The following is a 110,693-nucleotide window of genomic DNA, read 5'->3' on the forward strand; positions in this document are numbered from 1 at the left end:
GCTGTACGGGGGCGCGCCGATTTCACCGAAAGCGGTGTGGGGTGCGTCACGTTCCAGTTCAATGATCTGACGTGCCGCACACGCGAACACCTGCAGGGGGTGCCAGGTGAGTGCCTACGGACGTGACGAGACCGCCGACGATCTGCTCGCAGCGTTGCTGGACGGGATGGACGCCGCGCTGTGCGCGTTCGACTCCGACGGCGTGATCACCCACTGGAACCGCGAGGCCGAGCGGATCCTCGGCTGGACCGCCGCCGAGGCCGTGGGCCGCAAGGGCTTCGACGGCTGGGCGGTACGGGCCGCCGACGCGCACGACGTCCAGGACCGGCTGATGTCCGCCCAGCACGTGCCCGGCCGGCAGGTGCACGAGTTCGCTCTGCTGACCAAGGACGGCGGGCGCGTCCTCGTACGGACCCAGTCCGCCGGGGTGCCCGGCGGAGACGGGAAACCGGCCGGGGTGTACTGCGCCTTCAGCGAGGTGCATGCCCAGATCGACCTGGAGCGCTCCATCGCGCTGAGCGAGGCCCTGATGGAGGACGCCTCGTGGGGCGTCGTCCTGGTCGACGTCGACCTGCGGCCCGCCGTGGTCAACGCGCACGCCGCCCGGGCCTTCGGGAGCGGCCGCACCGCACTGCTCGGACGTCCCCTGGGAGAACTGCTGACCCAGGGCGTCGAGGAGCTGGAGGGCGCGCTCCAGCACGTGCTCGCCGAGGGGGCCCCGCCCGCGCCGGTGGAGATGTGGGTGTCGGTGCGCACGCCGGAGGGGGTGCGGCGCAGGTGCTGGCGGTGCGGGTTCCTGCGGCTGGCCTCGCCGCTCGCGGAGGAGCCGGTACCGCTGGGCGTCGGCTGGCTGTTCCAGGACGTCACCGAGGCCCGCCAGGAGCAACTGGACACCGCGCAGCTGCGGTTCCGCTCCCACCAGCTCCACCGTGCGGGGCGGGCCGCCGCCGAGTGCGAGGACCCGGCCGAGGCGGCCGCCGTACGCCTGGACTTCGCCCTCGCGGGCTTCGCCGAGCACGCGCTGCTGGACGTACTGGACCCCACGGCCGACCCCGAGCGGCGCAGGCTCGTACGGTCCGCGGCGTCCCCGCCGGCGCTGCCGGGCCCCGGATCGATCCCCGTCCGGTACGTCGCCGGGCACCCGGCGCTGCAGGCCCTGGACCGGATCGGCTCGGTGCGCACCAGCGCCCCGCGGGGGGAGGCGGACGCGGAGTGGGCGCGGGTCCGCCGGTGGCCCGAGGACGCCGCGCACGCGCTGTGCACGGTGCTGCGCAGCCGGGGGCGGACCCTGGGGGTGCTGACGTTCCTGCGCGGGCCCTCGCGGGCGGCCTTCGAGCGCCCGGACGCGGCGTACGCGGAGGAGGTCGCCGCCCGGGTCGCGGCCGACCTGGACCTGGCGGCGGGCCCGGTCGGCCCGGTCGGCCGGTTCGGCCCGGACCAGGGCTGAGCGGGTCCCGGTGTCGGGGCGGGGGTGCGGCGCCCCACCGGAGCGGGGCGCCGGGTGCGGCTCAGTGCCGGAAGAAGATCCGGTCGCCGTACTCCTGCATCACGCGGCCGTTCCACTCGTGGCCGCCGTCGACGTTGCCCGAGCGCAGCAGCGGGGGCTCCACCCCGCGGCCGGCGAGCTCGCCGGCCGCCGCCGCCATGACCGCCTGCATGATCGCGCTGGTCACGACGGTGGAGGCGGGGGCGAAGGGGGCGTCGATGCCGTCGATGCTCAGCTCGGCGTCACCGACCGCGATCTTGCTGTCGAGGACGACGTCGCAGTGGTCCTTGAGGAAGGTGCCGGAGAGGTGCCGCGACTTGGTCTCGGTCGCGTACGCCACCGAGGTCACGCCGATGACCTTGAGGCCGATGGCGCGGGCGTTCATCGCCATCTCGACGGGCAGGGCGTTGCGCCCGGAGAGGGAGATGATCACGAGCACGTCGCCGTCGGAGGCGGGGCTGCTGTCGAGGACGGCGCCGGCCAGGCCGTCGACCCGCTCCAGGGCGCTGCCCAGGGTCGCGGGCATGACGTCGATACCGACCGTGCCCGGGACGGCGAGGAAGTTCATCAGGGCCAGGCCGCCGGCCCGGTAGACGACGTCCTGGGCGGGCAGCGAGGAATGTCCGGCGCCGAAGGCGAAGAGCCGGTTGCCGGCGGCGACCGCGTCGGCGATGAGGGAGCCGGCCTCGGCGATGCTCGGGGCCTCCTCGTCCCGCACCCGCTCCAGCAGACCGATGGCGGCATCGAAGAACTGACCGGCCAGCTTGCTCTCGCTCATACGCCGATGGCCCTTCCAGGGGTGGGGGAGCGTCCGTGTCCGCCGCTCACCGTGCGGTCTGGACCAAGGGCGTGTCAATACGAACGTCAATCCCGCGCCGAAAGCTCTGGTCGCGGGTCCCGGACATCCCCGGACGATCTTCGCCGGGGATGTCCGGGAGATGTCCGGGAGCGGTCTTGACCCACGGCACGGGACGGTTGTCGGCCCGATGCGTCAGAATTGGGGGCAGGGCCAGCGCACGCAATCCGAGGGGCACGAATGTCCGGACTGATCGATACCACGGAGATGTATCTCCGCACCATCCTCGAGCTGGAAGAGGAAGGCGTGGTCCCCATGCGCGCCCGTATCGCCGAGCGGCTCGACCAGAGCGGTCCGACGGTGAGCCAGACGGTGGCGCGCATGGAGCGCGACGGCCTGGTGGCCGTCGCCAGCGACCGCCACCTGGAGCTGACGGAGGAGGGGCGCCGACTGGCCACGCGTGTCATGCGCAAGCACCGGCTCGCGGAGTGTCTGCTCGTCGACGTCATCGGCCTGGAGTGGGAGCAGGTGCACGCGGAGGCCTGCCGTTGGGAGCACGTGATGAGCGAGGCGGTGGAGCGGCGGGTGCTGGAGCTGCTGCGTCACCCGACCGAGTCGCCGTACGGGAACCCGATCCCGGGGCTGGAGGAGCTGGGTGAGAAGGCCGAGGCGGACCCGTTCCTCGAGGACGGCATGGTCTCCCTGTCCGAGCTCGACCCGGGCACCGAGGGCAAGACCGTGGTCGTCCGGCGGATCGGCGAGCCGATCCAGACGGACGCCCAGCTGATGTATACGCTCCGGCGGGCGGGCGTGCAGCCCGGCTCGGTGGTGAGCGTGACCGAGTCCCCGGGTGGCGTGCTGGTCGGCAGCGGCGGTGAGGCGGCCGAGCTGGACGTCGAGGTCGCCTCGCACGTGTTCGTGGCGAAGCGCTGACCCCCGGCCCGTCGGCGTTCGCGTCGGCGCGGAGCGGATGTGTCCGATGGACGGTTCCGTACGAGCCGTGACCCAGGGGTCCTGCCCCACGGGTCGTGACCCGTACGGATGACCAACCCTTGGTGTGGGTGGTCCCGGCGCCTTTCGGCGCCGGGACCGATCCTCCCCTTGCGACCTGGAGCCCCGAGCTCTCAAGGTCGTCCCCTCGGACCGTCTTCCCCGAGCGGCCCGCCTCCCTGTTGAAAGGATCTCCATCGGCAGCGGCGGCCAATCCTTGAGCAAGGTCACTCGAAAGAGCGGTGTTGTGGGCGAGAAACCCGTTTTCGAATACGGGTTCGATAGTCTGGCGGGGAGTGAAGGGGGTGCATCTGCGGTGGTACAGCGCGTCGATGTGACAGGGGCCGACGGAGTCCGCCTGGCCGCCTGGGAGTTCCGCGAAGCGGAGACCGAGCCCGACACCCGCCCCGGGGTGCTGTTACTGCACGGCCTGATGGGCCGCGCCTTCCACTGGGCCGGCACCGCCCGCTGGCTCCGCGAGCGCCGCCGCGTCGTGGCCCTGGACCAGCGCGGACACGGCCAGAGCGGCCGCCCGCCCGCCGCCCCCGACGGCACCCCCACCTCCCTGGGCCGCGACGCCTTCGTGGCCGACGCCGAAGCGGCCGTCGAGCAGCTCGGCCTCGCCCCCGTGACGCTGATCGGCCACTCCATGGGCGCCCTCACCGCCTGGCAGCTCGCGGCCCGCCGCCCGGAGCTGGTCGAAGCCGTGGTCATCTGCGACATGCGCGCCTCCGCCTTGGGAGCGGCCTCCCAGCAGGAATGGGAGGACTGGTTCCACCACTGGCCCCTGCCCTTCCCCACCCAGGACGCGGCCCGCCGCTGGTTCGGCGAGGACGACCCCCGGGTGGAACGCCCCGATCCCGGCCGCGGCGCCTTCTTCGCCGAGGTCATGCACGAGGCCTCGGACGGCTGGCGCCCGGTCTTCTCCCGCCGCCAGATGCTGACGGCCCGCGAGACCTGGGTCCACGACGCCCACTGGGAGGAGCTCGCCCAGGTCCGCTGCCCGACCCTGGTGGTCCGGGGCCTGGACGGCGAACTGGGCCGCGCCGAGGCCCAGGAAATGGTCCGCGTCCTCCCGGCCGGCCAGTACGCGGAAATCCCCGACGCGGGCCACTACCTCCACTACGACCAGCCGACGGCCTGGCGCGAGGTCCTGGAACCCTTCCTCGACGGCATCAAGGCCGAAGCCCCCTGACCACGTCGACGGCTCCGCCCCCACGCCCGGGGGCGGAACGGTCGGCGTGATCCGAACGTCTCGACCTCCCGGTCGGCCCCTCCTCGTCAGGGTCGACCGATGCCCGGCCCCGGCTGCCAGCGGTCCCGGGGTGCCTGCGGAGGCCCGTCCCGGGCCGGGCCGACTACTCGGCGCTCGGGAGCCAGCCGCGCTGGACCGCCCGTACGCCGAACTCGAATCGGCTGCGGGCATTCAGACGTTCCATCAGATCGTTGGCCAGCCGGCGCGCGGTGCGGGGGGAGACGGCCAGGCGCTTGGCGATGGCCTCGTCGGTCATGCCCTGCGCGAGGAGCCGGATGACGGTGTTCTCCTGGGCGCTGAGGCCGACCTCGTCCCGAGCGGTCTCCGCGGTGCCGAGCGGGCGGGCGGCGGTCCACACGGTGTCGAAGAGTGCGCACAGTGCGGTCAGGGTGCCCTGCCCGGTCAGGACCACCGCGCCGGCTGCGCTGTCGTCGCTGCTGACCGGGATGACGGCCGTCGACCGGTCGAAGATCATCAGTCGGGTGGGCAACTCCGGCGCGGTCCGCACCTCGCCGCCGAGTCCGCCGAGCCAGGCCGCGTAGGCCAAGGTGGTCTGGTTGTTGCGCACGCTGTCCAGGAAGAGGGAGCGCATCCGTACCCCGCGGCCCAGCAGGGCGAGGTCGTTGGGCTTCGAGGCTTCCAGGCTCTCAGGGCGGTGGCCGCCACCGGGTGCGAAGGTCATCAGCTCGGTGCGGACGTCACGGGCCAGGCACGCGATCCGGTCCCGGATCGCGTCCAGGCCCAGCAGCTGATCCACGCCGGGGCTGGAGGCGCTGGGGGTCAGATCGGCGAACTCGGCGATGAGCTGGGTGGCGGCGGCGCGGGAGGCCTCGATGCGCAGCTGCTGGGCGGCGAGTTCGGCCTGCTGGCGGGCCATGAGGACTTCCATGCCGACCTCGGGCGAGACCGCGTGCAGCCGGCCCTCGCGTTCGTAGGACGGCCGGACCAGGGCGAGTTCGCTGAGGATGTCCAGGCTGTGCCTGACGTCCGCCTCGGGCACGCCGAGGCGCTCGGAGAGGCCGCTCACGCCCTCCTGCGGGTGCGCGAGCATGGCTCGGTAGACAGCCTCTGCCGTGGCATCGAGGCCGAGAGTGGCGAGCACAGCGGTTCCCCCCGTGTGAGCCCTTATCGATCAAGGTTACCGAATAATCGCACGTGGTGACGGGTGCGACCAGTTCGTGGACGCTTTCGGCCACGGACCGAACCGTTCAGCTCGATGGGCTTTGTTCACGCTCGCCCGCTCGGAAGAGTTGCGCACATGTATCTCATCCACGCCGCGCTCCGGGCGCCTTCGGCCGGTGACCGGCTTCCCCCGCACATCGCCGAGCTCGTCCGGGCGCTGGCGGACCCCGACAGCACCGTGGAGCACGTCTCCGCGCACCTGCGGGCCGAGCCCGACCCGGTGCTCGGGGTCTACCTGCTCGCCGGGAGCCTGAGCGAGGCGGAGCGGCGTACGGAGGCCCTCTGCCGACGTGCCCTCGACGTGCTGCCGGCGCTGCGCGGCTGGACGGCCACGCGCGCTTGCGCCCCTCTGGTCGCTCCGTACTACGAGCGTCTCCTGACGGCCGCTTCCGGACTCGATGGACGAAATCGTCCAGGACCGATTCCGTCCAGCCGAATGCCCTTCTCGCCGCGCTGAGCTGCGACGAAGCTAGTGATCGCCAGCAGGGAACAGCACGAGGACCCGGCCGGCGAAACCGGAGAAGACGTCACCGCGGGACGTGGATCCGGAAGGTCACCGCTTCACTCCAGCCATCGCAAAGGATCACTGTCATGCTTCGCACCAGCCTCACCCGGGCCGCCGCGGTCAGCACCCTCGCCCTCGCCGCCTTCGCCGCGGTCCTGGCCGGCCACACCGGCGCCGACCAGTACACCCGCACCACCGCCACCACCGTGTGGGAGACCGCCCCGGTGGGGAAGTTCACCACCGTCTGGGAGTAGTCGGGCCGCCCGCCTCGCCGGCCGCCGGTCCCCCTGTGACCGCCGTGCCCGCTGAGAGCCGGCCCTGACCACGCATCACCACGCATCACCGCGCATCACCGCGCATCACCGCGCGTCACACCGCGTCACGCCGCGTCGCAGCGCGCGCCTCGCGCCCCCGTGTGCCCCGTCCGACAGCTGCTCCTGCAGGGCAGCCGTCCGCGTGCCACGACATGCGCCCACAGCCTTCCGGCCTTGATCAGGCCAATCTGCGGCCCGCCGCAGCACTCACCCGAACCTTCCTCGCACACCTGGAGCCTTGTCATGTCCAAGTCCATCAAGGTCACCGCGATCCGCCTCGTCTCCGCCTCCACCCTCGCGGTCTCCGTACTCGCCACGGCCGCCGTCACCCCGGCCAACGCCTCGCCGCTCACCGACGGCATTTCGGCCACGGCCCGCGCCGAGAACGGCAACTCCTACTGCGCTCACGGCGGTTACGTCGGCGGTCCCAACCAGTCCAGCAGCTGCACCGGCGGCACCAGCCGCACCCACGCCTGGTGCGCCGACTTCGCCGGCTGGGTCTGGGCCCGCAACGGGGTCACGGGCCTGGGGACCCTGGACGACAGAGCGGCCAGCTTCATGGACTACGGCAAGAAGTACGGCACGCTGTCGAGCACCCCGCACGTCGGCGATGCCGTCGTCTACAACTACAACGGCGGCAGCTACGCCGACCACGTGGCCGTGGTCACCGGAGTCTCCGGCGACACGGTCACCATCACCGGCGGCAACCAGGGCGGTTACCCGGGCCACGTCTCCACCAACTCCACCACCAAGTGGCGCGTGGGCCAGTCCCCCTGGGGCCAGTCGATCAGTGGCTACATCTCCCCGGCCGGCAGCAACACCCCCTCGTACCCCAACCCGGCCTCGCTGCCCTCCGGGACGCTCGTGAAGTCGCCGAACGGCGCGGACGTGAAGGTGATGATCTCCGGATCCGGCGTTCCGGTGGCTGCCTCCGACGTCACCCCGGACAAGTACGACCTCAGCAAGATCGTGCTGATCGACGACTCCGCCTTCCGGTCCCTGCCCAGCGCGCCTCCGGCCGGCACGGTGGTCCACGACCAGGCGGGCGGTGCCAATCGCTACGTGGTCATCGACAACGCGGCGCTGCTGATCGGCGGCGAGGACTGGGTCGCGGCGGGCTACAACACCCGCGCCGACATGGGTGTTCCGACCGCCTGGCTGCAGGCCGCCGCCCAGCGCACCGTGCCCACCGGCACGGTCGTGATGGACCAGACGGGCACGGACCCCGGCCGCTACGTGATGGTGGACGGTGCGGCGCTGCACATCTCGGGCTCCGAGTGGACCGCCGACGACTACAACACCCAGATGCTCATGGGCGTCCCGGGCCAGTGGCTGAAGGCCGCCGTTGCCAAGACCCCGCCGACCGGCACCGTCCTCATGGACCAGTCCGGCACCGACAACAACCGTTACGTGATGCTGGGCGGCGCGGCCGTGCACATCTCCGGCGCGGAGTGGACCGCGAACGGTTACAACCTCCGCTCCCTGATGGGCGCACCGGGTGAGTGGCTGAGCTCCACGGTCGCCAAGCAGGTGGCGAACGGCACCGTCGTCAAGGACGCCTCGGGCGCCGACGCCAGCGTGTATGTCATGGCGGGCGGCGTCGCGGTTCCGCTGACCTACGCCGACTTCACGGGCCTCGGCTACGACAAGCGTCCGCTGGAGGGGGCCCCGGGCGAGTGGCTGAAGACGGCCGCGGCGAAGGCCACCCCGGCCGACGGCACCATGCTCCTGTCGCCCGAGAGCAACACCGTCTGGCAGGTCACCGGCGGCAAGAAGAAGGCCCTGACCGCCGACGCCTTCGGCCCCGGCAAGCTGAGCTTCGACGACGTGGTCAGCGTCCCGACCGCCTTCACCGCGAAGCTCCCGACCGTCACCGGTTGAGCAACTCCCGGCTGATCGCCGCCTGATCGCCGCCTGAGCACACCCCACCGCCCGGTCCCCACCGGCCGGGCGGTGGGGTGTGCCGCGCCCCACGCCGACTCCCGCACCTGCCGCCCGAAGGACACGTCCATGCGCTCCGCCGTCGCCCGCCAGAAGTCCGCGCTCGCCGCCACCGCCACCGCCCTCCTCGCCCTCGCAGCCCCGCTCCTCACCGGCACCGAAGCCTCGGCCGCCTCTGTCTCGACGTGGGACAAGGTCGCCCAGTGCGAGGCCGGCGGCAACTGGAGCATCAACACCGGCAACGGCTACTACGGCGGTCTCCAGATCTCGATGTCGACCTGGCGCGCCTTCGGCGGTACGCAGTACGCCTCCCGCCCCGACCAGGCGACGAAGCAGCAGCAGATCCTGACGGGCGAGAAGATCCTGGCGGGCCAGGGTCAGGGTGCCTGGCCCTCCTGCGGTGCAGCGGCCGGCCTCGGCGCCGACCGTGCGAACCCGTACCCCACCGCCCCCTCCTACCCGGACCCGGCCTCGCTGCCTGCCGGGACGCTGGTGAAGTCGCCGAACGGCGCGGCCGTGAAGGTGATGATCTCCGGGGCGGGCATCCCGGTGGCGTCCTCCGACGTCACGCCCGGCCACTACGACCTGAGCAAGATCGTGCTCGTGGACAACGCGGCGTTCAACGGCCTGCCGAGCGCGCCCCCGGCCGGCACGGTGGTCCACGACCAGGCGGGCGGTGCCAATCGCTACGTGGTGGTCGACGGTGCGGCGCTGCTGATCTCCGCGGCCGACTGGACGGCGGACGGCTACAACATCCGTGCCGACATGGGCGTTCCGACCGCCTGGCTGCAGGACGCCGCCCGCCGCACCATCACCAACGGCCGCGTGGTCATGGACCAGTCGGGCAGCGACCCGGCCCGCTTCGTGATGGTCAACGGCTCCGCGCTGCACATCTCGGCCGCCGAGTGGACGGCGAACGGCTACGACACCCGCTCGCTGATGGGCGTTCCGACCGACTGGCTGAAGGCGGCCGGCACCCGCCAGGTGCCGAACGGCACCGTCGTCAAGGACGCCTCGGGCGCCGACGCCAGCGTGTACGTCATGGCGGGCGGCGTGGCCGTTCCGCTGACCTACGCCGACTTCACGGGCCTCGGCCACGACAAGCGTCCGCTGGAGGGGGCCCCGGGCGAGTGGCTGACGGCGGCCGCCGCCAAGGCCGCCCCCGCCGACGGCACCATGCTGCTGTCGCCGGAGAGCAACACCGTCTGGCAGGTCACCGGCGGCAAGAAGAAGGCCCTGACCGCCGACGCCTTCGGCCCCGGCAAGCTGAGCTTCGACGACGTGGTCAGCGTCCCGACCGCCTTCACCGCGAAGCTCCCGACCGCGGTCTGAGCCGGCCTCCACACGAAGGCTCGCCTCCACACGAAAACGGGCCGGCCTCCGCTCCTCACAGGAGCGGAGGCCGGCCCGCCGTGCGTTCGGGCCCGTACGGCATCGACCGGGTCAGCCCTTGCTGACCGCCCACAGGATCTCGGGAAGCTGCCGTGCCACCTTCGGGGCCGCGAGCCGCAGGCCCGCCCAGGAGGCCAGCACACCCCAGACCACACCCAGCGGGAGCACGATCCAGGAGAGGTCCTGGTGACCACCCACCTTGAGCCAGATCGTCAGGGCGATGACCGGGGCGGAGATCACCGCCGAGACCAGCAGCCCGCCGAAGATGCCCGCCCAGGCGAGCCCGCCCTGCCCGGGAGCGACGTTCTTGAAGGCGCCGTCCGACGGGATCGAGTACGGGAAGCGGGCCGAGGCCAGGGCTCCCGTGCAGAGCATCGAGCCCAGCAGGCCCAGGGCCAGGCCGGTGGCCGCCGGGAGGGCGGACCAGTCACCGATGATCGCGGCCGTGATCGCCGTGACCAGGACCGTGTACGGGACGGTGACCAGGGCCAGCGCGGCGGCCCGCGCCCGCAGCTCCACATACGCGTCACGCGTGGAGGAGATGGTCTGCGCGACCATCCAGAAGGCGGAGGTGTCCTGGCCGAACTGGTTGTACATCTGCATGCCGAGCATGCCCGCGCCGAAACAGCCGAGGTAGACGGATCCCGCGCCCTGGAGGGCGTTGAAGACCGGGACGATCAGGCCGATCGCCAGCGCGGTCACCCAGCCCGCCTTGGTCTTCGGGTCCCGGACCGCGTAGCGCAGCGTGCGCTGCATGGCCGCGCCCGTCCGGCCGGCGGGCAGCAGGGACCACACGCCGCCCGCCCCGCGGTCCTTCATCGGCTTGGCCGCGGCGATGGTCGAGCCGTCCGGGGTGACCATCAGCTTGGTCAGGCTCCGCTCCCAGAACCACAGGAGGCCGGCCACGGCGGCCAGGGTCAGGGCCAGTTGGGCGGCCGCGGCCCCGTACGCGCCCTCGCTCGCCGAGTCCACCATGCCGACGGCGGTCACCGGCGGCACCCAGCGCAGTACGGCCTCGACGGGCTCCAGGGAGGCCAGGCCGCCCGCCTGGAACAGGCTCTGGCTCGCGAAGTTGGTCAGCTGCCCGCCCACGGCGATCAGCAGGCCGCTGAGCACGGCCAGGTCGCGCCCCTTGCGGCTGGACAGCAGCCGCACGTTGGCCGTGGCCATGGCCCGCGCGAGGGTCACACAGCCGAGGACCAGCAGGGGCGCTGCCACCACGGCCGCCACCGCGCCGGCGGCGCCACGTGCGACGGCCAGGACCGAGCCGACGGCCAGGCACAGCGTGAACAGCGGCCCGATGCCGATCAGCGAGGAGGCGAGAAGAGCCTGTACGAGCGGACGCGGGCGCAGCGGCAGCATCACCAGCCGGCTCGGGTCGAGGGTCTCGTCCCCGGTGGGGAAGAACAGCGGCATGAAGGTCCAGCCGAGGGCCAGGACGGCGGCCAGCATGACGACGACGGTGCCCGCGTGGGCGTTCCCGTGCAGCAGGGCCAGGCCCAGCGTCACGAAGAAGCCGACGACCAGGGCGAGGGCGAGCGTGGAGAAGTAGGCGGCCTTGCGCTTCGAGGAGCCCTTCAGGCCGTTGCGCAGCAGCGACAGCTTGAGGCGGACGAAGATCGGGGTCAGCGGGACCGACGGGACGGACGAGGCGGCGACGGCCCCGGTCGACCCGGTGACGGCGGCGGTCACCGTGCCGGCCGGGCCGGCGGCGGGGTTGGCGGGCGAGGTCATCGCGATCCCGCCCCGGAGCCGCCGCCGAGCCACTCCAGCGACTCCCCGGCCGCGTCGCGCCCGTGGGCGCCGACCAGTTCGAGGAAGGCGGCCTGCAGCGAGGGCGCGGAGCCCCGTACGTCGGCCAGCGGGCCCGCGGCGCGGATCCGGCCGGCGGCCATCACGGCCACCCAGTCGCACAGCGACTCGACGAGCTCCATCACGTGGGAGGAGAAGATGACGGTGGCACCGGAGGCCGTGTAGCGCTCCAGCACCCCGCGGATGGTCTGCGCCGACACCGGGTCGACGCCCTCGAACGGCTCGTCCAGGAAGAGCACTTCGGGGTTGTGCAGCAGGGCGGCCGCCAGGCCGATCTTCTTGCGCATACCGGTCGAGTAGTCGACGACCAGCTTGTGCTGCGAGCCCGCGAGGTCGAGGACGTCCAGCAGCTGCGTCGCCCGCTTGTCGGTCTCCTCGCCCGGCAGCCCGCGCAGCCGGCCCATGTAGCCGAGCAGTTCGCGGCCCGACAGCCGTTCGAAGAGCCGCAGCCCCTCGGGCAGTACGCCGATCCGGGCCTTCACCTCGGTCGGGTCCGCCCACACGTCGTGCCCCGCGACGTGGACCCGCCCCATGTCGGGGCGCAGCAGGCCGGTCACCATCGACAGCGTGGTCGTCTTGCCCGCCCCGTTCGGGCCGACCAGTCCGATGAACTGCCCCGCGGGCAGTTCCAGGTCGATCCCGGCGACGGCCACCTGCTCGCCGAACCGCTTCCACAGACCTTCCACCCGCACGGCGGGCGGCGCGGATCGCGCGCCACCCGTTTCGTACGTCCCACCCGTCGCATCGCCCTGGTCCGGCATGCGCCTGCCTCTCATTACGTCCCCGTTGGTCGTTCCTTCTTCACCATAGGAGGAGGGGGAGAGGCTTGAGCAGTTACTTATGTCATCAGTTTTCGCCCTGATTTCGCAGGTCCGGCGGGCGTGCTCCGGCGGGCGCTCCGGGGTCCGGTCCGGTCCGTCAGCCCTGGCGGCGCTTGCGGTCCGCCGCGGCCTCGCTGCCGCACGCGTACGCCAGCGCGTCGATCAGCTCCTCGGTGTCCGGCAGCCACCGGTTCGCCGGCGTGGGCCGCCGCGCCCACTGGACCGAGCCCCGGCCGCCGAAGCGGGTGGGCGGCGCCGCCACGTACTCGCCCTCGCCCCGCGCCACCAGATCGATCGTGGCGGCCGGCCAGCCCAGCTTGCGCACCAGGTCGGGCACCTTGACGCCGGCACCCGGCAGGACGAAGAACAGCATCCGGTGGTCGGGGGTGAGGGTGACCGGACCGAGGGTGCGCTCCATCCGCTCCAGCCGGGCCAGCGCGAGGAATCCGGCCGATTCGGGCACGTCCAGCGCGTCGAACGTCCGGCCCGTGGGCAGCAGGATCGAGGCCTGCGGGTGCTTCGCCCAGATCCGTCGGACCTGCACCGCGCTACCGGTGGCCTGCGCCGCCCAGTCCTTCACCGCCGGGTGGGCGCCGGGGGCCGGGCAGTCCGCGGCCCCGCAGGAGCACAGCTCGCGGCCGTCCGCGGGCTCCAACCAGGTGCCGGCGAAGACATCCCAGTGCCGTTCTTCCGCGTACCGCACGGCATGGTCCAGCAACTGCTCGCCGCGCTGCTTGGGGATGGGTGCGGTCTCCGTGACTCCGATGGTCTCTTCCACGCCCATCACAACTCCTCGGGTCACCCGGGGTTACGGGCGTAAACCAAGGGGCGGGCGGAGCATCGATCCTGCATACGGGGCGCACTGATGCACGCGTGGGGGCGCGTAGGAGGCCGGGGCGCCGGAGTTGGGTAGCGACACGACGCAGAGCGGAAGATTCTCCGCACTTCAGGCGGGAAGTGATCATTCCAACGGATCACCCGCGGTCAGCAGGGGGTTTTCATGGCAGCCAGGCCTCTCGTCGCCCGCCAGCCGAACGAACGGCTGCAGGCGCTCATCCAGGAAGCCGGGTGCTCCAACGCCGGGCTCGCCCGGCGCGTGAACATGTGCGGGGCCGAGCACGGCCTCGATCTCCGCTACGACAAGACCTCCGTGGCCCGGTGGTTGCGCGGCCAGCAGCCCCGCGGCCGGGCTCCCGGAATCATCGCCGAGGCGCTCGGGCGCAAACTGGGCCGGACCGTCACCATCGACGAGATCGGCATGGCCAACGGCAAGAACCTCGCCTCCGGCGTCGGCCTGCAGTTCTCCCCGACCGTCATCGGCGCCATCGAGCAGGTCTGCGAGCTGTGGCGCAGCGACGTCGGCCGCCGCGACTTCCTCGCCGGCTCCAGCGTGGCCGCCTCGGCGCTCGTGGAGCCGAGCCGGGACTGGCTGATCACCGGGGCCGACACCCAGGTCGCCCGCAGCGGCGGCTCGCGCGTCGGCATGCCGGACGTGGAGGCGGTCCGCGCCACCACCGAGGCCCTCAAGGACCTCGACCACCGCTTCGGCAGCGGGCACGTCCGGCCGGTGGTCGTGCACTACCTCAACTCGGTGGTGTCCGGGCTGATCGGCGGCTCGTACCGGGAGCCCGTCGGGCGGGCCCTGTTCGCGGCGGTGGCCCGGCTGACGGAGCTGGCCGGCTACATGGCGGTGGACACGGGCCAGCCGGGCCTGGCCCAGCGTTACTACATCCAGGCGCTGCGCCTCGCCCAGGCGGCCGGGGACCGGGCGTACGGGGGCTACGTCCTCGCGGCGTCCATGAGCCACCTCGCCGCCGAACTGGGCAACCCGCGGGAGATCGCGCAGCTGGCCCGGGCCGCCCAGGAGGGGACGCGCGGGCAGGTCACCCCGCGGGTCGAGGCCATGTTCTACGCGGCCGAGGCGCGCGGGCACGCCCTGCTCGGGGACACCCGGGCGACGGCGGTGCTGTCGGGGCGGGCGGTGAGCGCGCTGGAGCGGGCGGAGCCGGAGTCGGGCGACGACCCGGTGTGGATCCGCCACTTCGACGCGGCGTACCTCGCGGACGAGCTGGCGCACTGCCACCGCGACCTGGGTCAGGCGGACGCGGCGGCCAGGCGGGCGGAGGAGGCCCTGCGGGGCCTTCCGGCGGGCAAGGCACGCCGCCGGGCCATCGGGCTGCTGCTGCTGGCGGCGGCGCAGGTGCAGCAGCGGGAGGTGGAACAGGCCTGTCTGACGGCGACGCAGGCGGCGGAACTGCTGGAGGGGCTCCGCTCGAACCGGGGCGTGGAGTACCTGGACGACTTCCGGACGCGGCTGGAGCCGTACCGGGAGGAGGCGGCGGTGCGGGAGTTCGCGGCGCGGCTGGAGGTGACGGCGTAGCGGCGGCGGTCGGAGCCCCGCCCCGGACCCCGGTGGGACGGGGTTCGGGGTGCTCTCACGGTGGCGGTGCGTGACGGGGTAGCGTGACCGACGGTTCCGTAGGGTCGGGCGAGTCGGAGAAGGAGTCCCGGTGACGCAGAACGGACAAGGGGGCGCCCCCCAGCCGGGTGGCCCGTGGGGTCCGGACCAGGCGTCCGGGTATCCGGCGTACCCGGAGCAGCAGGCGCACCAACAGGAGCAGCCGCCGTACCCGGAGCAGCAGCAGTATCCGGAGCAGCAGCAGGCGCACCAGCAGCAGGCGCCGCAGGAGTCGCAGCAGCAGTCGCCGCCCGGGGCCGCGTACGGATATCCGCAGGCCTATCCCGGCCCGGGGGCCACGCCGGGTCATGTGGTGGGGCCGGGCTACGAGGGTCCGGGGGATCCGCACGGCTACGGCTACCCCCCGCTGCCCGAGGCCGCGACGCAGTACATCCCGCCGGTCCCGGCCGCTCCCGGGCACGACGAGGCGGCCACCCAGTACATCCCGCCCGTCCCGGCGGCCGCCGGGCACGACGAGGCCGCGACGCAGTACATCGCGCCGGTGCCGGCCGCTCCCGCCCACGAGGAGGCGGCGACCCAGTTCATCCCGCCGGTCCCCGCCGCTCCTGCCGACGGGTTCGACGGGCTCTTCCGGGGCGACGACTCCGCCGGGCACACGCAGCACCTGGCGCCCGTCCAGGAGCCGGTGCTGCGCCAACCGCCGCCGCGCCCCCATCCGCAGCGCCCGCAGCAGCCCCAGTACCAGCAGCAGCCGCCACAGCATCAGCAGCCCCAGTACCAGCAGCCGCACCCGCAGCAGCAGTACGCGCCGCCTCCGCCGCCGCCGGAGGCCGGGCGCAAGGTCTCGCCCGCGATCATCGCCGCGGTGGTCATCGGTCTGGCCGTCGTCGGGCTCGGCGTCGGTTCGCTGCTCGCCGACGGCAAGCCGCAGAACAACGACCCGGGCGCGGTGGCAGCCGCCCCGACCGCGAGCGGCGGTTCCGCGGCGCCCGGCGGCGAGGCCCCGGTCGATCCGGCCCGCCCCCAGGCCGTCCAGCTGGACAAGCTCCTTGCGGACAGCAACGACAGCCGGGCCGCGGTGATCAAGGCCGTGGAGGACATCAAGGGCTGCAGCAACCTCGACCAGGCGGCCGCCGACCTGCGCGACGCGGCCCGCCAGCGCGAGGAGCTCGTCACCCGCCTCCAGGAGCTGAAGGTGGACCAGCTCCCGGACCACGCGAAGCTGTCCGCGTCCCTGACCAAGGCCTGGCAGTCCTCGGCGGACGCCGACGACAGCTACGCGGCCTGGGCGGACGACGTGGACGACGACAAGTGCAAGGACGGCAAGGCCAAGTCCACCAAGAACGCCAGTGACGGCAACCGGTCGAGCGGCGAGGCGACGAAGGCCAAGGAGTCCGCCGCGACCATGTGGAACGCGATCGCCGGCAAGTACGGCCTCACCAAGCGCGACAAGTCCCAGCTCTGAGCCGGGTCCCGGGCCCCTGAACGGGCCCGGGCCCGGGTCCGGGCCAGGAGTCCGGGCCAGGGATCCAGGCCGGGGATCCGGGCCGGCGTCAGGCCGTGGGCGGGGCCGTCACCAGGGTCGGGGTCATGTCCAGGGACCGCTCACCGGGCTGTGCCACGAGCCGCCCGGCCTGGACGATCTGGAAGGTGACCTGGCCGTTGACGATGCGGGGGAAGCCGGCGACGGCGCGCATGTCCTGGTAGCGCCAGCTCAGGTTCGGGGTGAGACCGCCGGTGTTGACCGGCTGCGACTCGTTCAGGGCGCGCTTGACCTTGTGGCCGGTGACCTCCTCGCCCTCCTTGAAGCGCTTGAGGATCTCGCTGAGCACGGTGTACGCGATCCAGGTGGTCTGCGCCCCGCTGTCGTCGGGGTCGACGGTGTCGTCGCCGAAGGCGAAGTCGGAGACCACCTTCCGCATGGGCTCCCAGAGCGGATCGGCGGCCACCGGGTACCAGCTGGTCAGGTAGGCGCCCTCGAAGGGGCTCTCCTTGCCGCCCGTGCGGTCCACCAGGGACTGGCTGACGCTGCCCAGGACGGAGGAGATCTGCGGCTTCTTGCGCTGGGCGTCGGTCCGGCGGAAGGCGTCGAAGAAGGTCTCGGTGCGCTCGCCGAGGACGGCGGTGACGCAGCCCTTCTCCTTCTCCTTCTCCTTGCCGGTGCCGCTGGTGTGCGCGAGGGCCTCGCGGGCCTCGGGTCCGAAGTCCGCGGAGTCCTCGGCGGCCCGGATGTCGGAGGCGTCCGCCATCTTGTTGGCCCGCAGTCCGGCGTTGAGCAGGACCGGGAGGGTGTCGCCCGCGAGGGTGTCGGGGCGGACCAGGGCGACTTGGTTGCAGGCGCGCCCCAGCTGGTGGCCGGCGCCGGCGATCAGGACGGGCTGGCCGCCGTTGACCGGGTAGGACAGGGGGGACTGGAACTCCTCGGAGGAGACTCCGTAGCCCCCGATGAAGGGGATGCCCTCCGCCTCCAGCGGTGCCATGAAGGCGCGGCCGTGCTGACTGTAGGAGCCGACGACGGCGACGGCCTTCTCGGCGACGGCCTTGCGGGCGCAGTCGGCGGCGCCGGAGGCCGTGTTTTTCTCGTTGCAGGTCAGTACGCGAAGTTTGCGACCGTTGATCCCGCCCTTGGAGTTCACCCAGCGCTCGTACGCCTTGGCCATGCCGGTCATCCCGGGCATGTTCGTCGCCTTGGTGTCCTCCGGCGCGAAGGTCAGGACGGTGACGGTGTCCCCGGAGCCCCCCGAGCCCCCGGGGAGTGCCCCGCACCCGGCGATGAGACACATACCCAGCGCCGTGGCCGCGAGGGTGCGGGAGACGGATACGGCGCGTCGCGAGTTGGTCATGTCCATGCACCATTCCGCCCCACCGGTAACTGTCGAGTGAGATGGACACAACATCGGGTGACGTCCAGGTGAATTGCGGGGGTGCGGGCCTTGTGGGCGCTTCAAGATCGCGCTGACCAGGAACGTACGATCGCAGGCGTGACATTCGCCCAAGGTTCGAAGAACCCTTCCCGACGCGGTGGCCGCTCCTCCACCATGGGCGGCATGCCCCTCAACGACATGCCGTGGTGGCGCTGGCGCAGCAACGTGCGTTCGGCGCTGCACATGCTTTCCGACCCGGTCTTCCACGAGGACACCTGGCTGACCGGTGACGAGGCCTACGGCGACATCACCGACGCCGTGTACCGGCTCGTCGAGGACACCTGGCTCGACAGCTGGTCCGCCGAGAAGTACGTCGGCACGATCTTCCGCGACTCGCAGGAGGCGGCCGTCGTCGACCTCGCCGTGCTGCGGGTGCTCCGCATCCTCCACCAGGTCGGGCCCGACGCCCCCGTCTCCGCCTACCTGGAGCATCACGCGTGGCCCGAGGCGGTGCGTGCCGCGCGGGAGGCCCACGTACGGCTGGCGGAGGCCGACGGGGACGACCCCGACGTGCGACCCACGTCGCTCGATGCGTTGAAGATCCTCACCCGCGCGGTGTGAAAGGCTGTGCGGTCATGAGCGACCCGCACACCGAGGCCCAGGCCCAGCCCCAGTACGTCCTGACCATGTCCTGCCCCGACAAGCAGGGCATCGTGCATGCCGTGTCGAGTTACCTCTTCATGACCGGATGCAACATCGTGGACAGCCAGCAGTTCGGAGACCGGGAGACCGGACTCTTCTTCATGCGGGTGCACTTCGAGGCCGAGCCCCCGGTGACGGTCGAGAAGCTGCGCGCCAGCTTCGCCGCGATCGGCGACTCGTTCAAGATGGACTGGCAGATCCACCGCTCCGAGGAGCGCATGCGGATCATCCTCATGGTGTCCAAGTTCGGGCACTGCCTGAACGACCTGCTGTTCCGTTCGAGCATCGGCGCCCTGCCGGTCGAGATCGCGGCCGTGGTCTCCAACCACACCGACTTCGCCGAACTGGTCGGCTCCTACGACATCCCGTTCGTGCACATCCCCGTCACGAAGGACACGAAGGCGGAGGCGGAGGCGCAGCTGCTGGAGCTGGTGCGCGCCGAGAACGTCGACCTGGTCGTCCTGGCGCGCTACATGCAGGTGCTCTCGGACAAGCTGTGCACCGAACTGAGCGGGCGGATCATCAACATCCACCACTCGTTCCTGCCGAGCTTCAAGGGCGCGAAGCCGTACCACCAGGCGCACGCGCGAGGTGTGAAGCTGATCGGCGCGACCGCGCACTACGTGACGGCGAACCTCGACGAGGGGCCGATCATCGAGCAGGAGGTCGAGCGGGTGGGCCACGAGGTGACGCCGGACCAGCTGGTGGCGATCGGCCGGGACGTGGAGTGCCAGGCGCTCGCGCGCGCGGTGAAGTGGCACAGCGAACACCGCGTACTCCTGAACGGCGCCCGCACGGTCGTCTTCGCGTAACGAACACGGCCCGGCACATTGAGCTCCGCCGGGCGAGTTCAGCGCCTGCGGATTCAGCCTGGCCGCGCCCGTTCAGCCCCGCCGGCGTTTGAGGCGCGGGGTCCGGCGCAGCGCCCCGGGAAGCCGGGCCGCAGGGGCCCGCTACCGGTGTGAGCCGCAGTGGGCCTGCGCAGCCCGGCTGCTGGGGGCGCCGCCCCCAGACCCCCGCGCCTCGAACGCCGGCGGGGCTGGATGCGCCGAGCACGCCGCAGGCGCTACGCGTCGGGGGCCTCCACCCCGCAGTAGCCCGCGAAGGCCGCCAGGATCTCGTCCTCCGAGATACGGCCGTCGCTGTCCGCGTCCAGGGCGGCCGCCACCTCGGTGGCCAGCTCCGGGGCGGTGCCCAGGACGCGCAGGACCCGGGCCGCGTTCGGCGGCGTCGCGCCGCCGCCGTCCTCGTCCGCCACCGCGATCACGGCCCGCAGGAACGGCCGCGCGATCTCCGCGAACCGCTCCGGGTTGTCGCGCAGCCGCTTCGCGGCCCCGGTGATGAACTCCTCGCGGGACACCCGCTGGTCCCCGTCGACGTCCGCGATGCCGGCCATGCCCTGCCAGAAGGCCTCGGCGCCCGCGAAGACGGCCTGGCCCTTGTCCGACCGGGCGGTGGTACCGAATTCGGCCAGGACGGCCTTCGCGGCAGCGCTGAAGTCCTCCCGGTCGATATAGCCGGACCCGTCCTGGTCGAAGGTGGCGAATCGGGCGGCGATCTTGCGCTCGTATTCTGCGCTGTCCATATTCGGCGTTCCGCCTTCACGTGTGCAGTGGGGTTCCAATCAAGACAAGGCAGGAGCGTAAGGCCTACGTGGCCTGTGCGTTAAGCGAAGTCGTCAAGGAGGCGGCCGCATCGAACCCGCGCACGGGGAGCGCGGTGGGGCGCGTACACCTGTCCCCATGTGCCGTCACCCGTACCACCGTTCACGCCCTGCCACGCACCTATCACGCAGGGCGCACTTCCGGGGTGAGGTTCTTCCAAAACAGGCGCGATACGCCATGTGCCCACTACATTCGATGCGTCGACACACGGCTGGGGGCATTCATGCCGAAGGACGCACCACCGCGCTGGGACCGTCGCATGCAACAGCGACTGGCCCGTGGCGAGGCCGCCGCGCTCGGGGAGCTGTACGACCGCTTCGCCTCGCTCGTGCACAGCCTGGCGCACCGGGTGCTGGGCGACGAGAAGGCGGCGGACCGGATCACCCGAGAGGTCTTCGGGTACATCTGGGAGAACCCGGACGCCTACGACCCCAAGCAGGGCTCCATGCGCTCCTGGGTCGCCCGGATCACCCAGGGCCAGGCGGTGGCCCGGCTGCGCCAGGCCGAGCTGGGCCGGGGGTCCCGCGAGGAGCTGGAGCAGAAGGTGCGCACCGCCAACGCGGCCGCCCGCGCCGACTACATCGTCACCTCGATGCCCGCGCCCCTGCGGGCCGCGCTGGAACTCGCGTACTTCAAGCGGCGCGACTACCGGCAGGCCGCCGCCGACCTGCAGATCAGCGAGGACGAGGCGCGGCGCAGGCTGCGACTCGGACTGCAGTTGCTGTCGACCGCCAATGCCCTCCCGCAGGAGGAAACCGCCCGGTCCGGATATGGAACACCTCGATGAACGGCCCTCCCCAGTCGCCCGATGACGGATACGAGCGTCTCGGCGGGCAGGCGCGGATACCCGGTCCGCGCGGGGCCGCCGACGACCTCGACCCGGGGCACGCGCCGCGGTCGATGCCGCCGCTGCCCGCGATGCCGCAGGCTCCGATGCCGCTGCCCCCGCTGCCCCCGCTGCCATCGACGCCGGCCGAGCTGCCGCCGGTCGCGCCGCCTCCGCCCTCCCACGCCGTGCTGAAGTCCCTGCTCGGGGCGTGGGCACTGGCGGCCTGCTCGGCCGAGGAGACCCAGGCGGTCGAGGACCACCTCACCGAGTGCGCGCCCTGCGCGGAGGAGGCCCTGCGCCTGCGCGACGCGGTGGGGCTGTTGCACCCGGAGGAGAACCTCGACCTGAAACCGCTGCTGCGCTCGCGCGTCCTGGAGGACTGCCTGGGCAAGCGGCCGGCCCGCATCCCGGTGCCGGTGTGGGCGAGTCCGTACGACACCGAGACCGCGCGGCTCGACGCGCTGCTGCAGGACTTCGGGGACTCGGAATGGCACACCCCGGTACGGCTCAAGTGGTTCGAGGAGGAACGCCGCCGGTCGCAGCGGACCACGGTGGCTGGCGTGATCGGCCATCTGCTGACGGTCGACGGGCTGATCGCCTCGGCGCTCGGGCTCGACGACCCGCTGGGACCGGACGCGCCGAAGGGCGGTCCGACGGTGCGGACGGAGCACTTCTGGGGCGCGTCGGTGAACCCGATCACGCGGCAGGTCCGCGACCCATGGCGGGAGCAGGGCCACACGCTGGTCCGTACGGTCTCCTTCGCCGGCCGGGGAGTCGCCGAGCTGGCCGTGGACTACGGCGGCTTCGCCCTGCCGCTCGGCGACGCGTTCCTGGAACGGGCCTTCGAGTGCTGGGTGCACGCGTGGGACATTGCGGAGGCGGTGGACTACCCGTACGAGCCGCCGTCCGGGCCGCACCTGCACGGGATGATCGACCTGGCGGCGCGACTCCTGCCGAGCGCGCTGGCGCAGCGTAGGCGCGCGGGCCTGGCCGCCCCGGCGCGGGGCCTGGTCGCGGCGGGTGCGCCCGGGCGGACCCTGCACCTGGAGATCGAGGGCGCGGGCGGCGGAGGCTGGGACATCGCGCTGGACTCGCCGGGAGCGAAACCGTCACCGGAACGCACGGTGGCGGAGATCGCCTTGGACGGCATCGAGTTCTGCCAACTGGCCGCCGGGCACATCTCCCCGGAGGAGGCGGCGGTGGGCCAACACGGCGACCGCGAGGCGATCCGCGACGTCCTGTTCGCGGCGGCGTCCCTGAGCAGGCTGTAGGGGGCGCGGTACGGGGCCATGCCCGGACGGGGCCATCAGCCCCGCGCCCCCCTACCCCCGCCAGGGTGCCGGTCGCCCGGGGTCGGGAGGCGCGGGGGTGGCTTCGGGGTGCGGGATCCACTGGACCGGCATCAGGGAGGGGTATGGGGGTTTCCCGTCAGTCCCATCGTCCCTCCGTGTCGAGCCGGTCCCTCAAGGGCGCTCCCTTCGGTCGCGTCGCTACGCGATGTCGCTGCGCTCCACCCTTGACCGACCGTCCCGCCCCGGAGAAACGAAAGACTGCCGAGAAGCCCCCAAAAGAACGAGCCGCTCGAAGGTACGAAGGACGGGGACATCACAGAACCCCGGACCGGGTCGGGCGCAGGCGACGATCCCGAGACGGGCCCGTAAGAGACCCATGCCGGTGGCGCCGGGGCGCACCAGATCGCTACACGCTCAGCACGTCTCAGCGCCCGACGCCCGCCCTGGGCCGGGCATAAGCCGCCCACGCTCCGTGGGCCATTCTCGACGACTGCGCCCGACGACCGTTGGGGGCTGATCACGAAGCGGGTCGGAGAGCTCTTGGCCGGCGGGTTGGATGTTGGAGACCGACGTGGTGATTTCACGGCCGGACGCGACCCGGATGTAGGCCAGCTCCGTCCAGTGCTCGGTGGTCGAGTCCGAGACGTTCTCGTTGATCACGGCCATCAGTTCCCCCTCGACGCCGGAAGCGAGATCGCGTACCCGGCGACGCAGGAGTCCGTGCGGCACGTAGGAGTAGTGCTCACTCATCGGTGGTTCCCTCAAGGGTGCCGAGGAAGCGCTCCCAGCCGACCAAGGCGCGGTCGAGGAGGTCCGCACTCGGCTGCCCCGGAACGGTCGCTATGGCCGTAGCAGTTTCGACCGTGTCGACGCTGAGGCACTCAAGGTGCTGCCGCATATGGATCACTCCTCCGTGCTGCGTGTGACATGCGTCGATGCTCCTGCCCTCGTCCGGGCGTTGCTACTGCATTCACGGGACGTTCGGGACGTATCGGCAGTACGGTTCGTTCCGTTCCTGACGGGTCGTGGAGGCGAACCATGAATCACGCGCTGCGCCAGGCGATGGCAAATGCCAAGATGACTGAAGCGCACCTCGCAGAAGCATGCGAGGTAGATGTGAAGACGGTCGGTCGATGGATCACCGAGCCGAACCGCGTGCCTCATGCTCGCCATCGTTGGGCGGCCTGTGAGGCGTTAGGGGAGGAGGAGGCAGCTTTGTGGCCAAGCGCCGTACGGTCGGCAGTCACCACCGGGCCGGACCGAGAGATAGTCCAGGTCTTCCCCTATCGCTCGGCCGCGCCGGCGAGCTTGTGGAAGTCCCTCGTGACAAAGACGCAGAGCGAGTTGGTGTTTGCCGGATACACCAACTATTTCCTTTGGCTGGAGCAGGCGAACCTGGCCAGTGCGCTGCGGCGCAAGGCTGGGGGAGGCTGCCGCGTGCGGTTCCTGATCGGCGATCCGGACAGTCCGGTCACTGCGGCGCGAGAGGCTGAGGAAGGTGTGCCGCTGACGCTGTCCACTCGTATCGCTGTCACGCTGAACGAGCTGGAGAAGCTGCGCGACGTCAGTGGTATCGAGGGTCGGTTCGAGACCGGGCATGTCAATCTCTCCGTGTTCAGGTTCGACGACGAGATGATCGTTACCCCGATCCTGGCTCGTAGGGTCGGCCACGATTCGCCGATGATGCACTTGCGGCGCAAGCAGGCGGACGGGATGTTCGATCGATTCGCCGCTCACGTCGAAGAGCTGTGGAGCCGGGGGCGCGACATCCGGGAGGCGGAGCAGCATGCCCCGACGTGACTACGAGGACGACCCCGACGCCCCCGCGGCAAACAGCCTGGTACCGGCGGCTTCGGCGATCGTTGTCGATGACGACGGCCGGGTGTTGCTGCAGCGACGCACGGACAACGGCAAGTGGGCTCTGCCTGGTGGCAAGATGGAGCTGGGCGAGAGCATCGGCGACTGCGCGGTCCGGGAGACCCTTGAGGAGACCGGTATCGCGGTTGAGGTCGTGGGGATCGTCGGCACGTATACGAACCCGGGACATGTCTTCGCCTATGACGACGGAGAGGTGCGGCAGGAATTCTCGATCTGCTTTCTCGCCCGTCCTACGGGGGGAAGCCTCCAGACGTCCGACGAGTCGCACGAGGTGGCGTGGTTCACGCCCGAGGCCACGAACGATCTGCAGATGGTGCCCAGCATCCGCAAACGCCTCACCGACTGGCGTTCCGGTCACGGCCCCGTCGTTCGCTGACCCTCTCGAGCGAGTTTGCTGTCCACGTTCCCTGCGGACGTGGGGCGCCTCAGCCCTACCGCTTGTGGAGTGGGTCGGGTGTCGGCCCGTAGTCCGTTTCGTGGTCCTTGGTCAGTGCGGCTAGGAGAACGGGGTCGGAATGGACCTGCGCCGTGTGCTGCCATGCGATGAGCATCTGTACGACGGATGCGTAGTGGCCGGTCGCATCTGTGGCGCGCATGGTGTCGATCAGTTCGGCAGCGAAGGCATGGACATCCGCCTCTGGAAGAAAGCGGACCCAGGGAAATACGCTTCGCAGCAAGTCGAAGGCCAGTTCCGTGCTGCCGCGCTCACCTGTGGCCAGGGCCGCAGCCATGGCCTGGGTAGCGGCGGAGACAACGCTAGGCGGCGGCAGCTGTGGTCCTTCTTCCGGCCTGGCGGCGGTGTTCTCGGCACTCATAGCGTTGAAAGTACTTTCGATCCCCTCGCCCGTGCCATCACCCGTAGGGGGAGAGTCTCCGGGGCGCTCGCAGACGTGTGATCGAGAAGCGCGTAGAGGTCGCCGGCGGCCTATGTCCAGCCCAGGGCGGGCGTCGGGCGCTGAGACGTGCTGAGCGTGTGGCGATCTGGTGCGCCCCGGCGTCACCGGGATGGGTCTTTATGAACCCGTCTCGGGATCGTCGCCCACGCCCGACCCGGTCCGGGCTTCTGTGATCGCCCCGTCCTTCGTACCTTCGACCGGCTCGTTCTTTTGGGGGCTTCTCGGCAGTCTTTCGTTTCTCCGGGGCGGGACGGTCGGTCAAGGGTGGAGCGCAGCGACATCGCGAAGCGACGCGACGAAGGAGCGCCCTTGAGGGACCGTCCCGCCCCGGAGGGACGATGGGACTGACGGGAAACCCCCATACCCTCCCTGATGCCGGTCCAGTGGATCCTGCACCCCCCGACTCGGCTCCCCGCCCCGCAGGTCACGCGTAGCGCTCGCGCAGCTTGTACTTCAGGACCTTGCGCAAGGCCTCGTTGCGGGGGAGGGCGTCCAGGAGTTCCAGTTGTTCCGGCAGTTTGTGGGTGGCCAGGCCTTGGGTGCGGAGGTAGGTCGTCAGCTGGGGGAGGGTGAGGGGGGCTGCCCCCTCGGGTTGTTCGACGACCGCGCAGACGCGTTCGCCGCGGGTCGGGTCAGGGAGGCCGATGACGGCCACGTCCGTGATGCCCGGGAGCTGGTGGAGGAGGTCCTCGATCTCCTTCGCCGAGATGTTCTCGCCCTTGCGGATGATGACGTCCTTGCTGCGGCCGGTGAGCACCAGGTAGCCGTCCTCGGTCAGGTGGCCGAGGTCGCCCGTGACCAGGTAGCCGTCGGGGTCGAAGACCTCCGTCGACTCGTCGCCGTTCAGGTAGCCCTGGCAGACGGCCTCGCCCCGGAGCCGGACCTCGCCGTCGGTGTTCGGGGGGAGTTCGGTGCCGTCCGGTGCGGTGATGCGGATGGACATGCCTGCCGGGGGCCGGCCCTCGGTGGTGGCGAGGTTCTCGGCTGTGTCGTCCGGGGCGCCCATGGTGATCATCGGGACCTCGGTCATGCCGTAGCCGTGGGTCAGTTGGCAGCCCAGCTCCCGTACGACGGCGTGGTAGATCTCCGGAGGCTTGGGGGCGCCGCCGCCCGCCAGGAGGCGCAGGGTGGGGATCAGCGGGATGTCCGGGGTCTTGCGCTGCTCGGTGAGGAACATGGAGTAGAAGGCCGTCGATCCGCCGGCCACGGTGACCCCGTGGCGGCGGTACCCGTCGAGTGCGTCGGGCATCGCGAACTTCTCGAAGAGGACGGCGGGGAAGCCGTAGAGGAGCAGCATCACCAGGTAGTCCGGGCCGCCTATGTGCGCGTACGGGAAGGCGATGGAGCCGACGTCGGACGGGCCCAGGCGCAGGGCGTGGGCGAGGCAGGAGCCGCCCGCGATCAGGGAGCGGTCGGTGTGCAGGACGCCCTTGGGGTCGGAGGTGGTGCCGGAGGTCCAGTAGATCCAGCGGACGGAGGTGCCGTCCGTGGGAGGCGGGGGCAGGACCGCGGGGTCGCCGTCGGGGAGGGTCGCGTAGGCCTCGAAGGTGCCGCGCGCACCGAGGCGGGCGGCCATGGCGGTGTGGTCGACGCCGCGCCAGGTGCCGGGGACGGCGAAGTACTCGGCCTTGGACTCGCGGAGCGCGAAGCCGACCTCGCGGTCCCGGTAGAAGGGGATGACGGGGGTCTGGACGGCGCCGACGCGGGCGAGGGCGGCGGAGAGCAGCACGGTCTCGATGCGGGTGGGGAGCTGCCAGGCGACGACGGTGCCGGGGCGTACGCCCATGTCGTGCAGGCCAGCGGCGACGCGTTCGGCACGGTCGCGCAGTTCGCCGAAGGTGAGCCGGCGGTCGTGTGCAAGGTCGTGCGCAAGGTCGTGTGCGAGGTCGGGTGCGGGGGCGTCCGCCGGGGCGTGTGCCGGGGCGTCCGCCGGGTCGTGTGCGAGGGCTTCCGTGGCCTCGACGAGGGCGGTGGTGTCCGGGGTCAGTGCGGCCCGGCGGGAGATCAGTTCCCACAGGGTGCGGGACCGGCCCAGCTCGGTCGCGGTCGTGGTGTCCGTCATCCCGGATCTCCCCTTGGCCGAAACTTCAACTGACGGATAGTCAGATCTGGCGCAGAGCGTAGAGCGCCGACGCTTGTCGGTCCAGGGGTGGCGGGGCTAGCTTGTTTCTGACGATCCATCAGATCGATGCATTGGGGAGACTGCCATGGAACTGGGACTGCCTCGGATCATCAGCGTCGACGACCACGTGATCGAACCCGCGCACCTGTTCGACGTCTGGCTGCCCGCCAAATACCGCGATCGTGGACCCAAGGCACTCACCGCCGGCATCGGGGAGCTCGCCTACACCGGCGGCAAGTACGTCATCACCATGGATCCCGACGGCCCGCCGACCGACTGGTGGATCTACGAGGACCTGAAGTTCCCGTACAAGCGCAACATCGCCGCCGTCGGCTTCGACCGCGACGACATGACCCTGGAGGGCATCACCCGCGAGGAGATGCGCCGCGGCTGCTGGGATCCCAAGGCGCGCCTCGCCGACATGGACCTCAACCACGTCGAGGCCTCGCTGTGCTTCCCGACCTTCCCGCGCTTCTGCGGGCAGACCTTCGCCGAGGCCCACGACAAGGAGGTCGCCCTCGCCTGCGTGCGCGCCTACAACGACTGGATGGTCGAGGAGTGGTGCGGCGACAGCGGCGGCCGGCTGATCCCGCTGTGCATCATCCCGCTGTGGGACATCGACCTGGCGGTGGCGGAGATCCGACGCAACGCGGCCCGCGGGGTGAAGGCCGTCACCTTCTCCGAGATCCCCACCCACCTCGGGCTCCCCTCCATCCACACCGGCTACTGGGACCCCTTCTTCGCCGCCTGCCAGGAGACCGGCACGGTGGTCAACATGCACATCGGGTCCAGTTCCCAGATGCCTGCCGCCTCCCCCGACGCACCCCCCGCCGTCCAGGCCTCGCTGAGCTTCAACAACGCGATGGCCTCGATGATGGACTTCCTCTTCAGCGGCGTCCTCGTCAAGTTCCCGACGCTCAAGCTCGCCTACAGCGAGGGCCAGATGGGCTGGATCCCCTACGCCTTGGAACGCGCCGACGACGTCTGGGAGGAGCACCGCGCCTGGGGCGGGGTCCGCGACCTGATCCCCGAGCCGCCGTCCACGTACTACTACCGGCAGATGTTCTGCTGCTTCTTCCGCGACAAGCACGGGATCGCCTCCCTCGACGTCGTCGGACGCGACAACGCCACCTTCGAGACCGACTACCCGCACGTGGACTCGACCTTCCCGCACACCAAGGAGGTCGCCCTCGACCACGTGAAGGGCCTCGACGACGAGACGATCTACAAGCTCATGCGCGGCAACGCCATCCGCATGCTCGGCCTCGACCTGGACAGGAGCCGCCGCTGATGGACCTGACCTACACCGAGGAGGAGCAGGACTTCCGGGCCCGGCTGCGCGAATGGCTCGCCAAGGTGCTTCCCGAGCTGCCCGCCAGGCCGTCCCCCGACGACTGGCCGGGCCGGCGCGCCTACGACGCCGGCTGGCAGCGCAGGCTGTACGAGGCCGGGTACGCGGGCCTGCACTGGCCCGTGGACGCGGGCGGCCGCGGGGCCACCCCGACCCAGCACCTGATCTTCCTGGAGGAGACCGAGCGCGCCGGAGCCCCGTACGTCGGCGCGAACTTTGTCGGGCTGCTGCACGCCGGCCCGACGATCGCCGCCGAGGGCACGGCGCAGCAGCGGGCGCGCTGGCTGCCGCCCGTCCTGCGCGGCGACGAGGTGTGGTGCCAGGGGTTCAGCGAGCCGGAGGCCGGCTCCGACCTGGCCTCCCTGCGGACGCGAGCCGTGCGCGACGGTGACGACTACGTGATCACCGGGTCGAAGATCTGGACCTCGCACGCGGAGGTCGCCGACTGGTGCGAGCTGCTGGTGCGCACCGATCCCGCCGCGCCCAAGCACCGGGGGATCTCCTGGCTGGCCATGCCGATGGACGCGCCGGGGGTGACGGTACGACCGCTGCGCACGCTCGCCGGGTCGACGGAGTTCGCGGAGATGTTCCTCGACGAGGTACGGGTCCCGGTGGGGAACCGGGTCGGCGCGGAGAACGACGGCTGGCGCGTCACGATGGTCACGCTGTCGTTCGAGCGCGGTACCGCCTTCGTCGGCGAGGTCGTCGCCTGCCGCCGGACCCTGGGGGAACTGGCCCGGACGGCGAAGGGCAACGGCCGGTGGGACGATCCGGTGCTGCGGCGCAGGCTGGGACGGCTGTACGGGGAGTTCGGCGCGCTGTGGCGGCTCACCCAGTGGAACGTGAGCGAGGCCGAGCGATCGGCGGGCGGGGTCCCCGGCATCGGTGGCTCGGTCTTCAAGCTCGCCTACTCGCACGCCCGCCAGGAGCTGTACGACACGGCGGCCGAGGTCCTCGGCGCGCAATCCCTGTCCCTGGCGGAGGAGTGGACGCTGGACCGGCTCTCGTCCCTCTCGTACACGATCGCGGCGGGCACCTCGCAGATCCAGCGCAACATCGTCGCCGAGCGGATCCTCGGCCTCCCGAAGGGCCGGTGAGGGGCATGGACTTCCAGCCGACCGAGGACCAGAAGGACCTGCGGGCGGGCGTACGGGACCTGCTGGCGGGCCGGTACGGACGCGAGGCGCTCAGGGCGTCGGTGGACTCGGGCGTGAGCGTGGACCGTGCGCTGTGGCGGGAGCTCGGCGAGGCGGGTTTCTTCGCGCTGCGCCTGCCGGAATCCGAGGGCGGTGTGGGCCTGGGGCTGCCGGAGGCGGTGCTGGTCTTCGAGGAGGCCGGGCGGGCGCTGGTGCCGGGGCCGCTGGTGGCCACGCACCTGGCCGCCGGGGTGGTCCCGGGGGCGGCGGCGGGGACGGCGGTGGTGAGCGCCTTCGACCTGGGCGGGCCGCTGGTGGCCCACCTGGGGGACGCGGACGCGGTGCTGGGGGCGTCCGCGGTACCGGCCGGCGAGCCGGTGCGCTCGGTGGACCCGCTGACTCCGCTGCACCGGGTGGCGGTGGCGGGGGACTCCTCGGCGTACCGGGAGGCGGGGGCGCTGCTGACGGCCGCGCTGCAGGTCGGGAGCGCGCTGCGGACGGTGGAGCTGGCGGTGCGGTACGCGGGCGAGCGCGAGCAGTTCGGCCGGCCGATCGGGGCGTTCCAGGCGGTCAAGCACCTGTGCGCGCGGATGTTGGTGCGGGCGGAGGTGGCCCGTACGGCGGTCTACGCGGCGGCGGTGACGGGGGACGCGGGCGAGGTGGCCGCGGCCAAGCTCCTCGCGGACGAGGCGGCGGTGCGGGGCGCCCGGGACTGCCTTCAGGTGCACGGCGGGATGGGCTTCACCTGGGAGGCGGACGTGCACCTGCACCTGAAGCGGGCCTGGGTCCGGGCCGAGCAGTGGCGGACGGCGGCGCAGGCGGAGGAGGTGCTGGCGCGGGAACTGCTGGGCTCGGCGGGGTAGGCGGGACAGGGGGGACAGGCGTGGCCCGGCGGGACAGGAGGCGGGATAGGCGCGGCCCGGCGGGGTATGTGATCAAGGCAGGGGGCCGGCCGGGGGCCCCGGTGGGCGTAGCTCACGGTGATCTGGAGGCACGGGAAGGACGACGCGGGACGCATGTCCGATTACAGAGAGTTGATATCGGTTTGTGTCCTTCGCCCAACCCCTTGCGGCCCGGAAGCGGGGGCCTGCTCCGGTACGCTCCCACGAATGCGAGCGGTTGAGCGGCGCGAGCGTCGCACAGTATGCACCACGCCCAGTCCTTCGCGCGCGAATATGCCCGAAGCGCTTGTTGTGGTGACTGTACGTCAACCATGCTGCTACGGAAGGGGGTCACAGTCGGTGATCCCGTCCTGTCGCGAGGCGAAGTGTCCGCCGGTTCGGATGGTGTGAGCGGTGCAGGTGCTTCAGGTTCAGCTGGAGGTCGGAGCGGATCCCGCCGAGGTCGGTCGGGCCCGCCGGTGGGCGCGTTCCCGGTTGGCGGGGTCGGGCATAGGGGACGACGAGCCGCTCGCCGAGACGCTGATCCTGCTGATCTCCGAGCTGGTCACGAACGCGGTCGTGCACACGGGCTGTCCGGCCGTGCTGCGGATGCTGTTCGGGGGGCCGGGGGTGCGGGTCGAGGTGGCCGACGCGAGCGATCGGGCGCCGAACCGCCGGCAGGCGTGCGGGGAGGACACGGGCGGGCGCGGCCTGGAGCTGGTCGACGGGCTGGCGGACCGCTGGGGCTGGCAGCGCGAGGGTGCGGGCAAGCGGATCTGGTGCGAGATCGACCGCGCGCAGAAATCGACCTCGGACTGCGCGTCCGAGCGGGGCTCGGACGGCCCGTCGGAATTTCATACCCCGCCCCGGGAACCGCGCGTGTACCTCTAACGAGGTGTTGACGGTTCGTCACATCTTGATCACCCTGGTGTGGAGCGATTCGACGCGAGGGGACGCCAAGGCAGGCCTTGACGAGTGCGGGTCGTGGGGTGGCGGCTGCCGTGCCGCGCTCGGGGCGTGCATGCGCGCCGCCGCCACCCGCAGCACCTGCACGGCCTCCTCCCTCAGGGAGGAGGCCGGACCGGGGTTCACGGGCCGGCGGATCACAGGCTCGCGAGGAGGTCGTCGAGCGGGGCCGGTACCTGGTCGGGGTCGAGGGCCTCGACGAGCAGGCGGCCGTAGCGGATCTTGCGGCCCTTCGTCGTGCCGAGGAACCGCCGCAGCTGCTGCTCCCGGGGCCGATCGCGCTGGGCGGGCTGGCGTACGAAGGTCTGCCAGGAGCGGAAGTCGCCCTCGGCCCGCAGGACGTCCTCGATCCGTGGCGTGCCCAGGGCGCGGATGAGTTCGTCCTCCAGGTCCGCCACGCAGACGAAGAAGCCCTGCCGGGGCGCGCCGGCCCGATCCAGGGCGCGGTCGTAGAAGGGCCGTTCGCGTTCGTCGCTCAGGCCCGTCAGGCGCAGGGCGAGGCCGGGCGGGCCGAGGAGCCCGGTGTAGCGGGCCACGCTCATCGCCCCGCCCATCGGCAGGACGCACACGCCCTCGGCGGCGAGGTCGCGGCCGCGCCGCTCGGCGAGCGCCTCGACGGCCGCGTGGTCGCTGGGCCCTTCCAGCAGCACCGCCGTCCGGACGCCGAGGTGGGCGGCCAGCTCGCGCGCGGTCTCGCCGGCACCGCCGCTCGCCCAGTCGTCGACCGCTTCCCGGAATGCCCGCATGTCCGCCATGGGGTGAGTCTGCGCCTCCACGGATGCCGGGACACGGAATTTTCGGCAGCGCTCGGCTCCTGGCTCGGCCGGTTCGTCCTGGAGCAGATGCTCGTACCCGAGGAACTCGTCCTGGCCTCGCGCCGGCTGCGCGCCCGCGCGCCGCACGGGCCGTCGACCGAGCTGTCGGCGGCTCCCCGTAGGGACTGAGCCGCGCGCGGGGGCGACCCACGGGCGGTGGCGTCGCGACGTACGCCACCGCCGCCCTGCTCCGGGCCGTCCGGCCGTCTAGCCGTCGGTGCAGATCACGTCGTACGGGCGGCCGATCGCGATGGTGAGCGAGATCGGGTCGGTGGTGCCGGAGGGGCACTCGGACTTCGTCTTGACGAGGCCGAGGACCTTCTGGGCGCCCGAGCCGCCGCAGGCGACCTCCTTGGCCTGCGAGGTCACGCAGTCGCCCTTGACCAGCTGGCCGCCGCCGGCGCCGGCGTCGCCCGGGTGGTCGCCGGACAGGTTGCGGCCGCAGACGGTGTTGGTGGGGATGCCGCTGCCCTTGCCGCCGTAGGAGATGCTCACGTCGATCATCAGGTCCGTGCCGGGCGGGCACTGGACCGCGTTCGGGAGGATGCTGGCCTCCTTGATGTCGATGGCCTTGAAGGTGGCCCCGGAGTCGGAGCAGCCCGCCCGCTTGTATCCGTCGGGGGCCTTGGACGGGTCGGGGCCGCCGCAGTCGCCGACCTTCCATGAACTGGAGGTGTCGGAGGAGGACTCGGGAGATCCCGGGTCCTTGGCGGTGGGCTTGGTGGACGGGGAGGCGGAGGGGGACGCCGTCGGCTTCCCGTCGTCGTCCTTACGGAGGGACTGCATGAGGAAGTAGCCGCCGATGATGACCACGGCGAGGACGATGACGGCGACGACGTTGCTGCCCGAGCGGCGCCTGGGGGCAGGCGGTGGCGGTGGCGGCGTTACCTGGTACGGGTTGGCCATGCGAGCTTCTTCTCCTGCGGGGAAGGTGGTGGGGACGGGGCGTGACGCGCGTACGGGGACGCGACATGTCCACCTCATGGTTCCACCGCGCACGGCTCGGGGGTGGCCGGGGTCCCGCGGTCCGGCGCCGCCTGTCCGTCGGGGTCAGAGGACGGCCACCGGGGCCACGGGGGTACCGGTGCCGCCCACGAAGGGTTCCGGCATCGCGGAGAGGAGGAACGCGTACCGGTTCTCTTCTGCACAGGCTGTGGACAACTTTTCGAGATTCCAGTTCTGACCTTGGTGCATGCCCATCTCGACCAGGTGGAGGGCATGGACCGGGAGCCACAGGTTCTCGATCTCCGGCGGGAAGATCTCGAAGGTCAGGGTGTCGTTCGCGACGGCCGCCACGTCCCGCGCGTGGAACCACTCGGGCGTGCGCACGGACAGCCCGGGCGAGGGGAAGCCGTAGCCGTGCTTGTCGCCCGCCAGGTAGGTCTGGATCTGGCCGGTGCGGACCAGGACGATGTCGCCGGGGCGGACGCTCACCCCGCCGAACTCCTCGGCCTCCGTGAGGTCCCCGGGGGTCACCGCGTGGTCGCCCGGCAGTCGGTCCAGCCCCTTGGCGCGGGCGACGTCGAGGAGCACCCCGCGCGAGACGATGTGGCCGGCCTTGTCGATGCCGCTGAACTCGGCGCGACCGTGCGCCGTGATGGTGCCGGCCGGGCGGCCGTTGTAGATCTTCCCCGAGTGCGAGACGTGGGTGAGGGCGTCCCAGTGGGTGCCCGCCTGCAGTCCCATGCTCACCGCGTCGTCGCTGCACGCCACGGTGCCGGGCCCGAACAGCTCCTGGTTGATCTGCACCATCGTGTGCAGCGGGTTGATCCGGCCGGGGATCATGCCGACCTGGACCCCGTCCTCCTTGAGCGGGAGCGCGAGCGGGATCCGGCGGCCGGTGCGGATCTCGGCCGCGGCGTCGCGGACCACCTCGTCGGTGATCAGGTTCAGGGTACCGATCTCGTCGGCGGCGCCCCAGCGTCCCCAGTTGTTGACGCGCTTGGCGATGTCGTGGAACTCGGCGGGCAGGGTCATGGGCGTCGACAGCTCCTTGCGTGGATGTGGCGGTTACGACGACAACGGGGGCTTGTGCAGGTGCATCTGACTACCCATAGAATCTAACGGTCCGTCAGAAATCATGGGAAGGGGCCGGACGTGGGGAACTTCTTGGCAGGCAAGGTCGTCGCCGTCACCGGCGCCGGCCGGGGCATCGGGCGGGCCGTGGCACTCGCCGCGGCCGCCGAGGGCGCCAAGGTCGTCGTCAACGACTACGGGGTCGGGATCGAGGGCGCGGAGCCCACCAGCGAGATCGCCGAGGCGGTGGTGAAGGAGATCGTCGCCCTCGGCGGGGAGGCCGTCGCCGTCGCCGACGACATCTCCACCATGGCGGGCGGCCAACGCCTCGTCGACACCGCGCTCGCGCGCTACGGCCGCATCGACGGCGTCGTGTGCGTGGCCGGCAACCTGCGCGAACGGATGCTGTTCAACATGGCCGAGGAGGAGTGGGACCCGGTCATCGCCACCCACCTCAAGGGCACCTTCACCGTCTTCCGCGCCGCCTCCGCCGTCATGCGCAGGCAGGGCTCGGGCACTCTGATCGGCTTCACCAGCGGCAACCACCAGGGCTCCGTCGCCCAGGCCAACTACAGCGCCGCCAAGGGCGGGATCATCTCCCTCGTCCGCTCCGCCGCGCTGGGCCTGGCCAAGTACGGGGTGACGGCCAACGCCGTCGCACCCGTCGCCCGGACCCGGATGTCCGCGAACGTCCCCATGGAACTCAAGGAGATCGGCGAGCCCGAGGACGTGGCGGCGCTGGTCACCTACCTGCTCAGCGACCGGGCCAAGGCCGAGGACATCACCGGGCAGGTCTACACGATCGCCGGCCCGAAGATCGCCGTCTGGGCGCAGCCGCGCGAGCTGCGCGCCGGATACGCCGAGGGTTCCTGGACGCCGGAGAAGATCGCCGACTTCCTCCCCGGCACGGTCGGCATCGACCCGATGCCGATGCTCGCGCAACTGGAGGCCATGGCCAAGGCGGCGGCCGCCAAGGACCGCCCCAACGCGTAGGACCGCCCCAACGCTCAGGACCGACCGGACAGGATCAGGGGGAGCGGCGTGGACTTCAGCTTCGGGGCCGAGGACGAGGAGCTGCGCGGGCACGCCCGGGCGTGGCTGTCGGAGCACCTCGTGGGCCCGTACGCGCAGGCCGTCGGTCTCGGCGGGCCGGGCAGCGAGCACGAAGGGGCCGAGGTGCGGCGCGCGTGGGAGCGCGAGCTCGGCCGGGGCGGCTGGATCGGGCAGGGCTGGGAGGCCGACGGGTGGGGCAACCGGCGGCTGTCCCTGACCGGCCAGGTGGTGTGGGCCGAGGAGTACGCGGCCCTGCGCGCGCCCGGTCGGGTCGGCCACATCGGCGAGAACCTCCTCGCCCCGACTCTCATCGCCCACGGGTCGCCCGAGCAGCAGGGCCGCTTCCTGCCCGGCATCGCGAGCGGCGAGGAACTGTGGTGTCAGGGCTACAGCGAGCCGGACGCCGGGTCCGACCTCGCGGGGATCCGGACGGCCGCGGTACGGGACCCGGCCGACGGGCTGTACCGGGTGACCGGCCAGAAGATCTGGACCTCGCTCGCCCACGACGCCGACTGGTGCTTCGTCCTGGCCCGTACCGAGCCCGGCTCGCGCCGCCACCGCGGGCTGTCCTTCCTGCTCGTACGCATGGACCAGCCCGGCCGCGTCGAGGTGCGGCCGATCCGGCAGATGTCGGGCACGAGCGAGTTCAACGAGGTGTTCTTCGACGGGGCGGTCGCGGCGGAGGTCGTCGGCGCCGAGGGCGACGGCTGGACCGTGGCCATGAGCCTGCTCGCCCTGGAGCGGGGGGTCTCGACCCTGGTCCAGCAGATCGGGTTCGCGGCGGAACTGGAGCGCGTACTGGCGTCGTACGCGGCGCGGGCCGCCTCGGGCGCCGGGGACCCCGCCCTGCGGGAGCGCCTCGTCCGCCAGTGGGCCGAGCTGCGCACGATGCGGTGGAACGCGCTGCGCACCCTCGGCGCCGCGGACGGCCCGAGCGGTGCGGGCGGCTCCGGCGGCCCGCGCGGCGCGGGTGGCGCGGGTGGCCCGCGCGATGCGGTGGACGTGGGCGCGCCCAGTGTGGCCAAGCTGCTGTGGGGCGGCTGGCACCGGCGACTCGGGGAGCTGGCGGTGGAGGTCCGCGGCGCGGCGGCCACGGCCGGGCCGGCGCTCTGGGCGCCCGGGGTCCCGTACGAGTACGGACTCGACGAGGAGCAGCGCCTGTTCCTGTTCACCCGTGCCGACACCATCTACGGCGGCTCGGACGAGATCCAGCGGAACATCATCGCCGAGCGCGTGCTCGGCCTGCCTAAGGAGCCCAGGTGAGAGGCGTCGTGTTCGACGGCAAGCAGGCCCAGGTGGTCGACGACCTGGAGATCCGGGACCCTGGGCCGGGGGAGGTGCTGGTCGCGATCGGGGCGGCCGGGCTGTGCCACAGCGACCTGTCGGTGATCGACGGGACGATCCCCTTCCCGCCGCCGGTGGTGCTCGGGCACGAGGGCGCCGGGATCGTGGAAGCGGTGGGCCCGGGCGTCACCCACGTGGTGCCCGGCGATCACGTGGCTCTGTCCACGCTCGCGAACTGCGGGGCGTGCGCGGACTGCGACCGGGGCCGGCCGACGATGTGCCGCAAGGCGATCGGGATGCCGGGACAGCCCTTCTCCCGGGGCGGGAAGCCGCTGTTCCAGTTCGCCTCCAACTCCGCCTTCGCCGAGCGCACGATCGTCAAGGCCGTGCAGGCCGTGAAGATCCCGGCCGACATCCCGCTGACCTCGGCGGCGCTGATCGGCTGCGGGGTCCTCACGGGCGTGGGCGCGGTGCTGAACCGGGCGCGTGTGGACCGCGGTGAGAGCGTGCTCGTCATCGGCACCGGCGGCATCGGGCTGAACGTCCTGCAAGGGGCCCGGATCGCGGGCGCCACGACGATCGTGGCGGTGGACGCGAACCCGGCGAAGGAGGCGGTGGCCCGGCAGTTCGGCGCCACCCACTTCATCGACGCTTCCGCGGTGGCCGACTCGTCGGCGGCGGTCCGCGAGATCCTGCCGACCGGCGCCGACCACGCCTTCGAGTGCGTGGGCAACGTCAAGCTGATCCGCCAGGCGATCGACCTCCTCGACCGGCACGGGCAGGCGGTCCTGCTCGGCGTGCCGGGCTTCAAGAAGGAGGCCTCGTTCCTCGTGTCGTCCATGTACCTGGACAAGACGATCATGGGTTGCCGGTACGGGTCCTCGCGCCCGCAGCGCGACATCGCGCTCTACGCCGAGCTCTACCGGCAGGGCAGGCTGCTCCTGGACGAGCTGGTGACGGAGGTCTACCCGGTCGAGGACTTCGCCAAGGCCGTGGACGACGCCCACCACGGGCGGGTGGCGCGCGGGGTGCTCACCTTCTGACCTGCCCGCGCAAACGGCTCGGCTCCCCCGCCGACGGGATCGAACCCGTCGGCGGAGGAGCCGTGAACATCGACCGGGGGACCGGGGGACCGGGGGACCGGGGGACCGGGCGACCGGGCGAACGCGCGAACGCGCGACCCTCGGTCGGGTCGATCGGTCAGCTGATCAGCCGATCAGCCGATCAGCAGGTCGCACGATCAGTCGAGGACGTCCGGGATCGGGTCGGTGTTGCCGCGCTGCAGCGCCGCCCCGGAGCCCGCGGTCGAACCGAGCGCCCAGTCCATGAGCTTCATCGCGTCCGCGTAGCGCTCCTCGTCGTTCAGCAGGACACCGATGACGGTCTTGCCGTTACGGGTCGCCGAGTAGACGAGGCACTTGCCCGCGGCGGTGCCGGTGCCGGTCTTGACACCGGTCGCACCCGGGTACGCGTAGCCGGTGGGGCGCTCGCGGATCAGCAGGTTGCTGTTGCCCCACGTGGCGTCGGTCGAGGTGCCGCCCGTGCTGTAGGTCGTCGCCGCCACGATCTTCGGGAAGGCGACGCCCGACATGGCGTACTTGGTGAGCTTCGCCATGTCGCGGGCGGTGGTGAGGTTGTTGCCGGTCGGCGAGATGCCGTCGAAGGAGTCGTAGACGGTCTTGGTCATGCCCAGCGCCTTCGCCTTGGCGTTCATCTGCGCGATGAAGTCCGCCGTGCGGGCCTGGGTGGTCGCGCCCTTGCCGAAGGTGTCGGCGAGCGCGTAGGCCGCGTCGCAGCCCGACGGGAGCATCAGGCCGTAGAGCAGCTGGCGGACCGTCGGGGTGGAACCCACCTTCAGGTGGGCCGAGCTGGCGCCCTCGCGGACGACGTAGTCCGCGTACTCCTGCTTGATGGTGACCTTCTGGTCGTAGTTCAGGTTGGCCGTACGCATCACGACCTGAGCGGTCATGATCTTCGTGGTGCTCGCCATCTGACGCTGGGTGTCGGCGTCCTTGCTGGTGAGCGTGGCCCCGCTGGTGCCGTCGATCAGGATCGCGCCGGCGGCGGTGACGGGAGGCGCGGCGACCGGGGCCGCCGACGAGGTCGGCGAAGCGGCCACCAGGAAGGCCCCCGTGGCGACCGTGACGGCGATGGCGCCGCGCGTGCGGCGCATCAGGTTGAGTATCAAATCGAATCCCCGCGTATCAGAAGAAGTCCGACGGGGTCGGAACGCCTGAGTGGTCCGCCCCCATGGGGAGCTTACGCAGCGGATCCGACACCCGGATCTCGAAGTGCCCTGGCGGGGGCGGCGAGTCGAGCGTTCGGCCTGCTCGCCGGGGGCGCCGTCAGTCGGCGAGGCGTCCGAAGCGGCCCTTGTGGAAGAGGAGCGGTTCGCCCTCGCCGGCTGCACCCATGGCCACCACGCGGCCCACCACGATGAGGTGGTCCCCACCGGTGTGGACGGCCTGGATCCGGCAGTCGATCCAGGCGGGCACGGCGTCGAGCTGCGGTGATCCTGTGACGGGGGCGGGGGTGTGGGTCACCCCGGCGAACTTGTCGGCGCCGCTGACGGCGAAGGACCGGCACAGCTCACCCTGTTCGGCGCCGAGGATGTTCACGCAGAACACCCCGGCGCGGGCGATCCGCGGCCAGGTCGTCGACGTACGGGCCACCATGAAGGTGACCAGGGGCGGGTCGAGGGACAGCGAGGCGAAGGACTGGCAGGCGAAGCCGGCCGGGCCCTCCTCGGCCTCGCCGGGCGGCGCGGTGATGACGGTGACCCCGCTGGCGAAGTTCCCCAGGACGGCCCGGAACTCGGCGGGGGACACCGGCGCGCGCTCGTCCTCGCCGACGGCCCTCAGGTCGGGACGCGGCAGGGCGTCGACGGACTCGGGTTCCCGCTGCGCCGAGGCGGAGGTGGGGGAGCCGACTGACCTGAGGTATCGGACGACGGTGGCCGCCATCCCTGCATGTCCCATCACACCGACGATTGAAGCTGACGGTTCGTCAGATAGGAAGGGGTGAGGGGGTGGACGCGTTATTTGAACATGTTCAGGATGTGTGTAGAGTCCCGACCCAAGAGTCTTGAACGCGTTCAGATGGGGTGGGTGGGCAGAATGGTGCAGGTGACACAGCCGATGCCACGGGCGGCGAACCGCGGCTGGTGGGCGTCGGCGCCCGGCGCGGAAGGGGTCTTCGCCGGGCAGCTGCTGATCGGACTGGCCCTGATGGTCGTGTGGTCCGATCCCGACGACGGCTTCGAACTCACCACCCGGGGGAACGACCTGTTCATCCTCGTCGTCTCGGGAGCCGTGGCGATCCCCGCGCTGCTGCTGGTGATCGCCATCGTGCACTCCTTCGTCTTCACCCGCCCGGCCCTCGCCCTGGCCCGCAGGACGGGCGAGGTCGCCGCCGCACCCGCCTGGCTCCTCGGCGTGTCGACGGCCTGCGCCCTGCTCCTGCACCTCTCGGGGTTCTCGTTCCTCGACTCCCTGGTCTGGATCGCGGGCGTCGGCGTACTCCCCCTGCTGGTGGCGGGCCTGGCGCTGCGCACCACCCGATCGTGCGGCTTCGTCGCGACCGTGGCGTACGCCGTCTCCGGCGCGCTCGCGCTGACCGCCCTGATCGGCGTGCCGTTGCTGACCGACGGGACGTCGACCCACGGCTACGGGCTGCCGGGCGGGCTGCGGCAGCCGGCCTACACCGGCACCTGGAGCGGTGTGGGCGGCGGGACGGTCCTGCTCCGGGAGGGCGGCGAACTCACCGTCGAGGACATCCCGGTCGGCCGACCCGACGGCTCCGCGGCGCATTGCACCGCCTCGGGCACCTGGCGGGAACGGCCGGCCGACCCGGTCCTGGACCGGCGGGCCGGGGTGGACATGACCGTCGACGGCTGCCCCGGCTGGGAGCCGCAGTGGCAGGAGGACCGGTCCGGGGTCCGCCCCGAGCTCCACCCCGTCGGCAACCCGGGCGCCGGTTCCATGCGCCCCATGTGGCGCTGAGGCCCGCCGGACGTCCTGGTCTCCCGCCGGTCCTGCCGGTCCCGCCGGTCCCGCCGATCCCTCTGATCCCGCCGGTCCTGCCGGTCCTGCCGGTCCCGCCGGTCCCCTTCATCCCCCGACCGTCGTGCCGCGCCTCCCGTACACCCACACGGGTGAAACCCCCGGCCTCCGTGGGTCCGTACGCCAGGGCGCGGGTGGAGGCTCGGCATCGTGGCAGCGACCTCGTACCGCCGCCGTACCCCGGGAGGACCCCATGCTCGGCACCGACTTCACCACCGGATCACCCAACTGGCTCGACCTCGGAAGCCCCGACACCGGGGCGGCCGCCGAGTTCTACAACGCCGTCCTCGGCTGGGAGTTCGTCTCCGCCGGACCCGAGGCGGGCGGGTACGGGTTCTTCCAGGTGGACGGCAAGACCGTCGCCGCGCTCGGGCCGCTCACCGAGGAGGGGGCTACGTCCGCCTGGATGCAGCACTTCATGAGCCCCGACGTCCAGGCGACGGCGAAGGCCGTCACCGCCGCGGGCGGCACGGTCCGGATGGCGCCCATGGACGTCATGGGAGAGGGCTGGCTCGCCCAGTTCACCGACCCGCAGGGCGCCCAGTTCGCCTGCTGGCAGCCGGGGAAGACCGCCGGACTCCAGCTGACCTCCGCCGAGGGCGCACTGCTGTGGACCGAGCTCCACGTGCCGGACCCCGTCGCCGTCATCGCCTTCTACGCAGGCCTGTTCGGCTGGCGCAGCGCCGAGATGCCCGCCCCCGGGATGATGTACCGGGTACTGAGCACCGCCGACGGCGACCAGCAGGACGCCTCCTTCGGCGGGGTCGCCCCCTTGATGGGCGCGGGCGAGGACGAGCGGGCGCGCTGGGTGCCGTACTTCATGGCATCGGACGTCGACGCGACCGTCGCGGCGGCCAGGGCGAACGGCGGATCGGTGATCATGCCGCCCACCGACCTCCCGGAGGTCGGGCGGATGGCATGGCTCGCCGACCCGGCCGGAGCGGTGTTCGCGTTGCTCAAGCCCGACCCGCAGATGTAGCCGGCGGTCAGCAGTCAGCAGTCAGCGGCCGAGGTACTTGGGCGTGCGGCGCTCCACGAAGCTCGCCACACCCTCGTTCGCGTCGGCGGTGGTCATGTTGATCTCCTGAGCGGTGGCCTCGGCGGCGAGCGCGGCCGCCCGGTCGCCGTCCAAGGAGGCGTTGACCAGCTGCTTGGTCATGGCCAGCGCCCGGGTGGGCCCCTGGGCGAGCCGCTCGGCCCACTCCCGGGCCGTCGCCTCCAGCTCCTCGGCCGGAACCACCCGGTTGACCAGGCCCAGGCGCTCGGCCTCGGCGGCCGGGACGGCGTCACCGAAGAACATCAGCTCCTTGGCCTTCTGCGGGCCGATCAGCCGGGGCAGCAGATACGCGCCCCCGCCGTCGGGGACCAGGCCGCGGCGCACGAACACCTCGATGAAACGCGCCGGTTCGGCGGCGATCACGAGGTCGCAGGCGAGGGCGAGGTGCGCGCCGATACCGGCGGCCGTGCCGTTGACGGCGGCGAGGACGGGCTTCTCGCAGTCGAGCACGGCGGTGATCAGGCGCTGCGCGCCGAGCCGGATCATCCGGGCGACGTCCCCGGCGACGCGCTCGCCGGCGGGGGCGCTCCCGCCTCGCAGGTCGGCGCCCGCGCAGAAGCCCTTGCCGGTGGCGGTGAGGACGACCGCGCGGACCGCGGGGTCGGCGGAGGCCTCGCCGAGCAGCGCGATGACGCGTTCGCGCTGGTCCCAGGTGACGGCGTTCATCGCCTCGGGGCGGTTGAGGGTGATCCAGGCGACGCCGTTGTCGATGCGGTGGAGGACGGTGTCCTCGGGGGCGGTGGCCAAGGGGAGCTCCCGTTCGGAGGTGGTCGGGTGCGGTGGGTGTGGCGCGTGCGGCGCCGTTGCGGGGGCGCCGCCCCCGAGCCCCGCGCCTCGAACGATGGCGAGGCGCGGGTCCGGGCGGAGCCCGGCAACGGCGGCGGCGCCCACCGGGGTCAGCGGCAGATGGCCAGGGCGTCCAGGGCCACCGCGCCCTGGCCCCGCGGGAGCACCATCAGCGGGTTGATGTCCAGCTCGGACAGCTCGTCGCCCAGTTCCAGCGCCATCCGCTGGATGCGGAGCACGACCTCCACCAGGGCGTCCACATCGGCCGGGGGTGCCCCCCGTACCCCCTCCAGCAGCGCGTGCCCGCGCAGCTCCCGCAGCATCGCCCGCGCCTGGTCCTCGCCGAAGGGCGGCACGCGGACCGCCGCGTCGTGCAGGACCTCCACCAGGACCCCGCCCAGCCCGACGGTGACGGTCGGGCCGAAGAGGTCGTCCTGGGTCACCCCGACGACCATCTCCACGCCCCGCTCCACCATCTGGCAGACCAGGATCCCGTCGAGCGGCACGTTCTCGTAGCGCGCGATGTCGGTGAGCTCCCGGTACGCGTCGCGGATCTGGCTCGCCGAGGTGAGGCCGATCTTCACGAGGCCGAGCTCCGTCTTGTGGCCCAGCTGCGGGCCCGAGGCCTTCATCACCACCGGGTAGCCGACCAGCCCGGCCGCGCGGACCGCCGCCGCCGCGCTGGTCACCAGCTGCTCGCGGGGGACCCGGATCCCGTAGGCGCGCAGGAGCTGCTTCGCCGCGTGCTCGCTGAGCTGTTGCGACGGCCGCATGAGGGCCTGCGCCTTGCGGTACGAGGGCGAGGGCGTGCGCGGCGCGTCCTCGAAGGGGGAGCGGTACCCGGCGGTGAAGCGGTGGTGGTCGAGGTAGGCGCGGACCGCGGTGATGCAGTTGCCGAAGGTACGGAAGGTGGCCACGCGGGAGGAGCCGAGGAGAGTGGTGCGGTAGGCGTCCTCGGTGCCGACGGGGGAGCCCCAGATCACGCAGATCAACTTGTCGCTCTGCTCGGCGGCGTCCACCAGGTCCTGGGCGAGCTTGTCGCTCATGGGCGGGAAGGGGCCGGTGATCGGGCAGATCAGGACGCCCACGGACGGGTCGGCCAGGATCGCGTCGATGATCTTGCGGCCGCGCCAGTCGCCGACCGGGTGGCCGCCGTTGTCGACGGGGTTGGCGACGTTCAGGTAGCCGGGTATCCACTGGTGGAGTTCGTCCTGCTTGGCCTGCGAGAGGGTCGGCAGGGTCAGGCCGGCCTCGGTGGCCAGGTCGGAGAAGTGGGCCCCGGTGCCGCCGGAGATGGAGTAGACGACGACCCCGTCGGCCTTCGGCTTACGCGCCCGGGCGAGCAGGGCCGCGGTGTCCTGGAGCTCGTCGAGGCCGTCGACGCGGATGACGCCGAACTGCCGCATGGCGGCGTCCACGACGGTGTCGGCGCCGGTCAGCTTCCCGGTGTGAGAGGCGGCCATGCGCGCGCCGGTCTCGGTGCGGCCGACCTTGACGGCGACGACGGGGACCCCGTTGCGCGCGGCCCGGTCGGCGGCGAGCAGGAAGGACCGGCCGTCCTTGAGGCCCTCCACGTAGCAGGCGATGGCCCCGACCTCGGGCTGCTCGGCGAAGTAGGAGATGAAGTCGGAGGTCTCCAGGTCCGCCTCGTTGCCGGTGGGCGCCCAGTGCGAGAGGCGGATGCCCAGCTCCTGGAGGGTGTAGACGGGTCGGCCCTGGTGGCCGGACTGGGTGATCAGGGCGATCGCCGGGCCGTCGAGGTCCTCGCGGAACTTCTCGAAGGCGTTGAGGTTGGTGTTGGGGCCCAGCAGGCGCAGCCCGGAGTCCCGGACGGCGGCACCGAGCCGCTCCTGGGCGGCGGCGCCGGCGTCACCGGTCTCGGCGAAGCCGGAGGCGAAGGCGACCGCGAACCTGACCTTGGTCTCGGCCAGTTCCTCGATGACGGGGAGCGGGTCGGCGACGAGGAGGACGGCGAGGTCCACCTGTTCGGGCAGGTCGGCCACGGAGGCGTGGCAGGTCAGCCCGAAGACGGTGGGGCGGGTGGGGTGCACGGGGTGGATCCGGGCGCCGACGCGCTCCGCCCAGGCGATGAGCTGGCGGGTGATGCCGGTGTTCGGTCGGCCCTCCGCGTCGGAGGCGCCGATGACGGCCACGGATTCGGGCCGGAAGAACCGGTCCAGGTCGGGCACGTCCGCGTGCAGCGGGCGTCCGCTGACGTCCAGGGGGGCCGCGTCGTCGGCGGACGGGGCCGCCGACGAGTGGACGGCGGTCCTGGGCGACTCCCCGCAGGCCTCGACACGTGCGCGGAAGTCGGTGGTGAGGGTGCCGTGAGTAGATCCAAGCATCGTTGCCGCCCACTCCTGCTCGATGAACCTCGATGGAACTCGATAACTGACGTGTAGTCAGATTACTGAACTGACGTGCCGTCAGGAACAGGGCTGCGCAGGAAAGGTGTGGAGGTGGTGTGGTGAATGGTGAATTGAACGGTGACAGATACGGCGGGTACCGGTCCAGGGCGCGATTCGGCCGACCCGGAGGGGCGGACCGGTGGGCGCTGGGCGGTGGGCTCCGTGCCTCAGGCGTGCCAGAGCGCGAACAGGCCGGAGAAGAAGGCCACGGTGAACATCGGAACCCACCACGACGCGGAGCCCGCCTCCCGCGCCGAGCGCGACCAGCGGGCCAGCAGTCGGGCGTTCAGCAGGCCGGCGGTCAGGCAGTACAGCACCCAGAGCGGCTCGAACAGCCAGGCGGGAGATTCGAAGTAGATGTTGTAGCCGAACAGCCAGGTGTCGACCTGGGTGACGACGAGGAAGAGGTGCAGGACGAGGAGCCAGGGCAGGGTGAGCACCACGGCGATGTTGCGTGCCAGTGGTCCGTTCTCGCCGAGGCCGATGCCACCGGTCATGGCCCACACCGCGCACACCGCGAGCAGGACCAGGTACCCGCGGGACAGCGGCTCGCTCCACGCCGTCAGGGCGGCCTCCCGGATCCGGGCCGGAAGGCTTCTGCCGGGCGGCTTCACGCGGCACCCGCACGGGACCGGCGGGCGACCGCCTTGGCGATCTTCTCCGCGTCCATCGCCATCTCCCGGAACATGCCGCTGATGGGGTTCGAGAAGCCGGTGAAGTACAGGCCGCGGGCCTGCTCGGGGGAGCGGGCGCCGTGCGTCCGGGGGCGGCCGCGCTCGTCGAGCACCCCCAGGTGGCCGACCAGCCCTTCCAGGGCCCGGCGGTAGCCGGTCGCCGCGATCACCGCGTCCGGGGTGATCCGCGAGCCGTCCGCGAGCACCACCTCGGCGCCTTCGAAGGCCTCGACGGCCGCCACCGGTTCCACCGTGCCGCTGCGGACCGCGTCGATCAGACCGACGTCCTGAACCGGTATCGACCCTTGCTTGACCCTGCTGTAGAGGCCGGTGGTCGGACGCGGAAGCCCGTACGCCGACAGGTCCGGTACGGAAGCCTTCGCGACGAGCGCGCCCAGCCGGTCCACGAGCCGCGCGGGCAGCCGGCGTACGAGGATCCCGCTGCGCTGGGCCGGCCAGCCGGCGGTGGAGCGGCGCATGATGTGCGGCGCGGTGCGCACGGCGAGCCGCACCCGCGCCGCGCCGCCCTCGACGAGGTCGACGGCTATCTCGGCGCCGGTGTTGCCGACACCGACGACGAGGACGTCCTGGCCGGCGTACGGCTGGGGGTTGCGGTATTCGCGGGCGTGCAGCAGTCGGCCCTCGTACGTGTCCCGGCCCGGCCAGTCGGGGAGTGCAGGGGTGTGGTTGAAGCCGGTGGCGACGACCACGGCCGCGGCCGACAGCTCGCGGCCGCCGCTGGCGTGCAGGATCCAGCCGCCCTCGCCCTCGGCCTCGCCCTGGCCCTCGGGCGCTGGTTCGATCCGGGTCACCTCCACACCGGTGACCAGCTCCAGCTCGTGGAACTCGGCGTACTTCTCCAGGTAGCGCACGACGTCGTCGCGGGAGACCCAGCGCCCGAAGCGGCGTGGCATGGCCAGACCCGGGAGGGCGGAGAGCCGGCGCGTGGTGTGCAGGCGCAGCCGGTCGTAGTGCCGCCGCCAGGATGCGCCGACCCCGTCGGACTTCTCGACGACCACCGCGCGGACCCCGCGGGCGCGCAGTGCGGCGGCCACGGCGAGGCCGCCGGGGCCGGCCCCGATCACGTACACGGGGCGGGGCTGGGTGGTCATGTCGGGTGCTGTGGGGTCTCCGGGCATGAGGTGTGATCGTATCGCCACGCTGGGTTCATGGGTCTCGGTCGGGCGGGGAATCGATTGCGGATCGATCACGGCGGGCGTAGCCCGCGACCGATGGCCGACGGATGGTCGAGCGGCGGCCGACCGGGGCCTTGCGCGATCGCTCCGGATCCGCTGAACTGACGTACCGTCAGATAAAGCGTGCGTGTCGATCGCGAGAGGGGTGGGGGCCGCCGATGCAGACCATCTGGCTCAGTGGGGCCGAATGGCTCGCCGTGCTCCGGATAGGCCTCGGCCTGTGGTGGCTGGAGAGCTGGCGGCACAAGGACAAGAAGGGCTGGTTCGAGCGCGGCACCGGCATAGCCTGGGCCGCCGACGTCGCCGGCAAACACCGCTGGACCTTCGTCAAGGGCGGCTTCGAGCTGGTCGTCGCACCGCGGCCGAAGATGATGGCGTACCTCGTCGTCTACGCGGAACTCGCGCTCGGGCTGGGCCTCGTCCTCGGCTTCCTGACCCCCGTCGCCCTCGTCGGCGGACTCCTGCTGAACCTGCTCTACCTGGTCCTGATGATCCACGACTGGGCCGAGCAGGGTCAGAACACGATGATGGCGCTCATCTCGCTCGTCGCACTCCTCGCCATGTCCTGGCAGACCTGGTCCCTCGACGCGGCGATCGGACTCTTCCTGTGAGCGGCACCGCGCGGTACGACCTCCCCGAGGCGGACGAGTTCACCCGCCCCTACTGGGATGCGGCCGCCGAGGGCCGGCTCCTGCTGCGGCGCTGCGCCGACTGCGGGCGGGCCCATCACTACCCGCGCGAGTTCTGCCCGTTCTGCTGGGCGGGCGAGGACCGCGTGACGTGGGAGACGGCCGGCGGCCGGGCGACCCTCTACACGTGGTCGGTGATCCACCGCAACGACCTCCCGCCGTTCGGCACGCGCGTCCCCTACACGGCGGCGGTCGTCGACCTCGCCGAAGGCCCGCGGATGATGACCGAGGTGGTGGACTGCGAGGCGGCGCAGCTGCGCATCGGCATGCCGCTGACGGTCACCTTCCGCGAGGCGGCGGACGGGGTGTGGGTGGCGGTCTTCCGGCCCGCGCCCGCCCCCGTGCCGGCGGCGGAGCGCTGACGGTCGGGGGTCAGGGCCAGAGCAGCTCGCGGTCCCAGGACCCGTCGGCGGTACGGGAGTACCGCAGGCGGACGTGCCGGCGCGCGGCGTCCCCCTGGAAGAACTCCACCTCGACGGGTTCCAGTACGTACCGCGTCCAGGTCGGAGCCGGCGCGTCCGGCTCGGCTCCGGCTCGCTCCCAGGCCGCCGCCGAGACCCGCGCCAGCTCCTCCACGGAACCGAGCACCTCGCTCTGCCGGCCTGTGAGCGCGGCGGCGAGCGCACCGCGCGAGCGGACCGCCAGGTCGGCTCGGCTCTCCTCGGGCCCGCAGGCGGTGACCCGACCCCGGAGGCGGACCTGGCGGCCCACGGTCGGCCAGTAGAACCCGAGCGCCGCGTCGGGCCGCCCGGCCAACTGCACGCCCTTGGCGCTGGTGGCGTGCGAGGCGAAGTGCCAGCCGCGCGCGTCGGCGTCGTGCAGCATCAGCGTCCGCACGTCGGGCCGCCCCTGACTGTCCACCGTCGCCAGACTCATGGTGTGCGGCTCCAACTGCCCCGCCCGCGCGGCCTGCACGAACCACTCCCGGAAGAGCGCCAGCGGCTCGGCGGGCGCGGCGGCCGTGTCGAAGCCGGGGAGCGGGCAGTCCCACACGCGCAGGGAGTGCAGGGTGGCGTCGAAGTCGTCGGAGGCGTCGGAGACGGCTTCGCCGCCCAGGCCGGTGCTGTTGCTCTCGCTGCTCATGGGCCCCATGGAACAGCAGGGCGGGAGCGGGGGCCAGGGAATTGGGGGTGGCGTGCCGCGGGGTCGGGGGCGTGGGGTACGGGATCCACTGGACCGGCATCAGGGAGGGTATGGGGGTTTCCCGTCAGTCCCATCGTCCCTCCGTGTCGGGCCGGTCCCTCAAGGGCGCTCCTTCGTCGCGTCGCTTCGCGATGTCGCTGCGCTCCACCCTTGACCGACCGTCCCGCCCCGGAGAAACGAAAGACTGCCGAGAAGCCCCCAAAAGAACGAGCCGGTCCAAGGTCACAGGGACGGGGCGATCACAGAAGCCCGGACCGGGTCGGGTGCAAGCGACGATCCCGAGACGGGCCCATGAGAGAGCCATCCCGGTGGCGCCTGGGCGCACCAGATCGCTACACGCTCAGCACGTCTCAGCGTCCGACGCCCGTCCGGGGCTGGACATAGGCCGCCCACCGCCCGCTTGCCCTTCCCCCGTCACGCGTCCGGCGCCTGTTGGGGGCGGGCGCAGGTCGCTTCGGATCGCTGGGTGCTTCTCCGTGACTGCAACAGTCGGTCGTCAGGGGTTGATGAGAGCTGACGAGAGGGGCGGACGGTCGATGGCTCGGACAATCCGTGGTGGAGCCGGGTCAGGACGAACACGGCACCACCAACCCGGCCCCATAGCCGGGCAATAGGGGCAAACTTGCGGCCTTCCGGGCCCGCCCGCACACGCTGACCTGCATCCACCACGGAACAGCCGCGCTTCCACGCACTTCCGCCACCAACAGCCTCCAGCCGCCTCACCCGGGAAGCCCCCATGGGTCGTGGGCGGCTTGTGCCCGGCCACGGACGGTTGTGGGGCGCAGGTCGAGAGTCGGTCCCGGTCTCGTGGGCGGCTTATGCCCAGCCCCGGTCGGTCGTCGGACGCAGGTCGAGAGTCAGTCCCGGTCTCGTGGGCGGCTTGTGCCCGGCCCCGGGCGACCTTCAGCCGCCTCGCGTGGGAAGTGACTACGGACCGTGGGCGGCTTATGTCCAGCCCAGGACGGTCGTCGGACGCTGAGAGACGAGAAGCACGTAGCGATCTGACGCGCTCCCCCGACCTGGGTCCGGGTCCGGACGGAGCCGTCTCGGGATCGCCCCTCACACCCGACCCGGTCCGGGCTTCTGTGATGTCCCCGTCCTTCGTACCTTCGACCGGCTCGTTCTTTTGGGGGCTTCTCGGCAGTCTTTCGTTTCTCCGGGGCGGGACGGTCGGTCAAGGGTGGCCGCAGGCCATCGCGTAGCGACGCGACGAAGGAGCGCCCTTGAGGGACCGGCCCGACACGGAGGGACGATGGGACTGACGGGAAACCCCCATACCCCTCCCTGATGCCGGTCCAGTGGATCCCGTACCCCACGCCCACGCCCCCGACCCCCTCCCGCTCCCGATCGATCGGCCTCCGCCCTCCCGAAGCCCCCGGACCTCTCCGATCCCACCGCCGGCGAAGAAATCTTTCGTCCCGCCGATGAGTTCTGCCCGCCGCAGGGGTCCTACCTACGACACGCAGCGAAACACCGCGACGCGCAACGGCACCGCACCACGCCCCGTACCCCGAGGAGACCCGCCATGACCGAGACGGCCAAGGGCCCCGCCAGCTACTTCCCCTCCATCGAGAAGAAGTACGGGCTTCCCATCGGGGAGTGGCAGGAGCTCATCCGGTCCTCTCCGCTGACCAAGCACATGGAACTCGTGTCGTGGCTCAAGACCGAGCACGGTCTGGGGCACGGTCACGCCAACGCGCTCGTCGCGCACACTCTCGCCGAGGGCAAGTAGCGGTCCCCGCCCCCGGGCGGCGGGGACCGCTCAGCCCCTCCCCAGCAGGACCGTTCCCGACGAGCAGAACCAGCCGCCCGTACCCGAGGCCAAGGCGACCTCCGGGAGGCGGCCGCCGGGTTTGGTGACCTGGCCGGCCCCCGCCTCGCCGCGGAGTTGGCGGACCGCCTCGACCAGGAGGAACAGGCCGCGCATGCCGGGGTGGCAGGCCGAGAGGCCGCCGCCGTCGGTGTTGACCGGGAGTTCCCCGTCGCGCAGCAGGCGGCCCTTCTCCACGAACGCCCCGCCCTCGCCCTTCGCGCAGAAGCCGAGGTCCTCCAGGGTCACCAGGGTCATGTAGGTGAAGGCGTCGTAGATCTCCGCGAGGTCCACGTCCGCCGGGGTGAGGCCGGCCCGCTCGAAGGCGATGCGCCCCGAGACGGCGGCCGGGGACACGGTGAAGTCCTCCCACTCCGACATGGTGGTGTGGGAGACGGAGGTGCCCGCCCCCAGAATCCAGACAGAAGCCTTCGCGGTGTCCGGTACGTAGTCCTCCGCCGCCAGGAGCACCGCGCAGCCGCCGTCCGAGCGGATGCAGCAGTGCAGCTTGGTGAAGGGGTCGGCGATCATGTCGCCGCCGAGTACGTCCTCGACCGTGATCGGGTCGCGGAACATGGCGTCCGGGTTCGTGGCCGCGTTCGCGCGGGCCTGTACGGCCACGGAGGCGAGCTGCTCCAGCGTGGTCCCGTACTCGTGCATGTGGCGGCGGGCGGCCATCGCGTACTTGGAGATCAACGTGTGGCCGTACGGGACCTCGAACTGCAGCGGTCCGCGCGCCCCGAAGGAGAGGTTGGACGTGCGGCGCCGTGCCTTGATGTCCGCGCGGGCCGTGGAGCCGTAGACCAGGAGCACGGCGTTGGCGTGCCCGGCGGCGATCGCGTCCGCCGCGTGGGCGGCCATGACCTCCCAGGTGGAGCCGCCGACCGAGGTGGAGTCGACCCAGGTGGGGCGCAGGCCCAGGTACTCGGCCACCTCGACCGGCGCGAGTGTGCCGAGGCCGGCCGAGGCGAAGCCGTCGATGACCGAGCGGTCCAGGCCGGAGTCGGCCAGGGCGCGGCGGGCGGCCTGCGCGTGCAGGGCGTAGGGGGTGGGGCCGTCGACCCGGCCGCAGTCCGAGAGGGCGACGCCGACGACCGCGACCCGACGCCTGGGAGAGGACGGTATGGCTGGAGACATACATCTGACGGTACATCAGATTTGCGGTGCGAGGGCAGGGCTCTGCGTCCGCCGCCGCCGCGCGGGTCGCGGATTCGAGGGGGAATTAGAGGGGGAATTCGAGGGGGTAGTGGAAATCGTGAAGGCGTATCCTGAGGTTCCCGCCTGATCCAAGCCGACTGCTAACTAAAAACCAAACGGACTGCTGCAGATGCTATGGTGAAGCCATGCATCGATGGGGTGGTGTCCTTCCGCCTTGGCCGATGCCGACTTATCGGTCGAATCTGGCGCAAGAATGGTGGGGGTCCGTGCAGCAGAAGCTTTTGGTGGTCGCGCTCATCGTCATGTCCGGGCTGCTCGTCGCCTTCGTGGCGGGGGCCTGTCTGCGGGCGGTGGGAGCCGACTGGCAGGCAGTGCTGGCCGGCGGAGGGGCCGCCTTCGTCGCGACGGTCGGCGTGGGATTCCTGATCGTGAACTACGTCCAGGCCCCATGACCTGCGGGGCATGATGGGGTGAGTACGGGGTGGCGGTGAGCACGGAGGAGAAGAAGTGGACGCGAACGCGGCTCAGGAGGCGGCGCTCCGGCGGGCGGTGGACGCCCTGCGTGGGGTCGTTCCCGTCGAGGAGGCGCTCCGCCTCGTCATGCTCCTCGGGCTGCTGCGGCACCAGGCGGAGTCTTCACGGTCCACCGACGAGCTGTACTCGGCGTCCCGGTCCTACGCCTGGGACGAGGTTCGGTCCGGCGTGGACGGGGATCACCTGCACGAGGTGATCGCGAGGGGTGTGCGGGACTGGCAGATGGATCGCGGGCACCGGGTCGACCTGCCCGTTCCCGACCTGCATGCGCTGCGTGGCGCCCGGGTGTACGACGTCGTCGGCGTGGTGGCCCAGGCGCCGAGCCCCGTCCGGTTGTTCGACCTCGTGCTACAGGCGCAGTCCCGGGAGGCCAAGGGTGGCCACTACTTCACTCCGAGCGGTGTGGCGCGCTTGATGGTGGAGCTGCTGGACCCTCGGGAGGGCGATTCCGTCCACGATCCTGCCTGCGGATCGGGCGGTCTGCTCATCGAATCCGCCGCCCACGTGGCCGCGCGCGGCGGAGCGGCGGGGCGCCTGCGGCTGTTCGGCCAAGACGTGAGTGCGTCCGCGTTGGCCACGGCCGAGATGAACATCGGCATCCGCGATCTCGACGCTCTCTTGGTCGGCACGGAATCGAGTCTCCTGCGCGACGGCTTCCCTGACCGGACGTTCGATGTCGTGGCGGTCAACCCTCCCTTCAACATGTCGCGGTGGGATGGCGGATACGGCCGGCACGACGAGCACTGGCCTTTGGGCGTGCCGCCCCAGGGCAACGCCAACTTCGCCTGGGTGCAGGTCTGTCTGAAGAAGCTCGCTCCCGGGGGGAAGGCGGGGATCCTCCTGCCCACGGGCGCGGCGACCGGTACGCGGGGCGCCGAACGTGACATCCGGGCGCACCTGGTCGACCAGGGACTCCTGACCGCGGTGGTCGAACTCCCCGCCGGGATCATCCCGCACGTTCGCAACCCCATGTGTCTGTGGATCATGTCCGGGTTCCGGGGTGCGGGACCGGTGCGGCAGCCCGGCGAGGTGCTCCTCGTCGACGCCCGCGAGACCGCAGTCACCGTGGACAAGCGCCAGCGCATCCTTCCCGGCGAGGCGATCGGGAGGATTTCGGACACCTTCGCCTCGTGGCTCGGGCGCTCCGGAGCTCGGTCGTACGCGGACCGGCCCGGCTGGTGCCGGTCGGTTCCCTTGGTGGAGCTCGCCGCTCAGGAGCACGATGTGCTCCCGTCCCGCCACGTGCCCGCACAGGGCATCGACGAAACGGACTTCGGAGGCCACCGGCAGCTGTCGGATCTGACCGCTGAACTCGAGCACCACTTCGACGAATCGAACCGGCTGGAACGCGAGCTCCGACACATGCTGGGGATCCGGTGAGCGCAGGACTGCTCGAACAGCGGCTGGGGGCTCTCCCCCCGGACTGGGCGGTGGTGCGCCTCGGAGAGCTTCCCCTCAAGTCGGCTGTCGGCTACGGGATCACCCGCCCCGGTCCGCATGCGGACGACGGCGTGGGCATGGTGCGCGCCGCGGACGTTCAGGATGGTCGGATCCGTCCGGACCAGGCGAGGCTCGTCAGCCGGCAGGTGGACGACGCTCATGCGCGCAGCCGGATCGCTGCGGGTGACGTCCTTGTCGTCATGGTCGGCAGGGTGGGTGAAGCCGCCCTCGCGAACGGGGAGTTCCAAGGCTGGAACATCTCTCGCACGGTCGGGCGGGTCAGTCTGGCCGACGATGCTCCCGTGGCTCCGGACTGGCTCGCTGCGTGGCTCAACTCCTCTCTCGCGCGCGCGTGGTGCGCCGCGCGGGCGACGGGGTCGACTCTGCAGCGCACGCTGAACCTGGCCGCCTTGCGCGAGCTGCCGGTTCCGGTACCGCCGCGTGCGCAGGCTCGGGAGTTTCTCCGCCTGCTGGCTGTGGTGGAGCAGAAGTCGGAGGTCGACCGCGCCATCGTGCGTACAGCACCCCAGGTCGCGGACGCCTGGTTCCGGGCGGAGACGGCCGGGGAACCGCCCGGTCCGGTTTTCGGGGAGCTCGCGCGGATCAGTATCGGATCCCGCGTGCGGCCGCACCCGGAGAGTGGGGAGTCGGTCGGTCCTTGCGTGCCTTCCGTGCCGGTCGTGGCACCCGCGGACATCCTGCAGAGCGAACTGGCGCACCTCCGCCACATCGGTGCGGAGCAGGCTGCCGCACCGGACATGCCGCTCTGTCCGCCCGGGTCGTTGCTCGTGGCCGCGAGGGAGGGCGGTGTGCACGTGGTGGTGAACGACCAGGTCGTGGCCCCGGGTAGGGGAGTGCTCGTCCTGGAACCGGCGTTCGAGGACGACCGATACTGGCTGCTCCACGGCATCCGCTGCCGTGCCGCCGACCTGGCGTCGACGGCTCAGGGCGCAGGAGGCCGCGAGATCAGTCACCGCGCGTTCGCTGCCGCCACCACCGCTTGGGCCCCGGCGCACGTCCGCGCCCGGTTCGCGGAGGTGGCCGGACGCCTGCACGCGAGGGCGCGCACCGCCGCGGAGGAGATCGGCACGCTCACCGCCCTGCGGGAGGCGCTGTTCGTCGAGTTCCTCGCAGGAGGTTCCGTGCGGCGTGGGGGCTTCGTGACGGGCGGGGGAGTGCAGGAGGGTCTCTTCGGGGTGGAGTAGCAATGCGGAGAGACGTCTCCGCACCCTGTGCATCTGGCGCCCCCGGCTCTAACATGACGGCCCGTCAGATACGGGGAGGAGCCCGACGATGGATGCCGCCTTCACCGCGGAGCAGGACGAGATACGCCGTACCCTGCGCGAGATCCTGGGCAAACGCTGCGGCCCCGACGAGGTCAAGGCCGCCGTCCGCACCGCCGCCGGACACGATCGCGAGCTCTGGCAGCAGCTCGCCCGGCAGCTCGGGCTGCCCGGCATCGCCATCGCCGAGGAGTACGGCGGTGTCGGCTGCGGCCCCGCCGACCTGGCGCTGGCCTGCGAGGAGACCGGGCGGGCGCTGCTGCCCTCGCCGCTGCTGGCCACCGCCGCGCTGTGCGTGCCCCTGATCACCGCCCTCGGCACCGACGCCCAGCGCTCCGCGCTGCTCCTGCCGCTGGCGTCGGGCGGGCTGAGCGCCGCCCTCGCCGTCCCCGGCCCGGCGCTCGCCACCGCCCTCGCGCTGACCGGCGAGGACGCCGAGGGCCGCTGGTCCGGCGGCGGCCGCGCCGGCGGGGTCCAGGCCCGCGCCGACGCGTCCGGGGGCGGCTGGCGGCTGTACGGGGAGGTCGCCCAGGTGCTCGACGGGCACAGTGCCGGGCTGCTGCTCGTCGCCGCGCACACCGGCGGCTTCGCGCGCAGCCGTACGTTGCTGTTCCTCGTACGGGAGGACGCGCCGGGGCTCGTGCGGTCCCGGCAGGCCGTCCTGGACGAGACCCGCCCGCAGGCCAGGATCGAACTACGGGACGCCCCTGCGGAGTTGCTCGGCGACGACGGGGCGGATGTGCTCGGCGCGCTCGCCGCGACCGGGCGGACCGCCGCCGCCGTGCTGGCCGCCGAGGCGGTCGGCGCGGCCGATCAGGCGCTGGCCCGCACGGTGGAGTACGTGCGTCAGCGCGAGCAGTTCGGCCGGGCGATCGGCTCCTTCCAGGCGGTCAAGCACCGCCTCGCCGACCTGTACGTGCGGGTGCAGGCGGCCCGCTCGGCGGCCTACTACGCCGCCTGGGACCCGGACCAGGGCGGCCTCGCGCTCGCCCAGGCCCTGGAGACCCTACGGGTGACCGCGGGCGAGGCGATCCAGCTGCACGGCGGCATCGGCTTCACCTGGGAGCACGACGCGCACCTCTACTTCAAGCGGGCGGCCGCCGACGAGCTGCTGTTCGGCCCGGTCCACCGGCTGCGGGCACACGCCGCCGACCGCGCGGGCCTGTTCGCGGACCCGGCGGCTACGGCGGCGGCCACGGCGGCGGCTCCGGTCGGGGCCTCGGCGACAGCCGCCGCCCCGCCCGTGCCCGCGCCTACGCCGACGTCCCCGCCCGCGTCCCCGCGCACACCCCCGCCCCCACCCGCACAAGAGAAGGTGGCCGTCTGATGGCTCCCGGCGTCAAGCTGATGCAGAAGGTCTCCTCGACCCTGCTCTTCGCCAAGATCGCACCGCACTTCATCCCCGCCATGGACAAGGCGGTGCACAAGCTGACCCGCGGCAAGGTCATCCTCAGCGCCCAGATGCTGCCGGGCGTGATCCTCACCGCCAAAGGCGCCAAGACCGGTGAGCCGCGCACGACCCCGCTCGCCTGCATGCCGGAGAACGACGGGGCGACGTGGATCCTGATCGGCTCCAACTTCGGCCGGCCCGGGCACCCGGCATGGACCGGGAACCTGCTCAAGCACCCGGACGCGGACGTGAGTTGGCAAGGCCGGGACATCCCCGTCCGGGCCCGGCTGCTGGCGGGTGAGGAACGCGCGGAGGCGTGGCAGGCGGTGCTGAGGTTCTGGCCGCCGTATGCGACGTACCAGGCGCGCATCGAGCGCGAGATCCGGTTGTTCCGCCTGGAGCGTCGCTGATCGCAGGCGATCGGGCGTGGATCGGGCGTGGAACGGGCGTGGAACGGAAGTGGATCGGACGTGGTCGGCGGGCCCCTGGAGGGCGTCCGGGGGCCGCCGCTACTTCGTGGGCTTCTTGCCGGTGATCCCGAGGTGGACGAGCAGCGCCAGGTTCGGCTTGAGCTCGGCCTGCTTGACGCCCCAGGTCTGGAAGCCCTTCTGGTGCGAGGCGACCGCGGCCAGCATCGCCACCAGTGAACCGGCCATCGCCGCGGGGCTGATGTCCTTGTCGACCTTGCCCTTGGCCTGGAGCTCCTTCATCGATTCCGTGAGGGAGTTGGTGACCGAGTTCAGGATCTTCATGCGGATCTTGTAGAAGCGCTTGTCGCCCTCGGCCGCGCCGAGGTCGACGACCCGCAGGATCGCGTCGTTGCGGCGCCAGAACTCCAGGAAACCCTCGACGAGTTCCTCGGCGGCGGCCCACCCTGACTTGCCGACCCAGGTCCGGCCCTCGACGAGCGACGTCAACTGTGCGCCCTCGGTGGCCATTTGTTCGGCGATCTCCAGGACGGCGCCCTCGACGTCCGGGAAGTACTGGTAGAAGGTCGCGGGGGAGGTACCGGCCTTGCGGGCGACGTCGATCACTTTGACGTCGCGGTACGGCGAGGAGCTGAGCATCTCGCTGAGGCAGTCGAGCAGCTTCTGCCGCGTCGCCTGGCCGCGCCGGCCGGCGACACGCCCGTCGACGGTGCGTACTTGTCCTGTCATGCCGTCAGCTTACCGAGGGGTGATCGGCGCGCTATTCGGCCGCCTGCAAATGGGGTTACGGGGTCCCTGGCCTGGGCGGAAGGGGGTCCCGGGCGGCCGTGGGGGCGTATTTCGGACGCGCATCGGGTCCCACGGGCCTCGGTGCCGCCCCCGTCCGGCCCCCGACCCGCCCCCCGTCGAGGCCCCGGGCGTGTCGCCCGGTTCCGCAAGGTTTCCCCCGAATAGTCTTATCAACAGGCTGTGGACAAGTTTTCGGGCGGATCATGGCTGAGAGGGTTGGGAGGGTACACACCCCCGCACAACGGAAGGAAACGGGCCCATGGCCGCATTCGCCGAAGGCGCACCCTGCTGGGTGGACGCCTCGCTTCCGGACGTCGAGGCGGGCAAGCGCTTCTACGGTGAGCTCTTCGGGTGGACCTTCTCCGAAGGTGCGGGCGCCGAGTACGGCCACTACACCCAGGCCTACAGCCGCGGCCGCAACGTCGCCGCCCTCGCCCCCAAGCCCGACGGCCGCATGCCCACCGTCTGGGGGATCTACCTCTACACCACCGACGCCTACGCCTGCGCCCAGCGCATCCGCGCCGCCGGCGGCCAGATGGTGATGGACCCGATGCCGGTCGGTCCGTACGGCACCGCGGCGATGGCCGCCGACCCAGGAGGCGCCGTCTTCGGCCTGTGGCAGCCCGGCACCCACCACGGCTTCGACGCCCAGCAGGAGCCGTACACGTACTGCTGGAGCGAGGTCTACACGCGCGCCCGCGACGCCGTCGACGTCTTCTACGCCAAGGTCTTCGGCTACGTCCCGCAGGACCAGGACGACGCCGGTGTCGAGTACCGCATCTGGTCCCCGCCCGGGACCGCGCCCGGCACGGACACCGCGGTGCTCGGCCGCAGCCTGATCACCGACGCCTTCCCCGCGGTCATGCCCGCGCACTTCCTCGCCTACTTCGCCGTACCGGACTGCGATCAGTCGGTCATCACCGTGCAGCGTCTCGGCGGCCGGGTCACCGCCGACCCCTTCGACACCCCTTACGGGCGGATCGCGGTCGTCGCCGACAATCAGGGGGCGGTCTTCGGGCTGCTCTCGGAACCCCGCACGACGCCGGACGCGTGACGGGCCTCCTCGCCGACCGACGGCGGCCCCTCCCCTCCGACCGACGGCGGGCCCTCCCCGCCGACCGACGGCGAGCCCCCGATCGTCCGACGGCGGGCCCCCGCCGACCGGGCCGCGTGGCCCGGATCGCCCCGGTTCGGAAAGATCGCCGAGCAGATCACACCGCCCTGCTCGACGTGCCGGGGCCGGACCGGGTCCGGGCCTGACAGAATCGGGGTTGCTCGACCCGGGCGCCGCCCGGAGTGAGACGCTGCACGGGCAGGGCCCCGTGCCGGTGGAAGCGGGCCCGCTGAGTGGCCCGTACGGGGATGGGTGTGGAGGCGAGTGGTGGAGCAGCTGACGCAGCACGACCCGAGACGGATCGGCCCCTTCGAGGTGCTGGGACGGCTCGGCGCCGGCGGCATGGGGCTGGTCTATCTCGCGCGGTCCGCGTCCGGACGGCGGGTCGCGATCAAGACGGTGCGCACCGAGCTCGCCGAGGACCAGCTCTTCCGCGTCCGCTTCACGCGCGAGGTGGAGGCGGCCCGCGCCGTGTCGGGCTTCTACACCGCGGCCGTGGTCGACGCCGACCCGCGCGCCGCCGTGCCGTGGCTGGCGACCGCGTACGTCCCGGCGCCCTCCTTGGAGGAGATCGTCAACGAGTGCGGGCCCATGCCCGCCCAGGCCGTACGGTGGCTGGCCGCCGGCATCGCCGAGGCCCTGCAGTCCATCCACGGCGCCGGCCTGGTCCACCGCGACCTGAAGCCGTCCAACGTGCTCGTCGTCGAGGACGGCCCGCGCGTGATCGACTTCGGCATCGCGAGCGGGGTCTCCAACACCCGCCTGACCATGACGAACGTCGCCGTCGGCACGCCCGCGTACATGTCGCCCGAGCAGGCCAAGGACTCGCGCAGCGTCAAGGGCGCCAGCGATGTCTTCTCCCTCGGCTCCACCCTCGTCTTCGCCGCCACCGGGCACCCGCCGTACCACGGGGCGAACCCGGTGGAGACGGTCTTCATGCTGCTGCGCGAGGGACCGAACCTGGAGGGGCTGCCCGCCGAGCTGCGGCCGCTGATCGACTCCTGCATGCAGATGGACGCCACGCTCCGGCCCACCCCGGCCGACCTGCAGGCGCAGCTCGCCCCGCACCTCTTCGACGGCGGGGACGACAGCGGCACCGCCTCCGCGTGGCTGCCCGCCCGGGCCGTCGCGATGATCGAGGCCCGGCGTGCGGGGCACCGTACGCCGCCCGCGCCGCTCCCCGCGGTGCCGGCGCCCGGCCCGGGCTCCGGCGGTCGCGGGTCGGCCTCCGAGGCCGTCACGCACCGTCGGCCGCGCGGCGCCGACTCGTGGGTGGACCCGCGTACCGGTCAGGCCGTCCCGCAGCGCCCGCACCACCCGCCGATGTCCCCGGTGCCCTCGGGCGAGCCGGTGCGCCTGGGCGGTTCGCCGGTGCCGATCGGGCCCGGCCCGCGCGCGAGCGTCGCGGCCCCGGCCGCGCACGCCTCGTCCGCCGCCGCGGACTCGGCGACCGGCTGGATCCGCCCGCCCGGCGGATCGGTGGCCACCCCCTCGGCGGTGCAGCCCGTACCGGGCTCCGTACCGGGCCCCGGCCCGTCCCCGGACAGCGGCCGCTGGCGGCCGTGGCGCTTCCGCATGTCCAACGAGGTCTGGGGCACCCCGACCGTCGCCGGGAACCTGCTCTACGTGACCTCCTTCGAGGTCCACGCGCTGGACGTGGCGAGCGGCCGCCGCCAGTTCAAGACCCGCGACGTCGCCTGGTCCATGGCGGTCACCGACGGCCGGATCCACGCCTCCGACGGCCCGTCCCTCTTCGCGCTGGACGCGGCCGACGGCTCCGAGCGGTGGCGGCTGTCCACCGACGCCTGGGTGTACGCGCTGCGCGCCGAGCGCGGCACCGTCGTCACCGCCACCCGTGGCGGCGGCGTACAGGGCCGGGAGGCCTCCAACGGCCACAAGCTGTGGGAGCTGACCGGAGCGCAGAGCGACTTCGAGACCCCGGAGGCGGCCCCCGTCCTCCACGACGGCACGGTGTACGTGTGGCAGGACGCCCGGCTGCGCGCCCTGGACGCCCGTACCGGCCGCGAGTCCTGGTCCTACCCGATCGGCGACGCGGCCTCCTGCGGGAACGTGCCCGTCCGGGTCACTCCGGCGCCGGACGGCAACGTCTACGTCGCGGCCGGCACCCGGGTCATCTCGGTGGACCGGGCCTCGGGCCGGGTCCGCTGGCACTTCGAGGCCCCCGCGGTCTTCCTGGCGCCCCCGGCCTTCGCGCCGGGCGCGGCCGTCACGGGCGGCGGGGTCTACCTCGTCGACTACCTGGGCACGGTCTACGCCCTCGACGCGGCCACCGGCCAGGACCGCTGGCGGATCGCGACGGAGGGACGCCAGTCCGCGGACCCGGTGGTGGTCGCGAACGGCAACGTCCACCTGGGCGCGGGCAGCGCGCTGTACACGCTCGACGCGGTCACCGGTACGCCGAAGTGGCGGTTCGCGGCGGGTGGCGAGATCACCGGCCTGCCGGCGGTCGCGGACGGCCGGGTGCACTTCGGTTCGGCCGACCACTGCCTGTACACCCTGGACGCGGCGGGCGGCCAGCTGCGCTGGAAGTTGGCCACGGGCGGCGAGATCACGGGCGCCCCGGTGGCGGACGCGGGCGTGGTCTACGCGTGCAGCAAGGACCGCTGCGTGTACGCCCTGGACGCGGCGAAGGGGACGGGTACCCGGACCAGCGGTTGACCTGCGCGGAGGCGGGGCTGCGGCCCCGCCGGGTAGCGCACCGCACCGGGAGTGACAGGATGGACCCCATGAGCGACAACGTCTACTTCGACATCACCATCAACGGCGCACCGGCCGGACGCATCGTCTTCAATCTCTTCGACGACGTCGTCCCGGAGACCGCGCGCAACTTCCGTGAGCTGTGCACCGGCCAGAACGGCTACGGCTACGCCGGTTCCGGCTTCCACCGCGTCATCCCCCAGTTCATGCTGCAGGGTGGTGACTTCACCAACCACAACGGCACCGGCGGCAAGTCCATCTACGGCGAGAAGTTCGCCGACGAGAACTTCAAGCTGAAGCACGACCGCCCGTACCTGCTGTCGATGGCGAACGCCGGCCGCAACACCAACGGCTCGCAGTTCTTCATCACCACGGTCGTCACCTCGTGGCTCGACGGCAAGCACGTCGTCTTCGGCGAGGTCGTCTCGGGCCAGGAGCTCGTCGACCAGATCGAGGCCCTGGGCTCCCAGTCCGGCGCCCCCAAGGGCAAGGTCGAGATCGCGGCCTCCGGCGTCGTCGCCGCTGCCTGATCCCCACCCGCCAGTACGGCCGGTCGGCCCCGCCCCCTTCCGGGGGCCGGGGCCGCCGCCATGTGCGGGGGCGCTCCGGTGCCCCGTGCCGCGCGGCTCCGCGCGTGGCCCGCAGGGTGGACCGCTGAGTGGTGATACCGGCGAAAGAGCCTTTACGTCCCCCTTACGTGGCGCGTCCTGGCTGGTAGCGTGGCCCGCCGTTGTCCACGGGGAGGGGTTCGGGCCATGGTGGCTGGACGTCGTATCAGGTTCACCGCGGTGCTGGTGGGCGTCGTGCTCGCGCTGACCGGGTTCTCTTCGCACGGCGGGAGCAGCAGCAGCGGGAGCAGCGGAAGCAGCGGCAAGAGCAAGAGCAAGTCCGGCAGCGGTGGCGGGTGCTCCAGCTCCAAGAGCCGCAAGAAGAGCCACGGCAGCGACGACAACAGCACGGCCACGCCCACCGCGACGCCCTCCGCGAGTGCGAGCGGCGCCCCGGCCACGGCCGTCGTGATCACCTGCGTCGGCGGCACCTCGCCGGTCACCACGGTCCGCTTCACCTCGAACGTGGACAGCAGGGGGACCTTCGTCGTGAACCTCTACCGGGAGGGCGCGAACGGCACCGTCATCGAGTCGACCGAGGTCAAGGCGACCCTGGAGGCCCGTGAGACCCGTACGGTCGAGGTGGCGCTCCAGGATCCCTTCCGTGCGGCCGAGGTCACCACGTGCCGGCTCGACCGGCCCCGGCGGACGTCCGACACCTCGACGCCGAGCGCGGAGGCGACCACCTCGGGCGGCTCCCGGCCCACGCCCAGGTCGACCACGAAGAAGCCCGGCCCGAAGACCACGCGCAAGCCCTGAGGCCCGGGCCCCAGGGCCCCCAGGCGGCCGCCGCGCGTCAGCGCAGCCTGAACTCCGTACCCGGCCGGCGGGAGCCGAACAGCTCCGCCTGTCGCTCCGGGGCCAGGTTCCCCAGCGCGATCAGCGCCGGGGCCTGGGCGAGGGCCTGCTGGAGCGCGGCCTGTTTCGCCGACCACAGGGCCCGTACGGTGCCCTGCACGGCCTGGGTCGGGAAGCCGGCCAGGGTCTCGGCCGCCCGGAGGGCCGCCGGCAGCAGCTCCTCGGGCGCGGTCAGCTCCGAGACCAGTCCGATCTGATGGGCCCGGTGCGCCGAGAGCCGTTCGGCCGTGCCCATCAGGGACATCCGGGCCGCCTCCCCGAAGGGCATCCGCTGTGCCATGTACACGGCCTCGTAGGCGCTGACCATGCCGTAGGTGGTGTGCGGGTCGAAGAAGGAGGCGGTCTCGGAGGCGATCAGGAACTCCGCCTCGCCCAGCAGGTAGAAGGCCCCGCCGCAGGCCATGCCGTTGACGGCGGCGACCACCGGCTTCCACAGGTCGCCCGCCTTGGGGCCGATGGCGATCAGCGGGTCGTCGGCCGAGTAGGGGGAGGCGGGCTGCGGCACGTCGACGCCGCGGTCGATGCCGGTGCAGAAGGCGGCCGCTCCGGCGCCGGTCAACACGACCGCCCGCACCTCCTCGGCATACCGGAACTCCCGCCACACCGAGCTCAGTTCGGCGGCGGTCTCCAGATCGATCGCGTTGTGCCGGTGGACCCGGTCCAGGGTGACGACGGCGACCCCGGTCGCCTTGTCGCGGTCCACCCGCACGGTCATGACTTCTCCAGGATCCAGCGGGGCACGGCCATGCCGCCCGTCTCGGTGAAGGCCACGTGCACCCGGGCGCCGATCCGCAGCCGGGCCGGGTCCACCGAGTCGAGCGGGGCGTCGGCCGAGGTCACCAGGTTTCCGGCGAGCCGGATGTGCGGGGCGTCGGCGAGTTCCACGAGGATCACGTTGTACGGGGCCTGCGCGGCGTAGGCGGGCAGCAGCGGCGGGTGCGGCCGTACGTAGGACCAGATGCGGCCGCGGCCGCTCATGCGGCGCCACTCGCTGTCGAAGGACCGGCAGTGCGGGCAGCAGGGGCGGGGCGGGAAGCGCAGCCGGCCGCAGGCGGCGCAGGCCTGGACGCGGAGCTCGCCCCGGGCGGCGTACTCCCAGAAGGGGGCGCCGTCCTCGTCGGGGACCGGGAGCAGCAGCTCGTCCGCGGTGGCGGGAGTGGTGGGCGTGGCGGGAGTGGTGGGCGTGGTGGTCACCGGGTCAGCTCCTCAGCAGGATCGCGGACGTCGGGACTCCCTCGCCCGCCGTCACCAGGCAGGTCGAGGCGTCCGGCACCTGGGCGGTGGAGATGCCGCGCAGCTGCTTGACGCCCTCGTTGATCAGGTTGAAGCCGTGCACGTACGCCTCGGACAGGCCGCCGCCCCCGGTGTTGATGGGGAGCCGGCCGCCCATCTCCAGGGCTCCGCCCTCGGTGAAGGCGGCGCCCTCGCCGCGTCCGCAGAAGCCGTAGCCCTCCAGGGAGAGCGGGATCAGCGGGGTGAAGGCGTCGTAGATCTGGGCGACGTCCACGTCCTGGGGTCCGAAGTCGGCCTGCTTCCACAGGTGTCGGGCGGCGGTCCACGCGGGGCCGGACAGCGGGTCGTCGTTCCAGTAGTTGACCATGCCGTGGTGCTGGGCGGGCAGGCCCTGGGCGACGGAGTGGACGTAGACGGGTTTCTGCCGGCAGTCGCGGGCGCGCTCGGCGGAGACGATCACGCAGGCCAGCGCCCCGTCGGTCTCCAGGCAGTTGTCGAAGAGGCAGAGCGGGTCGCTGATCATGCGGGAGGTCATGTACATCTCGCGGGTCAGCGGGCGCTCGTACATCATCGCGGCCGGGTTGGCGTTGGCCCGGTTGCGGCAGGCCATGGCGACGTTGAAGAGGTGGTCGCGGGTGGCGCCGTACTCGTGCATGTAACGGCGGGCGAGCATCCCGATCTCGTCGGCGGGCCGCAGCAGGCCGAAGGGCCTGGTCCACTGGCCGGGGGTGGGTAGCTGGACGGCGGTGTTCTTCCAGGGGCGGGGGCCGGAGCCGCGTTTGCGGGAGCGCCAGGCGACGCCGACGGTGGCCTGGCCGGTGGCGACGGCGGAGGCGAGGTGACCGACGGTGGCGCAGGAACCGCCGCCGCCGTACCCGATCTTGGAGAAGAAGGTGACGTCGCCGGCGCCGATCGCCTTGGCCACCTCGACCTCGTCGGTCTCCTCCATGGTGTAGGAGGAGAAGGCGTCCACCTCAGAGGGCTCGATGCCGGCGTCGGCGAGGGCCGCCAGGATGGCCCGGCAGGCCAGTTCCTTCTCGGACTGCGGCAGTCGTTTGGCAAAGGCGGTCTGCCCGATGCCGACTATCGCCGTCGCGTCCTTGAGCGTTGCCGCCATCGCCACCTCCGGGGTGCGCCAGTACTGACAGCCGCGAAGGCTACAGCTAATCTGACGGATAGTCAGCTACTGGGTCTGCGGGAAGGTGGCACGCAATGGGCGACGACGGGCGCGACGACCGGCACGAGGACGTACGCGCGGACGTGCGCGAGGGCGTACGCGAGGAGTCGCGCGAGGACCCGCGCGGGGATCTGCGCTGGGGCAGCATCGCGCGGCTCGTGCGGGCGGCAGCGGCACGGTACGCCGACCGCGAGGCCGTCGTCGACGGGCGCACCCGGATCAGTTACACGCAGCTCGGCGAACGCGTCGAGCGGGCCGCCGCCGCCTGCCTCGCCGCCGGGATCGAGCCCGGCGACCGGGTCGCCGTCTGGGCCCCCAACACCCTGGAGTGGATCGTCTCCGCCCTCGGCGCCGTCTCGGCCGGCGCGGTGCTCGTCCCCCTCAACACCCGCTTCAAGGGCACCGAGGCCGCGTACGTCCTGGAGCGCAGCCGGGCCCGGCTGCTCTTCGTCACCGGCACCTTCCTCGGCACCTCCTACGTCGCCTCCTTGCGCCGCGCCGCGGCCGAGGGGCCCGGCGGCGGCCCGCTGCCCGGACTCCCGCACCTGGAACAGGTCGTCGTCCTCGCCGACGACGCCCCCGACTCCTTCCGTACCTGGAAGGACTTCCTGGCGGGCGGGGACGGCGTACCGGCCGCGGCGGTCCGCGAGCGCGCCGAGGCCATCCGCCCCGAGTCCCCCTCCGACATCATCTTCACCTCCGGTACCACCGGCAGCCCCAAGGGCGCGGTCATCACCCACGCCCAGTCCCTGCGCTGCTACGACGTGTGGTGCGAGCTCGCCGGACTGCGCGAGGGCGACCGCTACCTGATCGTGAACCCCTTCTTCCACACCTTCGGCTACAAGGCGGGGATCATCGCCTGCCTGATGCGCGGGGCCACGATGGTCCCGCAGTCCGTCTTCAACGTGGACACCGTCCTCGCGAACGTCGCCGCCGAGCGGATCTCCGTACTCCCCGGGCCGCCCACCCTCCACCAGTCGCTCCTCGACCACCCCCAGCGCGACCACCACGACCTCTCGGCCCTGCGCCTGGTCGTCACCGGCGCGGCCGTGGTCCCGCTGCGGCTCGTCGAACGGCTGCGCGGCGAGCTGCGCATCGGCGTCGTCCTCACCGCGTACGGGCTCTCCGAGGCCGGCGGCATCGTCACCATGTGCCGCCGCGACGACCCCGCGGAGACCGTCTCCGCCACCTCGGGCCGGGCCATCCCGGACACCGAGGTGGTGATCGTGGACGCGGACGGGCGGCCACGGCCCACCGGGCAGGCGGGCGAGATCGTGGTCCGCGGCTACCACGTCATGCAGGGCTACTTCGAGGACCCCGAGGAGACCGCCCGCGCGATCACCCCCGAGGGCCGGCTGCACACCGGCGACGTCGGATACCTGGACGAGGACGGCAACCTGCGCATCACCGACCGGATCAAGGACATGTTCATCGTCGGCGGGTTCAACGCCTACCCCGCCGAGATCGAGCAACTCCTCGGCCTCCACCCGGACATCGCGGACGTCGCGGTCATCGGCATCCCGGACCCGCGCCTCGGCGAGGTCGGCAAGGCCTACGCGGTCCGCCGCCCCGGCTCCACCCTCACCGCGGACGACCTGATCGCCTGGTCCCGCCGCGAGATGGCCAACTACAAGGTGCCGCGGGCGGTGGAGTTCGTGACGGAACTTCCCCGCAACGCGAGCGGCAAGATCCTCAAACGCGCCCTGCGCACCGGCTGACCCGGATCAGGGGACGAGGCCGCCCAGGTCGATGTCCGCGGGGAACGGGACCGCCACCTTGAGCCGCTCACGATGGATCCCGGTCGGGACATACGTCCGGGTGACCGTGTCCAGCTCGTAGACGTGCACGACGGGCTCACCCTCCTCGTCCTCGACCCGCCAGAAGTGGGGGATCTCGGCCTGGGCGTACTTGAAGGGCTTGATGGAACGGTCACGGTCGGCCGATTCCTCGGACACCACCTCGATCACCAGAACCACTTCGTCAGGGAGGTAGCGGGTGCGGTCCGGATCGTAGGGGACGGACGCAGCCAAGATGTCCGGTTCCGGGCGACTCTTCCGGTCGAGCCGGATCGTCATCTCCCGTTCGATCTCGATGCCGTCAGGTGTTGCCTGTCGCAGGGCGAAGGTCAGGTTCTCCACGAGCCGGGAGTGCCATGACCGCTGCGGCGACATCATGAAGATCAGCGCTCCGTCGATGAGCTCGGTGTGCCGGGGGGCCTGGGGCCAGTGGTCGAGGTCGTCCGCTTCCCAACCGCTCGGGCGGGGCGGGAGCATCCATTCGGGGAGCTCGGCTGCCATGGTGTCCTCCAGGGGTGCGCTGGTTCAGCCTACTGGGCGGTGGCCCCGCACACCGGGATACGGCGGCACGGGCCCGCTAGAGGCGGCGGGCCAGGAGCAGGCGCCAGTTCGGGGTGCCGTCCGGGCGGCGGCCGAAGTGGGGGAGGGGGACCGTCTCGACCGTGAAGCCGGCAGCCCGGAGGTCCGCGCGGACCGGGCCCAGGGGGAAGGTCCGGTAGTACATGACGAACGGCGGCCGCCACATCGCGTTGCGCACCCGCATCGCCGCGTCGAAGCCCGTCGTCGCCCACCACACCGGGGAGCCGAGCGGCAGCGGGGCCCCGATCGGGAAGGCGAAGACGCCGCCCCGGCGCAGCGTCGCGTGGATGCCGGAGAACAGCGCGGGCCGTTCCTTCGGGAGGAAGTGGCCGAAGGCGCCGAAGCTGACCGCCAGGTCGTAGGTGTCCGCGAGGGCGGCCGGCAGGGCCCGCGCGTCGGCCCGTACGAAATCCACGCGCTCGGCGTCCGCGCCGTACCGGCGCTCCGCCTCCGCCAGCATGCCCGCGCTGAGGTCCACCCCGGTGATCCGGCCCCGGCACAGCCGGCTCAGCATGCCGATCCCCGCGCCCGTGCCGCAGCAGACGTCCAGGCCGGCGCCGAAGGTGCCCTCGTGCTGGGCGAGGGTCTCCTCGACGGCGTCGAGCATCCGGTCCGGGGTGCGGAAGGGGGTGTGGTCGAACTTCGGCGCGAGGAGGTCGTAGCCCCGCTCCACCGAGGAGAGGCCCTGCACTGCCAGTTCGCGGACGCTCGGCCCGTGGGAGGAGAACACGCTCCCCAGCCTATGCCGCGGGGACGCGCACATACGTGTACGGCGGCCGCGGTGGCTCCCCCTCCGGGCCACCGCGACCGCCGTTCCCCCGTACTTCCCCCGTACTCCCCCGTGGAGTCCCCCGTACGTCGTGTCGGTGCTACGGGCGCGGACCGGACGCGTGGTTGTCCAGCGTCCGGATCTCCTCGTCCGTGGTGGGCACGGCCGGGGCGGGCGCGGCCGGAGCCGGCTCCTTCTCCAGCGGCTTGATCTCGATGCCCGAGGCGTGGTTGTCCAGGGTCTCGATCTCGACGCCCGAAGCGTGGTTGTCGAGCGGCTTGAGGTTCTCGTTCGTCGTCATCGATTCTCCTGATGTATGGGTGGGGCTGGGCCCGTTCGGCGATTCCCCCGATGACCGCCGAACGGGTAGTCCTCCAACCGGCCCGGATGCTCCCCCGAGGCGCCGGGTCGATGTACTTATCCTGTCGGACGGCGATAAACGAACGATGAACGCCGCGTTCAACCGGAATCCCCGCAGCTCAGGCGGCGATCTCCGAAGCCAACAAGGCCTGAACTTCGCCCAGTTCGGCCGATCGCAGCTGCGTGAACACGGTCTCCGCGTCCCGCCAGCACGCCCGCGCGCGGTCCCGCTGACCCAGCCGCCGCAGCGCCTTGCCGAGCACCGTCAGGACCGTCGCCCGGCGCCACTCCCCGCCGATCCCGCGCAGCGCGATGGCCTGCTCGGCGTGCGAGGCGGCCAGGGTGGGCCGGCGCGCCGCCAGGTGGGCCTCGGCGAGCCGGAAGTGCGTCACGCCCTCCCACAGCGGCTGGCGGTTCTCGTGGAACAGCGACAGCGCCTCGGCCAGCTGCGCCAGGGCCTCGCCGAGCCGGCCGGCCTGGGTGAGGGCGATGCCGAGCGCGTAGCGGCCGTTGGCCAGGCGCAGACTCAGGCCCATCCGGTCGTAGATGGCGATGCCCTGCTGGGCCAGGTCTATGGCGCTGGGCAGGCGACCCAGTTCCACGTGGATGCGGGAGAGGTTGCACAGGGCGCTGGCCTCGCCGACGTTGTTGCCGTCGGCGCGGAAGCACTCGATGGCCTGCAGCAGGTAGCGCTCGCCGTCCGCGTGCCGGCCCTCGTAGAGGGCGATGATCCCGCGGTCGTTGGGCGCCCAGCACATGGGCAGCGGGTCGCCGGCCTCGCGCGCGAGCACGGTGGCCCGCGCGGCCTCGTCGTCGGCCTCGGCGAAGCGGCCCGCGACCAGATGGACGTTGGTGAGGGTGGTGCGTGCGCGGCCCTCGGCGTACGGGTCCTTCGCGGCCTGGCCCGCGTCGCGCAGGGCCACGGCCGCCGACTCGTACTGCCGGGAGTTGGCCCCGGACTCGGCGAGGTCCTTCGCCGCCCACAGCAGGTCCACGGCCCGGCGCAGGACCAGCGACTCGCCGCCGCGTACGGCGGCCTGCCGGACGCACGCCAGCAGCGGGTCGGCCTCGGCGTACAGCCAGTCCAGGGCGGCCCGCGGTTCGGCGAAGACCAGCCCGGGATAGTGGGTGTCGGACAGGTGCGCGGGCAGTCGGTCGCCGGGGCGTTCCAGGGCGTAGACCCCGGAGGCGGTGGCCAGGTAGAAGTCCAGCAGCCGGTCCAGGGCCGCCTCGCATCCGCTCGGCGGCTGTTCGTCACGCTCGGCGCAGGCACGCGCGTAGAGGCGTACGAGGTCGTGGAAGCGGTAGCGGCCGGGAGCGGCGGATTCGAGCAGGGAACAGTCGACTAAGGCCTCGAGGAGGTCCTCGGTGTCGTACTCGGGCAGGTCGAGCACGGCGGCTGCGGCCGAGAGCGAGATGTCGGGGCCGTCGGCGAGGCCGAGGAGACGGAAGGCGCGCTGCTGGGCGGGCTCCAGCTGGCCGTAGCCGAGCTCGAAGGTGGCCTTGACGGCGAGGTCGCCGGCCTGGAGTTCGTCGAGGCGGCGGCGCTCGTCGGCGAGCTTGGCGGCCAGGACGGAGACGGTCCAGGTGCGGCGGGCGGCGAGCCGGGAGGCGGCGATGCGGATGGCGAGCGGCAGGAAGCCGCAGGCGCCGACCACGTTGAGGGCTGCCTGGCGTTCGGCGCGCACGCGCTCCTCACCGACGATGCGGGTGAAGAGCTGCAGGGCCTCCTCGGGACTCATCACGTCGAGGTCGACGAGATGGGCCCCGGCGAGGCCCGCCATGCGGACCCGGCTGGTGACGAGGGCGGCGCAGCCGGCGGTGCCGGGCAGCAGCGGACGGACCTGGGCGGCGTCGCGGGCGTTGTCGAGGAGGACCAGGACACGGCGGCCGTCGAGGATGGAGCGGTAGAGCGCGGCCCGGTCGGCGGGGGAGTCGGGGATGGCCGTGTCGGGGGTGCCGAGGGCGCGCAGGAACGAGCCGAGGACGGCCTCCGGTTCGGCGGGGCGGGCCTCGGTGCCCTGGAGGTCGACGTAGAGCTGGCCGTCGGGGAAGTGCGGACGGGCGGCGTGGGCCACGTGCACGGCGAGGGTGGTCTTGCCGACGCCACCGATGCCGGCGAGCGCGGAGACGGCCATCACCTGATCCAGGGCGCCGCCGGACAGGATGGCGCCGAGCTCGTCGACGAAGCTGGCGCGGCCGGTGAAGTCGGGGACGGTCGCAGGCAATTGGGCAGGCCTCACATGAACGGTCGCGGCGGCCGGGGCCGGGTCCTCCGCGCGGGCGAGATCGGCGTCGGCGTTCAGGATGCGCTGCTGGAGCGCGGCCAGTTCGGGGCGCGGGTCGACGCCGAGTTCGTCGGCGAGGAGCCGGCGGGTGTCGGCGTAGACGGCGAGGGCCTCGGCCTGCCGGCCGCTGCGGTAGAGGGCGAGCATCAGCAGCTCGCGCAGGCGTTCGCGCAGCGGGTGGGCGGCGGTGAGGGCGGTGAGCTCGGAGACGGCCTCGGCGTGCTGGCCGACCTCCAGGTCGAGGTCGAGGCGGGTCTCCATCAGCTGGAGGCGCCATTCGGCGAGCCGGATGCGCTCGGTCTCCGCGTGCGGGCCGGGGACGCCGGCGAGGGGCTCGCCCTCCCAGAGGTCGAGGGCGCGGGTCAGGAGCGTCCGGGCGAGGGAGCGGTCGCCGGCGGCCCGGGCCGCCTCGGCGTCGGCGGCGAGGCTACGGGCGACGCCGAGGTCGAGGGTGGCGGCGGAGCGCAGCCGGATGGCGTAGCCGCCGGAGTCGGTGACGAGGAGGCCGGGGGCGACGACCTTGCGCAGACGGGAGGCGTACGTACGGATGGTGGCGAGGGCCTGCTGCGGCGGGTCCTCGCCCCAGATGGCGTCGATGAGTTCGGGCGCGGTGGCGGTGCGGCCGTCGCGGAGCAGCAGTACGGCGAGCAGGGCGCGCTGCTGGGGGGTGCCGGAGGGCAGGACCTCGGCGCCGCGCCAGGCGCGGACGGGCCCGAGGACGGCGAACCGGGACTCGTTGGGTCCGGTGGGGGCGCCGGTGGGGGCCCCGGTGGTGGCGGAGGCGGTGTTCCCGGTGGCGCTCGCGGCGGGACCGGTGGTGGCGCTCGCGGCGGGACCGGTGGTGGTGCTCGCGGTGGTGCCTGCGGTGGCGCTCGCGGTGGTGCCTGTGGTGGTGCTCGCGGTGGAGTCGGTCGGGACGCCGGTCGCGGGTGCGCGGGTCGCGCGTGCGGGGGCCGTTCCCGGGTCGACTTCGGGTACGACGGCAGCCGTACGGGCCTCGGGATGTTTCCGCGGGCTCGGGATGGCCGGTACGCCGTCCATCTGTCGTCCCCCTGCCTTCCGTCGGTGTAAGGGTCAGTCTGCCCTGTATCGCGCGTACACGTCAGCCCGTACCTGACCGATCACCGGCCAACTAGCTGACGGTTCGTCAGATCAGCGCTACCGTATAGGTCATGGAGACCTTCCCGAAGATCATCTCGGTGGACGACCACACGGTGGAGCCCCCGCACGTCTGGCGGGACAGGCTCCCGTCCAGGTACCGCGACATCGGCCCCCGCATCGTCCGCGCCCCCTTGAAGGAAATGACTTTCCTCGGCGGCAAGTTCGCCCCCGTGATGGGGGCCGAGGGCGACGACGGCCCCATCGGCGACTGGTGGGTGTACGAGGACCTGCACCGCCCGCTCACCCGCCTCGACACGGCGGTCGGGTACGACCGCGACGAGATCAAACTGGAAGTCATCACCTACGAGCAGATGCGCCCCGGGTCCTTCTCGGTTCCCGAGCGGCTCGCGGACATGGACGTCAACCACGTCCAGTCGGCCCTCTGCTTCCCGACCTTCCCCCGCTTCTGCGGCCAGACCTTCACCGAGGCCAAGGACCGTGAGCTGGGACTCCTCGGCGTACGGGCCTACAACGACTGGATGGTGGAGGAGTGGTGCGGCCCGGACGCCCGAGGCCGCCTCATCCCCCTCACCCTGGTCCCGCTCTGGGACGCCCGCCTGGCCGCCGCCGAGGTCCGCCGCAACGCCGCCCGCGGGGTGCGCGCGGTGGCGTTCTCCGAGATACCCCCGCACCTGGGCCTCCCCTCCATCCACACGGACGACTGGGACCCCTTCCTGGAGGCGTGCGACGAGACCGGCACGGTCATCGCCATGCACATCGGCTCCTCCTCGCGCATGCCGTCCACCTCCGCCGACGCGCCGCCGGCGGTCGGCTCCACCATCACCTTCGCCAACTGCTGCTTCTCGATGGTCGACTGGCTGATGAGCGGCAAGTTCGAGCGCTTCCCCAACCTGAAGATCATGTACGCGGAGGGCCAGATCGGCTGGATCCCGTACATCCTGGAGCGCGCGAACGTCGTCTGGGAGGAGAACCGGGGCTGGGGCGGGGTCGCGGACAAGGTGCTGCGCCCGCCGTCGGAGCTGTTCGCCGAGCACGTCTTCGGCTGCTTCTTCGACGATGCCTTCGGCCTGAAGAACCTCGACTCGATCGGCGTCGCCAACGTCCTCTACGAGACGGACTACCCCCACTCCGACTCCACCTGGCCCAAGTCCCGCGAGGTCGGCGAGAGTCAGATGGGCCACCTGGCGCCGGACGTGGTGGACCGCATCGTGCGCGGCAACGCGATCGACCTGCTCGGACTCACGGCCGACGGCCTGTGGGCGGGGCCGGGGGCGTGAGCCCGCGGTCCTGACCGTAGGGCGTGGCCGGCCCCCTCCATCGGCCACGTCCTACGACCCCCCGCGCCGCGACCCCCCGCGCCGGGCTCGCGGCCCACGCCGCGACCCCCCGCGCCAGGACCGGCCCCCGGCCCGCGGCCCGTCCCGCGGCCCCGCCACCAGCAGCAGCGCCGTGGCCAGTCCCGCCGCCGTCAGCACCGGCAGCACCACCCGTACGTCGACGAAGGCCACCAGCGCCGCCCCCAGCGCCAGGGCCACCGCATTCGGTACGAAGATCAGGGTGTTCGCCGTGGCTGCGGCACGGCCCAGCACGTCGTTCGGGACCTCGCGCTGCACCGCCGTCAGCGCGGCGATCAGCACGCACGGCAGCCCGGCGCCGATGGCCGCGCTGCCCACCAGGGCCACCGCGTCGTACGGCAGCGCGCGGGCCCCGGCGCCCAGGGCGAACAGCGCCACTCCGGCCGCCGCGAACACCGTCTCCGGCATCCGCCGCAGCAGCGGGCCCGCCGCGAGTCCGCTCAGGACCGAGCCCGCGCCCTGCACCGCGTACAGCACTCCCACGTGGGTGGGCGCGTGCCCCAGCACGTCCCCGGCGACCGCGTAGATCATCGCGCCGTTCAGTCCGGCCAGGAACATCACGGCGGCGCCGGCCGCCACCAGGGTGCGCACCACCGGCACCCGCCGCAGGTGCACCCCGCCCACCGCCATCCGCGCGAAGGCGCCCGCGTCGTCCCGTATCCGCTCCCGCTCCGGAGGCTCCTCGCGCACCCGCAGCAGGGCGAAGATCCCCGCCGCCAGGGCGAAGGTCACCGCGTCGAGCAGCGCAACCGAAGCCCCGCCGGACCGGGCGAACAGGGCCGCGCCCACCAGCGGCGCCAGGAGCTTCATGCTCTCGTCGGCCGTCAGCCGCAGCCCGTTGAAGTCCCCCAGGAGCCGCCGGCCGACGGCCTGCGGAACCAGGGCCGCCTCCGCCGCCCCGTGCACGGCGCCGCACGTCCCGTACACGAGCAGCACCGCGAACAGCAGCCACACCCGGTCCGCCGAGTCGACCAGGAGCAGCAGGGGCAGCAGCGCGGCCATCCCGAGGCCGAGGGCGACCAGCAGCGGCCGCCGGGGCAGCCGGTCGGCGAGCGCCCCCAGGGCGGGGCCGGCCAGGACCGGCGCCCACATGGTGAACACGGTCAGTGCCGCGAGGGCGTCCGACCCGGTCAGTGACTTCACCCAGACCCCGGCCACCAGCCACATCGCGGTCGTCCCGAAACCGGAGACCACCACCCCCGACAGGTAGAGCCGCGCGTTGCGGTCCCGCAGGACCTTCCCCATGCCTCGATCGATCACCCGCTCAGCCTGTGTTCTAAGGCGGGGGCCGGGGATCGGGCAGACGACCTATACGGCGGACCAAGGGCGAGGTCGGGCCGGCTCCGGGGGGCCGGGAAGCGCACCGCCGCACTCAGGCCTGACGGGACGACAGGACATAGCATCGGGGCGTGCCCCGACTCCAGTTGCTGCGCTTCGACCACGCACCGGCTCTGCTCGCGTTCGAGCGCGAGAACCGGGCCTACTTCGCCGCATCGGTTCCGGACCGGGGCGATCGCTACTTCGCAGACTTCGACGAGCGGCACGCCGCGCTGATGGCCGAGCAGGCCACCGGGCTCTGCCTCTTCCACGTCCTGGTGGCTGACGACGGCGAGGTGGTGGGGCGGGTCAACCTCGTGGACGTGACCGACGGTTCGGCCGAACTCGGATACCGGATCGCCGAGCGGGCGGCGGGTCGGGGCCTGGCCACGGCCGCGGTCCGGGAGGCGTGCGGGCTCGCGGTCGCGGAGTACGGGCTGACCGAGCTGCGGGCGCTCACCACGCTCGACAACCCCGGCTCGCGCGCCGTGTTGGCCCGTACCGGATTCGTGACCACCGGCGATGTGGATCTGGACGGCCGTCCGGGCCTGCGTTTCCGGTGTGACCTGCGGGCCGAAACCGTGTGAGGCGCGGGCCGGGAGCCGTCCTCGGCCTTGCACCCGACCCTGCCGCCGGGGCATGCTTCGCCAGGGCAAAGCGGGAGGATGATCATGCCGGTGGACAAGCGGACCGTCGTGACGGCGGTGCTGTGCGCGGTGGCGGCCCTAGGGGCTTCCGCCGCGGTGGCCAAGCTCGCGCCGCCACCGGAGGCAGTTCCTCCGGTACGGGCGAAGGCCGCGCCGAGCGCGTCCCCGACGGGCCCGGCATCGCGATCGCAAGTGGCGAAGCCCCAGCTGTCCGCGGCTCCCGGTGCCACCCTGCCGCCGGCTGTCACCCCGCCGCCCGGTGGGCCCGCCGCCTTCACCGGAGCCCTGTTCACCAACGGCCTGGACAGTGATCACTTCTGCACCGCCACCGTGGTGAGCAGCCCCGGCCGGAACATGATCATCACCGCCGGGCACTGCCTGCTCGAAGGGGACCAGCGCGACGGAAGCGCCGTCTTCGCGCCCGCGTACGCGAACGGCGTGGCTCCGTACGGCACATGGAAGATCGAGGAGGTCTTCGAGGACGACCGCTGGGCCGAGGGTACGGACGACGACTACGACCTCGCCTTCGCCCGTCTCGCCCCGGACACCAAGGGCCGCACCATCGAGGACGTGACCGGCGCCGCAGTCCTCGACACCAGCGGCCGCGCGGGCGAAAAGGTCACCGTCACCGGATACCCCGCCGATCGGGGGATTCCCCGTACCTGCACCTCGGTCGCCGTCCGCGAGAGCGCGACGCAACAGCGCTTCGACTGCGCCGACTTCCCGGGCGGCACCAGCGGCAGCGCGTGGATCGCGGACGACGGGAAGATCATCGGCATCCTCACGGGCGGGGACACGGACGACGTGTCGACCAGCACCGTCCTGGGCGAGTACGCGGCCTCGCTCTACGCCAAGGCCACCACGAAGACCCCGGCGGCCTGAGTCGGTGTCGGTGCCGGCGTTCGCGTCGGTCTCAGACGGGTTGACGACCTGGTTCCCCGGGTCGGCCTGTGTGCGAGGGGATGCCCGGTCAGACATCCGGTCGGGCCGGACCGCCTCTCCAGGATCAGCCGGGACTACTGCCAGAAGATGCGCTCGATGACGATCTGCGGCTCGGCCGTGCGGTGGACGAAGGTGTAGCGCAGCCAGCCGTGGCCTCGGTCGAAGTAGAGGATGTGGGCGCCACGGGGGTCGGTCGAGCGGGCCGGCTCGATGCTCACCTTCGTGGTGTCAAGATGGTCGTCGCGGTAGGGATGTCGTGACGTCTTCAGTTCCGTGACCGCGTCGATGATCAGATCCCGCACGTCCGCGTGCAGGGTGTCCCGGTACTCGGCGGCGTGCTTGGTCCAGTCCGTGGCCCACGGGGGGCCGGTGAACTCAGCGCTCACTCGCCGGGCCCGAGCGCGGCTACCCGATGGTGGATGCGCGACGCTTCTTCCAGCAGGTCCCTGGCCTTGTCGGGGTCCGCGCACTCGGCCGCCCGCTGCTCCAGATCACGCACATGGTGGTCGAGGTGGGGATCCCTGGCGAGCGCGTACTCGCCCCACCAGCGCGCCAGGAACGCGGGCGCCGCCCCGATGTCGTAGGTGTCGGCGACTCTCGTGCGCCAGTTGGCTTCGAAGTCGTACAGGAGCCGCGGAGCGTGGGCGGCGATCGCCGCCCGCAGCGCGGGAATGCTGCGCTCTGGCATCGGGGGGACACCGTGGGCGGGCCCCGGGGCGGTGGTCATCAGACTTCCTCTTCCGGTCGGCGCCCTACATGATAGTGCGCCCGGGCCCGCCCTGTGAGTCCGCCGGACGAAGTGGCGCGGGCGCGCCGGAACCTCTCCGAGGGCTTTGCCGGTCGCCGTGCGCCCTCAGGCCAGCAGGCCCAGGTGGACCGGTTCCGCGGCGGCGTTCGCCAGGAGGTCCGGCAGGCGCGGGGGCCACAGGGGTTCGCCCAGGGTGGCCAGGCGCTGCGGGGAGAGCCACTGCCAGTGGATGTCCGGGGCCTCCAGGACCGGCTCGCGGTGCGGGCCCCTGGTGACGAAGATGTGCTCGTGTTGGCGGACCGGGATCCCCTGGTGCGTGAAGTCGTGCTCCCAGGTGCAGAGCAGCCGTTCGGGCTCCAGGTCGGTCCACCCGGTCTCCTCGCGCAGCTCGCGCCGCACACAGTCCTCGGGACTCTCGCCGGGATCGATGCCGCCGCCGGGCGGCAACCAGTGGATGCCCACCTCCACGTTGTTCTCCCGGAAGAGGAACACGGACCCGGTGGGGGACAGGATGACAACACGCGCTGCGTGACGTGGAGTTCGCATCATCGATTCAATGTACGCCGGTGATCGGTTCCGGGGGATGGGCTTGCACCTGGCCTTTTGCCGCCTTTTGCCCGCCCCGCCCCGCCCCCCCGGAACCGACCGCCCCCGATCCGCTACGCCGCAGCCAGCGCCAGCGTCGGCGACAGCCGGGCCGCGCGCACCGCCGGGTAGAGCCCGGCCAGGGTGCCGATCGCCAGCGTGGCGGCGAAGCCGCCGGTCACCGCCCAGAGCGGGACCACCCAGGGCAGGTCGCCGGCCCGGGCGTAGACCGCCGTGGCCGCGCCGCCCAGGGCGATGCCCGCCAGGCCGCCGAGCCCGGACAGCAGCAGGGACTCCGTCACGAACTGGATCCGGATCTGGCCCTTCGTGCCGCCCAAGGACCGCCGCAGGCCGATCTCGTGACGCCGCTCCAACACCGAGATGATCATGGTGTTGGCGACGCCGACCCCGCCCACCAGCAGCGCGATCCCGCCCAGCCCCAGCAGCAGCGTGCTGAACGCACCCTCCGTGGCCGCCTTCGCCTTCAGCGCCGCCGACGGGTCGGTGACCTGTACCGCGCTCGGGGTCTGCGGGTTGGCCGTGCGCGGGATGAGCGCGCGGACCGCCGCCACCCGGTCGTCCGCCGACCGCTCGTACACGGCCGTCGGATGCCCGCCGAAGCCCAGCAGTTGCTCGGCAGCGTCCCACCCGATCAGCGCCGAGCGCTCGATCTCCGGAGCCAGCGGGACCGGTTCCAGGATGCCGGTCACCGTGAAGTAGCGGCCGCCGATGAAGACCTGCTGACCCGGTTCGGTGATGCCGAGCCGGCGCGCGGAGACGTCCCCGAGCACCACCGAGGGGTAGCGTCCGGTGGCCGCGTTGAGCCAGGTGCCGCTCGCCATCCGCGCGCGCAGCGTGCCCAGCAGGTCGTCCTTGGCGGCCTTGAGCACGATCCCGCCGGTCTCGCCCTTGGGGATGTTCTCCGACCGGCGCACGGACTCGGGCACGTCACCGGTGGTGCCCACCGACTCGACCCCGGCGATCCGGGAGATCATGCCCGGGGCGTCCTTGGGCAGCTTCGTGTCCTGCCCGGTGAACATCCCCTCGCCCGGCTTCACGACCAGCATGTCCGTGCCGAGCTTGTCGAGCTCCCGCAGCAGCTTGGCCTGGCTGGAGGAGGAGATCCCGACGACCGCGATCATCGTCGCGATGCCGATGGCGATACCGAGCGCGGACAGGAACACCCGCATGGGGCGGGAGCGCAGGCCCGCCGAACCGACGTGCAGGACGTCCCGCGGGGACAGCTTCGGCGGCTTCAACCGCCGGGCGCGTGCCCCCGTACGGGCGGCGCGCGCCCCCTGACGAGGCCTCGCGCGGCTCATGACGTCACCCCCGCGTGGTCCCGCAGGTCGGCGACGATCTCCCCGTCGCGGATCCGCACCTGCCGCGGCAGGCTCGCCGCGATCTCCTGGTCGTGGGTGATCACCGCGATGGTGGCGCCGTCCTGGTTGAGCTCGCGCAGCAGCTCCATCACCGATTCCCCGGACGCCGTGTCCAGCGCGCCCGTCGGCTCGTCGGCCAGCAGCAGGTCCGGCGAACCCGCCACCGCCCGGGCGATCGCCACGCGCTGCTTCTGCCCGCCGGACAGCTCGTGCGGCCGGTGGTCCATCCGGTCTCCGAGGCCCACCCGGTCCAGGGCCTGGGCGGCCCGGCGTAGCCGTTCGGCCCGCGGGAGACCGCTGTAGAGCAGGCCCTCGGCGACGTTCGCCCGGGCGCTGATGCCCGGCACCAGGTGGAAGGACTGGAAGACGAAGCCGACGTGCCGGGAGCGCAGGGCCGACAGGGCGCGGTCCCGGAGGGCCGCGATGTCGTGGCCGGCGATCCGTACGCGGCCCGCCGTCGGGCGGTCCAGGGTGCCGACGATGTGCAGCAGGGTGGACTTGCCGGAGCCCGACGGGCCGACGATGGCGAGGAGTTCGCCGGCGGTGACGGTCAGGTCGACCCCGCGCAGGGCCGCGACCCCGCCCGGGTACTCCTTGGTGACCCCGATCAGCTCCACGACCGGGTGCGCGGGCGCCGTCGCATCAGACGTCGGATCCGCCTTCGCATCGGCCGTCGCATCGGTCGTCGCATCGGTCATAGGGTCCGTCGTCGGATCCCACGTCGGATCCGTCGTCACATGGGTCCTCCTCGTGGCCGTCACAGTTTCGGGATCCCCACCTGCATGCCCTCCGTGAGGGCGGCGCCGGTCACCTCGACCCGGCCGTTGCCGAACATGCCGAGCTCGACCGGGACCTCCCGGGCCCGGCCGTCCTGGACGACCTGCACGCCGAAGCCGCCGCTCGCGAGCGCGAGCAGCGCGTTGACCGGTACGGAGAGCACGCCCTTGCGGGTCTCCCCGGTCAGGCCGACGGTCACCGGGGACTGGTCCGGGGCGTTCACCTCGGCCGGCTTGTCGAAGGTGACCACCACCTCGACCTGGGCCTTCTTGTCGCCGCCACCACCGCCACCCCCACCGCCCGGGCCGGCGCCGCCGTTCTTGTCGTCGGGCGGCGCCGCCCCGCCCACCGAGTCGATCTTCGCGGTGGCGCTGCCGCCGCCCGGCAGCCGTACGGTCACCGGGTCGCCCGCCTTGGCTGCGCCCGCCTTCACCGCGTCCAGTCGGAAGCGGACGATCCGCTCGGTGCCCGTCACCGTCAGCACCGGCTTTCCCGGCGCCAGCTCGTCACCGACCGCCGCGTCACCCGCGCGCACCCGCTGCGGACCCGAGGCGAAGGCGATGTCCTCCTTGCCGACCTCGCCCGTCTCCGCGACCTTGTGCGCCTTCTGCCACCGCTTGACCGCCGTGGCCGTACCCGCCGTGAAGGTGCCGTCCTGCGGGTCGAGCCCGGTCCCGTACCCGAGGGCCTGGAGGTTGCGCTTGAGCTGCTCGACGTCCTCGCCCTTGTCGCCGGCCTTCAGCGGCCGGTACATCGGCGTGGACCCGTACATGAGCCGCACCGCCCGGCCGTTGACCTCGTACAACTTCCCGTCCCGCTCCACCGCCGAGCCCTCGCCCGCCGTCCACGTCAGCACGCCGGGCCCGGCCGCGTTCAGCTTGCGCTCCCGCGCGTAGCCGAGGGTGCCCTCCACCTGGAGACCGGAGCTGAGGTCGCCCCGCTGGACCGGCGCGGTGGCCGGCGGCAGTCCGCCGGCCGCGTGCCGCTCCCGCTCGTCCGCGTCCCGCTGCGGCCGGTCCATGACGGCCCAGCCGCCGCCCGAGACGGTCAGTACGGCGGCCAGCGAGGCCAGCAGCCACTTGGCCCGTTTCCTCATCGGCCGGTGTCGCACTTCTTCTGGGCCTCCTCGAAGGCCTTCTCCTGACCCTTGGGGATCTCGGTGGCGCTCTTCATGCCGCCCTCCTGGTACTCAGGGTCCTTCAGGGCGACGCCGTTCTCGCGCATGCACCGGATCCACTCCAGCTCCTTGTCCTTGTCCTCCTGCGTGGGCTCCTTACCGGCGCCGGTGCCCGTGCTCATCCCGCACTTCTTCATGGCCTCCTGCATCTTCTGCGGGTCGGCGTCCCCGCCGATCGTCATCCCGCGCGGGTCCTGGCCGGGCTCGGGGTCGGGCACGTCTATTCCGTTCTCGCGCAGGCACTGGCGCATCTTCACCGCGTTGTCGGCCACCGTTCCGGAGTCGCCGCCGGCGCCTGCCGAGGAGTCCTGCTTCCCCGCCGATCCGTCGTTCGCGCAGGCGGTGGCGAACAGGGTCAGCCCGGTGACGACCGCGGCCGTGGTCATGATCAGGGATCGCTTCATGGGCCCGAGCCTGCGGTGGAAGGGCCTTTCGCTTCCCTCTCCCACCTTGCTTACGACGACGAAATGCCGATCTCCGGTAAAGAGGACGCCATGCGCGTACTGGTGGTGGAGGACGAGGAATTCCTCCGGGAGATGATCGCCGAGGGGCTGCGCCGGGACGCGCTCGCCGTCGACGAGGCGAGCGACGGCCTGGAGGCCCTGCGGCTCCTTCGGTTGAGCGAGTACGACGTCCTCGTCCTGGACCGCGACCTGCCCGGCCTGCACGGCGACGAGGTGTGCCGGCAGGTGGTGCGCGAGCGGCTGCTGACCCGCGTCCTGATGCTGACCGCCTCCGGGACCGTACGGGACCGGGTCGAAGGCCTCGGTCTCGGCGCCGACGACTACCTCACCAAGCCCTTCGCCTACGACGAGCTGCTCGCCCGCGTCCTGGCCCTGGGCCGGCGGGCCCGCCCCGCCCTGCCGCCCGTACTGGAGCGCGCCGGGGTCGCCGTCGACACCGCCCGGCGCAGCGCCACCCGCGACGGGCACCGGCTCGCGCTGTCCCGCAAGGAGTTCGCGGTGCTGGAGGCGCTGCTGCGCGCCGAGGGGGCCGTCGTCGGCAACGACGACCTGATCGAGCAGGTGTGGGAGCGGGACACCAGCTACTCCACCAACGCCGTCCGCGTCACCCTCAGCAAGCTCCGCGCCAAGCTGGGCGAGCCGCCGCTGATCGAGACCGTGCCGGGCGCGGGCTACCGGATCGTGGCCCGGTGAAGGGCCGCCGCCCGTGGCGGCTGCTGCGCACCGAGCGTGGCCGCCTCACCGCCCTGTACGGCTCCTTGCTGCTCCTGGCGGGCGGCGGCCTGGTGGCGCTGGTCTACCTCCTCGTCGGCCAGGGCCTCTACGCGAGCGTCAACGGAGCCGTCCGTACCGTCTCCCCGGCGTACGCGGTCCCTTCGCCCGGGGTCGTCCCCGGCGAGAGGATCACCCCGGGGTGCCCGTGCGAGCCGGCGCGGAAACTGCCTCCGGGGCAGACCCCCACCTTCGAGCAGCTGGAGCGCTACGCGTACACGCAGAACCTCTCCGACGCCGTCACCGACGCCACCCGGCACCGGCTGCTCATGTACTCCCTCCTCGCGCTGGCCGTCTTCGCCGTGCTGTCGATCTGGCTCGCCTGGTGGATGGCCGGCCGGGTGCTGCGGCCCGTCGGCGTGATCACCGAGACGGCGCGCCGGCTGTCCGGGGAGAACCTGGACGAGCGGATCTCCCTCGACGCGCCGCCCGGCGAGCTCAAGCAGCTGGCCGACACCTTCGACGCGATGCTGGGCCGGATGGAGCAGCTGGTCTCCGCGCAACGGCGGTTCGCGGCGAACGCGGCGCACGAACTGCGCACCCCGCTGGCGGTCCAGCGGGCGGCGGCCGAGATCGGCCTGGCGGGGGATCCGTCGCCGGAGAAGGTGGCCCGGATCCGCGCCAAGCTGATCGGCGTCGCCGACTCCAGCGAGCACCTCATCGAGTCCCTGCTGCTGCTCGCCGTCTCGGAGCAGGGGCTGGAGTCCACCGGCCCGGTCGACCTGGCGGAGCTCGCGGCGGCCGAGCTGGCGGCCTGTCCGGCGCCGGGGCTGACCGTCGTACGGATCCTCGCGCCGCTGACCGTGCCGGGGGACCGGACCCTGCTCGGGCACCTGCTGCGGAATCTGCTGGTCAACGCGGTGCGGCACAACCGCCCCGACGGCCGGATCAGCGTGTCCACCTCCGCCGAAGGGGAACTGACGGTGTCGAACACCGGGCCGGTGATCGATCCGGCGGACGTGCCGGGGCTGCTGGAGCCCTTCCGTAGGCGCGCCGAACGGCTGCACACCGCGGGTGAGGGCGCCGGGTTGGGGCTGTCGATCGTGGCCTCGATCGCCCGGGCGCACGGGGCGGAGCTGGTGGTGCGGGCCGATCCGGCGCCGGAGGGCGGGCTGACGGTCCGGGTCCGCTTCCCGCGGACCGACGAGGCGCGCACGTCGTAGCCACCCGGGCTGCGAGGGCCCGCTGATGTACGGTCGGAGGAATGAGCAAGCACGTCCGAGCCAGCTCCCGTCCGTCCGGAAAGCCGCGCGCGGTCCGTAGGTCCCCCCGGGTGGCTCTTGCCGCCGTGCTCGGCCTGGCGACCCTCACGGTCGGCTGGGTCTGTGTGGCCCAGGAGCCGGACAAGGCCGCAGGTCCCCGGCCGCAGGCCCGCGCGGACGCCCGTCCGCAGAAGGAGGGTCACGTCGCGCGCGACGAGCGGCGGGCCGCGCAGCAGGCCGTCCCGCACCCCGGCCCGCCGGCCGCCCCGCCGGCCTCGGCCGCGCCGGTCGCCGCCCCGCAGGGCCTGGTCGGCGTCAGCGAGCCGACCCGGGCCCGGATCCCGGCAGAGTCCCGTCAGCTGATCCTGGTCACCGGCCGGGCGATGGACTCCTCGGAGTCCACGGTCACCTTCTACACGCGCCCCGCGGCCGGAGCCGACTGGGTCAAGGCCGAGAGCTGGCCGGCCCGCAACGGGGCCAACGGCTGGTCCGTCGAACGCACATACGGAGACCTGACCTCGCCGATGGGGGTCTACGCGCTGACCGACGCGGGCGGCCTGCTGCCGAAGCCGCCCGGGACCCGGCTCCCGTACGACGAGGACAACGGCTTCGTCGCCACCGGCCTCGGGGTGAACGGGGAGTCCCTGGAGGGCTCCTTCGACTACGTCGTCGCCATCGACTTCAACCGCAGGCCGGGCCGGTCCCCGCTGGACCCGGTCATGCCGGACGGCGAGGACAAGGGCGGCAACATCTGGCTGCACGTGGACCACGACGGTCCCTCGCAGGGCTGCGTGGGCATCCCGAAGGCGGCCATGAAGAAGGTCCTGGAGACCCTCGATCCGGCCGCGAAGCCGGTCATCGTGATGGGGCCGGCAGGCTTCTGACGCGGGTCGGGCGCGGCCGCAGCAGCAGTCCGATGTAGGCGAGGTCGAAGACGCAGCACAGGATCCCGAGTCCGAGGATGAACGGCGCGTCCTCCAGCACCCCGAACAGCACGGTCGGGGCGAGCGTCCCCAGCCATTTGGCGACGGCGATGGTCGGCGACTGGCCGAGCGGCCCCTGCCGGGAGACGTAGAGGGCGATGAAGAGGCCGGACATCAGCAGGTTCTGCAGGAAGGCCGAGTACCGGCTCGCGTCGTGCGCCCCGAAGTGCGCCAGGAACAGCCACTGCACGGCGAATCCCGTACCGAACACCAGGACCGACCAGGTGGCGAAGAGCGGGCGGGTCACGAAGTCCGGCAGCTCGGCCCGGCCGAAGCGCAGGTAGGTGTAGACGATCACCACGTCGGCCACCGCCCACACCACGTTGACCACGCCTTGGGCGGAGAGCCCGACCGCGATGTCGCGGGCCGCGTAGACGGTCTCCCAGGCGAAGTTGAGCGCGAGCGCGGCGACGGGCATCGCGTACGTCCGGTCCCGCAGCCCGACGCGGATCGCCTCCACGTACACGAGCGTCCAGGCGACACCGCTGACCAGCGTGAGTATGAGATCCACGCGCGCACCCTAGGTGAGGTGAGGGGCGCAGGGGAACCGAGCGAGGGAGCGCCTGTTCGGCCCGGGGTGTGTCGCACCCCTTGTCTGACGATCCGTCAGCTACGACGATGGCCCCGCACCGATATGACGAATCGGCAGACGAAGGCGAGGCGGGCCCGCCATGGCGCGCGTATTTCCGCAAGGTCGGCTGGTCCACGGGATGCAGCTCCCGGTCCAGTCGCAGAGCACCATCTACGCCGAGCCCTGGGAGGCGTCGGCCACCGCCGCCGATCTCGCCGAGATCGCGCGGGCCGCCGACCGGGCCGGCTTCGGCTACGTGGCCACCTGCGACCACGTGGCCGTCCCGCGGCGGCTCGCCGGCCCCATGAGCACCGTCTGGTACGACCCGGTGGCGACCCTGTCCTTCCTGGCCGGCATCACCGAGCGGGTGCGGCTGCTGAGCCACGTCGCGATCCTGGGCCTGCGCCATCCGCTGATCAGCGCCAAGCAGTACGCCACCCTCGACCACCTCTCCGGCGGCCGGCTGATCCTCGGGGTGGGCGCCGGGCACGTACAGGAGGAGTTCGAGATCCTCGGCGTGGACTTCGCGCGCCGCGGGGCCGTCCTCGACGAGACGTTGGACGCGCTGCGTGCGGCGCTCGGGCCCGAGGAGTACCCGGAGTTCGAGGGCGAGCTGTTCTCCTTCAAGGACCTCGGCCAGCTGCCCCGGCCCGCCCAGGAACGGATCCCCGTCTGGGTGGGCGGCTCCTCGCCCGCCGCCGTGCGCCGCGCCGCGATCCGCGGGGACGGTTGGCTCCCGCAGGGCGACCCGCGCGACAAGCTCCCCGGGCAGATCGCCCGGATCAAGGAGCTCCGCGAGGCGGCCGGCATCACCGATCCCGTCGAGTTCGGCGCGATCACCGAACCGCTGTACGTCGGCGAGCCCGGCTGGGACACCGGCCGCCGCACCCTCACCGGCAAGGCGGAGGCGCTCGCCGAGTCCCTACGGGAGTACGGGGCGCTCGGCGTGGACCAGATCCAGGTGCGCTTCCGCAGCCGCGACCGCGCCGAACTCGTCGACCAGATCACCGCTTTCGGGGCCGAGGTGGCCCCCCTCCTCAACGACTAGGGGCTGACGGACCATGGGCAAGCTGGACGGGCGCGTCGTCATCATCACCGGCGCGGCACGCGGCCAGGGCGAGCAGGAGGCCCGGCTCTTCGCCGCCGAGGGGGCCCGGGTGCTCCTCGGTGACGTGCTGGACGAGCAGGGCGCGGCGGTGGCCAAGGACATCGGCGAGGACCGGGCCCGGTACGTACGGATGGACGTGAGCCGGGAGGAGGACTGGGCGGCCGCCGTCGCCGCCGCGAAGGAGACCTTCGGCCCGATCGACGGCCTGGTCAACAACGCCGGCATCCTGCGCTTCAACGAGCTGACCGCGACCCCGCTGGAGGAGTTCCAGCAGGTGGTCCAGGTCAACCAGGTGGGCGCCTTCCTCGGCATCAAGACGGTGGCCCCCGAGATCGAGGCGGCCGGCGGCGGCACCATCGTCAACACCTCCTCGTACACCGGCCTGACGGGCATGGCGTACGTCGGCACGTACGCCGCGACCAAGGCGGCGATCCTGGGCCTGACCCGGGTGGCCGCGCTGGAGCTGGCGGGCAAGGGCATCCGGGTCAACGCGATGTGCCCGGGCGCCGTGGACACCCCGATGGCCAACCCGGGCCTGCTGGACCCGGCGAACATGACCGACGAGGCCAAGGACGCGATGGCCGAGCTCTACCGGCGCGTGGTCCCGATGGGGCGGGTGGGGCAGCCGGAGGAGATCGCGAAGCTGGCGCTCTTCCTGACGGCCGAGGACTCCTCGTACATCACCGGCCAGCCGTTCGTGATCGACGGCGGCTGGATGGCAGGCGTCAGCATTCTCTGATGGGGCGTCAGGTATTGACGCTCGCACCCCTGCGGTGGAACAGTCGAGACATCAAATCTGACGGAACGTCAGAAACCAAAGGACGGTGAACCCCCTTGGAATTCGGGCTCTTTGTGCAGGGATACGTGCCTGAGGCGCGGTCCAAGGTCGACCCCGAGGCAGAGCACAAGGCGCTGATCGAGGAGACCGAGTACGTCATACAGGCGGACAAGTCCGGCTTCAAGTACGCCTGGGCCTCCGAGCACCACTTCCTGGAGGAGTACTCGCACCTGTCGGCGAACGAGGTGTTCCTCGGGTACCTCGCCCACGCCACCGAGCGCATCCACCTCGGCTCCGGCATCTTCAACCCGCTCGCCCCGGTGAACCACCCGGTCAAGGTGGCCGAGAAGGTCGCCATGCTCGACCACCTCTCCAAGGGCCGCTTCGAGTTCGGTACCGGCCGGGGCGCCGGCAGCCACGAGATCCTCGGCTTCCTGCCGGGCATCGAGGACATGAACGGCACCAAGGAGATCTGGGAGGAGACCATCGCGGAATTCCCCAAGATGTTCCTCCAGGAGGAGTACGAGGGGTTCCAGGGCAAGCACTGGTCGCTCCCGCCGCGCAAGGTCTTCCCCAAGCCGTACGGCAAGGCCCACCCGGCCATGTGGTACGCCGCCGGCTCCCCGTCCTCGTACGCGATGGCGGCGAAGAAGGGCCTCGGCGTGCTGGGCTTCAGCGTGCAGAAGGTCTCCGACATGGAGTGGGTCCTCGACCAGTACAAGACGGCCGTCCGGGAGGCGAAGGCCATCGGCGCCTTCGTCAACGACAACGTCATGGTCACCTCGACCGCGATCTGTGCCGAGACCCACGACAAGGCCGTCGAGATCGCCGTCAACGCCAACATGAACCGCTTCCAGTCGCTGGTCTTCCGCTACCACGACACCTTCCCGCGGCCCGAGGCGATCCCGGAGTGGCCCGAGACCCTGCCGGAGTACAACGCGGAGATCATCGAGCTCCTGATCGCCGAGGAACTCCTGATCTGCGGCGACCCGTCGGAGGTCCGGGCCCAGTGCAAGCGCTGGGAACAGGCCGGCGCCGACCAGCTGTCCTTCGGCCTGCCGACCGGCGTCTCGCCCGAGGACACGATGACGACGATCAAGCTGATCGGCGAACACGTCATCCCGCACATCGACACGGACCCGATCCACCGCACGACACGCTTCCGCCAGGCCGTCTGACCCGGCGGGGAGACGGGGACGGCGCCTTCCCGGACCGCCGTCCCGTACCGGCCCCGGCCGGGGGCCATGCCGAGGCAGCGGTCGCCCCGGCGGTCTCCGGCCGGGGCATGCGGGGGCTCCGCCCCCCACCCCGCGCCTCAAACGCCGGCGGGGCTGGATTCTGCAGCCTCGCCGGCGTTCGAGGCGCGGGGCCTGGGGCGGAGCCCCAGCGCGCAACGCGAACACCGGCAGAAGGGACGTCATGCTCGACCACCTGATCAAGGGCGCGACCGTCGTGGACGGCACCGGCGCCCCCGCCCGCGTCGCGGACCTCGGCATTCGCGACGGCCGCATAGCCGTCATCGCCGAACCCGGCACCGTCACCGAAGCCGCCCGCACCACCGAGGACGCCACCGGGCTGATCCTCACCCCCGGCTTCATCGACCCGCACACGCACTACGACGCCCAGCTCTTCTGGGACCCCTACGCCACGCCCTCCATGAACCACGGCGTCACCACCGTCGCCGGCGGCAACTGCGGCTTCACGCTGGCCCCGCTCAACCCCGCCCGCCCCGAGGACGCCGACTACACCCGCCGCATGATGAGCAAGGTCGAGGGCATGGCCCTCAAGGCCCTGGAGGAAGGCGTCGACTGGACCTGGTCCACCTTCGGCGAATACCTCGACGCGCTGGAGGGCCGGATCGCCGTCAACGCCGGGTTCATGGTCGGCCACTGCGCCCTGCGCCGGCACGTGATGGGCGAGGACGCCGTCGGCGGCCAGCCCACCCCCGAGCAGCTCCAGGCCATGCTCGACCTCTTCCACGACGCCATGGACGCCGGCGCCTGGGGACTGTCCACCACCCAGTCCTCCACCCACTCCGACGGCTCGGGCGCCCCCGTCGCCTCCCGCCACGCCCGCCCCGCAGAGCTGCTCGCCCTGTCGAAGGCGGTCGCCGAACACGAGGGCACCCAGCTGGAGGCGATCGTCGCCGGCTGCCTCGACCAGTTCTCCGACGACGAGATCGACCTCTTCGTGGAGATGAGCGCCGCCGCCGGCCGGCCGCTGAACTGGAACGTCCTCACCATCGACGCCTCCGTCCCCGAACGGGTCCCGCGCCAGCTGATCCCCAGCGAGCGCGCCCGCAAGGCCGGCGGCCGGATCGTCGCACTGACCATGCCGATCCTCACCCCCATGAACATGTCGCTCGGCACCTTCTGCGCGCTCAACCTCATCCCCGGCTGGGGCGAGATCCTCGGCCTGCCCGTCCCCGAGCGGATCGCAAGGCTCCGCGACGCCGACGTACGCGCCGAGATGCTGCGCCGCGCCGACAGCAAGGAAGCCGGCGTCTTCCGGCGCCTCGCCCACTTCGGCCGGTACGTCATAGGCGACACGTACAGCAAGGAGAACGAGGGCCTCTCCGGCCGGGTCGTGAACGACATCGCCGCCGAGCGCGGCCAGGACCCCTTCCACTGCCTGGTGGAGATCTGCGCCAACGACGACCTGCGCACGGTGCTCTGGCCGATGCCCACCGACAACGACCCGGCCAGCTGGGCCCTGCGCCAGGAGACCTGGCAGCACGAGGACGTCATGCTCGGCGGCTCCGACGCCGGCGCGCACCTGGACCGGATGTGCGGAGCCCCGTACACGACCCGCTTCCTCGGCGACTGCCTGCGCGGGCGCAAGCTCGTCCCGCTGGAGCAGGCCGTACAGATGCTCACCGACGACCCGGCCCGGCTGTTCGGACTGCGCGAGCGCGGCCGCCTCGCCGAGGGCTTCCACGCCGACCTGGTCCTCTTCGACCCGGAGCGGATCGAGGCCGGTCCCGCGACCCTGGTCCACGACCTGCCCGGGGACAGCCCACGGCTGGACGCGCGGGCCATCGGCATCGTCTCGGTGCGCGTCAACGGGGTGGAGACCATCCGCGACGACGAGGTGACGGGGGCCGTGCCGGGCATCGTGCTGCGGTCCGGCCGCGACACGAGGACGGTGAGCACCCGATGACCGACGCACAACAGCCGCTCTACATCGGCGGCGAACGGGTGGAGCCCGCGGGCGGCCACTACGAGGTGATCGACCCGGCGGACGAATCGGTGGTCGGGCTCGCGCCCGAGGCCTCGCGCGCCCAGGTCGAGGAGGCGACCCGCGCCGCGGCCGAGGCCTTCGAGAGCTGGTCCCGTACGACGCCCGAGGAGCGCGCGACGATCCTGGACCGGGCCGCGGACATCATGCGGCGCGAGTTCGACCCGTGGACGGCGCTGGCGCAGGCGGAGACGGGCGCGCCGACCGGCATCGCGCGCGGCATGCAGGTCGGGGTCGGTGTCACCCGCTTCCGGCGCTACGCCAAGGGGGCCCTGGAACCGGTCGAGAGGGGCCTGCCCCCGCAGGTCACCGAGGCCGGACCGATGGGGCGGGCGAGCATCCTGGGCGCGCTGGAGGTGCGCCAGCCGGTCGGGGTGGTCACCTGCATCACCTCCTACAACAACCCGTGGGCGAACCCGGCGGGCAAGGTGGCCCCCGCCCTGGCCATGGGCAACACGGTGGTGGTCAAACCGGCGCCGCAGGACCCGCTGTCGGTGTTCCGGATGGCGGACGCCCTGCACGAGGCCGGCGTACCGGCGGGCGTGGTGAACGTCGTGAACGGGCGGTCGGTGGAGGTCGGCGAGGCCGCGGTGGACTCCCCGTACGTGGACATGGTGTCCTTCACCGGCTCCACGGCCGTCGGGCAGCGCATCGCCGAGGTCTGCGGCCGGTCCATGAAGCGGCAGCTGATGGAACTGGGCGGCAAGGGCGCGGCGATCGTCTTCGAGGACGCCGACCTGGACGCGGCGGTGATGGGGATCGGGACGACCTTCTCCTTCTACTCCGGGCAGATCTGCACCGCCCCGACCCGGGTGATCGTCCACCGGTCGGTCCACGACCGGCTGATCGAGAAGCTGACCGGCTATCTGGCCTTCATGAAGGTGGGCGACCCGGCGGCGGCCGGCACGGTGGTCGGCCCGGTGATCTCGGCGGCGCACCGCGACCGCGTGGAGTCCTACATCGAGCTGGGGAAGAAGGAGGGCGCGCGGATCGCGTACGGCGGCGAGCGTCCGGTGGTCGGCGACGGCCGCGGCTTCTACGTGGCTCCGACGCTGCTGGTCGACTGCACGAACGACATGCGGGTGGTCCGCGAGGAGATCTTCGGCCCGGTGGTCGTGGTGGTCCCCTTCGACGGGGACGAGGACGAGGCCGTCGCCCTGGCCAACGACAGCGACTTCGGGCTGCTGAGCTACGTATGGTCCGGGGACTCGGCGCGCGCGTTCCGCGTGGCGCGCCGGCTGCGCTCGGGCGGGGTCGGGGTGAACACCATCGGCCGCAACATGGAGGCCCCGTTCGGTGGCTTCAAGCGCAGCGGGGTGGGCCGCGACGTCGGCTCGTACGCGCTGCACGCCTACAGCGAGGTGCAGTCGATCGTCTGGACGGGCTAGGCCGTCTCTTCCGGGTCTTGCCGTGGGGCGGGTCCGGCCGGGGCGGTGGCCCCGGCCGGACCCGTGTCATGCGCCCGCGGCGCGCGGGGGCGTGCGGTAGCCGAGGGCCGCGGCCAGTTCGCCGTTGCCGCCGCCGAAGGTGGCGAAGGCCTTCGGGTCGTCCGTCTCCAGCCGTTGCAGGGCGGCGGCCGCGCGGTCCTGGGGCGGCCCGTCGTCGCCGGGCAGCTGCCAGGTGAAGTAGAGCGACCCGCCGGTGCCGGGTGGCGGTGCGGACGGTTCGTGGCGGAGGTGGACGACCGCGGTGTCCGGGTCCCGCCAGTCGGTGCCGATCCAGTACGGCGCGAGCTCCCACCGGGCCGTCAGCTCGGGCCGGTCGCGCAGGCCCGCCCCGATGAGGCGGGCGGTGCTGCGGGCCGGCCAGCACCAGGAGTGGTCCCGTTCGGCGCGGGCGAGTTCGCCGTCGTAGGCGGCCGCGTCGAAGCGGTACGGGGGCGGCGTCGGGCCGACCGCTCCGCGCCAGCCGTCCCACACCACCTCGCCGCCCTCCCGGCGGATCGTCACGTACAGGGCCCCGCAGCAGCCCTCGGTGCAGTACGCCTCGACGAGTTGCACCTCACGCGGCTCGGGTCCGGCGCGCAGCCGGCCGCTGTCGATCAGGTACTCGGGCGGGTTGCCGCACCCCTTGCCGAAGAGCGCGGGGCACAGCGGGATCCCGTCGGCCAGGATCCGGGTCTCGACGGCGGAGGAGTCGGCGGACCTGTGGACGACGACCACCTCCCACCGCGGGCGGTCGCCGTCCTCGGCGCGGTCGAAGGGGAGGTGCCGGTTGCGCCGGAACCATTCCGCCCGCCGATCGCCGAGTACGGGCTCGGCCACGGGCGCGGGGGCCGGAACCGCCTCGGGCAGCAGCCGGTCCAGGGCGTGGAGCAGGGCCCGGCGTCGCCCGGGCCGCCAGTTCAGCAGGACGGGGGCGCCGCTGTGCAGGTCGAGGGCGATCGACAGCAGCAGCGACCGGTGCTCCTGGGTCGGGGGCAGCCGGTCGGCGTGCCGGACCAGGGCCTCGTACACGGCCCGAGCGGGACCGTAGTCGAGGATCTCGGGGCGGCTGTCCTGCTGGTCGGCCATGCGGTGCAGCAGCCGGCCGGTCAGCGCGAGCAGGTCGCCGTCCTGCGGCCGGGCCCGGAGCAGCCCGTGCAGGTCGGCGGCCTCGGCGATGCGCCGGCCGAGCCACAGGGCCCGGTCCTCGTCCGGCAGGGACAGCAGCGCGGAGCGGACGGCCTCCGCGTCGCCGGTGGCGATCGCGTCGATCAGCGAGGTCAGCTCCCCGGACCGGTCGCGGCTGCGGATGACCAGCAGGGCGGCCGCCTGCCGGTCGAGCGGGTCGAGGGCGGCGCTCGCGGTGTCCGCCAAGCCGCGCAGCATGCCGAGGGCCTTGAGGTAGGGCACGTCCTCGGCTTCGCCGAGGCGGATCAGCAGGGCCATGCCGACTCCGACGGCCGCGGCGTCGGTACCGGTGCGGGTCAGCTGCCGGGCGGTCCGCCGGGCGGTGTCCTCGTCGGTGAGGGTGAGCCGTGCGGTGTGTGCGCGCAGGGAGCGGCCGGTCGACGCCAGCTCGGCGACCCGCCGGTGGACGGCCCCGGCGGCCCGTACCGGGTCGGGGTCGCGGAGCAGGGGCGTGAGGGCGTCGGTGACTTCGGCCTGCCCCTGTCGCCAGGTCAGCTCCTCGCGGCGGGGCTCCGACGGTCCGTCGGGCAGCGGGAAGCCCTTGCGCGGGACGCGGCCGTCCGGCTCGATGCCGTGCCGGAAGAGGGCGTAGTCGTACAGGGACGTCGTCCGGGGGTCGAGCGGCTCGCGCTCGTCGCGGACGCTCATCGGGCGGGGTGGGACTCGATTCCGTAGGTCATGCGACGAGCGTGCCAGGAGTGATCATCCGGCGTCCAGTGAGAAAACGGCCTCGCCGCGGACCCGGCCGTTGATCTGGAGCTGCACCAGGTGCTCGCCCGAGTGGTAGCGGCGGGTGGTGATCGGCTTGAAGGAGTGCCGCTTGGTGCCGCCGAGGGTTTCGCCGGGGGCCAGCGGGCGGGTGACGAGCTTGAAGACCTTCGGGGTGCGGGTGCCGTTCGCCTTGGTGTGGTGCACGACGTAGTCGATCACCAACTCGGCCGGGAGCTCGCCGGTGTTGGTGACCGCCCAGTCGAAGACGAGGTACTCCCCGACGGCGACCCGCGGGGTGGTCACCACCGGCCCGCGCACGGTGACCGGTACGTCCGGGGCGTGACCGAGCAGGGTCAGCGCCTCGGGCCGGCCGGCCTTGATCAGCGTGCGCAGTCCGTGGCGTACGACGCGGTCGGTCGTGGCCTCGGGCTCGGCCAGCCAGCGGGCCGCGGTCTCGACCGCGAGGTCGGGGTGGTCGCGGCCGATGTCGTTGAGGTGGTTGGAGACGGAGCGGCGCACGTACTCGGACCCGTCGCGGTACAGGGCGTCCAGCACCGGCAGCGCCGGCCGCGGGTCGGCGACGAAGGCGGGCAGCTGCGGCGCCCACGGCAGCCGCGGCCGGGTGCCCTCACTGGCGAGGCGCCGCACGTGCGGGTCCGGGTCGTCCGTCCACGTCCGTACGACGGCCAGGGCGCGGGCCGGGTCGGCGCGCAGGAAGGGCCGTACGGCGGACTCGGCGGTGAGTCGGGAGGTGAGGTCGTGCAGCAGGTCCAGCCCGGGCTCGAAGACCTCCAACCCGCGGACGGCGACGGCCTCGTCGACGGGGAAGGTCATCCACCCCTGGAAGCCGGGGTCGGCGAGGGCGGTGCGGACGACGGCCTCGAAGGCGGGCCAGGTGTCGGGGAGGTCGTCGAGCACGGCGTCGCGGACGGCGGCGACGCGGCCGCTGAAGGTCAGCCCGTCGAGGGCGTCGGCGCGGGCGCGCAGGGCCGGTGAGGACCTGCGGCCGCCCGCGCGGGCGAGCAGTCGGGCCAGGGTGGTGACGGTATCCGCGCTGAGGAGCTCATCGGCCGTGGGCATGGGCCCAGTCTCGCGGACGGCACCGACACCCCCGGCCGGTCCGGCGCCGCGTCGGGGTGGACGATGCCCACCCCTGTTACCGCTGGTCACCGCAAAGTCACGACGGAAACTTTGAAAAAGTGCAAAACGGACATGGCTGCGGTTTCCGCATGCCGAAAGAGTCTTGGTCGAGCCTTCCGAAACGCGGGCGCGTAGCAAGGTGAACCTTGTATTAAGTGCTCATGAACGGCCTTGAGGTCTGGATTCGAAGGCCCTCCGAGGCTCCGGGTTCCGGACTTCGATCATCCATATGTGGAAAACGCACCATCTAACGTCCTGACCCATGACTCAGCTGGACGTTCGGCCTCGGGCCGGAGACACGGTAAGCGGCGTCGTCGACGGCGACGTTCGCGGCAAGGGCCTCGGCAAGGGGTCCGTCGGACTCGTCGGAAGCGCCGTCATCGGCATCTCCACCGTCGCCCCGGTCTACTGCCTGACCTCGACCCTCGGCTCCACCGCCGGTGAGGTCGGCATGCAGATGCCCGCGATCTTCCTCGCCGGTTTCCTCCCGATGCTCCTGGTCGCCTTCGCCTACCGCGAGCTCAACAAGGCCATGCCGGACTGCGGCACCTCCTTCACCTGGACCGTGAAGGCCTTCGGACCGCGGATCGGCTGGATGTGCGGCTGGGGCCTGGTGATCGCCACGATCATCGTGCTCTCCAACCTCGCGGGCGTCGCCACCTCGTACTTCTGGCTGCTGGCCGGTGAGATCACGAACAACGCGTCGATCGCCGCCCTGGACGACGACAAGCTCGTCCACATCGCCACCTGCCTCACCCTGATCGCCGTCGCGACCGCCATCAGCTATCGCGGCATGACCGCCACCAAGGGCGTCCAGTACGCCCTGGTCGGCCTCCAGCTCGTCGTGCTCGCGCTCTTCGTCGCCATGGCCTTCCAGAAGGCCTCCGCCGGCACCTTCGACACCGGCCTGGACTTCTCCTGGTCCTGGATGAACCCCTTCGCGGTCGAGTCCATGGCGGCCTTCACCGCCGGACTCTCGCTGTCGATCTTCATGTACTGGGGCTGGGACGCGTGTCTGGCCACCAACGAGGAGACCACCGGGTCCACGAAGACCCCCGGTCGCGCCTCGCTCATCGCGATGGTCGTCCTGGTCGGCTCGTACCTGGCCACCGGCATCGCCGCCCAGATGGCCGTCGGCTCCGGCGGCGAGGGCCTCGGCCTCGCGAACGAGGAGACCTCGGGCAACGTCTTCGCCGCGCTCGCCGGCCCCGTCATGGGCCCGGCCCTCGGCATCCTGCTCTTCGTGGCCGTCCTGGCCTCCGCCGCGGCCTCCCTGCAGACCACCTTCATCCCGGTGGCCCGCACGGTCCTGGCGATGTCCACGTACGAGGCCCTGCCGGCCTCCTACGCCAAGGTCCACCCGCGCTTCAAGACCCCGGGCCGCGCCACCGTCATGGCGGGCGTCGCGACCGGCGCCTTCTACACGGTGATGACCCTGGTCAGCGAGAACGTCCTCACCGACACGATCTTCGCGCTCGGCCTGATGATCTGCTTCTACTACTCGCTGACGGCCTTCGCCTGCGTCTGGTACTTCCGCGGCGAGCTGCGCCGCTCCGCCCGCGACCTGTTCTTCAAGGGCGTCTTCCCGATCCTGGGCGGCGTGCTGCTGGCCGCGGTCTTCTTCAAGACCCTGTACGACGCCTGGGACCCGGCCTACGGCTCCGGCTCCACGCTCCCCGGCCTCGACGTCGGCAACGTCTTCGTCATCGGCGTCGGCCTGTTGGCCCTCGGCCTGGTCATCATGTTCGTCACCGAGCGCCGCAGCCCGGCCTTCTTCCGCGGCGAGGTCCTGACGAAGTCCACCCCGTCCCTGGTGGTCGAGGACTGACGCCCCCCGCGCCCCCGCGCCGCCCCAGCTGAGTCACGCCCACGGCCCCGGATCGATTCCCCCGATCCGGGGCCGCGGGCGTACGCGTGGGCCGATCACCCCAGCACGTACTGCTCGTCCCCGAATTCGGCCACGATCTTCAACTTGCCACCGAGGGCGCGGACGTACGCGGCGAGCGTCTCGACCTCGCTGCGCTCCAGCTCGCCGTTCTCGATCCGGGACACCCGAGCCTGGGTGACCCCCATGGCCTCGGCCACCTGCACCTGGGTCGTGTGCTGCCGCTTGCGGACCTCCGCCAGGCGGTGCGCGCGAACGACAGCGATCATCTCCTCGGCGCCGCGATCGATCTCGACCCGCTCCGTGGGGGAGAAGTCGAATTCCTCGACGAGGTCGTCCCAGCGGACGGCCTTGCCGCGACGGCCCGCTGCCGGGCTCTGGTGCTGGTTCATGGTGTGCCCTCCTCGCCCTCTGTCAGGTAGTCCGCGTACGCCTTCTCGGCGAGAGGGATCGCCGAGCGGTACCAACCCTGCCATTCGCCTGCCTTGTCACCGCCGACGAGGAACACCGCGCGCCTCACCCGACATGCGCGGACATTCACTCCCGAGGGGCCTCGGGCGGTGACCCGGGGTGTGGCGGGGTCGTTGGGTCGGGCATGAACGCCATGAAGCGCACCCTCTCCGCCCTGGTCGTCTCCGGTGGCGCCGCCCTCGCCCTGATCCCCGTCGCCGCGCACGCCGACGAGCCCGCCGGGCAGGCGCCCCCGGTCGTCGGCCGCGTCGTCGACATCGTCGACCACCCGACCCAGGCCGTCCAGGACACCAAGACCGCGGTGGGCGTGACCGCCCAGGCCGCCGGGTCCGCCACCCAGGCCACCGACTCCTCCCTCAGGGGCACCGGCGCGGCCCTGGCCGGGCTCCCGGACGCCCCCAAGGTCGAGTGACCCGAGCCGCCACCACGTACTCCGCCACGGCTCCCACCCCGCAGGAGCCGTGGCGGAAACCGGGTTCTCCGGCGGCCCCGCTCGTTGGGCAGGGCATGATCCTCTGGCTGCTCAACCACCTCAGCACCTTCGTCATCGCCGTCCTCGTGGTCGGCGGCCTCACCGGCCTCGCCGTGGCCGGGAGCGTGGCCGCCCGCCGCCGGTTCCCGCACCTGGCCCGTGGCGAGCACAACGAGATGGTCGGGGTCGCGCTCGGCATGTTCGGCGCGATCTACGGCATCATCCTGGCCTTCGTCGTCGTCACCCTGTGGACGCAGCGGGAGAACACCGAGACCATCGTCGCCACCGAGGCCAGCGAACTCGCCGCCGTCGTGCGCAGCGCCGACGCCTTCCCCGCAGCCGACCGGGCACGCGTGCATCAGGCGGTCGGCGCGTACACGCACGCCGTCGTCGAGGTGCAATGGCCGCTGATGCGCGAGGGCCGGCCGAGCTTCGAGGCGACCGGCGCACAGACCCACGCCCTCTACGAGGCCCTCCTGGCGTACGAGCCGCAGGGCCCCCGCGCCGAGACCTTCTACGCCGAGGCGGTCACCCGCCTGAACGACGTCAACGCGCAGCGTCGGGCCCGCGTCACCATGGCCGAGACCTCACTGCCGGTCCTGCTCCAGGTGCTGGTGTACGGGGGCGCGTTCGTGATCGTCCCGCTCACCTTCCTCTTCGGGCTGCGCAGCCTGAAGATGCAGCTGCTCTTCGTATCGGCGGTGGCCGGGCTGATCGGCTTCAGCCTGTTGCTGGTGGTGGCTCTGGACCGCCCGTTCGCGGGGGACCTGAGCGTGACCCCGGCGCCTTACAAGGAGGCGGCCCTGGCGCAGTTCTGGGTCGCCGGCTGAGCGGGCCGCGGACTGTCAAGTCCCGAACTCCAGCGACGTGACGCGATCCGGTCCCTCGGGCTGACTGGAGGCACGGGCTCACCACCCACCACCCACCACCCGGCTTCGCCCCCCGAGGAGCACTCCCATGGCCGTCACCCGCACCCGTACCCACGCCCACGCCCGTGCCCGCAGCCGCCGTCTCGTCCTGTTCGTCGTCATGGCGGCTCTGGCCGCCCTGGCCGTCGTGGGTGCCTCCCTGATCCACGGGGCCCTCGCCGCCCCCGCGACGACGCGTGCCCCGCACTCCACCACCGCTCCGGACTCCCACGACGCCGCCGGCTCCGGCCGCCGCCTGTGGTCGGCGTTCAAGCACCTGTGGACGAACGTCGGCATGGCCGGGAGGTCCCCGCACGTGGGTCGGGTGGGCCCGCCACCGGACGTCCGTGCGGTGGCGGCGGCGGCCGGGAACGCCGACGGGCGGCGTACGCCGACCGTCGTGTCGGTGTACGCCGCCCAGGGGCGGGACGGCTTTGCGGGAGGAGGCCCGCGCGCTCATACCGCTTACTTCGGGTCGCGGTTGAACGAGGCCGCCGACCAGCGGTAGCCGAGCACCGCCAGAGCGATGGACCAGGCGACCGCGAGCCATCCGTTGTAGCCGATCTCGGTGCCGAGGAGCAGACCGCGCAGGGTCTCGATGGCCGGCGTGAACGGCTGGTACTGGGCGATCGGCTGGAACCAGCCCGGCATCGCCTCGACCGGGGTGAACGCGCTGGAGATGAGCGGCAGCAGGATCAGCGGCATCGCGCTGTTGCTGGCGGCCTCGGCGTTCGGGCTGGCCATGCCCATCCCGACGGCGATCCAGGTCAGGGCCAGGGCGAAGAGCGCGATCAGCCCGAACGCGGCCAGCCATTCCAGGGCGGTGGCGTCCGTGGAGCGGAAGCCGATGGCGACGGCGACGGCGCCGACGAGGACCACACTGGCGAGTGACTGCAGGACGCTGCCGACGACATGCCCGACGAGCACGGAGCCGCGGTAGATCGCCATGGTGCGGAAGCGGGCGATGATGCCCTCGGACATGTCGGTGGAGACGGACACCGCGGCGCCGATCACGGTGCTGCCAATGGTCATCAGCAGGATGCCCGGGACGACGTACGCGATGTAGTCGGAGCGGCCGGCGCCGCCACCACCACCCATACCGGCGCTCATCACGTCGCCGAAGATGTAGACGAAGAGCAGCAGCAGCATGACCGGGGTGAGCAGCAGGTTCAGCGTCAGCGACGGGTAGCGGCGGGCGTGCAGGAGGTTGCGGCGCAGCATCGTGGAGCAGTCGCGCGCGGCGAGGGAGAGGGAGCTCATCGGACGTTCTCCTCGGACTGGTGGGTGATGACGGCGGACGGCCCGGTGAGGGCGAAGAACACGTCGTCGAGGTCGGGGGTGTGCACGGTCAGCTCGTCCGCCTCGATGCCGGCGGCCTCCAACCGGTCCAGGACCGCGCGCAGTTCGCGCTGGCTGCCGTCGCTGGGGATCTGCAGTGCCAGTGCCTCGTCGTCCCGGGTGACCTCGTGCAGGGCGAGGGTCGCGGAGCGGTAGGCGGCCGGGTCGGTGAAGCGGAGCCGGACGTGTCCGCCGGGGATCAGCCGCTTCAGTTCGTCGGCGGTGCCCTGGGCGGCGATCCTGCCGTCGTTGAGCACGGCGATGCGGTCGGCGAGCTGGTCGGCCTCCTCCAGGTACTGGGTGGTGAGGAAGACGGTGACGCCGCCCGTGACGAGTTCGCGGATGATCTGCCACATGTTGTGGCGGCTGCGCGGGTCGAGGCCGGTCGTGGGCTCGTCGAGGAAGATCACCCGCGGGTCGCCGACCAGCGTCATCGCGATGTCGAGGCGGCGCTTCATGCCGCCGGAGTAGCTCGCGGCGGGCTTCTTGGCGGCCTCGACCAGGTCGAAGCGTTCCAGCAACTCGCCGGCGACCCGCCGCCCCTCGCTGCGGGAGAGGTGGTGCAGGTCGGCCATCAGGAGCATGTTCTCCTCGCCGGTGATCAGGCCGTCGACGGCGGAGAACTGGCCGGTGACACCGATCGAGGCGCGTACCGCCTGCGGGTCGGCGGCCAGGTCGTGGCCGTTGACGTGGATGGATCCGGTGCCCGGGTCGGCGCCCAGGAGGGTGGAGAGGATCTTGACGGCGGTGGTCTTGCCGGCGCCGTTCGGGCCGAGGAGGGAGAAGACCGTGCCGGCGGGGACCGCCAGGTCGATCCCGTCGAGAACGAGCTTGTCGCCGTAGGACTTTCGCAGCCCGTTCGCCGCGATGGCCAGGTCGGTCATGGGAAGTGCTCCTTCGGAAGCGGTGACTGCGGGTCAGTTGCTGCGGGCGGTGATGTCGCCGTAGGAGGTGGTGGCGCGGATGTTCAGGCCGGCGGCGGCGCCGTCGGTGTTGGCGAGGGCGTTGTGGACGCGGCCGTAGGCGGTGCCGGCGTCGAGGGTGGCGGAGACACCGCGGGCGGCTCCGACGGTGATGTCGCCCGCCTGGGTGGTCAGTTCGACGGCGCCGCGCAGGGCCTCGGCGACCTGGAGGTCGCCCTTCTGGGTGGTGATCCGCGCGGGGCCGCCGAGGCGGCCGACGGTGACGTCGCCGGCCATGAGGGTGAGGTGGGCGCCCGCGGTCTCGTCGAGCTTGACGGTGGCCCGGGCGCTTTCGAGGGTGACGTCGCCCAGGCGTCCGACGCCGCGGAACTCGGCGTCGGCGGTCTTCGCCTCGACGCTGGAGCCGGCGGGCAGTTGGACGGTGATCTCGACGTAGCCCGGGTTGTTGCCCAGGAGCCGGTTCTTCGCGGGCGCGGCGGTGATCCGCAGGACGCCGTCCTCGTACTCGGCGGTGGTCTGCTCGGCGGCCTTCACGTCGCGGCCCTTGGAGGCGTCGGCGGGGAGGATCTCGACGGTGGTGTCGGCCCGGTCGGCGGCGATGAACCGGATGAGCCCGGCGGGGATGTCCAGGACGGCGGAGATCGGGGCGGTGGTGGCGAACTTCTGCATGGTTCCTTCTCCTTCATCAGCGGCTGCGCTCCGTGCGCCCCGCGGTTTCCGATGAACGAAAAGCTACGTTGCATTCAATGAACTGGCAACAGGCTCGTTGCGTCGAATCCTTGTCACTGCAGGTCAAGGCCTAAATTTCATTGCAATGGTTTCCCGCTTAACGCAACACGGTGCAGTTGCATCGTTGCAATGGAATGGAAGTGAACGCTATAGTGGCCGACACCACGGACCATGAAGGAGACCGCGATGCCGGGTGGCAGGCTCAATCAGCAGGAACGCCAACAGATCGCGCTGGGATTGGCCGACGACCTCGCCTACGCCGAGATCGCCCGTCGCCTGGACCGCCCCACCTCGACGATCTCGCGCGAGGTCATGCGCAACGGCGGACCCAACGCCTACCGCGCCGACCTGGCCCACCGCGCCACCGAACGCCGCGCCCACCGGCGCAGCCAGGGCGCACCCCGCGGCCCGGAGGCGCCCCCGCAGGCGCACGGACGCGACCCCGAAGCGGTGCGCGAGTTCGAGGACGTGTTCACCGATGTCCTCGTCCAGGCCGGCACGCCCAAGATGATGGCCCGGGTGATGTCCTGCCTCTACATCACGGACACGGGCAGCCTCACCGCGGCCGAACTCGTCCAGCGCCTCGCGGTCAGCCCGGCGTCCATCTCCAAGGCGATCACGTTCCTGGAAGGTCAGGGCCTCGTCCGCAGGGAACGCGACGAACGCCGCCGCGAGCGCTACTTCGTCGACGACGACGTCTGGTACCAGGCCACCATCGCCAGCGCCCGCACCAACGCCCAGATCATAGAAACCGCACGTCAGGGCGTGAGCATCCTCGGCCCCGACACCCCGGCCGCCCATCGTCTGGAGAACATCGCCCGCTTCATGGACTTCGTCTCCGAGGGCATCACCCGCGCCGCGGAACAGGCGCGCGCGGTCCTCCACGCGAAGCCGGGAACACCCCCGGGCGACACTCCCTAAGCGACGTTCGTGCGGCCCGACGCCGCCTCGATCACCTCGTCCAGCACCTCGCGGGAGCGGATCAGATCGCCGATCATCCGGTCGATCCGCTCCCGCTCCGTGGCCAGTTCGGCCACCAGGGCCGGGGTGGCGCGCACCGACGGGCCGCCGTCCTCGTCGCGCATGCAGGGCAGGATCTGCGCGATCTTCGTGCTGTGCAGACCGGCCGCGTACAGCTCCTGGATCCGGATGACGCGGTCGACCGCCCGCTCGGGGAAGTCCCGGTGACCGCCGGGCGTCCGGTCCGAAGCGAGCAGGCCCTGCTGCTCGTAGTAGCGCAGCGAACGCTCACCGACCCCGGTGCGCGCAGCCAGTTCACCGATCCGCATGCCCCACCCCGTCCACCCCGTCCGGCCGTCGATCCCGTCGACCCGGACCCTTGAACCTGACATCAATGTCAGCTTTTACGGTACCGGCATGACGCAGACACAGCACGGTCCCGCCGCCTCCCGCCTCTTCGCACCCGCCCGCCTCGGCGGTCTGGAACTGCCCAACCGCCTGGTGATGGCCCCGCTGACCCGCAACCGCGCCGGGGCCGACGGAGTACCCGGCGAACTCATGGCCACGTACTACGCCCAGCGGGCCTCGGCCGGGCTGATCATCGCCGAGGCCAGCACCCCGAACGCCGTCGGGCAGACCTACCCGCACATCCCCGGCATCCACACCCCGGCGCAGATCGCCGGCTGGCGCAGGGTCACCGAAGCCGTACGGGCCGCCGGCGGCGGGGAGATGTTCCTCCAACTCCAGCACGGCGGCCGGGTCGGCCACCCCGAGACCAGCGGGTACCTGCCGCTCGCCCCGTCCGCGGTGCCGTTCCCCGAGCAGTTGCTCACCCCCGGCGGCCTGCGCGACGGCGTCGTACCGCGCGCGATGACGGCCGAGGACATCCGGACCACGGTGGCCGACTTCGCGAGCGCGGCCCGCAACGCCGTCGACGCGGGCTTCGCCGGGGTGGAGGTGCACTCCGCCAACGGCCACCTGCTGCACCAGTTCCTCGCCGCCAACACCAACCGCCGTACCGACGAGTGGGGCGGCTCCGTGGAGAACCGCGTCCGCTTCACCGTCGAGGTGGTCCGGGCCGTCACCGAGGCCGTCGGCCCGGAGCGGGCCGGCGTACGGGTCTCGCCCGGAATCGACGTCAACGGGATCGAGGAGGGCGACACCGAGGAGATCTACCCGGCCCTGGTCAAGGCCCTGGCCGACCTGGCGCCGGCCTACCTGCACCAGGTCCACGCCGACCCCGACCGGCCCACCTTCGCGCAGATCCGCCGCGACTGGCCCGGCACCCTGATCGCCAACCCGGCGCTCTCCCGCGAAGAGGTCGCGGCCGACGGCGGAAAGCGCCGGGCCGAACGCCTCCTGTCCGAAGGCGTCGACCTCGTCGCGCTGGGCCGGGGCTTCCTCGCCAACCCCGACTTCGTGGCACGGCTGCGCACGGACGCGCCGCTCAACGAGATCCGGCCGGAGTTCCTGATGCACGTACAGGGCGCGGAGGGCTACACGGACTACCCGACCCTCACCTGAAGCGGCCTATCCCTCACGCCAGTGGACGAAGGACACCTCGTCCGGCAGCTCCACGCTGATCGTGTCCTCCCGGAACGCCGCGTCGCTCAGGAGCTCCCTCAGGAAGGCGGTCATGCCGAGCGGGTGCAGCTGCATCTCGGGGTGCGTGTGCCGCCCGCAGACCAGGACCGGCCGGCGATCCGGGTCGGGGTCCGTGGTCACCCAGCAGTAGATGTCCGCTCCTGACGTCACGCCCCAGGCCACGATGGACTCGGGGTCGACGTCGAAGTCGGCGCCGTCGCGGCACATCTCCCACGTCTCGCGGGCGTTCTCCGTCTCGTCCCGCGGCCCCGGGCCGTCCCGGTACGGCCACCCCTCGGCCCGCAGCGCCGGCAGCAGGACGCTGATGCCGTCGCTGATCGCCCCCGACCCGTACACCTCCATGAAGCGGACGTAGTCGGAGGGGAACCGGGTCCTCCAGGCGGCCTCGACCTCGTCCCAGTCGACCCGCTCGTCGACCCCCTGGGCCACCGGTATCAGCTCGGCGAGCGCCGCCATAGCGTCCAGCCCGTGCATGTGCCACCCCTTGTCGCGCAACCCGCGCCGTCCGCGCCACCCGCGCCACCCGCGCCACCCGCGCCACCCGCGCCGGGCGGCGCGACGTATCCGCAGGTCAGCTTACGAGGACACGGCGGCCTGGCCCCAGGTGCGGGAGCAGAGCACGAGCCGGTAGCCGTCGGGGTCGACGACGGTGACTCCCCACTCGTCCCAGTACGGATTGTGGGAGGCGACACGAGTCCCGCCGTGCTCGACCAGCCGCTGGACGAGGGCCTCGTCGGGGGTCTCGCCGAGATAGACCACGAACAGGTCGTCGACGGTCGGAGCGGGCAGGATCGGGTTCGAGGCGTCCCGGGTGAGCTCGAAGTGCCAGCCGCCGCCGGCCGGGCCGACCATCAAAAGGTCGTGTTCCCCGGCCACGCTCTCGGCGCTCCGCCACTGCACTTCCAGCCCGAGCCCGCCGACGTAGAACCGCTCGGCGGCCGCCAGGTCGAGGGAGGGCCGGGCGACGCGTACATGCGCATGTGAATCGATCATGCGTGCCAGCGTACGAAACCCCTCCGGCTCAGGCCTGGTTGGGCCGACCGCAGCGCGGCCGACCCATCGGCCGGAGACCCTGGGTGACAGGCCCCGGCCGACAGGTGCTGGTCGTCAGGCGCCCAGGTGGTAGGCCTTGGCCCACTCCTTCTCGCCCGCCTTCTCGCAGTTGTCGGCGTACAGGGGGCCGATCTTCGCCGGAACGCCGGCGAACGAGGAGCAGTTGGACGCGAAGGCCTTGTGCCCGGCGGAGAAGCCTTCGATGTCGACACCGTCGTTGGCCAGGGCCGCGCCGGCGCCGCCCAGCAGGATGCCGGCAGCCAGGACAGACGCCGTCAGGGCAGAGCGAATACGCATGACACTCTCCTAAAGATCTCGATCGACGCGCCGGACAGACGGCACGCGACCAGCTCAACATCACGGAGAGTTCACTGGAAACGGTGATTCACCCCAATGGCGGTCACCCACTGTCACCTCACGGGTGTGAGGTGACCTCCGCGAGGAAGACGGCCCAGCTCGCACCGGTCACGGCCACCTCGGGCCCGGCCGTCACCTTGGAGTCCCGGACGTGGACGAGGCCGGCGTGGGCGGCGACCTCGACACAGTCGTCGCCGTCACCACTGCTGTACGTGGACTTGTGCCACGACAGGGCGACCTCGACGCAGCTGTCGCCGTCACCACTGCTGTAACTGCTCTTGAACCAACGCAGCTGGGAGCTGTTCACAGGGATCCTCGCATTCGCATCAACAGGGCCCTGCTGTCAGCAGGATTGAGGGCCTGGATGCGAAGTTTGGCATACCGCAGGTGAAGGAGACTCAGGTCTTTCGGGTCAGTCAGGACACGGCCCGATTGTTGTCCTTCGCTATAGCCCATCCACTCGTGGTCCTGAGTTTCGAGCAGTTGGAAGGCTCCTCCCAACCCCGCGTGTTCGGGGCTGACGAGCGGCATGATCTGCAGATCCACATTAGGTAGTTGCCCACATTCCAGCAGGTGGTCGATCAGCCCGCGGGTCACCTCCGGCCCACCGGTCTGCCGCAGGATCACGGCCTCGTCGATGATGAAGCTGAAGACCGTGTACGGGGTGCGGAGCAGCAGTTGCTGCCGCTTCAGCCGGGCCGCGATGCGCTCCTCCACCTCTTCGGGAGTAGGTGGCGGCAGGACGGCGTCGACCAGCGCGCGGGCGTAGGACTCCGGCTGCAGCAGCCCCGGGACGGACCGGCACTCGTAGGTGTTGAGGATGACGGCGCCCTCCTCCAGCTCCGCCCACCGGCGGAACCAGGCCGCCAGGCCGCGACGCCGCGACAGCTGCCGGGCCGCGATGTCGATGACGCCGAAGGTGTCGAGGACCGATTCGGTCCTGGCGATGAACTTCTTCGACGGGTGCCGCCGGCCCTGTTCCACGGACCCGACGTACTGGACCGAGTACCCGATCAGTGGCGCCAGTTGCTCCTGGGTCAGACCGACGCGTTTGCGGGAGGCCTTGACGGTCTCGCCGAAGCTGCGCAGGTTGTCATCCGGTTCGACCTCGCCGTCACCGCTGTCGTCGGCACTCACCATGGCGGTCACCTCCCCGACGGAAATGCTCACGCATCGTGACTTCCACTGTCCAGGGAATGAACTCGTACAGTTGGTTTGTACGAGTCCGCTTGGTGTTGAACGACCCAGGCCAAGCGGGATGTTGGCGCCATGACCGCACCTTCCGGCTCCGCCCGGACTCTCGTACGCGTGTTCACTCAGCGTTTCAGCTGCACCCGCCGTGGGGCGCGCCTCGCTCGACAGTTGGCCCTCGTCGAACTCCACGACTGGGGCATCCCCGAAACCACCGCGCTCGCCGCCGACGCCGGACTCGTCGTGGCCGAGCTCGCGGCCAACGCCGTGCTCCACGGACGCGTTCCCGGGAGGGACTTCGAGCTGCGGATGACCCTGCTGGAGGGTGTGCTGCGCATCGAGGTCTCCGACGCCCGCGCGGACCGGCGCCCCGCCGTGCGGCCGCACGCCTACCAGGCGGAATCCGGCTACGGCCTGCGCATCGTGGACGCCGTCGCCGCCGGCTGGGGGGTACGGGACCGGCTGGTCGGCAAGACCGTCTGGGCCGAGCTGACGCACCGGGAGGAGAGGCGTACGTAGCCGCCCGCGCGCGGCGCTGTCAGTGGCAGCCGTTACCTTCCGATCAGGTGCGGGAACGGGTGCGAGCGGGCGGGGGCGCGGGTGCAGCGGGAATCGGGAACGTTCGTCGAGGTGAGGTACGCGGAGGGCTGGGACCTGGCGACTCGTACGCCGTGGCGGCCGATGTCCGCCGAGGCGGCGCGGGAGCGGGACGCGGCCGGGCTGCCGTACGTCGCCGAGCACCGGATACCGGGCAGGGAGGCTCCGCTCGAAGTCCGCCTCGTCTCCTGGCAGCAGCACCATGTGGGCCTCTGGATCTACGACGAGTGCGGCCGCCGCACCCATGAGGTGGACTACCGGCTCCTGGAGGAGGACCGGCTGCTCGACCGACAGACGCGCATATGGGCTTATGCCGGTCCGGAGGTCCCGGAGTTCGACGAGCGGGCCTCCCGGACCACCGTGACCCTGGGACCCGAGGGCCGGGCCCGGGTGAGACGCGAACCGCAGGGCTCCAAGGGGGGCGCGACGATCACCACGGCGGAGGTCACCGACAAGCAGCGCTGGTTGAAGCGGCCGGACTTCGGGCGCTGGCCGGTGTTCTCGAGGGAGGTGCACGGGCTGACGGAACCGGTCACCGTCCGCGAGGCGGCCGGGGCGCACCAGGGTTCCGATGCCGAGCCGGCCGACCGGTGGCGGGCTCCGCGCCCGGGCGAACCCGGCCCGTTGGACGAGCTGTTCCGGCCGGGCACACGGATGACCACGTCGTACCAACCCGAGATGACGGTCGTCGAGCCGGTGCGGAGCGGCACCCTGAACGTGCCGAGCGGGCTGCTGGGCATCGACTGTCCGCTGGACGGCAGGGGGCCACGACTGACCGTGGCCGTTCCGCCGGGTGAGTACCCGTTGGAGGAGGCGCGGATCAGCTTCGGCTACGACTGCATGTACGACCAGCGCTGGGTGGACCGTACGGAGACCACGGCGGTCCGGCTGTGCGTGAGCGAGACGCCCGCGGCGTACTGGGAGATGGCCATGGCGCCGGAGGACGACCCCAGGCTGCTCGGCGAGGGTGAGGTGTACTGCTTCTCCACGGACGGCGCGACGGGGGCCTTCGCCGACGCCCGGGAGTGGGGGGCGCTCCAGCAGCTCTTCGACCGGGGGATGGAGGCCGGCGATCCCGACGCCGGGGATCCGGACCCGAGCGGGGCGGACGCCGATCCCCTCTCCATGTTCCTCATGCGGACCCGCGAACCCGCCTCCGGCGCCGAGCTCGCCGCCTTCGCGGTGTCCTCGGACGGAGGGCATCCCGTCTGGGTGGGTAGGTCGGCCGACGGGGACGTGGTCGGTGTGGTGGTCCTCGTGGACGGGATGCCCGCGCTCGTGGCGCCCTGAGCCGCCCGGCCGCCGTTCAGGGCCGCAGGCGCGGGGCCTCGTCGTCCGGGGTGTCGGGGCTCGCGAAGTGGAAGGGGACGCCCAGGTACTCGGCGAGGGCGGTGCCCGCGCGGGTGGCGGCGGCCGCCGAGGGGTGGAGGCCGCCGGTGTCGGCGTCGCCGAGGGCGCGTTGCGCCGCGCCCCAGTAGATCGTGGCGAGGCACTTCTCCCCGACCGGCTCCTCCGCGAGGGCCATCAGCTTCACGAACCAGTCGTGCACCGTGTCCCCGTCCCAGATCGCCTCGATCGCCACCACCCGGCCCGGGACGCCGTGGGCGAGGGCGGCGAGCGAGTCGAAGTCGATCGGGGAGTCGGGCGTACGGGCCACCCGGTCGCCGTGGTGCTCGTAGCGCAGGGACACGATGTGCTGGGCCTCGCGCAGGCCGACGCCCCAGGCGCGGCCGGCGTCCCACACCAGCTTGATCGCCGGCAGGAGGCTGTCCTGGAGGACGTATCCGTCGACCTGTGTGCGGATGCCCTCCGGGAGTGCCGCCCACTGGTTCTCGATGGTCCGGTCCACGCCGTCCGCCGCTCGGTTCGTCATGGCCTCATGATCGGCGGGCGGCCTTCCCCCGTCGAGGGGATTTCGCCGGGCGGGGCGGCCGGTCAGAGGTACTGGGCGAACTCGTCGAGGGTGCGCAGGACTTCCGGCTTCGACGCCGACGGGAGCTGGAGGACGACCTCCTCGATGCCGAGGTCGGCGTAGTGGCTCATCTTGCCGGGGGTGGGCCGGACGGCGTACGGGACCACCCGGAGGGACTTCGGGTCGCGGCCGGCGGTCTCCCAGATCTGCCGCAGCACCGGGAGGGACTCGCCGAGGCCGCCGCCCCCGATGGGGAGCCAGCCGTCGGCGTGGTCGGCGACGGCCGCGAACAGTTTGGGGCCGGCCGCGCCGCCGATCAGGGTGCGCGGGCCGTACAGGGGGGCGCCGGGGCCGAGTTGGCGCGGGGGTTGGACCGGCTTCGGGTAGGCGGTGCTGGCCTGGACGGAGCAGTACTGGCCGACGTACGCGGTGGGCTCGGGGGACCACAGGGCGCGCATCAGCGCCATCCGGTCCCGGACCAGGTCGCGGCGGGTGCGCCACTCGACGCCGTGGTCGGCGGCCTCCTCGACGTTCCAGCCGTAGCCGATGCCGAGGGTGAGTCGGCCGTGGGAGAGGTGGTCCAAGGTGGCGACCTGCTTCGCGAGGTCGATCGGGTCGTGCTGGGCGACCAGCGTGATGCCGGTGCCGAGGTGCAGCCGCTCGGTGACGGCGGCGGCCTGGCCGAGGGCGACGAAGGGGTCGAGGGTGCGCCCGTACATCTCGGGGAGCTCGCCGCCCATGGGAGCGGCGGTGTCGCGGCTGACCGGGATGTGGGTGTGCTCCGGGAGGTAGAGCCCGGAGAAGCCGCGCTCTTCGAGGCTGTGGGCCAGCCGGACGGGGGAGATGGTGCGGTCGGTGAGGAAGATGGTCGTGGCGATCCGCATGTGTTCTGGCACCTCCGAGACGTGGGACCCGCCACGGTACGGGCTGGGCCCTCGAATGTTGAGGGGGCGTCAGGTGCCGGGGGCGTGGTTCAGCCGCGCGGGTAGCGGGCCAGCCAGCCGGGGGAGGCGGCCGTCGGGCTGTGCAGGCTCGGGCCCTGGGTCATCTCCAGGGCGAAGTCGTCGGCGAGTTCCAGGAGGGCGGAGCGGCCTTCGAGCTCGGCGAGCCAGGCGGCAGGGAGGGCCGTCTCGCCGTGCAGGGCGCCGAGCAGGGCCCCGCACAGGGCGCCGGCGGCGATGGAGTCGCCGCCGTGGTTGACGGCGAGGCGCAGGCCCTGGGGGACGTCCTCGGCGACCAGGGCGCAGTAGACGGCGGCGGCGAGGGCGTCGGCGGCGTCGGATCCGTCCGCCTCGTCGGGGGCGAGGGCCTCGACGGCCTCGGGGCCGGGCGAGCCCTGGGTGACGGCGGCCAGGGCGCGCTGGAGGGCGTCCGTGACGGGCCGATGGCCGGGGCGGGCGCCCAGCAGACCCAGGGCGCGCTGGACGGCGGAGTCGAGGGAATCGCCGCGGACCAGGCCGTGCACGATGACGGCGACGGCCCCGGCCGACAGGTGGGCGGTGGGATGGCCGTGGCTCTGGGCGGCGCATTCGACGGACAGTTGGAGGACGAGGGTGGGCTCCCAGCCGACCAGCAGGCCGAAGGGGGCCGAGCGGGTGGCGGCGGCCGCGTCCTGGGCGGTGGGGTTCTTCGGCTGGTCGAGGGTGCCGAGGACG

The 110,693-nt window shown here is 72.1% G+C and carries 111 protein-coding genes (1 of these 111 only partly in view); 57 read left to right on the forward strand and 54 right to left on the reverse strand.

What is annotated here, in order from left to right; genetic code table 11:
• Window positions 1–106: 106 nt before the first annotated feature.
• Window positions 107–1,447, forward strand: a complete 1,341-nt coding sequence (locus BCL76_RS15735; protein WP_109780117.1) for a PAS domain-containing protein — start codon at window positions 107–109, stop codon at window positions 1,445–1,447.
• Between the two features lie 61 nt (window positions 1,448–1,508).
• Here the strand turns inward: BCL76_RS15735 and BCL76_RS15740 are convergent, their stop codons facing one another.
• The gene (locus BCL76_RS15740; protein ID WP_109780118.1) at window positions 1,509–2,264 is read right to left on the reverse strand and encodes an SIS domain-containing protein; all 756 of its coding nucleotides are present in this window, start codon (window positions 2,262–2,264) and stop codon (window positions 1,509–1,511) included.
• 258 nt (window positions 2,265–2,522) lie between these two features.
• Here BCL76_RS15740 and BCL76_RS15745 point away from each other — a divergent pair, with 258 nt between their 5' ends.
• Both BCL76_RS15745 and BCL76_RS15750 read left to right on the forward strand, forming a co-directional pair.
• A complete protein-coding gene (locus BCL76_RS15745) occupies window positions 2,523–3,215 on the forward strand; it encodes a metal-dependent transcriptional regulator (protein ID WP_030390665.1) in 693 nt (230 codons plus the stop codon).
• A gap of 373 nt (window positions 3,216–3,588) precedes the next feature.
• On the forward strand, window positions 3,589–4,467 hold the full coding sequence (locus tag BCL76_RS15750; RefSeq protein ID WP_109780119.1) for an alpha/beta fold hydrolase: 879 nt from the start codon (window positions 3,589–3,591) through the stop codon (window positions 4,465–4,467).
• Between the two features lie 163 nt (window positions 4,468–4,630).
• Here BCL76_RS15750 and BCL76_RS15755 read toward each other — a convergent pair whose 3' ends face one another.
• The gene (locus tag BCL76_RS15755) at window positions 4,631–5,629 is read right to left on the reverse strand and encodes a helix-turn-helix transcriptional regulator (protein WP_109780120.1); all 999 of its coding nucleotides are present in this window, start codon (window positions 5,627–5,629) and stop codon (window positions 4,631–4,633) included.
• Window positions 5,630–5,785: 156 nt separating this feature from the next.
• On the opposite strand from BCL76_RS15755, the gene BCL76_RS15760 reads away from it, so the two are divergent.
• The 4 genes from BCL76_RS15760 (at window position 5,786) to BCL76_RS39790 (ending at window position 9,801) form a co-directional block, all read left to right on the forward strand.
• Complete coding sequence (locus BCL76_RS15760) at window positions 5,786–6,166, forward strand: hypothetical protein (protein WP_181382569.1); 381 nt, start codon at window positions 5,786–5,788, stop codon at window positions 6,164–6,166.
• Window positions 6,167–6,300: 134 nt separating this feature from the next.
• Window positions 6,301–6,468: a hypothetical protein gene (locus BCL76_RS38970; protein WP_181382570.1), complete on the forward strand. Its 168-nt coding sequence runs from the start codon at window positions 6,301–6,303 to the stop codon at window positions 6,466–6,468.
• 303 nt (window positions 6,469–6,771) lie between these two features.
• Complete coding sequence (locus tag BCL76_RS38545) at window positions 6,772–8,409, forward strand: CHAP domain-containing protein (RefSeq protein WP_146228381.1); 1,638 nt, start codon at window positions 6,772–6,774, stop codon at window positions 8,407–8,409.
• A 129-nt stretch (window positions 8,410–8,538) separates the two neighbouring features.
• A complete protein-coding gene (locus BCL76_RS39790; RefSeq protein WP_258309715.1) occupies window positions 8,539–9,801 on the forward strand; it encodes a transglycosylase family protein in 1,263 nt (420 codons plus the stop codon).
• A 111-nt stretch (window positions 9,802–9,912) separates the two neighbouring features.
• Here BCL76_RS39790 and BCL76_RS15775 read toward each other — a convergent pair whose 3' ends face one another.
• The 3 genes from BCL76_RS15775 to BCL76_RS15785 form a co-directional block, all read right to left on the reverse strand.
• On the reverse strand, window positions 9,913–11,595 hold the full coding sequence (locus BCL76_RS15775; RefSeq protein ID WP_258309716.1) for a transporter: 1,683 nt from the start codon (window positions 11,593–11,595) through the stop codon (window positions 9,913–9,915).
• Window positions 11,592–12,434: an ABC transporter ATP-binding protein gene (locus BCL76_RS15780; protein WP_109780121.1), complete on the reverse strand. Its 843-nt coding sequence runs from the start codon at window positions 12,432–12,434 to the stop codon at window positions 11,592–11,594. The genes BCL76_RS15775 and BCL76_RS15780 overlap by 4 nt, the downstream gene beginning before the upstream one ends.
• A gap of 157 nt (window positions 12,435–12,591) precedes the next feature.
• Window positions 12,592–13,272, reverse strand: coding sequence for a bifunctional DNA primase/polymerase (locus BCL76_RS15785; RefSeq protein WP_030774076.1), 681 nt, complete (start codon window positions 13,270–13,272; stop codon window positions 12,592–12,594).
• Between the two features lie 222 nt (window positions 13,273–13,494).
• On the opposite strand from BCL76_RS15785, the gene BCL76_RS15790 reads away from it, so the two are divergent.
• Window positions 13,495–14,874 (forward strand): transcriptional regulator, encoded by a 1,380-nt coding sequence (locus BCL76_RS15790; protein WP_109780122.1) that lies wholly within the window; start codon window positions 13,495–13,497, stop codon window positions 14,872–14,874.
• A 130-nt stretch (window positions 14,875–15,004) separates the two neighbouring features.
• Window positions 15,005–16,378, forward strand: a complete 1,374-nt coding sequence (locus BCL76_RS15795; RefSeq protein ID WP_109780123.1) for a hypothetical protein — start codon at window positions 15,005–15,007, stop codon at window positions 16,376–16,378.
• Between the two features lie 88 nt (window positions 16,379–16,466).
• On the opposite strand, the gene BCL76_RS15800 is transcribed toward BCL76_RS15795, so the two are convergent.
• Complete coding sequence (locus BCL76_RS15800; RefSeq protein WP_109780318.1) at window positions 16,467–17,756, reverse strand: ABC transporter substrate-binding protein; 1,290 nt, start codon at window positions 17,754–17,756, stop codon at window positions 16,467–16,469.
• Window positions 17,757–17,951: 195 nt separating this feature from the next.
• On the opposite strand from BCL76_RS15800, the gene BCL76_RS15805 reads away from it, so the two are divergent.
• Both BCL76_RS15805 and purU read left to right on the forward strand, forming a co-directional pair.
• Window positions 17,952–18,398, forward strand: a complete 447-nt coding sequence (locus BCL76_RS15805) for an SCO4402 family protein (protein WP_030774087.1) — start codon at window positions 17,952–17,954, stop codon at window positions 18,396–18,398.
• A 14-nt stretch (window positions 18,399–18,412) separates the two neighbouring features.
• Window positions 18,413–19,291 (forward strand): formyltetrahydrofolate deformylase, encoded by an 879-nt coding sequence (gene purU / locus BCL76_RS15810; RefSeq protein ID WP_030774090.1) that lies wholly within the window; start codon window positions 18,413–18,415, stop codon window positions 19,289–19,291.
• A gap of 254 nt (window positions 19,292–19,545) precedes the next feature.
• On the opposite strand, the gene BCL76_RS15815 is transcribed toward purU, so the two are convergent.
• The gene (locus BCL76_RS15815) at window positions 19,546–20,064 is read right to left on the reverse strand and encodes an EF-hand domain-containing protein (RefSeq protein ID WP_030774093.1); all 519 of its coding nucleotides are present in this window, start codon (window positions 20,062–20,064) and stop codon (window positions 19,546–19,548) included.
• Window positions 20,065–20,366: 302 nt separating this feature from the next.
• Here BCL76_RS15815 and BCL76_RS15820 point away from each other — a divergent pair, with 302 nt between their 5' ends.
• Both BCL76_RS15820 and BCL76_RS15825 read left to right on the forward strand, forming a co-directional pair.
• Window positions 20,367–20,930: a sigma-70 family RNA polymerase sigma factor gene (locus BCL76_RS15820; RefSeq protein ID WP_030012852.1), complete on the forward strand. Its 564-nt coding sequence runs from the start codon at window positions 20,367–20,369 to the stop codon at window positions 20,928–20,930.
• Window positions 20,927–22,243, forward strand: a complete 1,317-nt coding sequence (locus BCL76_RS15825) for a zf-HC2 domain-containing protein (protein ID WP_109780124.1) — start codon at window positions 20,927–20,929, stop codon at window positions 22,241–22,243. Before BCL76_RS15820 ends, BCL76_RS15825 begins: the two co-directional genes overlap by 4 nt.
• 435 nt (window positions 22,244–22,678) lie before the next feature.
• On the opposite strand, the gene BCL76_RS40500 is transcribed toward BCL76_RS15825, so the two are convergent.
• Entirely contained in the window at window positions 22,679–23,014 is a 336-nt protein-coding gene (locus tag BCL76_RS40500; protein WP_375137922.1) for a hypothetical protein, read from the reverse strand.
• On the reverse strand, window positions 23,007–23,162 hold the full coding sequence (locus BCL76_RS38975; protein ID WP_181382571.1) for a hypothetical protein: 156 nt from the start codon (window positions 23,160–23,162) through the stop codon (window positions 23,007–23,009). Before BCL76_RS38975 ends, BCL76_RS40500 begins: the two co-directional genes overlap by 8 nt.
• 140 nt (window positions 23,163–23,302) lie before the next feature.
• Between BCL76_RS38975 and BCL76_RS15840 the strand changes: the two genes are divergently transcribed.
• Together BCL76_RS15840 and BCL76_RS15845 are read left to right on the forward strand one after the other, a co-directional pair.
• Window positions 23,303–24,064, forward strand: a complete 762-nt coding sequence (locus BCL76_RS15840) for a transcriptional regulator (RefSeq protein ID WP_109780125.1) — start codon at window positions 23,303–23,305, stop codon at window positions 24,062–24,064.
• The gene (locus BCL76_RS15845) at window positions 24,051–24,518 is read left to right on the forward strand and encodes an NUDIX hydrolase (protein WP_109780126.1); all 468 of its coding nucleotides are present in this window, start codon (window positions 24,051–24,053) and stop codon (window positions 24,516–24,518) included. The genes BCL76_RS15840 and BCL76_RS15845 overlap by 14 nt, the downstream gene beginning before the upstream one ends.
• Window positions 24,519–24,573: 55 nt before the next feature.
• On the opposite strand, the gene BCL76_RS15850 is transcribed toward BCL76_RS15845, so the two are convergent.
• Window positions 24,574–24,957, reverse strand: coding sequence for a hypothetical protein (locus BCL76_RS15850; RefSeq protein WP_109780127.1), 384 nt, complete (start codon window positions 24,955–24,957; stop codon window positions 24,574–24,576).
• 505 nt (window positions 24,958–25,462) lie between these two features.
• Complete coding sequence (locus tag BCL76_RS15855) at window positions 25,463–27,100, reverse strand: class I adenylate-forming enzyme family protein (RefSeq protein WP_258309718.1); 1,638 nt, start codon at window positions 27,098–27,100, stop codon at window positions 25,463–25,465.
• Window positions 27,101–27,245: 145 nt separating this feature from the next.
• On the opposite strand from BCL76_RS15855, the gene BCL76_RS15860 reads away from it, so the two are divergent.
• From BCL76_RS15860 to BCL76_RS15875, 4 genes are all read left to right on the forward strand, one after another.
• Window positions 27,246–28,451, forward strand: coding sequence for an amidohydrolase family protein (locus BCL76_RS15860; protein WP_109780128.1), 1,206 nt, complete (start codon window positions 27,246–27,248; stop codon window positions 28,449–28,451).
• Window positions 28,451–29,608, forward strand: a complete 1,158-nt coding sequence (locus BCL76_RS15865) for an acyl-CoA dehydrogenase (protein ID WP_109780129.1) — start codon at window positions 28,451–28,453, stop codon at window positions 29,606–29,608. Before BCL76_RS15860 ends, BCL76_RS15865 begins: the two co-directional genes overlap by 1 nt.
• Window positions 29,609–29,613: 5 nt before the next feature.
• Complete coding sequence (locus tag BCL76_RS15870) at window positions 29,614–30,510, forward strand: acyl-CoA dehydrogenase family protein (protein ID WP_109780130.1); 897 nt, start codon at window positions 29,614–29,616, stop codon at window positions 30,508–30,510.
• A 432-nt stretch (window positions 30,511–30,942) separates the two neighbouring features.
• A complete protein-coding gene (locus BCL76_RS15875; RefSeq protein ID WP_258309719.1) occupies window positions 30,943–31,419 on the forward strand; it encodes an ATP-binding protein in 477 nt (158 codons plus the stop codon).
• Between the two features lie 212 nt (window positions 31,420–31,631).
• Here the strand turns inward: BCL76_RS15875 and BCL76_RS15880 are convergent, their stop codons facing one another.
• Window positions 31,632–32,249 carry a TOPRIM nucleotidyl transferase/hydrolase domain-containing protein gene (locus tag BCL76_RS15880; RefSeq protein WP_109780131.1) on the reverse strand — a complete coding sequence of 206 codons (618 nt, stop codon included), beginning with the start codon at window positions 32,247–32,249 and terminating at the stop codon, window positions 31,632–31,634.
• Between the two features lie 3 nt (window positions 32,250–32,252).
• On the opposite strand from BCL76_RS15880, the gene BCL76_RS15885 reads away from it, so the two are divergent.
• Window positions 32,253–32,438 (forward strand): hypothetical protein, encoded by a 186-nt coding sequence (locus tag BCL76_RS15885; RefSeq protein ID WP_109780132.1) that lies wholly within the window; start codon window positions 32,253–32,255, stop codon window positions 32,436–32,438.
• A 78-nt stretch (window positions 32,439–32,516) separates the two neighbouring features.
• Here the strand turns inward: BCL76_RS15885 and BCL76_RS15890 are convergent, their stop codons facing one another.
• Entirely contained in the window at window positions 32,517–33,215 is a 699-nt protein-coding gene (locus tag BCL76_RS15890; protein WP_109780133.1) for a hypothetical protein, read from the reverse strand.
• A gap of 144 nt (window positions 33,216–33,359) precedes the next feature.
• Window positions 33,360–34,286, reverse strand: a complete 927-nt coding sequence (locus BCL76_RS15895; RefSeq protein WP_109780134.1) for a cyclase family protein — start codon at window positions 34,284–34,286, stop codon at window positions 33,360–33,362.
• Between the two features lie 120 nt (window positions 34,287–34,406).
• Here BCL76_RS15895 and BCL76_RS15900 point away from each other — a divergent pair, with 120 nt between their 5' ends.
• Genes BCL76_RS15900 through BCL76_RS15910 form a run of 3 tightly spaced genes read left to right on the forward strand, consistent with a single transcriptional unit; the run spans window position 34,407 to window position 37,705 of the window.
• Window positions 34,407–35,318 carry an SDR family NAD(P)-dependent oxidoreductase gene (locus BCL76_RS15900; RefSeq protein ID WP_109780135.1) on the forward strand — a complete coding sequence of 304 codons (912 nt, stop codon included), beginning with the start codon at window positions 34,407–34,409 and terminating at the stop codon, window positions 35,316–35,318.
• A gap of 48 nt (window positions 35,319–35,366) precedes the next feature.
• Window positions 35,367–36,641 carry an acyl-CoA dehydrogenase family protein gene (locus BCL76_RS15905; protein ID WP_109780136.1) on the forward strand — a complete coding sequence of 425 codons (1,275 nt, stop codon included), beginning with the start codon at window positions 35,367–35,369 and terminating at the stop codon, window positions 36,639–36,641.
• Window positions 36,638–37,705, forward strand: a complete 1,068-nt coding sequence (locus tag BCL76_RS15910; protein WP_109780137.1) for a Zn-dependent alcohol dehydrogenase — start codon at window positions 36,638–36,640, stop codon at window positions 37,703–37,705. Before BCL76_RS15905 ends, BCL76_RS15910 begins: the two co-directional genes overlap by 4 nt.
• Window positions 37,706–37,902: 197 nt before the next feature.
• Here BCL76_RS15910 and BCL76_RS15915 read toward each other — a convergent pair whose 3' ends face one another.
• Together BCL76_RS15915 and BCL76_RS15920 are read right to left on the reverse strand one after the other, a co-directional pair.
• A complete protein-coding gene (locus BCL76_RS15915) occupies window positions 37,903–38,835 on the reverse strand; it encodes a D-alanyl-D-alanine carboxypeptidase family protein (RefSeq protein WP_109780320.1) in 933 nt (310 codons plus the stop codon).
• Between the two features lie 172 nt (window positions 38,836–39,007).
• Window positions 39,008–39,625 (reverse strand): flavin reductase family protein, encoded by a 618-nt coding sequence (locus BCL76_RS15920; RefSeq protein ID WP_030761383.1) that lies wholly within the window; start codon window positions 39,623–39,625, stop codon window positions 39,008–39,010.
• A gap of 162 nt (window positions 39,626–39,787) precedes the next feature.
• Between BCL76_RS15920 and BCL76_RS15925 the strand changes: the two genes are divergently transcribed.
• Window positions 39,788–40,663 carry a hypothetical protein gene (locus tag BCL76_RS15925; protein ID WP_146228382.1) on the forward strand — a complete coding sequence of 292 codons (876 nt, stop codon included), beginning with the start codon at window positions 39,788–39,790 and terminating at the stop codon, window positions 40,661–40,663.
• Between the two features lie 253 nt (window positions 40,664–40,916).
• On the forward strand, window positions 40,917–41,702 hold the full coding sequence (locus BCL76_RS15930; RefSeq protein ID WP_109780139.1) for a VOC family protein: 786 nt from the start codon (window positions 40,917–40,919) through the stop codon (window positions 41,700–41,702).
• Between the two features lie 21 nt (window positions 41,703–41,723).
• Here the strand turns inward: BCL76_RS15930 and BCL76_RS15935 are convergent, their stop codons facing one another.
• The 4 genes from BCL76_RS15935 to BCL76_RS15950 form a co-directional block, all read right to left on the reverse strand.
• Window positions 41,724–42,527 carry an enoyl-CoA hydratase/isomerase family protein gene (locus BCL76_RS15935; RefSeq protein WP_109780140.1) on the reverse strand — a complete coding sequence of 268 codons (804 nt, stop codon included), beginning with the start codon at window positions 42,525–42,527 and terminating at the stop codon, window positions 41,724–41,726.
• 149 nt (window positions 42,528–42,676) lie between these two features.
• On the reverse strand, window positions 42,677–44,911 hold the full coding sequence (locus tag BCL76_RS15940; protein ID WP_109780141.1) for an acetate--CoA ligase family protein: 2,235 nt from the start codon (window positions 44,909–44,911) through the stop codon (window positions 42,677–42,679).
• Between the two features lie 230 nt (window positions 44,912–45,141).
• Window positions 45,142–45,588: an SCO4225 family membrane protein gene (locus tag BCL76_RS15945; protein WP_109780142.1), complete on the reverse strand. Its 447-nt coding sequence runs from the start codon at window positions 45,586–45,588 to the stop codon at window positions 45,142–45,144.
• Window positions 45,585–46,787, reverse strand: coding sequence for a flavin-containing monooxygenase (locus tag BCL76_RS15950; RefSeq protein ID WP_109780143.1), 1,203 nt, complete (start codon window positions 46,785–46,787; stop codon window positions 45,585–45,587). The genes BCL76_RS15945 and BCL76_RS15950 overlap by 4 nt, the downstream gene beginning before the upstream one ends.
• 215 nt (window positions 46,788–47,002) lie before the next feature.
• On the opposite strand from BCL76_RS15950, the gene BCL76_RS15955 reads away from it, so the two are divergent.
• Window positions 47,003–47,455, forward strand: coding sequence for a DoxX family membrane protein (locus BCL76_RS15955; RefSeq protein WP_109780144.1), 453 nt, complete (start codon window positions 47,003–47,005; stop codon window positions 47,453–47,455).
• Window positions 47,452–47,895 carry a Zn-ribbon domain-containing OB-fold protein gene (locus BCL76_RS15960; RefSeq protein WP_109780145.1) on the forward strand — a complete coding sequence of 148 codons (444 nt, stop codon included), beginning with the start codon at window positions 47,452–47,454 and terminating at the stop codon, window positions 47,893–47,895. Before BCL76_RS15955 ends, BCL76_RS15960 begins: the two co-directional genes overlap by 4 nt.
• A 10-nt stretch (window positions 47,896–47,905) precedes the next feature.
• Here the strand turns inward: BCL76_RS15960 and BCL76_RS15965 are convergent, their stop codons facing one another.
• Window positions 47,906–48,616: a pyridoxine/pyridoxamine 5'-phosphate oxidase gene (locus tag BCL76_RS15965; protein WP_109780146.1), complete on the reverse strand. Its 711-nt coding sequence runs from the start codon at window positions 48,614–48,616 to the stop codon at window positions 47,906–47,908.
• Window positions 48,617–50,201: 1,585 nt separating this feature from the next.
• Here BCL76_RS15965 and BCL76_RS15980 point away from each other — a divergent pair.
• On the forward strand, window positions 50,202–50,408 hold the full coding sequence (locus BCL76_RS15980) for a DUF4287 domain-containing protein (protein ID WP_109780148.1): 207 nt from the start codon (window positions 50,202–50,204) through the stop codon (window positions 50,406–50,408).
• 30 nt (window positions 50,409–50,438) lie between these two features.
• Here the strand turns inward: BCL76_RS15980 and BCL76_RS15985 are convergent, their stop codons facing one another.
• Window positions 50,439–51,623: a thiolase C-terminal domain-containing protein gene (locus BCL76_RS15985; RefSeq protein WP_109780149.1), complete on the reverse strand. Its 1,185-nt coding sequence runs from the start codon at window positions 51,621–51,623 to the stop codon at window positions 50,439–50,441.
• Window positions 51,624–51,910: 287 nt separating this feature from the next.
• On the opposite strand from BCL76_RS15985, the gene BCL76_RS15990 reads away from it, so the two are divergent.
• The 5 genes from BCL76_RS15990 (at window position 51,911) to BCL76_RS16010 (ending at window position 56,701) form a co-directional block, all read left to right on the forward strand.
• Window positions 51,911–52,096, forward strand: coding sequence for a hypothetical protein (locus BCL76_RS15990; RefSeq protein WP_109780150.1), 186 nt, complete (start codon window positions 51,911–51,913; stop codon window positions 52,094–52,096).
• Between the two features lie 55 nt (window positions 52,097–52,151).
• A complete protein-coding gene (locus BCL76_RS15995; RefSeq protein ID WP_109780151.1) occupies window positions 52,152–53,558 on the forward strand; it encodes an N-6 DNA methylase in 1,407 nt (468 codons plus the stop codon).
• Window positions 53,555–54,823 carry a hypothetical protein gene (locus tag BCL76_RS16000; protein ID WP_109780152.1) on the forward strand — a complete coding sequence of 423 codons (1,269 nt, stop codon included), beginning with the start codon at window positions 53,555–53,557 and terminating at the stop codon, window positions 54,821–54,823. The genes BCL76_RS15995 and BCL76_RS16000 overlap by 4 nt, the downstream gene beginning before the upstream one ends.
• A gap of 88 nt (window positions 54,824–54,911) precedes the next feature.
• Window positions 54,912–56,228 (forward strand): acyl-CoA dehydrogenase family protein, encoded by a 1,317-nt coding sequence (locus tag BCL76_RS16005; protein ID WP_109780153.1) that lies wholly within the window; start codon window positions 54,912–54,914, stop codon window positions 56,226–56,228.
• Window positions 56,228–56,701, forward strand: coding sequence for a nitroreductase family deazaflavin-dependent oxidoreductase (locus tag BCL76_RS16010; RefSeq protein ID WP_109780154.1), 474 nt, complete (start codon window positions 56,228–56,230; stop codon window positions 56,699–56,701). The genes BCL76_RS16005 and BCL76_RS16010 overlap by 1 nt, the downstream gene beginning before the upstream one ends.
• A gap of 99 nt (window positions 56,702–56,800) precedes the next feature.
• On the opposite strand, the gene BCL76_RS16015 is transcribed toward BCL76_RS16010, so the two are convergent.
• Window positions 56,801–57,448 (reverse strand): TetR family transcriptional regulator, encoded by a 648-nt coding sequence (locus BCL76_RS16015; protein ID WP_030013555.1) that lies wholly within the window; start codon window positions 57,446–57,448, stop codon window positions 56,801–56,803.
• Window positions 57,449–57,767: 319 nt separating this feature from the next.
• On the opposite strand from BCL76_RS16015, the gene BCL76_RS16020 reads away from it, so the two are divergent.
• From BCL76_RS16020 to BCL76_RS16035, 4 genes are all read left to right on the forward strand, one after another.
• Window positions 57,768–58,562 (forward strand): VOC family protein, encoded by a 795-nt coding sequence (locus BCL76_RS16020; RefSeq protein ID WP_109780155.1) that lies wholly within the window; start codon window positions 57,768–57,770, stop codon window positions 58,560–58,562.
• Window positions 58,563–58,886: 324 nt separating this feature from the next.
• Window positions 58,887–61,301: a serine/threonine-protein kinase gene (locus tag BCL76_RS16025; RefSeq protein WP_109780156.1), complete on the forward strand. Its 2,415-nt coding sequence runs from the start codon at window positions 58,887–58,889 to the stop codon at window positions 61,299–61,301.
• Window positions 61,302–61,369: 68 nt separating this feature from the next.
• On the forward strand, window positions 61,370–61,870 hold the full coding sequence (locus BCL76_RS16030; protein WP_109780157.1) for a peptidylprolyl isomerase: 501 nt from the start codon (window positions 61,370–61,372) through the stop codon (window positions 61,868–61,870).
• 225 nt (window positions 61,871–62,095) lie between these two features.
• Window positions 62,096–62,707 carry a hypothetical protein gene (locus BCL76_RS16035; protein ID WP_109780158.1) on the forward strand — a complete coding sequence of 204 codons (612 nt, stop codon included), beginning with the start codon at window positions 62,096–62,098 and terminating at the stop codon, window positions 62,705–62,707.
• 37 nt (window positions 62,708–62,744) lie between these two features.
• Here the strand turns inward: BCL76_RS16035 and BCL76_RS16040 are convergent, their stop codons facing one another.
• Genes BCL76_RS16040 through BCL76_RS16050 form a run of 3 tightly spaced genes read right to left on the reverse strand, consistent with a single transcriptional unit; the run spans window position 62,745 to window position 65,156 of the window.
• Window positions 62,745–63,521, reverse strand: coding sequence for an enoyl-CoA hydratase/isomerase family protein (locus BCL76_RS16040; protein WP_109780159.1), 777 nt, complete (start codon window positions 63,519–63,521; stop codon window positions 62,745–62,747).
• Window positions 63,518–64,000 carry a Zn-ribbon domain-containing OB-fold protein gene (locus BCL76_RS16045; RefSeq protein WP_375137923.1) on the reverse strand — a complete coding sequence of 161 codons (483 nt, stop codon included), beginning with the start codon at window positions 63,998–64,000 and terminating at the stop codon, window positions 63,518–63,520. The genes BCL76_RS16040 and BCL76_RS16045 overlap by 4 nt, the downstream gene beginning before the upstream one ends.
• A 4-nt stretch (window positions 64,001–64,004) precedes the next feature.
• Window positions 64,005–65,156, reverse strand: coding sequence for a lipid-transfer protein (locus tag BCL76_RS16050; protein ID WP_109780160.1), 1,152 nt, complete (start codon window positions 65,154–65,156; stop codon window positions 64,005–64,007).
• 95 nt (window positions 65,157–65,251) lie between these two features.
• Between BCL76_RS16050 and BCL76_RS16055 the strand changes: the two genes are divergently transcribed.
• A complete protein-coding gene (locus tag BCL76_RS16055) occupies window positions 65,252–66,934 on the forward strand; it encodes a FadD3 family acyl-CoA ligase (protein ID WP_109780161.1) in 1,683 nt (560 codons plus the stop codon).
• 6 nt (window positions 66,935–66,940) lie between these two features.
• On the opposite strand, the gene BCL76_RS16060 is transcribed toward BCL76_RS16055, so the two are convergent.
• From BCL76_RS16060 to BCL76_RS16075, 4 genes are all read right to left on the reverse strand, one after another.
• Window positions 66,941–67,513 (reverse strand): Uma2 family endonuclease, encoded by a 573-nt coding sequence (locus BCL76_RS16060; protein WP_109780162.1) that lies wholly within the window; start codon window positions 67,511–67,513, stop codon window positions 66,941–66,943.
• Window positions 67,514–67,589: 76 nt separating this feature from the next.
• Entirely contained in the window at window positions 67,590–68,321 is a 732-nt protein-coding gene (locus BCL76_RS16065) for a class I SAM-dependent methyltransferase (RefSeq protein WP_109780163.1), read from the reverse strand.
• 139 nt (window positions 68,322–68,460) lie between these two features.
• Window positions 68,461–68,661: a hypothetical protein gene (locus BCL76_RS16070; protein WP_109780164.1), complete on the reverse strand. Its 201-nt coding sequence runs from the start codon at window positions 68,659–68,661 to the stop codon at window positions 68,461–68,463.
• 178 nt (window positions 68,662–68,839) lie between these two features.
• Window positions 68,840–72,049 (reverse strand): AfsR/SARP family transcriptional regulator, encoded by a 3,210-nt coding sequence (locus BCL76_RS16075; protein WP_258309721.1) that lies wholly within the window; start codon window positions 72,047–72,049, stop codon window positions 68,840–68,842.
• 131 nt (window positions 72,050–72,180) lie between these two features.
• Here BCL76_RS16075 and BCL76_RS16080 point away from each other — a divergent pair, with 131 nt between their 5' ends.
• On the forward strand, window positions 72,181–73,407 hold the full coding sequence (locus BCL76_RS16080) for an amidohydrolase family protein (protein ID WP_109780165.1): 1,227 nt from the start codon (window positions 72,181–72,183) through the stop codon (window positions 73,405–73,407).
• A gap of 51 nt (window positions 73,408–73,458) precedes the next feature.
• Here BCL76_RS16080 and BCL76_RS16085 read toward each other — a convergent pair whose 3' ends face one another.
• Entirely contained in the window at window positions 73,459–74,730 is a 1,272-nt protein-coding gene (locus BCL76_RS16085) for an MFS transporter (RefSeq protein WP_109780166.1), read from the reverse strand.
• 164 nt (window positions 74,731–74,894) lie between these two features.
• Here BCL76_RS16085 and BCL76_RS16090 point away from each other — a divergent pair, with 164 nt between their 5' ends.
• Window positions 74,895–75,389 (forward strand): GNAT family N-acetyltransferase, encoded by a 495-nt coding sequence (locus BCL76_RS16090; protein WP_109780167.1) that lies wholly within the window; start codon window positions 74,895–74,897, stop codon window positions 75,387–75,389.
• Window positions 75,390–75,473: 84 nt separating this feature from the next.
• The gene (locus tag BCL76_RS16095; protein WP_109780323.1) at window positions 75,474–76,331 is read left to right on the forward strand and encodes a trypsin-like serine peptidase; all 858 of its coding nucleotides are present in this window, start codon (window positions 75,474–75,476) and stop codon (window positions 76,329–76,331) included.
• A 134-nt stretch (window positions 76,332–76,465) separates the two neighbouring features.
• On the opposite strand, the gene BCL76_RS16100 is transcribed toward BCL76_RS16095, so the two are convergent.
• The 7 genes from BCL76_RS16100 to BCL76_RS16130 all read right to left on the reverse strand — a co-directional run bounded on the left by BCL76_RS16100 (window position 76,466) and on the right by BCL76_RS16130 (window position 81,464).
• Window positions 76,466–76,777, reverse strand: a complete 312-nt coding sequence (locus tag BCL76_RS16100) for a hypothetical protein (RefSeq protein ID WP_109780168.1) — start codon at window positions 76,775–76,777, stop codon at window positions 76,466–76,468.
• Window positions 76,774–77,079 (reverse strand): hypothetical protein, encoded by a 306-nt coding sequence (locus tag BCL76_RS16105; RefSeq protein WP_258309722.1) that lies wholly within the window; start codon window positions 77,077–77,079, stop codon window positions 76,774–76,776. The genes BCL76_RS16100 and BCL76_RS16105 overlap by 4 nt, the downstream gene beginning before the upstream one ends.
• A 165-nt stretch (window positions 77,080–77,244) precedes the next feature.
• The gene (locus BCL76_RS40330; RefSeq protein ID WP_234314235.1) at window positions 77,245–77,688 is read right to left on the reverse strand and encodes an NUDIX hydrolase; all 444 of its coding nucleotides are present in this window, start codon (window positions 77,686–77,688) and stop codon (window positions 77,245–77,247) included.
• Window positions 77,689–77,798: 110 nt separating this feature from the next.
• Window positions 77,799–79,046 (reverse strand): ABC transporter permease, encoded by a 1,248-nt coding sequence (locus BCL76_RS16115; protein ID WP_109780170.1) that lies wholly within the window; start codon window positions 79,044–79,046, stop codon window positions 77,799–77,801.
• Window positions 79,043–79,804, reverse strand: a complete 762-nt coding sequence (locus tag BCL76_RS16120) for an ABC transporter ATP-binding protein (protein ID WP_109780171.1) — start codon at window positions 79,802–79,804, stop codon at window positions 79,043–79,045. The genes BCL76_RS16115 and BCL76_RS16120 overlap by 4 nt, the downstream gene beginning before the upstream one ends.
• Window positions 79,805–79,863: 59 nt before the next feature.
• A complete protein-coding gene (locus tag BCL76_RS16125; RefSeq protein WP_109780172.1) occupies window positions 79,864–80,979 on the reverse strand; it encodes a peptidoglycan-binding protein in 1,116 nt (371 codons plus the stop codon).
• A complete protein-coding gene (locus BCL76_RS16130; protein WP_109780173.1) occupies window positions 80,976–81,464 on the reverse strand; it encodes a hypothetical protein in 489 nt (162 codons plus the stop codon). The genes BCL76_RS16125 and BCL76_RS16130 overlap by 4 nt, the downstream gene beginning before the upstream one ends.
• A 90-nt stretch (window positions 81,465–81,554) precedes the next feature.
• Here BCL76_RS16130 and BCL76_RS16135 point away from each other — a divergent pair, with 90 nt between their 5' ends.
• Genes BCL76_RS16135 through BCL76_RS16145 form a run of 3 tightly spaced genes read left to right on the forward strand, consistent with a single transcriptional unit; the run spans window position 81,555 to window position 84,381 of the window.
• Entirely contained in the window at window positions 81,555–82,217 is a 663-nt protein-coding gene (locus BCL76_RS16135; protein WP_109780174.1) for a response regulator transcription factor, read from the forward strand.
• Entirely contained in the window at window positions 82,214–83,458 is a 1,245-nt protein-coding gene (locus tag BCL76_RS16140) for an ATP-binding protein (protein WP_258309723.1), read from the forward strand. Before BCL76_RS16135 ends, BCL76_RS16140 begins: the two co-directional genes overlap by 4 nt.
• A gap of 41 nt (window positions 83,459–83,499) precedes the next feature.
• The gene (locus BCL76_RS16145; RefSeq protein ID WP_181382572.1) at window positions 83,500–84,381 is read left to right on the forward strand and encodes a L,D-transpeptidase family protein; all 882 of its coding nucleotides are present in this window, start codon (window positions 83,500–83,502) and stop codon (window positions 84,379–84,381) included.
• On the opposite strand, the gene BCL76_RS16150 is transcribed toward BCL76_RS16145, so the two are convergent.
• Complete coding sequence (locus tag BCL76_RS16150; RefSeq protein WP_109780175.1) at window positions 84,353–84,991, reverse strand: transmembrane-type terpene cyclase; 639 nt, start codon at window positions 84,989–84,991, stop codon at window positions 84,353–84,355. The two genes, BCL76_RS16145 and BCL76_RS16150, sit on opposite strands and share 29 nt — an antisense overlap.
• A gap of 160 nt (window positions 84,992–85,151) precedes the next feature.
• Between BCL76_RS16150 and BCL76_RS16155 the strand changes: the two genes are divergently transcribed.
• The 5 genes from BCL76_RS16155 (at window position 85,152) to BCL76_RS16175 (ending at window position 91,562) form a co-directional block, all read left to right on the forward strand.
• Window positions 85,152–86,099: an LLM class F420-dependent oxidoreductase gene (locus tag BCL76_RS16155; protein WP_181382573.1), complete on the forward strand. Its 948-nt coding sequence runs from the start codon at window positions 85,152–85,154 to the stop codon at window positions 86,097–86,099.
• A 13-nt stretch (window positions 86,100–86,112) separates the two neighbouring features.
• Window positions 86,113–86,898, forward strand: a complete 786-nt coding sequence (locus tag BCL76_RS16160) for an SDR family NAD(P)-dependent oxidoreductase (protein WP_109780176.1) — start codon at window positions 86,113–86,115, stop codon at window positions 86,896–86,898.
• A 95-nt stretch (window positions 86,899–86,993) separates the two neighbouring features.
• A complete protein-coding gene (locus BCL76_RS16165; protein WP_109780177.1) occupies window positions 86,994–88,115 on the forward strand; it encodes an LLM class flavin-dependent oxidoreductase in 1,122 nt (373 codons plus the stop codon).
• 241 nt (window positions 88,116–88,356) lie between these two features.
• Window positions 88,357–90,096, forward strand: coding sequence for an N-acyl-D-amino-acid deacylase family protein (locus tag BCL76_RS16170; RefSeq protein ID WP_109780178.1), 1,740 nt, complete (start codon window positions 88,357–88,359; stop codon window positions 90,094–90,096).
• Window positions 90,093–91,562 carry an aldehyde dehydrogenase family protein gene (locus BCL76_RS16175; RefSeq protein WP_109780179.1) on the forward strand — a complete coding sequence of 490 codons (1,470 nt, stop codon included), beginning with the start codon at window positions 90,093–90,095 and terminating at the stop codon, window positions 91,560–91,562. Before BCL76_RS16170 ends, BCL76_RS16175 begins: the two co-directional genes overlap by 4 nt.
• Window positions 91,563–91,628: 66 nt before the next feature.
• Here the strand turns inward: BCL76_RS16175 and BCL76_RS16180 are convergent, their stop codons facing one another.
• Window positions 91,629–93,434: a hypothetical protein gene (locus BCL76_RS16180; RefSeq protein ID WP_109780180.1), complete on the reverse strand. Its 1,806-nt coding sequence runs from the start codon at window positions 93,432–93,434 to the stop codon at window positions 91,629–91,631.
• Between the two features lie 54 nt (window positions 93,435–93,488).
• Window positions 93,489–94,577: a DNA alkylation repair protein gene (locus BCL76_RS38980; protein ID WP_181382574.1), complete on the reverse strand. Its 1,089-nt coding sequence runs from the start codon at window positions 94,575–94,577 to the stop codon at window positions 93,489–93,491.
• 322 nt (window positions 94,578–94,899) lie between these two features.
• Between BCL76_RS38980 and BCL76_RS16190 the strand changes: the two genes are divergently transcribed.
• Window positions 94,900–96,465: an APC family permease gene (locus tag BCL76_RS16190; protein ID WP_109780181.1), complete on the forward strand. Its 1,566-nt coding sequence runs from the start codon at window positions 94,900–94,902 to the stop codon at window positions 96,463–96,465.
• 95 nt (window positions 96,466–96,560) lie between these two features.
• Here BCL76_RS16190 and BCL76_RS16195 read toward each other — a convergent pair whose 3' ends face one another.
• Complete coding sequence (locus BCL76_RS16195) at window positions 96,561–96,914, reverse strand: helix-turn-helix domain-containing protein (protein ID WP_181382575.1); 354 nt, start codon at window positions 96,912–96,914, stop codon at window positions 96,561–96,563.
• Between the two features lie 203 nt (window positions 96,915–97,117).
• Here BCL76_RS16195 and BCL76_RS16205 point away from each other — a divergent pair, with 203 nt between their 5' ends.
• The 3 genes from BCL76_RS16205 (at window position 97,118) to BCL76_RS16215 (ending at window position 98,881) form a co-directional block, all read left to right on the forward strand.
• Window positions 97,118–97,405, forward strand: a complete 288-nt coding sequence (locus tag BCL76_RS16205) for a hypothetical protein (protein WP_109780182.1) — start codon at window positions 97,118–97,120, stop codon at window positions 97,403–97,405.
• A 95-nt stretch (window positions 97,406–97,500) separates the two neighbouring features.
• Window positions 97,501–98,295 (forward strand): bestrophin-like domain, encoded by a 795-nt coding sequence (locus tag BCL76_RS16210; protein ID WP_109780183.1) that lies wholly within the window; start codon window positions 97,501–97,503, stop codon window positions 98,293–98,295.
• 127 nt (window positions 98,296–98,422) lie between these two features.
• Entirely contained in the window at window positions 98,423–98,881 is a 459-nt protein-coding gene (locus BCL76_RS16215; RefSeq protein ID WP_109780184.1) for a hypothetical protein, read from the forward strand.
• Here the strand turns inward: BCL76_RS16215 and BCL76_RS16220 are convergent.
• Genes BCL76_RS16220 through BCL76_RS16230 form a run of 3 tightly spaced genes read right to left on the reverse strand, consistent with a single transcriptional unit; the run spans window position 98,839 to window position 101,303 of the window.
• Window positions 98,839–99,633 (reverse strand): ABC transporter permease, encoded by a 795-nt coding sequence (locus BCL76_RS16220; RefSeq protein ID WP_109780185.1) that lies wholly within the window; start codon window positions 99,631–99,633, stop codon window positions 98,839–98,841. The genes BCL76_RS16215 and BCL76_RS16220 overlap by 43 nt on opposite strands.
• Window positions 99,630–100,595, reverse strand: a complete 966-nt coding sequence (locus tag BCL76_RS16225; protein WP_109780186.1) for an ATP-binding cassette domain-containing protein — start codon at window positions 100,593–100,595, stop codon at window positions 99,630–99,632. The genes BCL76_RS16220 and BCL76_RS16225 overlap by 4 nt, the downstream gene beginning before the upstream one ends.
• A gap of 33 nt (window positions 100,596–100,628) precedes the next feature.
• Window positions 100,629–101,303 carry a DUF4097 family beta strand repeat-containing protein gene (locus BCL76_RS16230; protein WP_109780187.1) on the reverse strand — a complete coding sequence of 225 codons (675 nt, stop codon included), beginning with the start codon at window positions 101,301–101,303 and terminating at the stop codon, window positions 100,629–100,631.
• A gap of 246 nt (window positions 101,304–101,549) precedes the next feature.
• Here BCL76_RS16230 and BCL76_RS40505 point away from each other — a divergent pair, with 246 nt between their 5' ends.
• Complete coding sequence (locus tag BCL76_RS40505) at window positions 101,550–102,284, forward strand: GbsR/MarR family transcriptional regulator (protein ID WP_109780327.1); 735 nt, start codon at window positions 101,550–101,552, stop codon at window positions 102,282–102,284.
• On the opposite strand, the gene BCL76_RS16240 is transcribed toward BCL76_RS40505, so the two are convergent.
• Window positions 102,281–102,652, reverse strand: a complete 372-nt coding sequence (locus tag BCL76_RS16240) for a MerR family transcriptional regulator (RefSeq protein ID WP_109780188.1) — start codon at window positions 102,650–102,652, stop codon at window positions 102,281–102,283. The genes BCL76_RS40505 and BCL76_RS16240 overlap by 4 nt on opposite strands.
• An 88-nt stretch (window positions 102,653–102,740) precedes the next feature.
• Here BCL76_RS16240 and BCL76_RS16245 point away from each other — a divergent pair, with 88 nt between their 5' ends.
• Window positions 102,741–103,847 carry an alkene reductase gene (locus tag BCL76_RS16245; protein ID WP_109780189.1) on the forward strand — a complete coding sequence of 369 codons (1,107 nt, stop codon included), beginning with the start codon at window positions 102,741–102,743 and terminating at the stop codon, window positions 103,845–103,847.
• A gap of 6 nt (window positions 103,848–103,853) precedes the next feature.
• On the opposite strand, the gene BCL76_RS16250 is transcribed toward BCL76_RS16245, so the two are convergent.
• From BCL76_RS16250 to BCL76_RS16270, 5 genes are all read right to left on the reverse strand, one after another.
• The gene (locus tag BCL76_RS16250; protein ID WP_109780190.1) at window positions 103,854–104,402 is read right to left on the reverse strand and encodes an SMI1/KNR4 family protein; all 549 of its coding nucleotides are present in this window, start codon (window positions 104,400–104,402) and stop codon (window positions 103,854–103,856) included.
• Between the two features lie 102 nt (window positions 104,403–104,504).
• Window positions 104,505–104,921: a VOC family protein gene (locus BCL76_RS16255; RefSeq protein WP_109780191.1), complete on the reverse strand. Its 417-nt coding sequence runs from the start codon at window positions 104,919–104,921 to the stop codon at window positions 104,505–104,507.
• A 114-nt stretch (window positions 104,922–105,035) separates the two neighbouring features.
• Complete coding sequence (locus BCL76_RS16260) at window positions 105,036–105,278, reverse strand: hypothetical protein (protein WP_258309727.1); 243 nt, start codon at window positions 105,276–105,278, stop codon at window positions 105,036–105,038.
• Window positions 105,279–105,396: 118 nt separating this feature from the next.
• Complete coding sequence (locus BCL76_RS16265) at window positions 105,397–105,645, reverse strand: DUF397 domain-containing protein (protein WP_109780192.1); 249 nt, start codon at window positions 105,643–105,645, stop codon at window positions 105,397–105,399.
• Window positions 105,642–106,478: a helix-turn-helix domain-containing protein gene (locus BCL76_RS16270; RefSeq protein WP_109780328.1), complete on the reverse strand. Its 837-nt coding sequence runs from the start codon at window positions 106,476–106,478 to the stop codon at window positions 105,642–105,644. The genes BCL76_RS16265 and BCL76_RS16270 overlap by 4 nt, the downstream gene beginning before the upstream one ends.
• A gap of 129 nt (window positions 106,479–106,607) precedes the next feature.
• Here BCL76_RS16270 and BCL76_RS16275 point away from each other — a divergent pair, with 129 nt between their 5' ends.
• Together BCL76_RS16275 and BCL76_RS16280 are read left to right on the forward strand one after the other, a co-directional pair.
• Window positions 106,608–107,048 (forward strand): ATP-binding protein, encoded by a 441-nt coding sequence (locus BCL76_RS16275; protein WP_109780193.1) that lies wholly within the window; start codon window positions 106,608–106,610, stop codon window positions 107,046–107,048.
• 111 nt (window positions 107,049–107,159) lie between these two features.
• Window positions 107,160–108,416 (forward strand): DUF4241 domain-containing protein, encoded by a 1,257-nt coding sequence (locus BCL76_RS16280; protein ID WP_258309728.1) that lies wholly within the window; start codon window positions 107,160–107,162, stop codon window positions 108,414–108,416.
• Window positions 108,417–108,432: 16 nt separating this feature from the next.
• On the opposite strand, the gene BCL76_RS16285 is transcribed toward BCL76_RS16280, so the two are convergent.
• From BCL76_RS16285 to BCL76_RS39815, 3 genes are all read right to left on the reverse strand, one after another.
• Window positions 108,433–108,999: a hypothetical protein gene (locus BCL76_RS16285; RefSeq protein WP_181382576.1), complete on the reverse strand. Its 567-nt coding sequence runs from the start codon at window positions 108,997–108,999 to the stop codon at window positions 108,433–108,435.
• 62 nt (window positions 109,000–109,061) lie between these two features.
• Complete coding sequence (locus BCL76_RS16290; protein ID WP_109780194.1) at window positions 109,062–109,922, reverse strand: TIGR03619 family F420-dependent LLM class oxidoreductase; 861 nt, start codon at window positions 109,920–109,922, stop codon at window positions 109,062–109,064.
• An 89-nt stretch (window positions 109,923–110,011) separates the two neighbouring features.
• Window positions 110,012–110,693 carry the 3' portion of an ADP-ribosylglycohydrolase family protein gene (locus BCL76_RS39815; protein WP_109780331.1) on the reverse strand. Its footprint extends 425 nt past the window's final position, so 682 of the gene's 1,107 nt are visible here — the last part of the coding sequence; its start codon lies off the right edge, out of view; it ends in the stop codon at window positions 110,012–110,014.

The organism is Streptomyces sp. CG 926, assembly GCF_003148825.1.
GTDB lineage: Bacteria > Actinomycetota > Actinomycetes > Streptomycetales > Streptomycetaceae > Streptomyces.

Coding starts and splice junctions, on each gene's coding strand:
- BCL76_RS15825 (WP_109780124.1), top strand. CDS start 20,927: ATGAACGGCCCTCCCCAGTCGCCCGATGACGGATACGAGCGTCTCGGC.
- BCL76_RS16050 (WP_109780160.1), bottom strand. CDS start 65,156: ATGGCGGCAACGCTCAAGGACGCGACGGCGATAGTCGGCATCGGGCAG.
- BCL76_RS16010 (WP_109780154.1), top strand. CDS start 56,228: ATGGCTCCCGGCGTCAAGCTGATGCAGAAGGTCTCCTCGACCCTGCTC.
- BCL76_RS15920 (WP_030761383.1), bottom strand. CDS start 39,625: ATGGCGGCCACCGTCGTCCGATACCTCAGGTCAGTCGGCTCCCCCACC.
- BCL76_RS40505 (WP_109780327.1), top strand. CDS start 101,550: ATGCCGGGTGGCAGGCTCAATCAGCAGGAACGCCAACAGATCGCGCTG.
- BCL76_RS16105 (WP_258309722.1), bottom strand. CDS start 77,079: ATGCCAGAGCGCAGCATTCCCGCGCTGCGGGCGGCGATCGCCGCCCAC.
- BCL76_RS15950 (WP_109780143.1), bottom strand. CDS start 46,787: ATGCCCGGAGACCCCACAGCACCCGACATGACCACCCAGCCCCGCCCC.
- BCL76_RS16250 (WP_109780190.1), bottom strand. CDS start 104,402: ATGCACGGGCTGGACGCTATGGCGGCGCTCGCCGAGCTGATACCGGTG.
- BCL76_RS15740 (WP_109780118.1), bottom strand. CDS start 2,264: ATGAGCGAGAGCAAGCTGGCCGGTCAGTTCTTCGATGCCGCCATCGGT.
- BCL76_RS15955 (WP_109780144.1), top strand. CDS start 47,003: ATGCAGACCATCTGGCTCAGTGGGGCCGAATGGCTCGCCGTGCTCCGG.
- BCL76_RS15985 (WP_109780149.1), bottom strand. CDS start 51,623: ATGTCTCCAGCCATACCGTCCTCTCCCAGGCGTCGGGTCGCGGTCGTC.
- BCL76_RS16080 (WP_109780165.1), top strand. CDS start 72,181: ATGGAGACCTTCCCGAAGATCATCTCGGTGGACGACCACACGGTGGAG.
- BCL76_RS16035 (WP_109780158.1), top strand. CDS start 62,096: ATGGTGGCTGGACGTCGTATCAGGTTCACCGCGGTGCTGGTGGGCGTC.
- BCL76_RS16230 (WP_109780187.1), bottom strand. CDS start 101,303: ATGCAGAAGTTCGCCACCACCGCCCCGATCTCCGCCGTCCTGGACATC.
- BCL76_RS39790 (WP_258309715.1), top strand. CDS start 8,539: ATGCGCTCCGCCGTCGCCCGCCAGAAGTCCGCGCTCGCCGCCACCGCC.
- BCL76_RS40500 (WP_375137922.1), bottom strand. CDS start 23,014: ATGAGTGAGCACTACTCCTACGTGCCGCACGGACTCCTGCGTCGCCGG.
- BCL76_RS16285 (WP_181382576.1), bottom strand. CDS start 108,999: ATGACGAACCGAGCGGCGGACGGCGTGGACCGGACCATCGAGAACCAG.
- BCL76_RS15745 (WP_030390665.1), top strand. CDS start 2,523: ATGTCCGGACTGATCGATACCACGGAGATGTATCTCCGCACCATCCTC.
- BCL76_RS15760 (WP_181382569.1), top strand. CDS start 5,786: ATGTATCTCATCCACGCCGCGCTCCGGGCGCCTTCGGCCGGTGACCGG.
- BCL76_RS16270 (WP_109780328.1), bottom strand. CDS start 106,478: ATGGTGAGTGCCGACGACAGCGGTGACGGCGAGGTCGAACCGGATGAC.
- BCL76_RS16095 (WP_109780323.1), top strand. CDS start 75,474: ATGCCGGTGGACAAGCGGACCGTCGTGACGGCGGTGCTGTGCGCGGTG.
- BCL76_RS15930 (WP_109780139.1), top strand. CDS start 40,917: ATGCTCGGCACCGACTTCACCACCGGATCACCCAACTGGCTCGACCTC.
- BCL76_RS38975 (WP_181382571.1), bottom strand. CDS start 23,162: ATGCGGCAGCACCTTGAGTGCCTCAGCGTCGACACGGTCGAAACTGCT.
- BCL76_RS16240 (WP_109780188.1), bottom strand. CDS start 102,652: ATGCGGATCGGTGAACTGGCTGCGCGCACCGGGGTCGGTGAGCGTTCG.
- BCL76_RS15895 (WP_109780134.1), bottom strand. CDS start 34,286: ATGACCCTGCCCGCCGAGTTCCACGACATCGCCAAGCGCGTCAACAAC.
- BCL76_RS16115 (WP_109780170.1), bottom strand. CDS start 79,046: ATGAGCCGCGCGAGGCCTCGTCAGGGGGCGCGCGCCGCCCGTACGGGG.
- BCL76_RS16160 (WP_109780176.1), top strand. CDS start 86,113: ATGGGCAAGCTGGACGGGCGCGTCGTCATCATCACCGGCGCGGCACGC.
- BCL76_RS16145 (WP_181382572.1), top strand. CDS start 83,500: ATGAGCAAGCACGTCCGAGCCAGCTCCCGTCCGTCCGGAAAGCCGCGC.
- BCL76_RS15775 (WP_258309716.1), bottom strand. CDS start 11,595: ATGACCTCGCCCGCCAACCCCGCCGCCGGCCCGGCCGGCACGGTGACC.
- BCL76_RS15890 (WP_109780133.1), bottom strand. CDS start 33,215: ATGGCCAACCCGTACCAGGTAACGCCGCCACCGCCACCGCCTGCCCCC.
- BCL76_RS16220 (WP_109780185.1), bottom strand. CDS start 99,633: ATGAGCTCCCTCTCCCTCGCCGCGCGCGACTGCTCCACGATGCTGCGC.
- BCL76_RS16195 (WP_181382575.1), bottom strand. CDS start 96,914: ATGAACCAGCACCAGAGCCCGGCAGCGGGCCGTCGCGGCAAGGCCGTC.
- BCL76_RS15850 (WP_109780127.1), bottom strand. CDS start 24,957: ATGAGTGCCGAGAACACCGCCGCCAGGCCGGAAGAAGGACCACAGCTG.
- BCL76_RS15815 (WP_030774093.1), bottom strand. CDS start 20,064: ATGGACAGCGCAGAATACGAGCGCAAGATCGCCGCCCGATTCGCCACC.
- BCL76_RS16085 (WP_109780166.1), bottom strand. CDS start 74,730: ATGGGGAAGGTCCTGCGGGACCGCAACGCGCGGCTCTACCTGTCGGGG.
- BCL76_RS15780 (WP_109780121.1), bottom strand. CDS start 12,434: ATGCCGGACCAGGGCGATGCGACGGGTGGGACGTACGAAACGGGTGGC.
- BCL76_RS15845 (WP_109780126.1), top strand. CDS start 24,051: ATGCCCCGACGTGACTACGAGGACGACCCCGACGCCCCCGCGGCAAAC.
- BCL76_RS15855 (WP_258309718.1), bottom strand. CDS start 27,100: ATGACGGACACCACGACCGCGACCGAGCTGGGCCGGTCCCGCACCCTG.
- BCL76_RS15800 (WP_109780318.1), bottom strand. CDS start 17,756: ATGACCAACTCGCGACGCGCCGTATCCGTCTCCCGCACCCTCGCGGCC.
- purU (WP_030774090.1), top strand. CDS start 18,413: ATGAGCGACCCGCACACCGAGGCCCAGGCCCAGCCCCAGTACGTCCTG.
- BCL76_RS15980 (WP_109780148.1), top strand. CDS start 50,202: ATGACCGAGACGGCCAAGGGCCCCGCCAGCTACTTCCCCTCCATCGAG.
- BCL76_RS15860 (WP_109780128.1), top strand. CDS start 27,246: ATGGAACTGGGACTGCCTCGGATCATCAGCGTCGACGACCACGTGATC.
- BCL76_RS15805 (WP_030774087.1), top strand. CDS start 17,952: ATGGGCGGCATGCCCCTCAACGACATGCCGTGGTGGCGCTGGCGCAGC.
- BCL76_RS15880 (WP_109780131.1), bottom strand. CDS start 32,249: ATGGCGGACATGCGGGCATTCCGGGAAGCGGTCGACGACTGGGCGAGC.
- BCL76_RS16190 (WP_109780181.1), top strand. CDS start 94,900: ATGACTCAGCTGGACGTTCGGCCTCGGGCCGGAGACACGGTAAGCGGC.
- BCL76_RS16075 (WP_258309721.1), bottom strand. CDS start 72,049: ATGGACGGCGTACCGGCCATCCCGAGCCCGCGGAAACATCCCGAGGCC.
- BCL76_RS16210 (WP_109780183.1), top strand. CDS start 97,501: ATGATCCTCTGGCTGCTCAACCACCTCAGCACCTTCGTCATCGCCGTC.
- BCL76_RS15790 (WP_109780122.1), top strand. CDS start 13,495: ATGGCAGCCAGGCCTCTCGTCGCCCGCCAGCCGAACGAACGGCTGCAG.
- BCL76_RS15820 (WP_030012852.1), top strand. CDS start 20,367: ATGCCGAAGGACGCACCACCGCGCTGGGACCGTCGCATGCAACAGCGA.
- BCL76_RS16275 (WP_109780193.1), top strand. CDS start 106,608: ATGACCGCACCTTCCGGCTCCGCCCGGACTCTCGTACGCGTGTTCACT.
- BCL76_RS15870 (WP_109780130.1), top strand. CDS start 29,614: ATGGACTTCCAGCCGACCGAGGACCAGAAGGACCTGCGGGCGGGCGTA.
- BCL76_RS16225 (WP_109780186.1), bottom strand. CDS start 100,595: ATGACCGACCTGGCCATCGCGGCGAACGGGCTGCGAAAGTCCTACGGC.
- BCL76_RS40330 (WP_234314235.1), bottom strand. CDS start 77,688: ATGATGCGAACTCCACGTCACGCAGCGCGTGTTGTCATCCTGTCCCCC.
- BCL76_RS15865 (WP_109780129.1), top strand. CDS start 28,451: ATGGACCTGACCTACACCGAGGAGGAGCAGGACTTCCGGGCCCGGCTG.
- BCL76_RS15940 (WP_109780141.1), bottom strand. CDS start 44,911: ATGCTTGGATCTACTCACGGCACCCTCACCACCGACTTCCGCGCACGT.
- BCL76_RS16205 (WP_109780182.1), top strand. CDS start 97,118: ATGAACGCCATGAAGCGCACCCTCTCCGCCCTGGTCGTCTCCGGTGGC.
- BCL76_RS38545 (WP_146228381.1), top strand. CDS start 6,772: ATGTCCAAGTCCATCAAGGTCACCGCGATCCGCCTCGTCTCCGCCTCC.
- BCL76_RS16130 (WP_109780173.1), bottom strand. CDS start 81,464: ATGAAGCGATCCCTGATCATGACCACGGCCGCGGTCGTCACCGGGCTG.
- BCL76_RS16055 (WP_109780161.1), top strand. CDS start 65,252: ATGGGCGACGACGGGCGCGACGACCGGCACGAGGACGTACGCGCGGAC.
- BCL76_RS15965 (WP_109780146.1), bottom strand. CDS start 48,616: ATGAGCAGCGAGAGCAACAGCACCGGCCTGGGCGGCGAAGCCGTCTCC.
- BCL76_RS16120 (WP_109780171.1), bottom strand. CDS start 79,804: ATGACCGATGCGACGACCGATGCGACGGCCGATGCGAAGGCGGATCCG.
- BCL76_RS16135 (WP_109780174.1), top strand. CDS start 81,555: ATGCGCGTACTGGTGGTGGAGGACGAGGAATTCCTCCGGGAGATGATC.
- BCL76_RS16180 (WP_109780180.1), bottom strand. CDS start 93,434: ATGAGCGTCCGCGACGAGCGCGAGCCGCTCGACCCCCGGACGACGTCC.
- BCL76_RS16005 (WP_109780153.1), top strand. CDS start 54,912: ATGGATGCCGCCTTCACCGCGGAGCAGGACGAGATACGCCGTACCCTG.
- BCL76_RS16155 (WP_181382573.1), top strand. CDS start 85,152: ATGGCGCGCGTATTTCCGCAAGGTCGGCTGGTCCACGGGATGCAGCTC.
- BCL76_RS16020 (WP_109780155.1), top strand. CDS start 57,768: ATGGCCGCATTCGCCGAAGGCGCACCCTGCTGGGTGGACGCCTCGCTT.
- BCL76_RS16245 (WP_109780189.1), top strand. CDS start 102,741: ATGACGCAGACACAGCACGGTCCCGCCGCCTCCCGCCTCTTCGCACCC.
- BCL76_RS15840 (WP_109780125.1), top strand. CDS start 23,303: ATGAATCACGCGCTGCGCCAGGCGATGGCAAATGCCAAGATGACTGAA.
- BCL76_RS16175 (WP_109780179.1), top strand. CDS start 90,093: ATGACCGACGCACAACAGCCGCTCTACATCGGCGGCGAACGGGTGGAG.
- BCL76_RS16060 (WP_109780162.1), bottom strand. CDS start 67,513: ATGGCAGCCGAGCTCCCCGAATGGATGCTCCCGCCCCGCCCGAGCGGT.
- BCL76_RS16040 (WP_109780159.1), bottom strand. CDS start 63,521: ATGACCGTGCGGGTGGACCGCGACAAGGCGACCGGGGTCGCCGTCGTC.
- BCL76_RS16070 (WP_109780164.1), bottom strand. CDS start 68,661: ATGACGACGAACGAGAACCTCAAGCCGCTCGACAACCACGCTTCGGGC.
- BCL76_RS16260 (WP_258309727.1), bottom strand. CDS start 105,278: ATGCGTATTCGCTCTGCCCTGACGGCGTCTGTCCTGGCTGCCGGCATC.
- BCL76_RS16030 (WP_109780157.1), top strand. CDS start 61,370: ATGAGCGACAACGTCTACTTCGACATCACCATCAACGGCGCACCGGCC.
- BCL76_RS38980 (WP_181382574.1), bottom strand. CDS start 94,577: ATGCCCACGGCCGATGAGCTCCTCAGCGCGGATACCGTCACCACCCTG.
- BCL76_RS16215 (WP_109780184.1), top strand. CDS start 98,423: ATGGCCGTCACCCGCACCCGTACCCACGCCCACGCCCGTGCCCGCAGC.
- BCL76_RS16290 (WP_109780194.1), bottom strand. CDS start 109,922: ATGCGGATCGCCACGACCATCTTCCTCACCGACCGCACCATCTCCCCC.
- BCL76_RS16255 (WP_109780191.1), bottom strand. CDS start 104,921: ATGATCGATTCACATGCGCATGTACGCGTCGCCCGGCCCTCCCTCGAC.
- BCL76_RS38970 (WP_181382570.1), top strand. CDS start 6,301: ATGCTTCGCACCAGCCTCACCCGGGCCGCCGCGGTCAGCACCCTCGCC.
- BCL76_RS16125 (WP_109780172.1), bottom strand. CDS start 80,979: ATGAGGAAACGGGCCAAGTGGCTGCTGGCCTCGCTGGCCGCCGTACTG.
- BCL76_RS16015 (WP_030013555.1), bottom strand. CDS start 57,448: ATGACAGGACAAGTACGCACCGTCGACGGGCGTGTCGCCGGCCGGCGC.
- BCL76_RS15915 (WP_109780320.1), bottom strand. CDS start 38,835: ATGCGCCGCACGCGCGGCGCCATCGCCGTCACGGTCGCCACGGGGGCC.
- BCL76_RS16170 (WP_109780178.1), top strand. CDS start 88,357: ATGCTCGACCACCTGATCAAGGGCGCGACCGTCGTGGACGGCACCGGC.